This is a genomic window from Stenotrophomonas sp. STEN022 (genome assembly GCF_056760155.1).
Genome location: NZ_JBRREG010000002.1, coordinates 1 through 114,725 on the forward strand (window position 1 = coordinate 1; position 114,725 = coordinate 114,725).

Annotated in this window: 99 protein-coding genes, 5 tRNA genes and 1 pseudogene (1 of these 105 running past the window's edge); 46 read left to right on the forward strand and 59 right to left on the reverse strand. The window is 60.3% G+C overall.

The genetic code is table 11. The features are described 5' to 3' along the window. Positions 1-92 precede the first annotated feature (92 nt). Complete coding sequence (locus ACVOMF_RS00770) at positions 93-461, reverse strand: response regulator (protein WP_296246517.1); 369 nt, start codon at positions 459-461, stop codon at positions 93-95. Between the two features lie 122 nt (positions 462-583). Here ACVOMF_RS00770 and ACVOMF_RS00775 point away from each other — a divergent pair. Continuing rightward, positions 584-670, forward strand: a tRNA-Leu gene (locus ACVOMF_RS00775). A 299-nt stretch (positions 671-969) separates the two neighbouring features. Here ACVOMF_RS00775 and ACVOMF_RS00780 read toward each other — a convergent pair. The 6 genes from ACVOMF_RS00780 to ACVOMF_RS00805 all read right to left on the reverse strand — a co-directional run bounded on the left by ACVOMF_RS00780 (position 970) and on the right by ACVOMF_RS00805 (position 5,736). Then, positions 970-1,245 carry a hypothetical protein gene (locus tag ACVOMF_RS00780; protein ID WP_296246516.1) on the reverse strand — a complete coding sequence of 92 codons (276 nt, stop codon included), beginning with the start codon at positions 1,243-1,245 and terminating at the stop codon, positions 970-972. Between the two features lie 178 nt (positions 1,246-1,423). Further along, positions 1,424-1,499, reverse strand: a tRNA-Glu gene (locus ACVOMF_RS00785). Positions 1,500-1,550: 51 nt separating this feature from the next. Next, positions 1,551-1,626 (reverse strand) — tRNA-Ala (locus ACVOMF_RS00790). Between the two features lie 134 nt (positions 1,627-1,760). Then, positions 1,761-1,836 (reverse strand) — tRNA-Glu (locus tag ACVOMF_RS00795). 51 nt (positions 1,837-1,887) lie between these two features. After that, positions 1,888-1,963: transfer RNA gene (locus tag ACVOMF_RS00800), tRNA-Ala, on the reverse strand. A 731-nt stretch (positions 1,964-2,694) separates the two neighbouring features. Then, positions 2,695-5,736, reverse strand: a complete 3,042-nt coding sequence (locus ACVOMF_RS00805; RefSeq protein WP_481507615.1) for a hybrid sensor histidine kinase/response regulator — start codon at positions 5,734-5,736, stop codon at positions 2,695-2,697. Between the two features lie 192 nt (positions 5,737-5,928). Here ACVOMF_RS00805 and ACVOMF_RS00810 point away from each other — a divergent pair, with 192 nt between their 5' ends. Both ACVOMF_RS00810 and ACVOMF_RS00815 read left to right on the forward strand, forming a co-directional pair. Further along, positions 5,929-7,158 carry an EAL domain-containing response regulator gene (locus tag ACVOMF_RS00810; RefSeq protein ID WP_481507616.1) on the forward strand — a complete coding sequence of 410 codons (1,230 nt, stop codon included), beginning with the start codon at positions 5,929-5,931 and terminating at the stop codon, positions 7,156-7,158. A 597-nt stretch (positions 7,159-7,755) separates the two neighbouring features. Further along, positions 7,756-8,436, forward strand: coding sequence for a response regulator (locus ACVOMF_RS00815; RefSeq protein ID WP_481507617.1), 681 nt, complete (start codon positions 7,756-7,758; stop codon positions 8,434-8,436). Positions 8,437-8,502: 66 nt separating this feature from the next. On the opposite strand, the gene ACVOMF_RS00820 is transcribed toward ACVOMF_RS00815, so the two are convergent. Continuing rightward, on the reverse strand, positions 8,503-8,679 hold the full coding sequence (locus ACVOMF_RS00820; protein WP_481507618.1) for a hypothetical protein: 177 nt from the start codon (positions 8,677-8,679) through the stop codon (positions 8,503-8,505). A gap of 294 nt (positions 8,680-8,973) precedes the next feature. On the opposite strand from ACVOMF_RS00820, the gene ACVOMF_RS00825 reads away from it, so the two are divergent. Continuing rightward, positions 8,974-9,276, forward strand: coding sequence for a hypothetical protein (locus ACVOMF_RS00825; RefSeq protein WP_481507619.1), 303 nt, complete (start codon positions 8,974-8,976; stop codon positions 9,274-9,276). A gap of 128 nt (positions 9,277-9,404) precedes the next feature. Here the strand turns inward: ACVOMF_RS00825 and ACVOMF_RS00830 are convergent, their stop codons facing one another. After that, the gene (locus tag ACVOMF_RS00830) at positions 9,405-10,292 is read right to left on the reverse strand and encodes a LysR family transcriptional regulator (protein WP_481507620.1); all 888 of its coding nucleotides are present in this window, start codon (positions 10,290-10,292) and stop codon (positions 9,405-9,407) included. Between the two features lie 124 nt (positions 10,293-10,416). On the opposite strand from ACVOMF_RS00830, the gene ACVOMF_RS00835 reads away from it, so the two are divergent. From ACVOMF_RS00835 to ACVOMF_RS00845, 3 genes are all read left to right on the forward strand, one after another. Continuing rightward, the gene (locus tag ACVOMF_RS00835) at positions 10,417-11,466 is read left to right on the forward strand and encodes an NAD(P)-dependent alcohol dehydrogenase (protein WP_481507621.1); all 1,050 of its coding nucleotides are present in this window, start codon (positions 10,417-10,419) and stop codon (positions 11,464-11,466) included. Between the two features lie 263 nt (positions 11,467-11,729). Further along, positions 11,730-12,224, forward strand: coding sequence for a (R)-mandelonitrile lyase (locus ACVOMF_RS00840; RefSeq protein ID WP_481507622.1), 495 nt, complete (start codon positions 11,730-11,732; stop codon positions 12,222-12,224). Positions 12,225-12,453: 229 nt separating this feature from the next. Then, entirely contained in the window at positions 12,454-13,665 is a 1,212-nt protein-coding gene (locus tag ACVOMF_RS00845; RefSeq protein ID WP_481507623.1) for an MFS transporter, read from the forward strand. A gap of 93 nt (positions 13,666-13,758) precedes the next feature. On the opposite strand, the gene ACVOMF_RS00850 is transcribed toward ACVOMF_RS00845, so the two are convergent. After that, entirely contained in the window at positions 13,759-14,826 is a 1,068-nt protein-coding gene (locus tag ACVOMF_RS00850; RefSeq protein ID WP_481507624.1) for an LLM class oxidoreductase, read from the reverse strand. Beyond that, on the reverse strand, positions 14,823-15,614 hold the full coding sequence (locus ACVOMF_RS00855) for a glutathione S-transferase family protein (RefSeq protein WP_481507625.1): 792 nt from the start codon (positions 15,612-15,614) through the stop codon (positions 14,823-14,825). Before ACVOMF_RS00855 ends, ACVOMF_RS00850 begins: the two co-directional genes overlap by 4 nt. A gap of 514 nt (positions 15,615-16,128) precedes the next feature. On the opposite strand from ACVOMF_RS00855, the gene ACVOMF_RS00860 reads away from it, so the two are divergent. The 3 genes from ACVOMF_RS00860 to ACVOMF_RS00870 all read left to right on the forward strand — a co-directional run bounded on the left by ACVOMF_RS00860 (position 16,129) and on the right by ACVOMF_RS00870 (position 18,664). Next, on the forward strand, positions 16,129-17,022 hold the full coding sequence (locus ACVOMF_RS00860) for a LysR substrate-binding domain-containing protein (RefSeq protein WP_481507626.1): 894 nt from the start codon (positions 16,129-16,131) through the stop codon (positions 17,020-17,022). A 127-nt stretch (positions 17,023-17,149) separates the two neighbouring features. Next, the gene (locus tag ACVOMF_RS00865; RefSeq protein WP_481507627.1) at positions 17,150-17,653 is read left to right on the forward strand and encodes a glutaredoxin family protein; all 504 of its coding nucleotides are present in this window, start codon (positions 17,150-17,152) and stop codon (positions 17,651-17,653) included. Positions 17,654-17,662: 9 nt separating this feature from the next. Then, complete coding sequence (locus tag ACVOMF_RS00870; RefSeq protein ID WP_481507628.1) at positions 17,663-18,664, forward strand: 2Fe-2S iron-sulfur cluster-binding protein; 1,002 nt, start codon at positions 17,663-17,665, stop codon at positions 18,662-18,664. Positions 18,665-18,852: 188 nt separating this feature from the next. On the opposite strand, the gene ACVOMF_RS00875 is transcribed toward ACVOMF_RS00870, so the two are convergent. From ACVOMF_RS00875 to ACVOMF_RS00910, 8 genes are all read right to left on the reverse strand, one after another. Next, on the reverse strand, positions 18,853-19,452 hold the full coding sequence (locus ACVOMF_RS00875; protein ID WP_481507629.1) for a DNA-3-methyladenine glycosylase: 600 nt from the start codon (positions 19,450-19,452) through the stop codon (positions 18,853-18,855). A 77-nt stretch (positions 19,453-19,529) separates the two neighbouring features. Next, positions 19,530-21,101, reverse strand: coding sequence for an SDR family NAD(P)-dependent oxidoreductase (locus tag ACVOMF_RS00880; protein ID WP_481507630.1), 1,572 nt, complete (start codon positions 21,099-21,101; stop codon positions 19,530-19,532). 269 nt (positions 21,102-21,370) lie between these two features. Further along, positions 21,371-22,177, reverse strand: a complete 807-nt coding sequence (locus ACVOMF_RS00885) for a class I SAM-dependent DNA methyltransferase (protein WP_481507631.1) — start codon at positions 22,175-22,177, stop codon at positions 21,371-21,373. Beyond that, a complete protein-coding gene (locus ACVOMF_RS00890) occupies positions 22,177-22,947 on the reverse strand; it encodes an ABC transporter ATP-binding protein (protein WP_481507632.1) in 771 nt (256 codons plus the stop codon). Before ACVOMF_RS00890 ends, ACVOMF_RS00885 begins: the two co-directional genes overlap by 1 nt. Positions 22,948-22,949: 2 nt before the next feature. After that, positions 22,950-23,969: a FecCD family ABC transporter permease gene (locus tag ACVOMF_RS00895; RefSeq protein ID WP_481507633.1), complete on the reverse strand. Its 1,020-nt coding sequence runs from the start codon at positions 23,967-23,969 to the stop codon at positions 22,950-22,952. Continuing rightward, complete coding sequence (locus ACVOMF_RS00900; RefSeq protein WP_481507634.1) at positions 23,966-25,003, reverse strand: ABC transporter substrate-binding protein; 1,038 nt, start codon at positions 25,001-25,003, stop codon at positions 23,966-23,968. Before ACVOMF_RS00900 ends, ACVOMF_RS00895 begins: the two co-directional genes overlap by 4 nt. Next, the gene (locus ACVOMF_RS00905; RefSeq protein WP_481507635.1) at positions 25,000-25,539 is read right to left on the reverse strand and encodes a DUF2478 domain-containing protein; all 540 of its coding nucleotides are present in this window, start codon (positions 25,537-25,539) and stop codon (positions 25,000-25,002) included. The genes ACVOMF_RS00900 and ACVOMF_RS00905 overlap by 4 nt, the downstream gene beginning before the upstream one ends. A 2-nt stretch (positions 25,540-25,541) precedes the next feature. Further along, positions 25,542-27,527, reverse strand: a complete 1,986-nt coding sequence (locus ACVOMF_RS00910) for a TonB-dependent receptor plug domain-containing protein (protein WP_481507636.1) — start codon at positions 27,525-27,527, stop codon at positions 25,542-25,544. 181 nt (positions 27,528-27,708) lie between these two features. Here ACVOMF_RS00910 and ACVOMF_RS00915 point away from each other — a divergent pair, with 181 nt between their 5' ends. Both ACVOMF_RS00915 and ACVOMF_RS00920 read left to right on the forward strand, forming a co-directional pair. Further along, on the forward strand, positions 27,709-28,515 hold the full coding sequence (locus tag ACVOMF_RS00915) for a TOBE domain-containing protein (RefSeq protein ID WP_481507637.1): 807 nt from the start codon (positions 27,709-27,711) through the stop codon (positions 28,513-28,515). A 209-nt stretch (positions 28,516-28,724) separates the two neighbouring features. Then, positions 28,725-30,287: an EAL domain-containing protein gene (locus ACVOMF_RS00920; protein ID WP_481507638.1), complete on the forward strand. Its 1,563-nt coding sequence runs from the start codon at positions 28,725-28,727 to the stop codon at positions 30,285-30,287. A gap of 82 nt (positions 30,288-30,369) precedes the next feature. Here ACVOMF_RS00920 and ACVOMF_RS00925 read toward each other — a convergent pair whose 3' ends face one another. Then, positions 30,370-32,646, reverse strand: coding sequence for an FdhF/YdeP family oxidoreductase (locus tag ACVOMF_RS00925; protein WP_481507639.1), 2,277 nt, complete (start codon positions 32,644-32,646; stop codon positions 30,370-30,372). A 102-nt stretch (positions 32,647-32,748) separates the two neighbouring features. On the opposite strand from ACVOMF_RS00925, the gene ACVOMF_RS00930 reads away from it, so the two are divergent. Beyond that, complete coding sequence (locus ACVOMF_RS00930) at positions 32,749-32,907, forward strand: hypothetical protein (protein WP_481507640.1); 159 nt, start codon at positions 32,749-32,751, stop codon at positions 32,905-32,907. A gap of 60 nt (positions 32,908-32,967) precedes the next feature. Here the strand turns inward: ACVOMF_RS00930 and fdhD are convergent, their stop codons facing one another. Beyond that, positions 32,968-33,810, reverse strand: coding sequence for a formate dehydrogenase accessory sulfurtransferase FdhD (gene fdhD, locus ACVOMF_RS00935; protein ID WP_481507641.1), 843 nt, complete (start codon positions 33,808-33,810; stop codon positions 32,968-32,970). A gap of 304 nt (positions 33,811-34,114) precedes the next feature. Here fdhD and ACVOMF_RS00940 point away from each other — a divergent pair, with 304 nt between their 5' ends. From ACVOMF_RS00940 to ACVOMF_RS00950, 3 genes are all read left to right on the forward strand, one after another. Next, positions 34,115-34,774 (forward strand): lysoplasmalogenase, encoded by a 660-nt coding sequence (locus ACVOMF_RS00940; RefSeq protein WP_481507642.1) that lies wholly within the window; start codon positions 34,115-34,117, stop codon positions 34,772-34,774. 243 nt (positions 34,775-35,017) lie between these two features. Next, positions 35,018-35,563 carry a hypothetical protein gene (locus tag ACVOMF_RS00945; RefSeq protein ID WP_481507643.1) on the forward strand — a complete coding sequence of 182 codons (546 nt, stop codon included), beginning with the start codon at positions 35,018-35,020 and terminating at the stop codon, positions 35,561-35,563. A gap of 23 nt (positions 35,564-35,586) precedes the next feature. Next, positions 35,587-36,255 carry a dihydrofolate reductase family protein gene (locus ACVOMF_RS00950; RefSeq protein ID WP_481507644.1) on the forward strand — a complete coding sequence of 223 codons (669 nt, stop codon included), beginning with the start codon at positions 35,587-35,589 and terminating at the stop codon, positions 36,253-36,255. Between the two features lie 127 nt (positions 36,256-36,382). Here the strand turns inward: ACVOMF_RS00950 and ACVOMF_RS00955 are convergent, their stop codons facing one another. From ACVOMF_RS00955 to msuE, 3 genes are all read right to left on the reverse strand, one after another. Further along, the gene (locus ACVOMF_RS00955; protein ID WP_481507645.1) at positions 36,383-37,411 is read right to left on the reverse strand and encodes a methionine synthase; all 1,029 of its coding nucleotides are present in this window, start codon (positions 37,409-37,411) and stop codon (positions 36,383-36,385) included. A 30-nt stretch (positions 37,412-37,441) separates the two neighbouring features. Beyond that, complete coding sequence (locus ACVOMF_RS00960) at positions 37,442-38,425, reverse strand: DUF1852 domain-containing protein (protein WP_481507646.1); 984 nt, start codon at positions 38,423-38,425, stop codon at positions 37,442-37,444. 74 nt (positions 38,426-38,499) lie between these two features. Beyond that, positions 38,500-39,087 carry an FMN reductase gene (gene msuE / locus ACVOMF_RS00965; protein ID WP_481507647.1) on the reverse strand — a complete coding sequence of 196 codons (588 nt, stop codon included), beginning with the start codon at positions 39,085-39,087 and terminating at the stop codon, positions 38,500-38,502. 128 nt (positions 39,088-39,215) lie between these two features. Between msuE and ACVOMF_RS00970 the strand changes: the two genes are divergently transcribed. Then, positions 39,216-40,151: a LysR family transcriptional regulator gene (locus ACVOMF_RS00970; protein ID WP_481507648.1), complete on the forward strand. Its 936-nt coding sequence runs from the start codon at positions 39,216-39,218 to the stop codon at positions 40,149-40,151. A 115-nt stretch (positions 40,152-40,266) separates the two neighbouring features. Then, the gene (locus ACVOMF_RS00975) at positions 40,267-41,109 is read left to right on the forward strand and encodes a methylenetetrahydrofolate reductase (RefSeq protein ID WP_481507686.1); all 843 of its coding nucleotides are present in this window, start codon (positions 40,267-40,269) and stop codon (positions 41,107-41,109) included. 432 nt (positions 41,110-41,541) lie between these two features. On the opposite strand, the gene ACVOMF_RS00980 is transcribed toward ACVOMF_RS00975, so the two are convergent. Continuing rightward, positions 41,542-43,185 (reverse strand): phosphoethanolamine transferase, encoded by a 1,644-nt coding sequence (locus ACVOMF_RS00980; protein WP_481507649.1) that lies wholly within the window; start codon positions 43,183-43,185, stop codon positions 41,542-41,544. Between the two features lie 74 nt (positions 43,186-43,259). Here ACVOMF_RS00980 and ACVOMF_RS00985 point away from each other — a divergent pair, with 74 nt between their 5' ends. The 3 genes from ACVOMF_RS00985 to ACVOMF_RS00995 all read left to right on the forward strand — a co-directional run bounded on the left by ACVOMF_RS00985 (position 43,260) and on the right by ACVOMF_RS00995 (position 45,861). After that, positions 43,260-43,952, forward strand: coding sequence for a response regulator transcription factor (locus ACVOMF_RS00985; RefSeq protein ID WP_481507687.1), 693 nt, complete (start codon positions 43,260-43,262; stop codon positions 43,950-43,952). A 17-nt stretch (positions 43,953-43,969) separates the two neighbouring features. Continuing rightward, positions 43,970-45,208 carry a sensor histidine kinase gene (locus ACVOMF_RS00990; RefSeq protein ID WP_481507650.1) on the forward strand — a complete coding sequence of 413 codons (1,239 nt, stop codon included), beginning with the start codon at positions 43,970-43,972 and terminating at the stop codon, positions 45,206-45,208. Positions 45,209-45,534: 326 nt separating this feature from the next. Further along, entirely contained in the window at positions 45,535-45,861 is a 327-nt protein-coding gene (locus ACVOMF_RS00995; protein ID WP_481507651.1) for a diacylglycerol kinase, read from the forward strand. A 212-nt stretch (positions 45,862-46,073) separates the two neighbouring features. On the opposite strand, the gene ACVOMF_RS01000 is transcribed toward ACVOMF_RS00995, so the two are convergent. After that, entirely contained in the window at positions 46,074-46,277 is a 204-nt protein-coding gene (locus tag ACVOMF_RS01000) for an integrase core domain-containing protein (RefSeq protein WP_481507688.1), read from the reverse strand. A 21-nt stretch (positions 46,278-46,298) separates the two neighbouring features. Beyond that, positions 46,299-46,511 (reverse strand): hypothetical protein, encoded by a 213-nt coding sequence (locus ACVOMF_RS01005; protein WP_481507652.1) that lies wholly within the window; start codon positions 46,509-46,511, stop codon positions 46,299-46,301. 198 nt (positions 46,512-46,709) lie between these two features. Here ACVOMF_RS01005 and ACVOMF_RS01010 point away from each other — a divergent pair, with 198 nt between their 5' ends. Then, positions 46,710-48,548: a GGDEF domain-containing protein gene (locus tag ACVOMF_RS01010; RefSeq protein ID WP_481507653.1), complete on the forward strand. Its 1,839-nt coding sequence runs from the start codon at positions 46,710-46,712 to the stop codon at positions 48,546-48,548. 120 nt (positions 48,549-48,668) lie between these two features. Continuing rightward, positions 48,669-49,130 (forward strand): hypothetical protein, encoded by a 462-nt coding sequence (locus ACVOMF_RS01015; RefSeq protein ID WP_481507654.1) that lies wholly within the window; start codon positions 48,669-48,671, stop codon positions 49,128-49,130. Here ACVOMF_RS01015 and ACVOMF_RS01020 read toward each other — a convergent pair. The 8 genes from ACVOMF_RS01020 to ACVOMF_RS01055 form a co-directional block, all read right to left on the reverse strand. Then, positions 49,075-49,917, reverse strand: a complete 843-nt coding sequence (locus ACVOMF_RS01020; protein WP_481507655.1) for an EAL domain-containing protein — start codon at positions 49,915-49,917, stop codon at positions 49,075-49,077. The genes ACVOMF_RS01015 and ACVOMF_RS01020 overlap by 56 nt on opposite strands. A 107-nt stretch (positions 49,918-50,024) precedes the next feature. Beyond that, positions 50,025-50,273 (reverse strand): hypothetical protein, encoded by a 249-nt coding sequence (locus ACVOMF_RS01025; protein ID WP_481507656.1) that lies wholly within the window; start codon positions 50,271-50,273, stop codon positions 50,025-50,027. A gap of 57 nt (positions 50,274-50,330) precedes the next feature. Continuing rightward, positions 50,331-52,559, reverse strand: coding sequence for a DUF5916 domain-containing protein (locus ACVOMF_RS01030; RefSeq protein WP_481507657.1), 2,229 nt, complete (start codon positions 52,557-52,559; stop codon positions 50,331-50,333). A gap of 25 nt (positions 52,560-52,584) precedes the next feature. Continuing rightward, positions 52,585-53,583, reverse strand: a complete 999-nt coding sequence (locus ACVOMF_RS01035) for a TolB family protein (RefSeq protein WP_481507658.1) — start codon at positions 53,581-53,583, stop codon at positions 52,585-52,587. An 11-nt stretch (positions 53,584-53,594) separates the two neighbouring features. Then, a complete protein-coding gene (locus ACVOMF_RS01040; protein ID WP_481507659.1) occupies positions 53,595-54,035 on the reverse strand; it encodes a nuclear transport factor 2 family protein in 441 nt (146 codons plus the stop codon). 106 nt (positions 54,036-54,141) lie between these two features. Beyond that, positions 54,142-54,957, reverse strand: coding sequence for a LytR/AlgR family response regulator transcription factor (locus tag ACVOMF_RS01045; protein ID WP_481507660.1), 816 nt, complete (start codon positions 54,955-54,957; stop codon positions 54,142-54,144). Between the two features lies 1 nt (position 54,958). Beyond that, complete coding sequence (locus ACVOMF_RS01050) at positions 54,959-56,035, reverse strand: sensor histidine kinase (protein ID WP_481507661.1); 1,077 nt, start codon at positions 56,033-56,035, stop codon at positions 54,959-54,961. 261 nt (positions 56,036-56,296) lie between these two features. After that, the gene (locus ACVOMF_RS01055; RefSeq protein WP_481507662.1) at positions 56,297-57,100 is read right to left on the reverse strand and encodes an alpha/beta hydrolase family protein; all 804 of its coding nucleotides are present in this window, start codon (positions 57,098-57,100) and stop codon (positions 56,297-56,299) included. A gap of 237 nt (positions 57,101-57,337) precedes the next feature. Between ACVOMF_RS01055 and ACVOMF_RS01060 the strand changes: the two genes are divergently transcribed. Continuing rightward, entirely contained in the window at positions 57,338-57,592 is a 255-nt protein-coding gene (locus ACVOMF_RS01060; RefSeq protein WP_481507663.1) for a hypothetical protein, read from the forward strand. A gap of 199 nt (positions 57,593-57,791) precedes the next feature. On the opposite strand, the gene ACVOMF_RS01065 is transcribed toward ACVOMF_RS01060, so the two are convergent. The 7 genes from ACVOMF_RS01065 to ACVOMF_RS01095 form a co-directional block, all read right to left on the reverse strand. Then, the gene (locus ACVOMF_RS01065; protein ID WP_481507664.1) at positions 57,792-58,328 is read right to left on the reverse strand and encodes a hypothetical protein; all 537 of its coding nucleotides are present in this window, start codon (positions 58,326-58,328) and stop codon (positions 57,792-57,794) included. A 1,731-nt stretch (positions 58,329-60,059) separates the two neighbouring features. Further along, entirely contained in the window at positions 60,060-60,506 is a 447-nt protein-coding gene (locus ACVOMF_RS01070) for a hypothetical protein (RefSeq protein ID WP_481507665.1), read from the reverse strand. A gap of 767 nt (positions 60,507-61,273) precedes the next feature. After that, positions 61,274-62,269, reverse strand: coding sequence for an ATP-binding protein (locus ACVOMF_RS01075; protein WP_481507666.1), 996 nt, complete (start codon positions 62,267-62,269; stop codon positions 61,274-61,276). A 115-nt stretch (positions 62,270-62,384) separates the two neighbouring features. After that, positions 62,385-63,146 (reverse strand): hypothetical protein, encoded by a 762-nt coding sequence (locus ACVOMF_RS01080; protein ID WP_481507667.1) that lies wholly within the window; start codon positions 63,144-63,146, stop codon positions 62,385-62,387. Continuing rightward, positions 63,143-64,312 carry a hypothetical protein gene (locus ACVOMF_RS01085; protein ID WP_481507668.1) on the reverse strand — a complete coding sequence of 390 codons (1,170 nt, stop codon included), beginning with the start codon at positions 64,310-64,312 and terminating at the stop codon, positions 63,143-63,145. Before ACVOMF_RS01085 ends, ACVOMF_RS01080 begins: the two co-directional genes overlap by 4 nt. Continuing rightward, entirely contained in the window at positions 64,309-65,010 is a 702-nt protein-coding gene (locus ACVOMF_RS01090) for a hypothetical protein (protein WP_481507669.1), read from the reverse strand. The genes ACVOMF_RS01085 and ACVOMF_RS01090 overlap by 4 nt, the downstream gene beginning before the upstream one ends. Further along, positions 65,007-65,297, reverse strand: coding sequence for a hypothetical protein (locus tag ACVOMF_RS01095; protein ID WP_481507670.1), 291 nt, complete (start codon positions 65,295-65,297; stop codon positions 65,007-65,009). Before ACVOMF_RS01095 ends, ACVOMF_RS01090 begins: the two co-directional genes overlap by 4 nt. A 1,077-nt stretch (positions 65,298-66,374) precedes the next feature. On the opposite strand from ACVOMF_RS01095, the gene ACVOMF_RS01100 reads away from it, so the two are divergent. The 5 genes and pseudogenes from ACVOMF_RS01100 (at position 66,375) to ACVOMF_RS01120 (ending at position 69,088) form a co-directional block, all read left to right on the forward strand. Further along, a complete protein-coding gene (locus ACVOMF_RS01100) occupies positions 66,375-66,896 on the forward strand; it encodes a hypothetical protein (RefSeq protein ID WP_481507671.1) in 522 nt (173 codons plus the stop codon). After that, complete coding sequence (locus ACVOMF_RS01105; RefSeq protein ID WP_481507672.1) at positions 66,893-67,309, forward strand: hypothetical protein; 417 nt, start codon at positions 66,893-66,895, stop codon at positions 67,307-67,309. The genes ACVOMF_RS01100 and ACVOMF_RS01105 overlap by 4 nt, the downstream gene beginning before the upstream one ends. Before the next feature lie 14 nt (positions 67,310-67,323). Then, positions 67,324-67,530: pseudogene (locus tag ACVOMF_RS01110) on the forward strand (ArsC/Spx/MgsR family protein); the annotation flags it as partial. Positions 67,531-67,850: 320 nt separating this feature from the next. Further along, positions 67,851-68,741 carry a DNA-binding protein gene (locus ACVOMF_RS01115; protein WP_481507673.1) on the forward strand — a complete coding sequence of 297 codons (891 nt, stop codon included), beginning with the start codon at positions 67,851-67,853 and terminating at the stop codon, positions 68,739-68,741. A gap of 92 nt (positions 68,742-68,833) precedes the next feature. Then, positions 68,834-69,088: a hypothetical protein gene (locus tag ACVOMF_RS01120; protein ID WP_481507674.1), complete on the forward strand. Its 255-nt coding sequence runs from the start codon at positions 68,834-68,836 to the stop codon at positions 69,086-69,088. Positions 69,089-69,768: 680 nt separating this feature from the next. Here the strand turns inward: ACVOMF_RS01120 and ACVOMF_RS01125 are convergent. From ACVOMF_RS01125 to ACVOMF_RS01160, 8 genes are all read right to left on the reverse strand, one after another. After that, positions 69,769-70,488 carry a fimbrial biogenesis chaperone gene (locus tag ACVOMF_RS01125; protein ID WP_481507675.1) on the reverse strand — a complete coding sequence of 240 codons (720 nt, stop codon included), beginning with the start codon at positions 70,486-70,488 and terminating at the stop codon, positions 69,769-69,771. Further along, positions 70,488-71,837, reverse strand: coding sequence for a fimbrial protein (locus ACVOMF_RS01130; RefSeq protein ID WP_481507676.1), 1,350 nt, complete (start codon positions 71,835-71,837; stop codon positions 70,488-70,490). Before ACVOMF_RS01130 ends, ACVOMF_RS01125 begins: the two co-directional genes overlap by 1 nt. Then, positions 71,834-74,416, reverse strand: a complete 2,583-nt coding sequence (locus tag ACVOMF_RS01135) for a fimbria/pilus outer membrane usher protein (protein WP_481507677.1) — start codon at positions 74,414-74,416, stop codon at positions 71,834-71,836. Before ACVOMF_RS01135 ends, ACVOMF_RS01130 begins: the two co-directional genes overlap by 4 nt. Beyond that, on the reverse strand, positions 74,400-75,152 hold the full coding sequence (locus ACVOMF_RS01140) for a fimbrial biogenesis chaperone (RefSeq protein ID WP_481507678.1): 753 nt from the start codon (positions 75,150-75,152) through the stop codon (positions 74,400-74,402). Before ACVOMF_RS01140 ends, ACVOMF_RS01135 begins: the two co-directional genes overlap by 17 nt. A gap of 77 nt (positions 75,153-75,229) precedes the next feature. Next, positions 75,230-75,778, reverse strand: a complete 549-nt coding sequence (locus ACVOMF_RS01145; protein WP_481507679.1) for a fimbrial protein — start codon at positions 75,776-75,778, stop codon at positions 75,230-75,232. A gap of 730 nt (positions 75,779-76,508) precedes the next feature. Then, positions 76,509-79,502, reverse strand: coding sequence for a Tn3 family transposase (locus tag ACVOMF_RS01150; RefSeq protein WP_049405761.1), 2,994 nt, complete (start codon positions 79,500-79,502; stop codon positions 76,509-76,511). A gap of 23 nt (positions 79,503-79,525) precedes the next feature. Continuing rightward, on the reverse strand, positions 79,526-80,797 hold the full coding sequence (locus ACVOMF_RS01155; RefSeq protein WP_065427865.1) for a site-specific integrase: 1,272 nt from the start codon (positions 80,795-80,797) through the stop codon (positions 79,526-79,528). Further along, positions 80,794-81,207: a MerR family transcriptional regulator gene (locus ACVOMF_RS01160; RefSeq protein ID WP_014159616.1), complete on the reverse strand. Its 414-nt coding sequence runs from the start codon at positions 81,205-81,207 to the stop codon at positions 80,794-80,796. The genes ACVOMF_RS01155 and ACVOMF_RS01160 overlap by 4 nt, the downstream gene beginning before the upstream one ends. 105 nt (positions 81,208-81,312) lie before the next feature. Between ACVOMF_RS01160 and ACVOMF_RS01165 the strand changes: the two genes are divergently transcribed. From ACVOMF_RS01165 to ACVOMF_RS01220, 12 genes are all read left to right on the forward strand, one after another. After that, positions 81,313-81,930, forward strand: coding sequence for a cation efflux transmembrane domain-containing protein (locus tag ACVOMF_RS01165; RefSeq protein ID WP_014159605.1), 618 nt, complete (start codon positions 81,313-81,315; stop codon positions 81,928-81,930). A 308-nt stretch (positions 81,931-82,238) separates the two neighbouring features. Continuing rightward, positions 82,239-82,559: a hypothetical protein gene (locus tag ACVOMF_RS01170; RefSeq protein ID WP_062167471.1), complete on the forward strand. Its 321-nt coding sequence runs from the start codon at positions 82,239-82,241 to the stop codon at positions 82,557-82,559. Positions 82,560-83,115: 556 nt separating this feature from the next. Further along, positions 83,116-84,831, forward strand: a complete 1,716-nt coding sequence (locus ACVOMF_RS01175; RefSeq protein ID WP_481507680.1) for a phosphoethanolamine transferase — start codon at positions 83,116-83,118, stop codon at positions 84,829-84,831. 71 nt (positions 84,832-84,902) lie between these two features. Then, complete coding sequence (locus ACVOMF_RS01180) at positions 84,903-85,274, forward strand: diacylglycerol kinase (RefSeq protein ID WP_027080084.1); 372 nt, start codon at positions 84,903-84,905, stop codon at positions 85,272-85,274. A 141-nt stretch (positions 85,275-85,415) separates the two neighbouring features. Next, complete coding sequence (locus tag ACVOMF_RS01185; RefSeq protein WP_282883199.1) at positions 85,416-85,727, forward strand: hypothetical protein; 312 nt, start codon at positions 85,416-85,418, stop codon at positions 85,725-85,727. A 56-nt stretch (positions 85,728-85,783) separates the two neighbouring features. After that, positions 85,784-87,037 carry a TolC family protein gene (locus tag ACVOMF_RS01190; protein ID WP_062167469.1) on the forward strand — a complete coding sequence of 418 codons (1,254 nt, stop codon included), beginning with the start codon at positions 85,784-85,786 and terminating at the stop codon, positions 87,035-87,037. Further along, complete coding sequence (locus ACVOMF_RS01195) at positions 87,034-88,287, forward strand: efflux RND transporter periplasmic adaptor subunit (RefSeq protein ID WP_282883198.1); 1,254 nt, start codon at positions 87,034-87,036, stop codon at positions 88,285-88,287. Before ACVOMF_RS01190 ends, ACVOMF_RS01195 begins: the two co-directional genes overlap by 4 nt. Positions 88,288-88,302: 15 nt before the next feature. After that, a complete protein-coding gene (locus ACVOMF_RS01200; protein WP_481507681.1) occupies positions 88,303-91,539 on the forward strand; it encodes an efflux RND transporter permease subunit in 3,237 nt (1,078 codons plus the stop codon). Positions 91,540-91,617: 78 nt separating this feature from the next. Then, a complete protein-coding gene (locus ACVOMF_RS01205; RefSeq protein ID WP_027080080.1) occupies positions 91,618-94,077 on the forward strand; it encodes a heavy metal translocating P-type ATPase in 2,460 nt (819 codons plus the stop codon). A gap of 1 nt (position 94,078) precedes the next feature. Beyond that, complete coding sequence (locus ACVOMF_RS01210) at positions 94,079-94,792, forward strand: response regulator transcription factor (protein WP_313171990.1); 714 nt, start codon at positions 94,079-94,081, stop codon at positions 94,790-94,792. 82 nt (positions 94,793-94,874) lie between these two features. Beyond that, entirely contained in the window at positions 94,875-95,597 is a 723-nt protein-coding gene (locus ACVOMF_RS01215; RefSeq protein WP_017354992.1) for a hypothetical protein, read from the forward strand. Positions 95,598-95,984: 387 nt separating this feature from the next. Then, positions 95,985-96,263 (forward strand): hypothetical protein, encoded by a 279-nt coding sequence (locus ACVOMF_RS01220; protein WP_027080079.1) that lies wholly within the window; start codon positions 95,985-95,987, stop codon positions 96,261-96,263. Positions 96,264-96,275: 12 nt separating this feature from the next. Here the strand turns inward: ACVOMF_RS01220 and ACVOMF_RS01225 are convergent, their stop codons facing one another. Together ACVOMF_RS01225 and ACVOMF_RS01230 are read right to left on the reverse strand one after the other, a co-directional pair. Next, a complete protein-coding gene (locus ACVOMF_RS01225; protein WP_017354990.1) occupies positions 96,276-97,373 on the reverse strand; it encodes a UvrD-helicase domain-containing protein in 1,098 nt (365 codons plus the stop codon). After that, positions 97,351-98,931 carry an ATP-dependent nuclease gene (locus ACVOMF_RS01230; protein WP_017354989.1) on the reverse strand — a complete coding sequence of 527 codons (1,581 nt, stop codon included), beginning with the start codon at positions 98,929-98,931 and terminating at the stop codon, positions 97,351-97,353. Before ACVOMF_RS01230 ends, ACVOMF_RS01225 begins: the two co-directional genes overlap by 23 nt. A 274-nt stretch (positions 98,932-99,205) precedes the next feature. Here ACVOMF_RS01230 and ACVOMF_RS01235 point away from each other — a divergent pair, with 274 nt between their 5' ends. Then, on the forward strand, positions 99,206-100,252 hold the full coding sequence (locus tag ACVOMF_RS01235) for a DNA-binding protein (RefSeq protein WP_046272805.1): 1,047 nt from the start codon (positions 99,206-99,208) through the stop codon (positions 100,250-100,252). Continuing rightward, a complete protein-coding gene (locus ACVOMF_RS01240; RefSeq protein ID WP_244481326.1) occupies positions 100,212-101,096 on the forward strand; it encodes a site-specific integrase in 885 nt (294 codons plus the stop codon). Before ACVOMF_RS01235 ends, ACVOMF_RS01240 begins: the two co-directional genes overlap by 41 nt. A gap of 41 nt (positions 101,097-101,137) precedes the next feature. Here the strand turns inward: ACVOMF_RS01240 and ACVOMF_RS01245 are convergent, their stop codons facing one another. The 7 genes from ACVOMF_RS01245 to ACVOMF_RS01275 form a co-directional block, all read right to left on the reverse strand. Beyond that, on the reverse strand, positions 101,138-103,753 hold the full coding sequence (locus ACVOMF_RS01245) for a GAP1-N1 domain-containing protein (RefSeq protein ID WP_057505037.1): 2,616 nt from the start codon (positions 103,751-103,753) through the stop codon (positions 101,138-101,140). Between the two features lies 1 nt (position 103,754). After that, positions 103,755-104,708 (reverse strand): TRAFAC clade GTPase domain-containing protein, encoded by a 954-nt coding sequence (locus ACVOMF_RS01250; RefSeq protein ID WP_082592142.1) that lies wholly within the window; start codon positions 104,706-104,708, stop codon positions 103,755-103,757. Next, entirely contained in the window at positions 104,705-105,691 is a 987-nt protein-coding gene (locus tag ACVOMF_RS01255; protein WP_152983999.1) for a TRAFAC clade GTPase domain-containing protein, read from the reverse strand. Before ACVOMF_RS01255 ends, ACVOMF_RS01250 begins: the two co-directional genes overlap by 4 nt. A gap of 62 nt (positions 105,692-105,753) precedes the next feature. Beyond that, positions 105,754-106,773: a GTPase-associated system all-helical protein GASH gene (locus ACVOMF_RS01260; RefSeq protein ID WP_057505034.1), complete on the reverse strand. Its 1,020-nt coding sequence runs from the start codon at positions 106,771-106,773 to the stop codon at positions 105,754-105,756. Positions 106,774-106,778: 5 nt separating this feature from the next. Beyond that, positions 106,779-108,104: a metallophosphoesterase gene (locus ACVOMF_RS01265; RefSeq protein ID WP_481507682.1), complete on the reverse strand. Its 1,326-nt coding sequence runs from the start codon at positions 108,102-108,104 to the stop codon at positions 106,779-106,781. Between the two features lie 397 nt (positions 108,105-108,501). Then, positions 108,502-110,019, reverse strand: a complete 1,518-nt coding sequence (locus tag ACVOMF_RS01270; protein ID WP_481507689.1) for an ATP-dependent nuclease — start codon at positions 110,017-110,019, stop codon at positions 108,502-108,504. A gap of 231 nt (positions 110,020-110,250) precedes the next feature. Then, the gene (locus tag ACVOMF_RS01275) at positions 110,251-110,451 is read right to left on the reverse strand and encodes a hypothetical protein (protein ID WP_152983998.1); all 201 of its coding nucleotides are present in this window, start codon (positions 110,449-110,451) and stop codon (positions 110,251-110,253) included. 262 nt (positions 110,452-110,713) lie between these two features. On the opposite strand from ACVOMF_RS01275, the gene ACVOMF_RS01280 reads away from it, so the two are divergent. The 3 genes in view from ACVOMF_RS01280 to ACVOMF_RS01290 are tightly spaced (at most 9 nt apart) and all read left to right on the forward strand, a layout consistent with a single transcriptional unit that may run on beyond the window. Beyond that, positions 110,714-111,961: a TolC family protein gene (locus ACVOMF_RS01280; RefSeq protein ID WP_211264510.1), complete on the forward strand. Its 1,248-nt coding sequence runs from the start codon at positions 110,714-110,716 to the stop codon at positions 111,959-111,961. Continuing rightward, on the forward strand, positions 111,961-113,196 hold the full coding sequence (locus ACVOMF_RS01285; RefSeq protein ID WP_481507683.1) for an efflux RND transporter periplasmic adaptor subunit: 1,236 nt from the start codon (positions 111,961-111,963) through the stop codon (positions 113,194-113,196). The genes ACVOMF_RS01280 and ACVOMF_RS01285 overlap by 1 nt, the downstream gene beginning before the upstream one ends. Before the next feature lie 9 nt (positions 113,197-113,205). Next, positions 113,206-114,725 carry the beginning of an efflux RND transporter permease subunit gene (locus ACVOMF_RS01290; RefSeq protein ID WP_057505030.1) on the forward strand. Its footprint extends 1,612 nt past the window's final position, so only the first 1,520 of its 3,132 coding nucleotides appear in the window; it begins with the start codon at positions 113,206-113,208; its stop codon lies beyond the right edge, outside the window.

Here is a 114,725-nt window from a genome sequence, read left to right on the forward strand (position 1 = left end):
CGTTTCTCGTGTCTTTTGGGTGGGGGGGGGTGGGGGGTGTCCTTCTTCTCGTTCGGGGGGTGGCCCCCCCCCGCTCCCGCAAACCTGGAATCTCAAGCCGGAGCAAGCGCGCGTTGCAGTGCCTGGCTGAGATCGGCGCCGGTGTAAGGCTTGGACAGCTTCACACCGGCATCGAACACTGCAGGCAGCTGATCGATTTCCATTCCGGTGGCTACCAGGAACGGGATGCCACGCTGCCTCAGGCGCTCGGCAACCGGGCTGCTGTTCTCATTGCATGCCAGCCAGTAGTCCAGGAACACGAGCTGGGGCTGCAGCTCATCGATCATCTGCAGGGCAGCACTGACCGTGGCAGCTACGCCGCCCACCAGCATGCCTTCCATCTCCAGCTGCATCTGCAGCAGCATGGCATTCAACTCGTCGTTCTCCACGACCAGCACCCTCGTACCTTCGAGCGAGCCCATCGTTCTCCCCTGTATCTGGATCGATCGAAGTATAGCCAGTCGCCGAAACAGGCATTACACAAATATTTTCAGCAAAGGCCTGCCCAAGTACGCAAAGCTCCGTTATAATTCCGCTCCTGCCAGCCGAAGTGGCGGAATCGGTAGACGCAGCGGATTCAAAATCCGCCGCCCTTAAAAGCGTGGGGGTTCGAGTCCCCCCTTCGGCACCAGAGAAAACAGGCACCCTTGGGTGCCTTTTTCTTTGCCTGGAGTTTGTCAGGCACGTGCGGGTTTGCGAATCGCATGGCTCCCCTGCAGAGGCCTGGCGTGTAGTGCCGAGCCATGCTCGGCAGGAGTTGTCCCGCAGTACTTCAAGCTTCAGCTGCAATGCGGAAACAGCGAAGGTGGCGAAGCTTGCAGTACAAAGGGGCAGCGGACTTGATGTCACTCATCTGCAGAAGCCTGGGTTACGCGGCTTGCTCTGCTCGCGCAAAAAAGGGCGGTGTTGCCCGCGTTGGCGCTGCCAATCTCAGGGCTGTGCGCGGTTCCGCTTCAGGGCACCGCCTTTTGCGCCCAGAAGGAACAATAGAATTCCGGCGCCAAGAATCGACCAGTGTTGAAGTTGATCGCTGCGGGTGATGTAAACCGTGCGATCCGATCCTTTCACCTTGAACGCGATGATCTCACCCTTGGCCTGGTCGGGTACTTGCGAGCGCTCGGCAAAGAGATGGTTGGCGTGTAGTGTGGTGCCGGCGAAGGTCAGGAGTGCTCCAGCCAGCAGAATGGCAAGTGCCTTCATGTTCATTGAATTCTCCTCGCCGCTGGCTGACAGCTTCAAGCATCTCAGTATGCTGACCAGCTTGGCTGGCTGTCGATGGCGGTTTGATTGGCTGCTCACTGCTTTCCCGCCAGCGAGGGCAGGGCTGCATTGCCGCAAATACCAGGCAAGAAAAAAGCCCCGATTACTCGGAGCTTTTTAGAAATGGCGTCCCCACGGGGATTCGAACCCCGGTCGCCACCGTGAAAGGGTGATGTCCTAGGCCTCTAGACGATGGGGACGCGTATTCTTCAAATCTCAAGTTGTAGATTCAGGCGGCCTAAGGCCTGAATTGGTGGAGCCAAGCGGGATCGAACCGCTGACCTCCTGCATGCCATGCAGGCGCTCTCCCAGCTGAGCTATGGCCCCACGTTGTTGCTAGCCCGCTATAATAACGGTTTTTTATCAAATTGGAAGCTTTTTCTTCTTCCGTGCAATCCCTTGGGAGGATTGCTTCGATAAAAAAAGACCCGATACGGCTGGGTCCGTTTGTACCTGATGAATGGCGTCCCCACGGGGATTCGAACCCCGGTCGCCACCGTGAAAGGGTGATGTCCTAGGCCTCTAGACGATGGGGACGCGTTATACTCATCAAATTGTCGACAATCCAGACGGCCTAATGTCCGGATTTGGTGGAGCCAAGCGGGATCGAACCGCTGACCTCCTGCATGCCATGCAGGCGCTCTCCCAGCTGAGCTATGGCCCCGGTGGAACGTTGTCACGTCGTTGCCGAGAAAGAAATAATAGCGGGGCTTCACATTTCCCGCAAGCGATTTGTGAAGAAATTTCTTCATCCAATGAGATTGGGCTGAAAGACGTCACAAGCCCGCCTTTGTGCGCAGCCGCGGACAAGTCCGACACTCGACTTTGTTGGCTGCCTGCATCACTGTCGGTTGCGAACTGGCAGGCTTGCTGCGGGTAAGGTCCGTTGGAGCGTCCGCCGTGGCATCTCTTGCTTGCATGGTGTTGGGCTGTCTACTTGGCAACATCGGTGGTGAAGCGGGACTTTGGGTCTACAAGTGCCAGGCAGCCGAAGGTCACTCTTATCAATCGCTACCTTGTGAGGGGCTGGAGCTGAAGCGTTGGAGCGCTGTTGATGCACAGGTAGACGAGGCCGCGCGCAAACGGCTGGAGGCAATACAGCTCCAGCTGCAACGGGACAGACAATCGGCAAAGCCCGGCGTTCGGTCCGGGCGACGTCGCGCTGCTGCGGGACCAAAGGCCAGCGCGTGTGAGAGCGCCCGGCAAGGGCGTGATCGGGCATATGCCAAAGCCGGTTTGAAGCGCGACTTCGCAATGTCGAGCTTCTGGGACAACAAGGTCCATCAGGTATGCAGGTAGCCATGGTGGACGCAGGCCTGCTCAACGGTGGCCGTGCCGTGCTCCAGCGACACGCTTCGCTGCGCCGCACCGCGCGCAGTGTGCTCCACGTACATCCTATTGGCGCCTGCGTTCAAGTGCTGCGTGGGCAGCGGCATCAAGCTCATGCAGCGATTGTTGCAGCTTGTCCATGTCTCCTTCTCGCAGCAATTGCTCCATTGCTGCACAGCGCTGCGCGATGGCTGCTTCGTGGATGAAGGCGAATGCGCCGCGCAACGAGTGAAGGTGTTGGCCAATGGCGTCAGCCCGGGTCACCTTGTTGATGGCTGGCGCACCGTCCGCGGGACATGGTTGTAGCGCCTGCCTGATGGCGATGACTGAATCTTCCAGCGAGCTCAGCAATGGCGCATATACCTCAGGCGGCAGCGCTCCTCTGGCGATGTCCAAGTGCGACTGCTCGCTTTGAAAGGGTGGGGCGTCGTTGCCGATTTCCGCCAGCCTTGCACGCAGCGCCTCCAGTAGAACCGGTTTGACCAGAATGCTGTTGATGCCGGCGTCCTTGCTACGGGACCTGTCATGGTCCGAGGCATGCGCGGTCACTGCGATGATGGGTGTGCTCACTCCACGCTTGCGCAGGTAGCGGGAAAATGCGAAGCCATCCATGCCGGGCATGTTCAGATCGGTCAGGATCAAATCGTAGTTCTGGCTATCGAAGGTGGCTATCGCTGCGCCGCAGTCCTCAAACGCACTTGCGCTGCAGCCCAGTGTTTCCAACTGCAGCTGCAGCAGTTTCCGATTGGCAGGATGGTCATCGACCACCAGGACATGCAGCGCGCCGCCCTGCGTCGCGCCCATCGTGACGGATGACTTGTGCTGGTGTGGCAATGTGGTGTCGGCGTCCGGTAGCGATAGTGGCAAGGTCACCATGAAGGTGCTGCCCTTGCCTGGCGTGCTGCTCACCCCGATGTCACCTTGCATCAGTTTCGCAAGGCGCTTGCAGAGTGCAAGTCCGAGCCCGGTGCCGCCATAACGACGGGCAATGCTGGAGTCGGCCTGGGAAAACGTGGTGAACAGCGAAGCCTGCTGCGCGGCGCTCATTCCGATGCCGGTGTCGCTGACACCCAGCACAATCGCCGAGTCGCTGGCTTCGTCGTCCTGCAGGTAAACCTCGACCAGTACATCACCAGTGTCGGTGAATTTGATGGCATTGCTGATCAGGTTGAAGATGATCTGTCGAATGCGGGTTGGGTCCCCCATGTAGTGGGGCTGTAGGCCGTCATCAACAACAAGATCGATTTCCAGTCCTTTGGCGTGCGCCATGGGCAGGAACATGTCGATGCATTGCTGAGCGACCTGACGCAGGTCGAACGGTATCGACTCGATTGTCATCTGCCCGGACTCGACCTTGGAGAAGTCCAGAATGTCATTGATGATATTCAACAAAGCAGAGGACGAAGAGGTGACTGCCTGTAGTCGACTGGTTTGTTCCTTGGTCAACGTAGTGCGTTCCAACAGCTCAAGGTTGCCCAGGATTGCGTTCATCGGGGTGCGGATTTCGTGGCTCATGATTGCCAGGAAGGAGGACTTGGCCTCATTTGCAGCCTGCGATGCCGCGCGCGCTCTCTCCAGTTCCTGCTCTACCTTCTTGCGCAGGGTGATGTCGGTGAAATTGCATAGCAGGACATCCGTTCCCCGGTACTTGCTGGGGACTATGCTCACCAGCAAGGCGCAGTCAGCACCGTCGCCGGTCCGGATGTTCAACTCGATGCCTGCAGATGCGATGGCCTTGGCATCATGTGCCCGGAACGCTTCGAGAAACTCAAGGTGCAAAGGTCGTTTGGAATCAGTCCTTGCGTCAGCATATGAGGCCATGACTGAGTTTTTCAGCAGAACCTCACCTGTCGAAGTCGAAATCAGCACCTGGCCGAATGGCGCGGTCTCCACCATTGTCCGGTTGAGGTTCTCGCTTTCGATGATGCGCTCCGAGCGCACGTAACCGGGGCGGAACACCTTTCGTTCAATCAGCAGCAGCACCGCCCAGACAAAGCCTATCGCCAGCAGCATTGCAGCAACGTAGGCAAGCAGGGTGGGCCATAACGCAGCGATGATGGTTCGCCATGAGAAGGTGTGGATCAAGTACCAGCCTGCGTTGGCACTGGATACCGGATCGGTTGCGACAAAACGCCCATCCATCTCCTCGAACCTGCCGCGCTTGTTCGCGGGTGCGCCGGCTGCCCAGTGATGAAGCGGGAACTGCGCAACCTCGCGGACATTGGGCTGCTGGGAGCCGAGGAACAAATCGCCATGAGGGTTGGCAATCACCCAGAACTCGTCAATCTGGGTTGAGTTGAGCGATTTTGTGACGAGTTCGACGGGATAGGAAGCAACGAACACCGCAAACGGTTGTGCGTCGGTAAAGGCCTGCTGGCGCAAAAGCAATGAGGGCTTGCCGGTAAGCGGGTCATTTGCGGCCGGCAGCCACTCCGGCCCGACAGTTGCCGCCTGCGGGTTATCGGAGGCGGTTACCCTCGGTTGAGCAGGCGTGAACCTCTGGATCAGCGCGGCGGTGGGTTCCTTCGCGTGCGTGGCCAGCAAGTTGCGGTCAGGGAGAGGGCCAGCCCCCAGAAAGGTCCGATCCGGGTTGGAAAAGTAGATCGACGCCGTCAATGCGCGGGCGAAAGTGCCGGCCTGGTGGCTGACCTCATCAGCCAACTTGAGGTAGGGCGCGAAGGTCTCCAGCGTATGCCCCTGACCCATATCCCCCAGGATCAGTACGTGCGGCGAATTGGCCGAGCGCTGCATTGTCATGCGGCCGCGGTTCTGGCTGAACCTGTTGACCAGCTCAGGGTCGGGCCTCTGGCGTGACTCCCAAGCGTACTCTTCCTGCGCGGTGGTGATGCGCATAGCGCCCTCACGTACCGCGAAGGCCGATTGCAATGCGATCCGGCGGCTGGTCTGGTCGGCGTTTCGTTCCGCGATGTAGTCCTTGATCTGCGAGTGGATGACCACAGCCGTCACCGCGCCAAGGATCAGCGTGGTGACGATACCGCCCACATACAGCAGGCTGCGCTGGTGTCGGCTCAACAGCTTCAAGGCATTTGCCCGGGCAGGTGATTGGGAATTTGGCTCGTCGCCTGCGGTGTCTGCCTCGGAGACCATTTGAGACTCCACTCACGAATGGTTTTTGCCCGCTGGTGCGGTGAAACGTCCGGTTTCACAGCGTTGCCTGAAAGGGATGGGGTGAATATTCGGACTAGGCCGATGTAGGCCTGGCGGCAGCGCTGGAAGAATGACGTCATCGAAAGCAGCCCCTTCCCTGATACCGCCGCTCCTGGCGTGGAGACAGCACCCATGAACGCTCTCGCACAATATGTGTTGCCACGACCGGAAACCCAGATGATCCAGAACGCGCTGGTGGTTGATGGCAACGAGCTTCAGCATCTTCCGATGGTCAAGGTGCTGCGTCAATTAGGGGTGTCCGAGGTGACCTCGGCCCTGGACGGGACCCGCGCGGTGGCTGCATTGCGCGACCGCAGCTGGGATCTGGTGGTCCTCGATCTTGACCTTGCGGACCTCACTGGTCTGCAGGTGATCGATCTGCTGGCCGGGCGATGCCGCAAAGCGCGTTTGGCAATCATCAGCAGCCAGCCCAGTCGCATCCTGAACGCCGCTTCTGCCTATGCGTCGCACCTTGGCCTCACTGTGGTCGCAGCATTGCGCAAACCACTGAAGGCAGAGCAGATCCGGAGCATCATTGTGGCATCCACCGAGCTGGCGCCGTCAGCCGAAGATGGCTTGGCCCCGATAAAGCCCGCTATCCGTAGATTCTCGCGTGATGAACTACGCGCGGCATTGCTGGATCAACAGATCCAAGCCTACTTCCAGCCTCAGCATTGCGCCATCACTGGCGTGTTGCGCGGTGCTGAGGTGTTGGCACGTTGGCACCGGGTCGATGGCTCCGTGCTGGCCCCGGCTGAGTTTCTTCCATCGATCGAGCGTGAAGGACTGTTGGAGTCTCTCACTGACTACATGCTGTCCTGCGCGTTTGACTGCATTGCTGCCGAGGGGACGGAATCCTCGCTGTTGATGGCTGTCAATGTCCCCGCACGCGTTGCGACCGGTGTGCATTGGGCACAGTCTGTTGCTGATCATGCCTATCACGCCGGCGTTGATCCGAGCAGGGTGGTTATTGAAATCACCGAGGATGGCGGCGAATTGTGCAATCCCGCGCTGGCTGGCGCTGTTGCCCAGCTGCGGTTGCGGGGTTTCAACTGCGCCATTGATGATTTTGGCAGCGGGGATTCTTCATTGGACAGGCTGCTGCAGGTGCCGTTCAACGAGTTGAAGATCAACCGCAGCATGTTGGTGGAAGCCCGTGAGCATGCCCATGCCCGCTGCCTGCTTGCCAGCACCATTGCCATGGCGCGTCAGATGGTAGCCACTGTCGTTGTCGAAGGCGTGGAAACCTATATGGATCTGGATATGGTCCGCAGTCTCGGTTGCCATAGCACCCAGGGTTACCTGCACAGTCGCGCTCTGCCCAAGGCCGAGTACGTGCAATACATTGCCCTCCAGAACTGAGCCCGCACAGTTGACAGGAACCGGCCGAGGCACCAGCCGCGGTGCAAACGGGAAACCATGATCTACCATCCGCGGGCCCAGGCTTGTTCGCGCACCGATAGCCGGGATTGCCACCTCCTTGCTGCTTGGCAAGGGGGTAGCGGCACAGTGCGTCCGTGGGGCGACGGGCTTCTCGATAGCGGCCGCTACTGGAACGGGCTCGAAGCCGAGGCTGCGCGCGAGTCAACTGAGTACCAACGCAGTGTCTATACGGAGGCAAGGGAGTGCCCGGCAGGTGCAACCACGGGCTAGCTGGCTGCCGTGTTTCCTCCTGCTGGAGCACCGGGTGCTACGGCGCGCGGGGCCGTCGGGGAGGCTGTCGGCGGGGGGGCGTAACTGCAGCAGTTTCGTAAGGCTTGACCCGCGCCTGGAGTGAGCCGAAGGCTTGGCGGCGATCCCCTAGGTATTTGATGGGGAAATCATCGCTTTTTTACGCATAAGTCTTTGTCTTTGAGAATGATGTGACATAAATTCTGTCTTGACGTGCCTCGCAGGGCAGGGGATGCCCCCTCAGCCTGGATTGGCCAGCTGCCAGCGCACTTCACGGAGAGCTTTGCCATGAGTGGTTTCAAGATCAGAGTGGTCTTGGCCGACGATCACCCGGGCATGATCGCCGGTGTGAAGTACGAGCTGTCATCAGTGGCTACCCTCGACCTTGTCGGGACTGCAGCTGATTCCACTGAACTGATGGCATTGCTCGGCAGTGTGGCATGCGATGTCGTGATCTCGGACTATGCGATGCCGGCTGGCGACTTTGGTGATGGCATCGCCTTGTTTGGGATGATTGCCAGGCGCTATCCACAGGTGAAGCTGGTGGTGCTTACCATGCTTGATAACCCGGCGGTGTTGCATACCCTGCTGACCCAGGGGGTGACGTGCATTGTCAGCAAGTCAGATGCGTTGACGCACCTGGTGCCCGCAGTTCACGCGGCGCAGAGCGGGGGCAAGTACTACTCACCCACGATCGAGAAGGTGGTGCAGGGAATCGAGCTCAACAGACGCAGCCGCAACCCTGCTGGTGTATTGAGCATCCGTGAATCCGAAGTCGTGAGGCTCTATGCCTCGGGCCTGACGGTCAATGAGATTGCCGAACGCCTGCACCGCAGCAAGAAGACCATCAGTACGCAGAAAGCCAGCGCGATGGAGAAGCTGTCCATCGAGAAGGATGTTGACCTGCTGCGCTACGCTATGGAAAACGGACTGGTGACGTCATCAGGCGGTACACAAGCCGCATCTTGAGCAAGCGAGTGCTTACGCGTTCTGCTGTCTGGACAGCGCGCTCTTCCGCTGTCACGCGGGGCATTGTCAATTAATGTCCAGCCCGCCTTTTCCAGATTCCCACTGCAACATGATCTTGCGCCTGCGCTGTGGCGAGGCGTACATGAATAGGTTGAGTGTCTCCAGGAATAGATTCTTCTGGAAGGTGGATAGCCGGGCGAAATCGATAAGCAGCCGTCTAACGTCCGCGGTTTTCTTGTCCATCTTTGTATGTTCCCAGCCGCAGCTCAAAAGCGAAGCACGCATGCGAGCGCCACACTGGCGCCGCACAAGAATTTGCTCATGTTGTGATAAGCGCTCGGGCGCAGCCATAGGACCCGTCCCAATAGAGCGGCTTGGTCTTGCTTTTTGGTTGGCTGATGGATTTCGGATTCGTTTGCTTCGTGGATCCAGTGGCTGGACTGAAGCGAGCGAGGTATCGGACGAAATCTGCTGGAACTTAGCGCAAGAAGTGATGTATCACCTTATTATTAAGGGCGATCTGGTTGGGAAGTAGCAATGACTGATGATCACAGCGTCGCCGATGAAGCCGTGGCAGTGCCAACGCCTGCAAAACGCCGTGGTCGGCCGCGCCTGTACGACACACCGCTATCACAGGCTGAGCGTGCCAAGCGTTATCGCAAAGCTCGGCAATGGGATGAAAGCAGTTTGGGAGACTGCCGCGACCCAGTGCTGATGGACCGATTGAGCTGGGCATTGAAGCACAAAGAAACCTCAGAGGATGCACGTGGCGCACTGGACATCTACCTGGAGGAACTGGTACGCCGGCATCACAGCAAAGGAAGCCTGTTTTTCAAATAGTTGAGACGTGCAGGAGTGTCACGCCTCCCTCGGATTGATGCCTTGCGAAGCCCTCATTTGCTGCACGTACCGGCTGCGCCAGCGTGGTTTGGCAGCTGCGCAAAACACTTGCAGCATTGCTGCAGCCCTCAAATGCGCAGTGCGTCCACCACCAGTGCGAATGCAGCCGAATGCTGGCGGCGGCTTGGGTAATACAGGTGATAGCCGGGGAAGGGCGGGCACCAGTTCTGCAGCACGCGCACCAGCCGGCCTTGTTCGATGTGTTCGCCGAACTCCTCTTCCGGCAGGAAGGTGATACCAAGGCCATCCAGCGCCGCCTGCACCATCGGCGGTGAGGTATTGAATACCGCCTGGCTTTCAACGCGCACGTTGACCTGCCTGCCGTTGCGCTCGAATTCCCACACGTACATGCCGCCCGAAGTGGCGAAGCGGATGTTGATGCAGTTGTGCTGGGTCAGGTCTGCAGGGAGCCTCGGGATCGGATGCTTCTCGAAGTAGGCCGGTGAGGCGGCTGCGGCCATGCGCACCTTGGGGCTGATCGGCAGGGCGATCATGTCCTTGTCGATGCTTTCGCCCAGCCGCACGCCGGCGTCGAAGCGATCGGCGACGATGTCGCGTAGCGCATAGCTGACATCGAACTCGATACGGATGTCCGGATAGCGGTGCATCAGGGGTAGCAGCTTGGGGAGCAGGATGGTCTGCAGCGAATGATCACCGCAGGTCAGGCGCAGTGAGCCGGCCGGCTTGTCGCGCAGCTCGGTGAGTGCATCCAGCTCCGCTTCGATCTCGTCGAAACGGTTGCCAATGGCCAGCAACAGGCGCTCGCCTGCCGGAGTGGGCGAGACGCTGCGGGTGGTGCGGGTGAGCAGGCGGATCTGCAGCCGCTCTTCCAGTGCCTTGATGGCCTGGCTGAGCGCGGACTGCGAGACGCCCAGCAGCGCACCGGCGCGGGTGAAATTCCCTTCACGCGCGACGGTGACAAAGGCCAGTAGATCATTGAGGTTGCGCCGTGCCATGGCGGCAGTGTGGCACGATTGATTGATTAGTTCAGCTAATAGTGGCTAGAAGCATTTATTACCTTATCACTCGAGTCATCGCGGTGGACAATGGCCACCTTCCCCAAGCACCGCCGGAGTTCCCATGTCTGTCAAAGCCTATGGCGCCTATGCCGCCGACAAGCCGCTGGAGTCGATGGACATCAGTCGCCGCGCGCCGGGGCCGCACGATGTGCAGATCGACATCGCCTATTGCGGCATCTGCCACTCCGACCTGCATCAGGTGCGCGCCGAATGGGCGGGTACGCAGTTCCCTTGCGTGCCGGGCCATGAAATCGTCGGCCGGGTTGCTGCAGTTGGCGCGCACGTGAGCGGCTTCAAGGCCGGCGACCTGGTCGGTATCGGCTGCATCGTCGACAGCTGCAAGCAGTGCGAAGACTGCGATGCCGGGCTGGAAAACTATTGTGACGGCATGGTCGGCACCTACAACGGTGCTACGCCGGATGCGCCGGGTTGGACGCTGGGCGGCTATTCGCAGGAAATCGTGGTTCATGAGCGCTATGTGCTGCGTATTGGCCACTCCGAAGACCAGCTGGCTGCGGTAGCGCCGCTGCTGTGCGCCGGCATCACCACCTATTCGCCGCTCAAGCACTGGAATGCCGGTCCCGGCAAGACGGTAGGCGTGGTCGGCATTGGCGGTCTGGGCCATATGGGCATCAAGCTGGCCCATGCGATGGGCGCACATGTCATCGCCTTCACCACGTCCGAGTCCAAGCGCGAGGCTGCCCTGGCGCTGGGTGCGGATGAAGTGGTGGTGTCGCGTGATGCTGCAGCAATGGCCGCGCAGGGCAAGCGCTTCGACCTGATCGTCAACACGGTTGCCGCGCCCCACGACCTGGATGCCTTCCTTGCGCTGCTCAAGCGTGACGGCGCGATGGTGCTGGTGGGGGCGCCGGCAACGCCGCACCCGTCGCCGAATGTGTTCAACATGATCACCAAGCGCCGCACCCTGGCCGGCTCGATGATTGGTGGCATTCCGGAAACCCAGGAAATGCTGGATTTCTGCGCGAACCACCAGATCGTGGCGGATATCGAGCTGATCCGTGCCGAGGAGATCAACGAAGCCTATGAGCGCATGCTCAAGGGCGACATCAAGTATCGCTTCGTGATCGACAACGCCACCATGGGCGGCTGAGGCGGTTTGCCGAGTCGGTAGACCTGCAGCGTTGGTCCTGACGGCCAGCGCTGCAGTGAAGGCGCCGCATGCGGCATGGTCCGCTGATGGCCTTCACTGCCGCGACAGCTGTGCCACATCGCCCGACTGGCATTGCTGATCAAGCGGATCAGCTCACGTCAGACGTATCTTCCATGGGAAGCTTGCCCGCCATTCTGGCGGTTGCTGGAAGCTTCCCGACCGCCCGAAGCCTGAGAGTGGGGCCGGCCTTTCAAGGAACACCTATGCAGGACTCACTGAAGAGCCTTGGGCTCATTGCGGTAGCTGTGCCGATGGCCGCGATCACGGAAGTGCCAGTATCCGCAGCCTCAACAACGCAGCATGTTTCGGAAGCTGGCCGTCGACCATCGCTCGCAGGCGCTGCGGAGCATTTCACTGGGCGCGTACGCATCGACCCTGTGTGGTCTGCCGACCCAGCGCTCACTGCCTCCGGCGCCTGGGTCACCTTCGAGCCTGGCGCGCGTTCGGCCTGGCATACGCACCCGGCAGGACAGCGTCTGGTGGTGATATCCGGGGTGGGGCTTACCCAGGAATGGGGCAAGCCTGTGCAGCAGATCCGGCCGGGCGATGTGATCACCTGCCCGGCGGGCGTCAAGCACTGGCATGGTGCCGGGCCGACAACGGCCATGACCCATCTGGCTGTCACCGGCGTGCTCGATGGCAGCAATGTCGAGTGGATGGAGCAGGTGAGTGATAAGCAGTATCACGCAGCTCAATAGCCACACCCCGTTCCTGTTTTTGCATCTTGCGGGGGAAGATCCATAGCGTGCACGAGGGCTGCTCGCGTCCTTGTGAACACGTGGCAGTAAGCGGCTGCGTGCAGGGTTTGGTTCTCGCTACACGGTGATGCTCACGCCGTGGTTCTGGACGCAACGAGCCCACTTCTGTGCCGGCACCGCGGCAACACCGCGTTGCCGATGATTACAAACATCATGAAAGAGGTTTCTCATGTCGACCCCCGTCGTCGGCACGCCCGTGCGTGCCTTTGTGGAGCTGGACGAGGCTGCATCGCACTGGAGTGGCGTATTCGCCATGACCCTATGCGTGTTCGCCTTGATCGCCTCCGAGTTCCTGCCTGTCAGCCTGCTCACGCCGATGGCTGCCGATCTGGGTGTCAGCGAAGGCCTGGTGGGGCAGGGCATCGCCATCTCGGGCGCGTTCGCGGTGGTGACCAGTCTGTGCATAGCGCGACTGGCAGGCAATGCTGATCGCAGGACCTTGCTGCTCGCATTGACCGCGTTGATGGCCGTGTCTGGCAGCGTGGTGGCACTGGCACCAAACTACCCTGTGTATCTGGTCGGGCGCGCGCTTATCGGCGTGGTTGTCGGTGGATTCTGGTCGATGTCCGCGGCCACCGCCATGCGGCTGGTGCCTGCTGCGCAGGTGCCACGCGCACTGGCCATCTTCAATAGCGGCAACGCTTTGGCGACCGTGATTGCGGCGCCGCTGGGCAGCTATCTCGGCGCCGTCATGGGTTGGCGCAGTGCCTTCTTCTGCCTGGTTCCGATTGCACTGATAGCCCTGGTGTGGCAGTGGTGCAGCCTGCCGTCGATGAAGGCTGAGCGCGTTGATGCGGCCAGCGGCGTGCTTCGTCTGCTCAGTCGCAGGGTCGTGGTGCTTGGCATGGCGGCCTGCGCGGCATTTTTCATGGGGCAGTTCGCACTGTTCACCTATGTGCGACCTTTCCTGGAGACGGTGACGCAGCTCGACGTGTCTGCGCTGTCCTGGGTGTTGCTGGGGATTGGCTTGAGTGGATTCATCGGCACCGTCTTGATTGGTGGCGTACTCAAGCAAGGTCTGTATCGGGTGCTGATTCTCATACCGGTCCTGATGGCAGTAATTGCGCTGGCCTTGATACCGATGGGGCGCTCGCTGACCGCCGTCGCTGTGCTGCTTGGGTTGTGGGGGCTGCTTGCCACCGCTGCGCCGGTGGGCTGGTGGAGCTGGATTGCGCAGACGCTGCCCGGTGAGGCGGAAGCAGGCGGGGGCCTGATGGTGGCGGTGATCCAGTTGGCTATCGCGCTGGGGTCTACGCTTGGAGGGCTGTTGTTTGACCACAGCGGCTACCAGAGCACCTTCGTCATGAGTGCAGTAGTACTTGCATCGGCTGCGCTGCTTTCCGTGGTGATTTCACGATTGCCTGCTGGGCCCAGTCCGTAGGCATTCCTCCGTGTAGCGCGCCTCCCGCCAGGATGTGTTCCTGGCAGTAGGCACCGGCAAACCTCGCTGTGACCCGGCAACTCGATGACAGTGCTACCAACGTATCGCTGGCGGTGCTGGCGAGTCGTGCGAAGGGAGCAGCGGGAGCACGTATTCCGACAGCTCCTGCACAACGTCCTGTGCCGGACGCTGACTGAACTGGATTCCCAAGGCCGCATGGTTGACGCCTGCACGCTGCCATTCACCGAGCAGGTCGATCAGTCCGTTGCGCCCCGTCCGCAAGGTGTAGCCGCCATCGATAGCCGTTCTGGGATGGTTGGGGTCTTCCATCAGATCGATCCACTCGTTGGTGACGTGCGGGCGGAAGCCGCCATCCCCAATCAATCCGCGCCACGCGCGTATCTTCTCGGCCAGACGCTTGGGGCCAACGGCGTGATGGGTGGCATCCGGGTAGGTCAGCCAGCCATCGGCATGTTCGGCAACCCATTGCAGCGACTGCCGCGAGGTTCCGGTCACCAACAGTGGCACCGCAGCGGCCACCGGCTTGGGCAGCAGCTCAACGCCTTGCGCACGACCAAGGGGTGAGTTGATGTTCAACATGCCCGGTTGCATCAACTCGCGGACGTAGCTGACCGTATCTGCGAAGCGCTCGGCACGTTGTGCGTGTTCGATGCCATACGCCGGAAACTCAACCGGCCTGTCGCCAGAAGCGATACCCATCACCAGGCGCCCACCAGACAGCTGGTCAATGGTGGCTGCCGACTTGGCCAGGTCGATGGGGTGCCGCAGCGAGAAAATGGCGCTGCCAGTGGCCAAGGCAATGTGCTCGGTCTGTGCAGCAAGGAAAGCCAAATAGGTAAACGGGTCGAAGACCTGCCCGGCATCGCCGAACAAAGGGTCGAACAAGGGAACGTCGCGTACCCAGACTGCAGCAAATCCAGCGCGATCCAGTTGAGCAACCAGCGCGGACTGCCCGGCCAAGACCCGCATGTCGCCGCGATAGAAGCGCAATGGCAGGAAGATGCCAAGGCTCAGTGCGTCTTGGCGGAACATCCGCTGGTAGCCACGGTGGTGCGCAAACGCGGGAGCGGATGCACCCTTGAGCGCTGTTTGCATACCGATGCTGTTGTTCAATGCGCTCACTTTCTGGTTCTCGATCATGCGCCGGTCGCAGGTTCGGGGATAAGTACGCCGCGCTGTACGGCGGGTCGTTCGGCGACACGGGCGTGCCAATCGCTCAAGTTCGGATAGGCGCTGAAGTCCAGGTCGATGACCCGGGCGATATGCGTCCAGCCAAAACCGGCGATGTCGGCGATGGAGTATTCGTCTCCGGCGAGCCAAGGCCGGTCAGCCAGACGCTGATCCAGGGTCGCGAAGAACTCGTTGCTCAAGCGCCGGTAGCGCTCAATCGCGACAGGGAGTGCTTCGTCAGCAAACATCTCGAAGTGAACGCGCTGGCCAAGGATCGGTCCTACGCTGGCGGCATGGAACATCAGCCACGTGATCGCTTCCCATCGTGCCGTGGCTTGCTGGGGCAGAAGACGGCCGCTCTTTTCAGCCAGGTACAACAGGATGGCAGCCGACTCGAACACAGTGATGCCAGTGGATTCGTCCACAAGCACGGGAATGCGCGCGTGCGGGTGCAGTTTCAGGAAGTCCGCCTGCCGGTGCTCGCCTTCGGCGATGCGCACGTGATGCAGCTGATAGGGTAGTTCGAGCTCTTCCAGCGCAATGCTTATCTTGAAGCCGTTTGGTGAGCTGTCGGTATAGAGGTGAAGTGTTGGGCTGAGCACGAGGTATTCCTTTTTTTTGGGTGCAGCTCGCCGAACCCGCTTGGGGACAAGCCCCGGGGCGTGGTTGGCGAAAGTTGGGAGCAGGAGCTGGCCCTGCGTATTGCCACGGGCCGCCATAAGGACTGGCTGGGCGGTCGGCTCGATTGCCCAGTTCATCCCTGCGATCAACGGGCGTAGTTGTTGCGCTTGATTCGAAACTGGTGTGCCTGGAATCGCGTGGCGCGTTCTCTTTCCAGCGCTTTTCTTGTGGGCGCGGCTGGGTTCTGATGGTTTGTTTGGGGGGCGCAAGCGGATCGCTTGCTGTTGGAAACCTGGCTCCTGCCGACCGGGGATGCTTGCAGTCTAAGGGGCGCTATCAGGTCCGGAAAACGATCTTATCTGCTCACCAACGTTAGAATTTCTAATGTTTGTTTGTGCGGACTCCTGCGCGATCAGGGGCAGCCTCGAGGACCGCATCCTCGCGTCTCTCGGCGGCAAGCGAGCGCTATGCGTCGGAAGAATGAAAAGGGCGATCAGAAGTTGTCGTTCACTACCAAGATCACCGGCAGCGGCACACTGATGAATTCAGCTTTTCTCATTTGACGAATTGATCCATGCTGACCGGGTTGGTGGGTACACGCTCACCAGATTCGCATCACTTCCAAGCGTGAAAGATCGGGATATTGAATCAATGGGTGCTGTCTTACCGCTACTGGCCCTGCGTGCATTTGTGGAGACCGGTCGTCACCGCCGCCGCAACGCGGCTGCCGCCGTCCTGGGTGTTACACCAGGCGCGGTGAGCCAGCAGCTGAAGCTGTTGAGTGACCGAACTGGCGTCACGCTGTTCACCCGCAACCGGCATGGCGTCGCGCTAAGTCCAGCAGGCGCGCAAGTCTATCCGGCCTTGCTTCGCGCCTTCGACACCATCCAGGACAGCATGGCGCTGCTGGAGGCGATCAACGGGCGGCAGACACTGACGATCAGCACGGTGCCCGGTTTTGCTGCGTCCTGGTTGGTGCCTCGACTGGGCCGCTTCACCGAGAAGCATCCGGAGATCGAGGTGCGCGTTGAAGCTTCATCGGCCTTGGTTGATCTGCGCCGCGACCGCATCGATATAGCGATTCGTCACGGCTTGGGTGAGTACCCGGGCTTGGTATCGCGTCACCTTGCTTCGCCGGTGTTCCTGCCGGTTGCGAGTCCTGCGCTACTTGCTGTTGGCAAGCCGATCCGCAAGCCGATGGATTGTCTCAAGTACCCATTGCTGCAGGACTCGGATCGCAGCGATTGGCGGCTTTGGTACAAGGCACTGGGTGTGGCGGACGATCCCCGTATCGTGCGAGGTGTCGCGTTCGATGATGATGTGTTGCTGATCCGCGCAGCCGAGGCGGGGCAGGGGATTGCGCTGGTACGTGATGTGTACGTGCAGTCGGAAGTGGCCAGCGGCCGATTGGTGGTCGCCTTGGATCAGCCATGGCCCACCGAGTTTGCCTACTACACCGTGACCCTTCCCGGGGCAGATGAGAAACCGGCCATCGCCGCGTTTCTGTCATGGTTGCAGAGCGAAGCCAGGCGCGAAGAGGCATAGATTTGATTCCGGACGGGTGCTTTCAGTAGTACCCACGGTCGCGGCAGCGACCGCATGGATAGCTGAGCTTCCGCCAGCGCAGAACGCGTTGCTCCTGATGTCGCCGGGCAGCCGACCATCGTGGAGCTTGAGCCTTGTTCTTGCGGCTGCAGAAAGATTGCTGGAGCCCCTTGACCTTCCAATGGCGGCAATCTTTAGACTTCGCGCCAACACAAAGAAACCATGGATTACGCACAGGGTTCTGCGCGGCTTCGGAACGGAGTCTGTTGGTCCGGAACACCTGCCGCAGGCCAAGCGCTCCAGCCTCCATTTCAACCCGACGTACGGATTGAAAGGACATCACAATAACGATGAGGACGTCGTCATGAGCAACGCTTTCACCCCGCATGTAGTCATCTACACAACACCGACTTGCCCTGACTGCCGGATGCTGAAGGATTGGCTCAACCGTGCAGGAGTTGCGTTTGAAGAACGTGACCTGACTGACCCGGCCACCAGGGACGAGGCGAAGGCTCGTACCGGTGTGCGCGTCGCGCCGATCACCTTGGTCGATGAGCAGGCCTTCTACGGTACGTTCGCCGCGCAGAAACCAGGCTTGGTTGAAGCGCTCGGCCTCTCCAATACTGCCTGAGCAGCTGCCATGACGAACCACGTTGAAATCCTGCAGACCTGCGCGATCATTGCGGTGCCGGCAGGTGTCACGATTCTGGATGCTGCACTCGCCAATGGGATTGCCTATCCACACGGATGTCGTTCGGGTCGCTGTGGGTCCTGCAAAGCCCGCCTCGTCAGCGGGGAGGTCGAATCTCTCGAACACAGCCGTTTTGCGTTGACGCAGGAAGAGAAGTCCCAAGGATTGATTCTGGCGTGTCGCGCCATTCCGAAGACCAATGGCGTCGTCAGCTGGCTTGATGACGATCAGGTAGTTGCTCATCCGATCCGCCGCCTGAACTGCAAGGTGACGCTGGTAGAGGCGCTTACGCACGACATCAATCGTATCCAGGTCATCAACGATGAAGGGACGCCGCTGAGCTTTGCTGCCGGCCAGTATGTACGGCTCACGTTCCCAGGCCTGCCAAGCCGTGATTACTCCATTGCCAGCCCATCAGGTAGCCAAGTGCTGGAGTTCCACGTTCGTCGAGTACCCGGCGGGACAGTGACTGAGCCCGTCCATGCGCAGCTGAAGCCTGGTGCCCCTGTGCTTGTTGAAGGTCCGTTTGGATCCTCGTTCCTGCGCGAACAGCACGCCGGGCCAATGTTATGCATCGCGGGCGGCTCGGGCCTTGCACCTATCAATTGCATCGTTGAGGCTGCCATCGCGCGTGGCATGCGCCAGTCAATACATGTCTACTTCGGCGTCAGAAGCAGTAGAGATCTTTACCTCGTTGAGCACTTCCAGAGTTTGACCCGGCAGCATTCCAACCTCACATTCACGCCTGTGCTATCCGATGCCTGCGGGGAAAGCACTTGGCGGACCGGGCTGGTAACAGACGCTGTTGTCGAAGATCTGCAGGATCTTGATGGTTGGAAAGCCTATTGCGCTGGTCCACCGGGAATGGTTGAAGCGGCTATCCAGATTACAAAGGCCAATGGTCTGCGGCCGGGTGATCTGCACGCGGATGTGTTCCATACGCCGGGATGAGTGCTGAGCGAGGTCCCGAGAGCAAGGGCTCGCCCCTGATGAGCCCGCCACCAAGGGAACGCCGCGACGTGTACAGAAACGTTGTCATGGAGAAAGGCGCTGATGATGCTGCCCAGTGCTATTGACGTACTACATCCATAAGCGCAGGCACTCGTTGCCGCAACCGGCTGGCGGTCGTAGCCTGGTTGCTACTTTCTGGAGACATATGGCTGATCCGGTACGGACCAGCGCCACGGCAGATCCACTGCTTTGGATATCCCAACACGAGGACCTGTCACCGGCGCGCCAGGGGGAGGCAAGCCATCAGAGACAATCCGGATGCCACGATCACCACTCACCAGATCAGCGCCATCATGCGCGCGGTCTATTCCGAACGCTTGAGAAAGCTTGCCAGGGCCACTGGCAAGATCGATCGGGCGCTTGGCGGCAGGCCTTGCCAGATACATGAGATCCAACCTGTTCAAGGGTTGCGCTGCCCTGAGCAGCACGCCGACACCTTCACCGACCTCACCGCAGACTGCATTGCTTCCCCAGTGCATGCCATAGGTGAAGTAGACGTACAGATGCCCAGGAGGGCCGAACATTGTCGCGTTGCGCGCGGTCTTGCCGCGGAACGAGTGCGCCGCGGGATCTTCGCTGCCGGCGTAGGCCTCCACTTCAACGATGCGCGCACAGCGGCCATCATCACGTACCAATATCTTGTTCAGCAGCTCCGGCGCGACCACAGTGGGATGCCGACGATAGAACTCGCGTGGCAACACCTGCAGGTTTTCCAGGAAAGATGTCATTGCGGTTCGCTCCGGCATTGCAGTGGTTCAACCCGGACCGTCGGGCTGAACCACCGTTTCAATCGGCGTCTGCTATCTCACCAGTCCGTCGGCGCATAGTCCTTCAGGAACTGGCCCCAGACGTGTTCGCCGGTGTTGAAGCCGTGGATGATCGGGTCGACGATGCGGGCGGCGCCGTCGACGATGTCCAACGGCGGGTGGAAACGTTCTTCCTGCACCTTGCGCGCTGCCAGGCCCGCCGGATCTTCGTCGGTGACCCAGCCGGTATCCACGCTGTTCATGTGGATGCCGTCGTTCTGGTAATCGGCCGCCGAGGTGCGCGTCATCATGTTCAGCGCGGCCTTGGCCATATTGGTATGCGGATGGCGGGTGGTCTTGAAGTTGCGGTAGAACTGGCCTTCCATCGCCGACACGTTGACGATGTGCTTGTCGCGCTCAGGCGTGGCCAGCATCAGTGGCTTCAGGCGTGCGTTGATGATGAACGGTGCGATGGCATTGACCAGCTGGGTTTCCAGCAGCTCCACCGACGGCACCTCGGCCATGCGCAGGCGCCAGGAATTGCTGTCGCGCAGGTCCACCTGCTGCAGGTCCTGGTCCAGGCGGCCATCGGGGAATAGATGGCGCTGGCCCAATAGTTCGTCAGCCAGCAGAGGCACCTGCGACAACTCGGCAGCACGGGTCAAACCGTCAGTACCGACAGCTTGCGGCGACGGCAGTGCGGCTGCCGCGACGGGGAGCAGGTCCGCGCTGCGCAGGCCTTCGTAATTGCCGATCAGCTTGCGGATGGTTTCCGGCAGGCTCTGCACGGCAGCGGTTTCGCCGGCCATCATGTGCGCATAGAACTGCGGCGGACGACGCACGGTCTGGCAGGCGTTGTTGATGATGAAGTCCAGGCGCGTGCGCGTGGCCAACAGCTCGCTGCAGAAGGCCTCGACGCTGGGCGTGTGGCGCAGGTCCAACCCGTACACCTGCAGGCGGTGGCCCCACACGGCGAAATCGGGTTCTTCGGCATAGCGGGCGGCCGAGTCGCGCGGGAAGCGCGTGGTCACGATCAGCTCGGCGCCGGCACGCAGTAGCTTCAGGCCGGCCTGGTAGCCGATCTTGACGCGGCCACCGGTCAGCAACGCCACGCGCCCACGCAGGTCGGCGGTCTCGGTGCGCTTGATGTAATTCAGATCGGCGCAGGCCGGGCACATCTGGTCGTAGAAGTGATGCAGCAGGGTGAACTTCTGCTTGCACACGTAGCAGTGGCGCAGCTCGGGCGAATGCACCGGCGCTTCGGCTGCGGCAGCACCTTCCCCATTGCTGGCATCGTGCAACCCGGCTGCATGCGGCGGGAAGTAGTTCGGTGTGCTGAACACCGGCTTGCGGCGCAGGGCACGGATGCCGGTCTGTTCAAGCAGTGCCTCGGACTTGCGCACTTTTTCCTGGTGGCGCTCACGGGCCTGCTTCTTGAGCATCTGCCGGCGCGCCTTGGGTTCGGGGTGGAACACCTTGGCAACGACTTGATGCAGGCGCACGCGGTCGGCTTCGGGCAGCGCGTCGAGCATGCCGCGATCGGCTTCAATGGCCTCAAGCAGATCCAGCGCGTCGCGCAGGCGATCCGCCAAGGGCAGGGCAGGGTCAACAGGGGTATCGATGGCGTTCAAATGACGATCCGGGAAGAGCGGCGGCAAGCCGTGAATGGACAGCAGAGCGATGACCGCCTCGATGCGGGTCCATGCTGTAGCGGGCCGGGAGCGTCCGGCCGGTGGCAATTGTCCCAGATATCAGGGGCTTGGCGCCAATGTCGGGTTGATGGACGGGCGGCAGCGCCTGCACGGCCGCTTTCCCGGACCGGTCTCACCGGAGCTGATGCAGCTTGAACGGCGCCAAGGACCGGTCTCGCCGACCTGGGCCATCAGCGCAATGCGCCATCTCAGCGAGTTTGAGCCGTGGTTTCCCAGGAGATGAAGGCCCAACGCCTGGTGGGTGCCAATCCGAGTCGATTCAGGGGCGAATGCCCATGCCACTCCGCGATCCTGTTTTGCTCGTTCATCTGCAGCTCGCCGAACACCTGTTCTGCTTGGCGGATCAGGTCGTCGGCAGTCTGCGCTTGGTCCAATGCCGAAACCGGTAGGTAGTCGAGCCGTGGCTCCCGTCCCAAGTCCCAAAGCAGCTCCATCACATAGCGATGGTCCGGTATGGGAATCCATTGCCGACCCAGCAGTGCCGCAAGCTCCATGACGCCAGTACGCGGCTGCGTGGTACAGGTCACGTAGACGCGCTGCGCTGCGTGCGCGTCGAGTTTCATCAGCGCCTGATCCAGCTCTGGGACCATCAGTGAACGCGAGGCGATGGCGACGTCGCAGACGGGCAGCCTGCTCCAGTCGTCCTCCCATGACAGATGGTGTGCTTCGATGTTGTGGACCTGTTGGGCGCAGATGGCGGCGCGCAGGCCATCAAGCATGCCCTGGCTGTAGTCCAGGGCATGGACCTGTTGCACCTGCGCGGCGATTGGCAAACTGAGCAGGCCGGGTCCGCAACCAACGTCCAGCACGCTGTTCACACCGCTCAGGTCGAGTCGCGCCAGGAATGCCTCGCTGTAGTCGTCGTGCCGACGCTTCCAGCTCGACTGCGCCGCACGCGCATCCCACGCGCCGGCGGGCTTGGCCTGGAAGCCGCAGGCCAGCAGGTGCTGGCGGTAGCGGGCCATGTGATCGATGGGGGCTGGAAGTGTGGTCATCAGGACAGTGACTGCAGGTCAGGAAGGGCAATGGCGATGCGCGAGGCATCGACGTTGTAGAGCTGGGCCAATCGTTCGGGTGTGGCGACCTGGCGGGCCGGGCCCAATGCTTGCAGGCTTCCATTGGCCATCAAGGCAATGCGATCAGCTACCTGCAGCGCATGCTGCGGTTGGTGCGTGGACAGCAACACGCCGATGCCGCGATCGGCGAGGCTCCGCACAGTATCGAGAATGCGCAGCTGGTTGCCGAAATCGAGGCTGGCGGTAGGTTCATCCATGATCAGGATCCGTGCACGTTGCGCGAGTGCGCGCGCTATCAACACCAGTTGGCGTTCACCGCCACTGAGGGTGCTGACCACGCGTTGCGCCAATGCGGCGATGCCGAGCTGATCCAGGCAGTCAAGGGCAATTGTTTCGTCCGCACGCGTGGGCGTGGCCAACAAACCAAGATGGGCGGCGCGGCCCATGGCAACGACTTCCAGCACCCGCCAGGCAAAGGCGCACGGCGCCGACTGTGGAACGTAGGCCAACTGCCGGGCGCGTTGGTTGCGGCCGAGCATTTGCAGCGGCTGCCCCTGCAACGCAATCTCCCCAGAAATGGCGGGGAGCAGGCCAAGCAGCGTGCGGAACAGCGTGGTCTTGCCGCAGCCATTCGGGCCCAGCAGGCACAGCACTTCGCCCGCATGAAGGTGCAGGTCCGAAGGCTCGCCCAAGGGCTGCTGGCGATGGCCTACCGTCAGCCCGCGTGCCTGCAGGAGAACGTCGCCCATGCTCATGCCCGGCTCTCGCTGCGTGCCAGCACCAACAGGAAACACGGCACACCGACGAAGGCAGTGAGAATGCCGAGCGGCAGTTCAATCGGCGCCAAGGTCCGCGCCAGTGTGTCGGCGGCGAGGAGGAAGCTGGCACCTAGCAGCAGGCTTGCCGGCAACAGCCGACGGAAATCGGCGCCTACCAGCAAGCGCGCGATGTGCGGCACCACCAGCCCGACCCAGCCGATGATGCCAGCCAGTGACACAGCAGCCGCTGTGCACAGTGTCGCCGCGGCAATCAGCGTCCAGCGTAGCGGTGTGACCGCCACTCCCAATGCGCTGGCTTCCTCATCACCGAGGCTGAGCAGGTTGATGCGCCAGCGCAGCAACAGCAGCGGCAACAACCCGACCAGCAGCAGCGGTGCGGTGACGCGCAGATCATCAAGGACAACGGCATTCAATCCGCCGAGCAGCCAGAACGTGATTGAAGGAAGCTGGGTGTAAGGGTCTGCAAGCAACTTCAATAGCGAAATGCCGGCGCCCAACAGCGCCGACACCGCAACGCCGGCCAGCACCAGCACCAGTATCGGTTCATGCCGGCGCACCAGCGCTGCCACCAGACAGACCAAGCCGACCGCTGCCAGCCCGCCGGCGAAGGCGAAGCCCTGCACCAGCAACAATGGCAGGCCGAGGAACAATGCCAGCGACGCACCGAGCCCGGCACCCGCGGAGACACCAAGAATGTCGGGCGAAACCAGAGGATTGCGGAACATCGCCTGATACGCCGCCCCGGCAGCGGACAGCACCGCACCAATCAGCACGGCCGCGATCACGCGCGGCAGACGGATGTTCCATAGCGCCGCATGCACAGCGGGCGGACTTGGCTCGCCAATGCCAAACAGCTGCCAGGCTATCGACTGCACCACGCGTGTCGGCGATACAGGGAACTGGCCAACCGAGAATGCAAACAGGATCAATGCCGCCAGCAGCACCCAGCCACCGGCATGCCACGCCCAGCGCGGCATCGGGCGCATCGTCATTGGCGACCATCCAGGCTGCGCGCGATGTCCGCTGGTAGCGACTGATCCCAAAGCAGTTGATGCAGCGCGTTGATGCGCGTGCGCAGTGCTGCCGGTGCAAGCGCCGGCGATACACCGGGGTGCAGCCGCGACAGCAGCCACGGCAAGCCTGGTAGCCGATTGACGCCGGGCGGGCCATCCAGCCAACCGAACGGTAGTGACGGTGCGCAGTGCAAGCGCCCTTCGCGCACCGCACGCAGGCTGCGCCAACGTGCGTCCTGTGCTGCGCTTGCGGCAAATGCGGCGTCCTGGGTAAGGATCACGTCCGGGTCCCAGGCCAACAGTTGCTCCAGCGAAACACGTGCCAGCCCCCCTTTGCCAGCCGCAGCAGCAACATTGCGGCCACCGCAGAATTCGATGACCTCTGTGTTGATCGAACCGGACAGGCCACTCTCCAGCCCATCGCTGCCGCGCCCGTAGTAGACAGTCGGGCGCGAGGTAGCAGGGCGGGTGGCAAGCACCTCGCGCACCAACGCCAGCTGGGCTTCCGCTGCCAGCGCCAGCGCCTCGCCACGCGCGGCCACACCAAGCAGCTTGCCGACATGGCGCAGCTGTGCAGGATGATCGGGCAAACGTCCTGCAACCAGCTCGACCGGAATTCCGGTCTGCTGCCACACACGCTCGGCGGAGTCACGGTAGCTTGCATCGAAATCACCGGCATCCAGCACCAGATCCGGCTGCAGCTCAAGCAGGCGTTCCAGGCTGACGGTGCTGCCGCGTCCGGCAAGACGGCCGACCATTGGCAGGCCGCGGAGTGCCGTGGGCAGCAGCGCCAGCGCGCTTGGTGAAACCCGCATGGGCCAGCCCAGCAATCGCTGCGGCGCGATCGCCGCAACCAGCACCGCTGCCGGGGCGCCCGCGGCAAACACGCGCTGCGGTGTGCCCTTCGGTTCGCCCAGGTGCAGCACGCGTTGTGCGGGCATTGCCAATAGTCGGCCTCCTGCAAACAGCAGTGGAGCCAGCGCGAAGGCCTGCAACAGGGCGCGACGTTTCATGTCGCCTCCTGATCTTGCTGGCGGCAGCTATCCCACCATTGCTGCAGGGCCGCGTCGGTGGCGGGAAGCTCAACCGCCATGCCACCGGTGAACGCGCGCCAGGCTTCCAGATAGGGGAGCTTCACTGCGGTGAGCAGCGGGATGCCGGCCAGCATCAGCGCCAACAGTTCGTCGGCCATGCCGCCGCCTTGCGACTCGAGCGTGCCGAACCGATTGGCAATCGCCAGCGCCGCCGGTTCCTGCGCGGCGCGACGTAGTACGACACTGGCATCGGCAATGCCCCGCGGATCGAGATTGCAGCCGCAGGCAGCAGCGCCCAGCGCCTGGCTGATGGGGTAGCGGGACTGCGGATCGGTTACGTCCATCAGCACCATGCGCTTGCCCGTGGCTGTTGGTGCATGAGGCAGGTGCACCAGCCCGCGGACGCGGTGCCCGGCTGCGAGCTGGCGGGCAGCGAAAGCCGCCAGCAGTCCATCGGGCTCACCATTGCCGTCGTGCACGATGGCGGCGATGCGTGCGGGCTGCGCGCTGCTCATGCTCAGTACCTCCAGTTGGCATTGGCAAACCAGGTGCGACCGGGCATGGGGTAGCCATCGGCCAGCTCGTACCACTTGTCACCGATATTGCGCACGCCCAGATCAAAGCCGACGTTGCCGCGCGGTGACCAGCTCGCCTTCAGCCCACCGATGCCGAAGCCAGGCAGGGTACGCACCGGACGAGTGGTATCGGCATAGCTGACCTTGCGACCTTGTTCGGCTTCCAGGCTGGCCTGCAGACGCAACTGCGGCAGCAGCTGCCAGCCAACGGCCATGAACAAGCGCTGGCGCGGGCTGTCGAGCAGGGCCACATCGCGGTTCTCCAGGTTGGTGCGCCGCAACCAGGTGTAGCTTGCCTGCAGGTCCCAGTCGCCGCCGATGCGCTGCTGCAAGCCCAGCTCCATGCCGACGTTGCGGGCCCGGCCAATGTTCTGCGCCTGGTTGCAGGTGCGCCCGCCGCACTCAGGCGAAGCAACGACGGCGGTCTGGATCAGGTTATCAATGCGGCTGTGGAACACCGCAGCCTGCAGTTGGCTGCCTTGCCACCAGCTACCACGCAAGCCCAGTTCGAGATGGGTGGCATGCTCGGGAGCGAGGTCAGGGTTGGGCAGTGCGGCACCCATGCGTGCCGAGTAGCGATCCTTGATGGTGGGGAAGCGCGTGCGGCATGCGGCGCTGGCATACCACTGCTGCTCCGGTGCCAATTGCTGCACGTACTCCAGAACGGCATTGGTGGCATCGGCACTGCCGGTCGGCCAGTAGTAGACACGCTTGGCCTCGCGACGGTCATGGCCGAGGCCTGCGCGCAGGTGCGCGGTGTCGGTCAGTGCGATACGGTCTTCGATTGCCACCGAGGTGGTGACATCGCGGAAGTCCTTGGTCGGCGAGTGCGGGTTGCGCTCGCTGTGCTGGTCTTCCTTGTAATGCAATGCAAGCTGCAGCTGCTGGCGGGGCAGGGCGTTGCTGGCCACGGTCAGCGAGCCGCCGATTGTCTTGTCGTCGTAGATGCTGGGGAAACTGGTGTTGTCCAGCGCGGTTTGATAGCTGCCGTCGGTGTAGGCCTCAAGCCCATTGCCGTAGGTGTCGCGGTACAGGCGGGTGCGCAAGGTCGTGTATTGACCGAGCTGGGTATTGCCGATGAAGTACAGGCTGTCCTTGTCCCACCATGGCCAGCGCCAGTAACGGATGCCGCTGCGTGCGGTTCCCGTGTACACCGGGTTGCCCTTCTCGCCATCCTGGCGCGCGTAGCCGATGGCATATTCATCGCCCTCACGCGGCGTGTAGCCGAGCTTGAATGACAAGCGGCGATCTTCGCGGTCGGCGTTGCGGCGGTCATCACCGGTGTCGGTAGGTACGCGCTTGTAATCGACGAACCCATCCGGGAGTGGGAACTCATCGGCCTTCAGGATTGACCAGCCGAGCTGGTAGTACCAATCACCTTGGCGTCCGCCGAGATTGACTGCTGCTTTGCGCTCGCCGCCATCGGCGATGCCCAGCCGCAGGTCAGCCTCGAATGGACGCTCCGGCCGCCGGCTGATCAGGTTGATCGCCCCGCCCAGGATGTTGGGCCCATAGAGCAGTGAAGCGGCGCCACTGGCGACGTCGATCCGGGCCAGGTCGAAGGTGGTGAAACGACCGAAGTCGACATAGCCGTCATAAGGCACGTACAGGGGGACGCCGTCGAGGAATACCGGTACCTGACGGGGATCGAAGCCGCGCAGGTAGACCATGTCCTCGTTGCGCGAATTGCGTGCCAGGCTGACGCCCGGCAGCACGCTGACTGCCTCTCCGACAGTGTTGCGGTCCAGCTGCTGGATGCGGTCCGCGTCCAGGTTGCGCTCGGCGACAGTGGGAGAAGTGCCGCGCTCGGCATGGACATCGACACTGCCCAAGGTGAAAACCGGCGGAGCAGCTGCTGTGTCGGCAGCTGCGGCCGACAGGGGGAGCAGAAGGGCTGACAGCGGCAGAACGAAACGGCAGGTGCGCATACTCGCAATCCTCGGATTCGCTATATCCAAGATGATATAACGGTGCAGTTAGATCAACTTGGTGACCGATGCAGGGATTCTCGGGGGAGAGCGCTAGAGCGTCCTTGATCGATATCAAGCCGGGGGGAGATGGCGTGCGGCTTACACTGGCCACAGTTATCGCAGGCGGGTACCAGACCAGATGAGCGAGACAGACCCCATGCTTGAGCTGCAAGGCAGCCTATGGCTGAAGGTTGCCGGGCAAAGCCTGGGCGGCCGTGGCCGCTTCGCCTTGCTGGGGTTCATCGACGCCTGCGGTTCGATCAGCCAAGCCGCCAAGCGGATGGGCATGACCTACAAGAACGCCTGGGACGCCGTGGACGCCATGAACACGGCAGCCGGCGAACCCTTGGTGGCACGCAGCGTTGGCGGGCGTGGCGGCGGCGGTGCCCAGTTGACCGAGCGCGGACGCCAACTGGTTGCGCGCTTCGAGCAGCTTGAACGCGCGCACCGAGCCTTCCTGCAGTCCCAGCAGGTTCCCGCCGGATTGGATGAGGACATGGCGTTGATACGGAGGATCGGCATGATCACGAGTGCGCGCAATCAGTTCCACGGCAGGATCAGTGCCGTTGCGGCGGGCGCAGTGAACGACGAAGTGCAGATCGAAGTCGCGCCTGGGCTCGCGGTCGTGGCGACCATCACCCACGGCAGCGTGGAATCGTTGGGGCTGGAGGTTGGCATGCCAGCCTATGCGTTGATCAAGGCGTCGTCGGTGCTGCTGGCGCAGGGCCAGGGCACGCGGTGTTCGGCAAGCAACCAGTTCAACGGCACGGTGGCGCGCATCACCGAAGGCGCCGTCAACGACGAAGTGGTGGTGGATATCGGCCACGGCTGCAGTGTGGTTGCCGTCATCACCCGGGCCGGGACAGCCGCGTTGGAGCTGGAGGAGGGCGGCCCGGCGGTGGTGTTGTTCAACGCATCCAGCGTCATCATTGGTGTGTCGATGTGATACCCCGGGAAAGCGCAGATCTGGCCCGCGTTGCGCTGGAACAGGCGCGCGAACCCGGCGGCAATGGCGGGTTGTCATGCGAGCGTACGCGGTGACCGCGGGGGCGACGCGCTAAGGCCCTTGGTAGCGCAGGGATTTGCACGCTGCGATGGCCTGTGGCTTTACGGTACGCTGTCAGGATTGGACGCGTGCCGAGACGGCGAGGCTGCATGAGAAGGAAATCGGTACTGCTCGCCGCCGGCGTCCTGGCAATTGCGGCGGGTGTTCTTCCACTGATCGGACTGTCGTGGGTGCAGCGCGAGCAGGCGCTGGGGGCACAGCAACAGCATCTGGACGATGTCGCTGCATCCACTGCAAAGCGCACCGAACGTACACTGGATGATGCCAAGCGCGCACTTGTACGTGCAGGAAGCATTGGTCATGCCGACTGCTCGCTCGCGCACCTGAAGATGATGGGCCAGGTGGTTGCCGACTCCCGCAGCATTGAGGACCTGGGCTATTTCGTGGACGGAGAACTGGTATGCACCCGGCTTGGCGTGATCTCGCCGCCGGTGCCGGCCGGTGATGCGGACCTGGATCTTGGCGACGGCAGCACGCTTTCGTATGCCGAGTTGCCGAGGTTGTTCAGGGGGGAACCTCGGGTCGAGGTCCGGCGCGGCGATTACGGGGTGCTGATTACCCCAGGCCGGCTTACCGACCTGGTGATCACCACGCAGGTCGTGTACGGCGTCGCCAGTCGTGACGGGCGGGTTCTTGAAGCCTCTGGCATCGTCGAGCCGCAGGTGATTCAGATGCTGCTTGCGGGCAACCAGCAGGGCACCGGCGGTCAATACGCATTTTCCTCCCGGCCGGTGGCTGGCCTCGTCGCCTTTGCGCTGACTGACACCGCGCTGACCGGGGCCACGGCAGGCTTGGAATGGCGTTACCTGCTACCCGTCGGCGCGGCAATCTCGCTGGTATTGATCGGCCTCATCATCTGGGTGTCGAGGCAGCAACTGTCGCCCGCGAAGACGCTGGAGTTGGCGATCAGGGACAGGGAATTCGTGGTTCATTACCAGCCCATCATCAACCTGGCCAATGGACTGTGCATCGGAGCCGAAGCGCTGGTCAGGTGGCAGCGACCAGGTACGCCGACAGCATCCCCGGACCAGTTCATTCCGCTGGCGGAGGCAACCGGTCTCATCTCACCGCTGACCGACCTGGTGATCGATGTGGGTGTGGCAGAGATGGGCCACTACCTGCGCAGACAGGAAGATGCTCATCTCTCAATCAATATCCCCGCCAACGAAATGGAGAGCGGGCGTTTCCTTCATGGTTTGAATGCAGCGGTGGCGAAGGCAGGTCTCCGGCCGCAGCAGATCTGGTTGGAGATCACCGAACGCGGCTTCATCAACGCAGCAGCGGCTGCAGCGGTAATCGGAAATGCGCGCTCCCTCGGCTATCGGGTCACCATTGATGACTTCGGCACCGGCTATTCAAGCCTCTCCCTGCTTGAAGGCCTGTCGCTGGATGCACTCAAGATCGACAAGTCCTTTACCTGCGTGATCGGTGCTGATGCTGCGCAGAGCATCGTGGCAGACCACATCATCAACATGGCGCATGCCCTGAAGCTGACGGTCATCGCCGAAGGAATCGAGACGCTGGAGCAGGAAGCCTATCTGAAGCATTCCGGTGTGCAGTTCGGGCAGGGCTGGCTCTACGCGAAGGCGCTTCCCATCCACCAGTTCCTGGCCTTCACGGCAGGGAAGGGTGTTTCGGCAGCCGAAACCTGACGTCGCACTGAAAAGCAACACCCCTCGAAACCGCCGGCCTGACAGTCTTCAATCATCACGCGTCACGAAGGCGGGAAGGTAACTACGCCCGGCTGATGTGCACCGGCACTGATTTGTAGGAAGGGGTACCACTGGCAGGGTCGATGTAGCTCAATGGGATAAGGCAGTTCCCCTCCGGGTAATACGTCGCTACCGAGCCACGGGATATTTGGTAACTCACCGCAATGACGTTTTCCAGAACCCTGTCGTCCTCGTTGTCCAGCGCCGTCCTGATACGGATCCGATCTCCCTGTTGGATTCCGCGTTCGCTCATGTCTGCTTCGTTCATGAACACGACATCGCGGCGACCAAAGACACCCCGGTAGCGATCATCCAGGCTGTAGATCGTGGTGTTGTACTGGTCGTGGCTGCGGATGGTTGCCAGCTTCAGCACCGCCTTGTCGACAGGTTTTGGGTCTTCAGCCAGCCCCGAGAAGCGTAGGAACTCGGCCTTGCCCGACGCAGTGCGCCAGATGCGTTCGGTGGGCGGCAAAGGCAGGCGGAAGCCGCCGGGAATCCGGATCCTGGCGTTGTAGTCCGAGAAATCGGGGAACACTGCTTCGATGGCTTCACGTATCAGATCGTAGTCAGCCACCATTTCCATCCACTGCACGCGACTCGATGGCAGGGTTGCGCTGGCGATGCCTGCAACGATTGCCGGCTCTGAACGCAGCTGCTCAGAGGCGGGTTTCAGCTTGCCCCGCGACGCATGCACCATCGACATCGAATCTTCCACGGTGACCGCCTGCGGCCCAGTGGCTTGAATGTCCAGCTCGGTTCGGCCAAGGCAGGGCAGGATGACGGTGTTCTTGCAGACCAGTAGATGGCTACGATTGAGCTTGGTCGCAACGTGTACCGACATCTCCAGGCTACGCATGCCTGCGAAACAGGCTTCGCCATCAGGGAGCGCGACTGCCAGATTTCCACCAAGGCAGATCAGTACGGTCGAGCGGCCTTCAATGATGGCCTGCATCGCAGCAACGGCATCGTGGCCATGCTCGCCTGGCGCGCGGAACCCGAACCGCTTTTCGATGCGATCGATCATCTCGACGCTGGGCTTTTCGGTGATGCCGACGCTGCGGTCCCCCTGCACATTGGAGTGCCCACGTAATGGACAGATTCCCGCGCCGGGCTTGCCGAAGTTGCCACGCAGGAGCAGCAGGTTGGCAATCTGTTGGACATTCCTGGTGCCCGTGCTGTGCTGGGTAATCCCCATGCCGTAGGTGATGATGGTGGCGTTGGATTTGGCATAGGCCTGGGCGACCTTGCGCAGGTCATCCTCAAGCAAGCCTGATTCGGACACGATTGCTTCCCAACTCGCCGCCTGCAGGTCTTCGGCGAGGGCGTCGAATCCCCGGGTGTGTTCTTCAATGAACGCGCGATCCAGAATCCCGGCGTCTTCGCCCTCGGCCGCCTCCATCTCCAGCAGGGCCTTCATGATGCCTTTCAGTGCTGCGGCATCGCCGCCTATGCGCGGCTGCAGATAGGAAGAGGCGATCTCCGTTGCCCCGAGTGTGGCCATCTCCAGCGGGTCCTGCGGATCGGCGAAGCGCTCCAGGGCGCGTTCGCGCAGTGGATTGAGCACGATGATGGGAGCGCCGCGGCGTGCAACCTCATGCAGCGTACCCATCATGCGGGGGTGGTTGGTCCCCGGATTGTGCCCGATGGAAATGATCAGCTCGCAGGCGTCGAAATCATCCAGGGAGACGGTGCCCTTGCCGATCCCAATCGATGACGGCAGGCCAACGCTGGTGGCCTCGTGGCACATGTTGGAACAGTCGGGGAAATTGTTCGTCCCGTATTCACGGGCGAAGATCTGGTAGAGGAAAGCAGCCTCGTTGGAGGCGCGCCCGGAGGTGTAGAACTCGACCATGTTTGGGTCTGGCTGTTCGCGCAGGATCTGCCCGATCCGGCTGAGCGCCTCATCCCACTCCACGGCCTCATAGATGTCCTTATCCAGGTTGTAGACCAAGGGATGGGTCAGGCGCCCCTGATCCTCCAGCTGGAAATCTGTCATTTCCAGTAGCGAAGAAACGGTGTTTGCCGCGAAGAACTCCGGGGTCACCCGCTTCTTGGTGGCTTCCCAGGTCACCGCCTTCGCGCCGTTCTCGCAGAACTGGAAGGTCGAGGTGTGCTTGCGGTCAGGCCACGCGCAGCCGGGGCAATCGAAGCCTTCCGGCTTGTTGGTCCGGAACAGCGTGATCGCAGCTTCCGGGGCGGCCATCTGTTCACTGATCGCTTTCGCGGTTGCCCGCAGCGCCCCCCAGCCTCCTGCAGGAGCATCGTACTTGCGGATGCCTGGGATGTCCTTCTCGCTCATGGTGATGCCTCACTGTGGTACGGGCTCATCAAGGAAGGGAAGGGCCAGCCTGAATCCGTGGCCCGGCCTGGACGATCCGCTTCGGCCACTTTTAATGCAGCCATGGAACGTCTGCTTTTCGTCAGTAACGCAGAATCAAGTCGAGACGAAGTGATCATCAAGCGGACCGCCCGGGTGGTGGCAGCTGAATTTCATCCCGGTCAACGCGGCGCTCTCGGCTATGGCTGCAACACTGAGCGTCTGAATGTTGGTTTCATGTGATTTCCAGAACGGAGTTCTTTGCCATAGACCTGTCCGCTGCGTCCTGTGCCTCATCATTCTCTAGTCAAAACCAAGCAACCGGTCTGGATGCGAGTACACGTTGAATCGATCACGGCGGGCGAAGCCGATCAGGCAGATACCGGCTGCGTTCGCCAGGTCGATGGCAAGTGCAGTCGGCGCGGAAACGGCGGCAACAACGGCCATGCCAGCGTGCGCTGCCTTGCTCACCATTTCATAGCTGGCCCGGCTCGATAGGAGGACCAGACCTGCTTCGGTCGATATGGACGCACGACGCAGGCCCCCGACCAGCTTGTCCAGTGCGTTGTGACGTCCCACATCTTCTCGAACGTGGGTGATTCTACCGTCCGGTTCCACCCAGGCAGCGGCGTGGATGGAACCGGTAGCCAGGTTCATCGGCTGCATTCTGGGAAGCGACGACAGCGCCAATCGCAATGAAGCCACAGGGAATGTCGAGCGCCTCCCAATCGGTGGTGTCAGGCGCATGACGTCCTCCAGCAGTCGTGCACCGCACAAACCGCAGCCACTGCGCCCGGGCAGTGCCCGGCTCGAGCTGGCGGACAGGGAAGCCGCAGGTGCCGTGCTGGTCACCCGAATGTGAATCTCGACACCTTCGATGAAGGGGCTTACTTCGACACCGATCAACTCAGAGGTATCCGCAATGAGGCCCTCAGTCAGAGAAAAGCCCAGTGCCAGATCTTCCAAGTCTGAGGGCGTTGCCATCAGTACGGAAAAGGGCACATCGTTGTAACGCATCGCAACCGGGACTTCCTCGGCGACACTGTCAGCTATCTGACTCCGCTCAGCCTTGGACCAGCGGATCGTTCGCCTGGCAACGACCCCAGGCAGCGTTTCATCAACAGAAGTTGGATCGACTCTGGACATGCGGGCGGCGACCTGGCGGCTTGGCTGAGCGATGTGGAGTTCTGGAGCACGCTTCTTGGGTCGAAGAATAGCTCAACCACGTGATGGTCAAATCAGGGTGCTGCCGAAACACGATAATCCTGTTAGGCCCGGTCCGAGTTGGCCTTGTTGCCTACGAGGCACTGGCCAAGGCAATCTTGGTGTGACTGGCAGCCTGGAGTTCCAGCTTGGCCGATGGTCGCAATGATCCCAGCCGACAGTTCACCCAGGCGCACCCGCTTCACAGCTCGACATCATTGCAGCGTTGGGGAGAACGCAGATCACCATGCAGACTGGAACAAGCTTCACAATCGCTGTTTGCCTTATTGCTTGTGCCGGGCTGGTCTTCAGCGAGTACCGCGGCTGGAAGATAGGAAAATCCATGCTGAAGATTGTCGCCAGTACGGCATTCCTGGCTTTGGCGCTTCAACTCAACGCGACAGCATCAGCCTATGGGCAATTGATCCTGATGGCACTCGGACTAAGTTGGGTTGGGGATGTATTCCTTTTGTCTCAGAAGAGCCGCCTGTTCCTGCTTGGTCTGGCCAGTTTCCTGCTCGCCCATTTGTTTTTTGCCGTCGCTTTTGCGTCCCTGCCTACCAGTGTTACTGCGTTGGTCGCGGGACTCGTTCTCATGAGCTGTCTCGGGATTGCGGTTCTCGCATGGCTTTGGGGCCATTTGAAGGCTTTCTATCGCGTCGCCGTTACGGCATACGTGACGGCTATTGTTGCGATGTGCGCCTTGGCGATCTCGGCAAGCGCAGCTTCTGGAACATGGATGCTTGCAGTTGGTGCGGTGATATTTGCGATCTCGGACGTCGCCGTTGCTCGCAACCGTTTCGTGGCGCCGGGTGCCAATAATAAGCTCTGGGGCTTGCCGCTCTACTACGGGGCGCAGATCATCCTCACCTGTTCGGTTGGCTGGATGCATGCAGGTACCAGCTGACAGTCCCTTCAGCTCCCCGCCACTACTCGAGGCTGTGGATCTGTCTTGTGGCTGTTTTTCTGAGATTGGAAAGGTCGTGTTCCAGCGCTGTGATTGATAGCTGAATCCCCCACCAAGAGGAGGCAGGGCGAGAACATGCTCTCATTAAAACGAGTTGCATCAAATGTTCTTCGCACGCGGTGGTCAGGGTTCCCATTGGCGTTTCTGGCTCTATTGACGCTTGTGGGGTGCGACAGAGCAAGCGTGAAATGGTTGGAAGAAGTCCGGCTCACTGATGGACACGTCATCGTTGCTGCACGGACTGCGCAAGGTAAGACGTACTCGGAGCTTGGCGGGACAGGTGGCTGGAGAGAGCCTGTCGAAATGTCGATCTCGATCAGCAAAGCCCCGGATGGTTTCACGTTTCCACCCGAATGGCGTGATTACTACGTGCCGGTTCTTCTTGATCACAACACAGAAACTAGAACATGGTCGATCGTGGCGACGTTCTACTACTGCGAGACTTGGTATGCGCTGGATAGGCCGATACCACCCTATATCGAATACCAGTCAGTAGACGGCACTGCTTGGCGGCGCGTACAGCTTGAAGAGAGGCTTGTTGGCCGGGAGACGAATTTGCTGACAGGTCCCAGTACGAAGGGTGAGTCGAGTCTTGTGACGATGGAAGTGAAGGAGCAGAGCCAGCGCAGTGCAGGGCGAAAGTACAGACACATCCTGCGAACGTGGGGGTTTGAAGAAGGAAATAATTGCTCCCCCCAACAAGTCAAGGAATCGAATGTGGCGCCTTAAGCTGTATTGGATGGCGTCCCCAGATGGCCGAGATACGCTGGCTGATCGCGGCATGGATATCAGTTCGGTGCTGCAAGGTGCTCGTCGACAAGCGACAATCCAATGGAACGTCCAACTCTGAGCAAGCTCGCATGGGACTTCTAACCTTCAGCCTGAACATCACGCTGGATGGCTGTATTGACCACCAGGAAGGTATCGCCGACGAGGAGACGCATGCCTTCTTCAGTCGCCTTATGGATGAGGCTGGAGCGATGCTCTGGGGCCGCGTGACCTACGAGATGATGGAGGGCTACTGGCCGGCGGTCGCTCGCGGTGACGAAGAGGCCACGCCGGCGATGCGTGACTGGGCGACCAAACTGGAGACCAAGCCGAAGTACGTTGTGTCGTCGGCGCGAACGGAGTTTCCTTGGACCAACAGCCACCATATCAGCGGAGACCTGCGCAGGAGCGTGCAAGCGCTCAAAGACGCAATCCCCGCCGGCGTGCTCCTCGGTAGCGGTATGCTCGCTACCGAGCTGGACCGACTGGATCTGATCGACGAGTACAAGTTCCTCGTCCATCCCAGGATCACAGGTCACGGACCGACGCTTTACCAAAGCGGGCTGACCGGTACGCGACGGCTGGAGCTGATTTCATCGACGCCGCTGCGCAACGGCGCAGTTGTCATGCACTACAGGCGTGCGTACGACTGACAATGGCTTGCATCGGAAGGTCGAGGTTCTGCGGTTTCACGGATACCCCGTCCTGACCCCAAGGCCTGTTTCTGCTGCCAGTCAATTCCCAATCCCGGGTGCGCTGTGCGTACCCGGGCTACAGACATCAGGCAAGCAGCTCGCGGCGAACGATCTCGGCACCGGCACTGAGTGCATGCAACTTGCCTCTGGCCACCTGGCGAGACAGTGGGGCCATGCCGCAGTTGGTGGATGGATAGAGCTTTTCCGCATCCACGAACTGGAGCGCCTTGCGCAGTGTACTGGCTACATCTTCAGGGGTTTCAATGATGTCACTGGCAACGTCGATGGCCCCGACCATCACCTTCTTGCCACGTACCAGTTCGAGCAGGTCAATGGGCACATGCGAGTTCTGGCATTCCAGCGAGATGATGTCGATCTTGGACCGCTGCAGCTTCGGGAAAGATTCCTCGTACTGGCGCCACTCCGACCCCAGGGTCTTCTTCCAGTCGGTATTGGCCTTGATGCCGTAGCCGTAGCAGATGTGCACGGCGGTCTCGCACTTGAGCCCCTCAATCGCCCGCTCAAGGGCAACAACACCCCAATCATTCACTTCATCGAAGAAGACATTGAAGGCGGGTTCGTCGAATTGGATGATGTCGACACCTGCCGCTTCCAGTTCCTTGGCTTCCTGATTGAGGATCTTGGCGAACTCCCAGGCAAGCTTCTCGCGACTCTTGTAGTGGTCATCGTAGAGCGTATCGATCATCGTCATCGGGCCGGGCAAGGCCCATTTGATTGGCTGTCTGGTCTGCTGGCGCAGGAACCTGGCATCCTCGACGAAGACCGGTTTCTGCCGGCTGACCGCCCCCACGACGGTGGGCACGCTGGCGTCATAGCGGTTGCGGATCCGCACCGTCTCGCGCTTTTCGAAGTCAACGCCATCCAGGTGCTCGATGAAGGTGGTGACGAAGTGCTGGCGTGTCTGCTCACCATCACTGACGATGTCGATACCTGCCTGCAACTGTTCGTGCAGGGAAAGGCGCAGGGCATCCTGCTTGCCTTCAAGCAACTCCTCGTCCTGAAGCTTCCACGGTGACCAGAGTTTCTCGGGCTGGGCGAGCCAGGCGGGTTTTGGCAGGCTGCCGGCGGTAGAGGTGGGCAACAATTTCTTCATGGCGATTTGTTTCGAGTTCCTTTTGGATGATCAGAGCGGGCAGGCGGCGGCCCACTGTTCCAGCGTCCGCCGGTGCGGTTTGATGAAGTGCTCTTCGGTGAAGCGTCCTTGCTTGATCGCCAACTGGCTGCGTTCTTCACGGTCATAGACAATCTTTGTCAGCGAGTAGTCCTGGTGCTTCAAGCTGGGCTGGTAGACACTTCCTGCCGCAGAGTTGGCGTTGTAGATCTCGGGCCGGTAGATCTTCTGGAAGGTCTCCATCGTGCTGATGGTGCCAATCAGCTCCAGATCGGTGTAGTCACCCAGCAGGTCGCCGAAGAAATAGAACGCCAATGGCGCAACACTGTCCGGCGGCATGAAGAAGCGGACCTGCATTCCCATCTTTGCGAAGTATTGATCGGTTGAGGACAGCTCGTTCTGCAGGTACTCCACGCCCAGTGCCGGGTGGTGATTGGCAGTGCGGTGGTAGATCTTGCTGCTGGACGCGCTGATGCAGATCACTGGAAGTTTGTTGAAGTTTTCCTTGTAGGCAAGCGAGTTCACGAAGTGCTTGAACAGCTTTCCGTGCAGGTCACCAAAGTCATCCGGTGTGGCAAAAACGGTGCGGTTGCTGTTGTAGTCCGGCAACAACACGCTGAAATCGTAGTCACGCACATAGGAAGAGAAGTTGTTTCCTACGATTCCGTCGATACGTGTCTTGGTCTGGCGGTCAACGATGCTTGTTTTCAATATCTCGATCAGCGGAAAAGCATCGGTCTGGCCTACGCCCGAGACGTTCATTTCGGCAGAGATGATTTCAAGTTCGACTGCATAGCGATCTCCCATCGGGTTGTCCCAATCGGCGAGGCTGTTGAACCGATTGTCTACCATCTTCAGCGTATTACGCAGATTTTCCTGGCGGCTGTTACCCCTCGCCAAGTTGGCGAAGTTGGTTGTCAGCCGCGTACTGTCCAATGGCTGGTAGTTTTCGTCGAAGCAGATGCGCTTGATGCTGAATTCAAAGTTTTCTTTCATTGCGATGCGCTACCGTAGGTTCTGCGGATATGGGCCAGCACAGCGTCATGCTGATTCTGTGGGGGAGTTTGCTTTCAGGCTGCGGCGATGGCTCTGGTGGCGCTTGTTGCCGTGCGACGGGCCAGCTCAAGCACCGGCAACGCGCGTTCGACCGCCAGCTTGGCGCGCAGGATCAGGTCTTTGTTCTCCAGTTCGTGGCCCGCGAAGTCCCTGTCGGTCGCGTACACGCCCAGCGGCAAGGTGCGTGCCTGGAAGAAACTGAAAAGTGGCCGCAACTGGTGGTCGATCATCAGCGCATGGCGCTCACTGCCGCCGGTGGCGGCCAACAGAACAGGCGTGTCGATCAGCGCATCCTGGTCGACAAAATCGAAGAAATGCTTAAACAGCCCCGTGTAGGAGCCGCGGTAGACCGGCGTGGCCACCACCAGAACATCCGCCTGCTCGACTGCCGACAGACCGAGCTCCACCGTATCGGGTAGCTCACTGCGCCTGACCGTACCGGCAAGGTGAGAGGCGAGTTGGCCCAGCTCGACGAGTTGGGTTTCGCAGTGGACCTCGGCAGCAATCAGGTTCGACAGATGTTCGACCAGAGCCGCGGCCTTGGAGGGGCGCTGCAGGCCGCCGGAAACCGCTACGACGCGAAGTGGGGGAGGGTGGGTCATGTCTGCCTTCAAGAGGTCTGGATCGTCAGCCAGCTGAATGGAGTGGCTGGTGAGGTTCGATCCTAGTTGCGGTTTTCCATGACGTAAAATGGTTTAATTTCACGATTCCATGAAGAAAATTCATTAATATGCTTGAGCGCATCCATCTGAGCATCGTCCAGCAGGTCGAAAAGCAGGGCTCGTTGACTGCCGCAGCGGGCGTGCTGAACCTGACCCAGTCAGCCTTGAGCCACAGCATCCGCAAGCTCGAACAGCAGCTGGGTACCGACATCTGGCTGCGCGAAGGTCGCAGCCTGCGGCTCACCCAGTCCGGGCAGTACCTGTTGGCGGTGGCCAACCGGGTGTTGCCGCAACTGGATCTGGCAGAAGAACGGCTGAGCCAGTTCGCGCAGGGTGAGCGCGGCGAACTGCGTATCGGTATGGAATGCCATCCCTGCTATCAGTGGTTGCTCAAGGTGGTGTCGCCTTATCTGGCAGCATGGCCGGATGTGGACGTGGATGTCCGGCAGAAGTTCCAGTTCGGCGGAATCGGGGCGCTGTTCGGCTACGAGATCGACCTGCTGGTGACGCCCGATCCCTTGTTCAAGCCGGGCCTGAAGTTCGAACCCGTGTTCGACTACGAGCAGGTGCTGGTCGTGGCCAAGGACCATCCACTGGCGTCGGTGGCGTACGTGAAGCCGCAGCAGCTGACCCGCGAGGTCCTGATCAGTTACCCGGTGGACATCGAGCGTCTGGATATCTACAGCCAGTTCCTGTTGCCTGCGGGCATCACGCCCCGGCGGCACAAAGCAATCGAAACCACCGACATCATGGTGCAGATGGTGGCCAGTGGCCGTGGCGTGGCAGCACTGCCACGCTGGTTGGTTGAGGAGTATGCCAGCAGGATGGACGTGGTGCCGGTGCGGCTTGGCGCGCGCGGCATCGCCAAGCAGATCTTCCTTGGCGCGCGTGAAACGGACACCAGCATCGACTACGTGCGCGCTTTCATCGAACTGGCCCGGCATTCAACCGCGGTGGCTGCCTCGACCATTGGGCAAGGGTCGGCAGATAAGCCGTTTCGTTGAATCCCGATTGCCCCTATCCAATCTTCCGCTCCTTGCCTCAAACGTTCGATCAGAAAGAGTGGGGCCGGGCACTCACTTGAAATGCATCACGGTAAGACCCTTGAATCATCACGATATGCCAATGTCCACGCACAACATCACCGCTGACTATTCCTTGGAAGTGAGTGGCAAAGCTATTCCAGCGCTTGCTGCAGCCGCTGCCCGGATAGCAACCGGCTCAACCGTCTTCATTCCCTACCTGGCGAGTGAAGACAATGGCGCACGACTGGCTGCTGCGGCCGCAATTCGTGGATTGGGCTTTGAACCCATGTTGCATATCCCGGCGCGGCGAATTGCCTCACTCGTCGAGCTGGAGTCGTTCATCACTCGTGCGGTCGATGAGGCGGGTGTCGAGCGTTGCTTTGTGATTGCCGGGGATACCCCAAGCCCCAAAGGTCCGTTTGCGGATAGCGCCTCGCTGATTGAAACAGGCGTACTCGAACGCTCAGGCATAAAGCTCGTTGGCGTGGCTGGGCATCCTGAAGGGCACGCGGTGATGAGTGAAAGCGAGCGCTGGGAGATGCTTGAACGCAAGTGCCGCAGCATCGAAAACCGGGGCATGGCGCCGATGATCGTCACCCAGTTCGGGTTTGATGCCGACATCGTATTGACCTGGCTGGCAGCATTGCGCGAGCGCGGCATCGATTACCCGGTGCGCGTGGGCATGCCAGGCCCGGCAGGGGTTGCGGTGTTGGCCCGCTACGCGGCGATGTGCGGCGTCAGCGCTAGCGCGTCGATCTGGTCCAAGTACGGCATTTCGATTGGCAAGCTGTTCGGAACGGCGGGGCCGGATCGGTTTGTCGACCGTCTGGCCAGCGGGCTGACAGACGCACATGGAGCCGTGAGCCTGCACATATTCCCATTCGGCGGCATCGCCCAGTCCGTGGAATGGGTAGAGCAATACCGCGCTCGCAGCTAGTTCGGGCGCGCGCGGCCAAGCTGGCGCCGGCCTGAAAAAAGCGCAATCAAATAGCCAGAGAACCCGGCTAGGATCCTTTCAGCTTGCAGCCATGCGAAGCCGCTGTAGGCATACAAGCGTAGTGCTTGCGATGTGGATTGGGGGTTCAATGAATCGATCTTCCCGGTACCTTTGCTCAAGTTGTGCTCTCGAGGGGTTGCAGAGGTTGCGGCAGCGTTGGTTAGAGAAGGTTATCGGGGTAGGGAAGAGCCCGTTCTGTCTCGGTGCCTTCTTCCAATCCCCGACAGGTGCAGACGCATGCCGTCAGGCGGAGCGGGCATGGCCCCGCTCACGGAAGCTGCGCTCGCGACAGTCGCCTGCACCTGCTTGCGGTCGACTGAAGCACGGCGTCCGATCTGCTGGTCTATCGCAGGCATGTCGCCGGAGGGCTGTTTAGGTCCTGCAGGGAGCAAAGGCATCGAGGGCAGGCTGGTAGACCTGACTTTGGACGTCGAACAGCCCCAGCATCGAGTGGTAGACGTTGTCATGGCTGTATGCGTTGCGCCAAGCGCTCCCACGCACGCAAGCATGGTCCAGAGCTGCGTTCTGCAGGAACTGCGGCGAGAACCACATGATCATCGGTACATGGGTTTGCTCGCGGGGTGCGATCGCATATGGCGTGCCATGCAGGTACATGCCTCGCTCGCCCAATGACTCCCCGTGGTCAGACACGTAGACCAGCGCCACGTCACGCTCGACGGAATAGTGCTGCAGCAGCGCCAGGGTCCGACCGAGCATCTCGTCCGTCTGCAGCAACGTATTGTCGTAGGTGTTCACAAGCTCTTCCTTGCTGCACCTGTGGATCTGGTTGCTGTCGCAGGTCGGGGTGAAGACCCGATTGTGCTGCGGATAGCGTTCGAAGTAGGTCGGCCCGTGGCTGCCGAGCTGATGCAGCACCACCAGAGCGTCTCCTTGCATGGCGTCAATCTGTGTGCGGAGGCCATGGAGCAGCACGCTGTCATGGCAGGTTCCATCCTTGTTCGGGCAATCGTCGGCAATCTTCATGCGCGGCATGTCCTCGGTGACGATGCGCTCACATACACCCTTGCAACCACCGTTGTTGTTGTTGCGCCACAGGATCTGGATGCCTGTGCGTTGCAGGATGTCGAGCAGGTTCTCCTCGGACATGGCACGTGCGGCATCGTAGTCCGCACGGCCCATGCCCGAGAACATGCAGGGAACGGAGATGGCCGTGGCTGTCCCGCAAGACGAGACATTCCTGAAACTGATGATGTCCGGGTACCGGGACAACGAGGGATTGGTCGGGCGTGCATAGCCATTGAGCTGGAAGTTTTTTGCCCGCGCGGTCTCGCCGACCACGAAAATGACCAGCTTTGGCCGGGAACCGGGCGAACGCGGGGGACGAATGGCATCTTCGCCTACGCGTTGCAGCGGCTGCCGCTTTGCATCGTGGTGGCTGGTCAGGTAGCCATGCGCATGGCGCGCAACATTCAACGGAAGCACCAAATCCCGGATATGGCGATTGTTGCGGAGCAGGGACGCATAGTCCTTGTAGAATCCCAGCGAAATGGTGGCAAGCACGATCGCGGAAAGGACGATGTTCCCGGTCCACCAAAATGCGGTCCGCGGCAAGCTGGCGCTCCTGGTCCTGCACAGGCCGATCATTGTCGCGGGCAGTACGCCCAGCCCGATGATTGTCAGCAACAACGAAGTCGAAAAGTAGGACGCCAGTTCTGCCTGGTTCGTCTCGAAGAAGTTCTGAACCATGCTGCGGTCGATCAGTACGTTATAGTGCAACATGAAGTAGCTGCAGCTGGCACTGATGATGATCAACGTTGCCAGCAACGGCTTGCGCAGGTAGGGAAGGATCAGTATCGGCGCCAACAGAAGGTTGAAGGCGAAGAAAAGAAACACCGGAACGCTCAGGAAGAAGAAAAAGCTATGCGGGTCATGGATCTCAATCGTGGCCGCGAGCGTTTTCCAAAGGGCTGGGTTGCCGATACTGGCGAAGAAGAGTGCGGCTATCCAACCAAGTTGGATGGGATGCAGGCACAGGGATGTCAGACGATGAAGCACGCACGGTTCCAATGAATAGAAAGTCCGCGCAGTCTCAGAAAGCTATTGTCAGGAAGTTGTCAGCCGATACCGCCGTGACGCGCTTGCTTGTCATCGAGGACAATCCGGAGCTTGTGGCCAATCTGTACGCCTTCTTCGAGCCCCTGGGGTACGTGCTGGACGATGCCCGCGATGGCGCGACTGGCTTGAGAATGGCGACACAGAATGACTATGACGCCATCCTGCTGGACCTCATGCTGCCGCGGCTGGACGGCATGGCGTTGTGCCGCAGGCTACGCCAGGAATTCCAGGACCCCGTGCCGGTTCTGATGCTCACGGCCCGGGACCCGGTGGACGACCGGATACAAGGGCTGGAGGTGGGCGCAGACGACTATCTGATCAAGCCGTTCTCGCTCAAGGAGCTTGATGCACGCATCAAGGCCCTGGTGCGCCGTGCACAGGGCAGGCAGGTGCAGGGTTCTCTGACCTGGGCTGACTTGCAGGTCGACAGCCGGGTGCCCACTGCCATGCGGGAGGGACGAGTGGTCACCTTGACGCCGAGCATGCATAAGCTGTTGCTATGCCTCATAAGGGCAGCGCCGGATGTCGTCAGGAAGCGGGAAATGGAGTACCTGCTCTGGGGTGATGATCCGCCCGACAGCGGTGCGCTGCGCACACATATCCATGAACTTCGCCAGTGCATCGACAAGTCATTCTCGAGCGCGCTTATTGAAACCGTGCACGGGGTCGGTTGGCGTCTGCAGGCCCCAACGGACGTGGCCCAGTAAAGGTGGGCGGGCTGAAGATGATCATGGGCTCCTTTGTTCGCAGGATGACGCTCAAAACGCGCATCACCATCACATTCGTGCTGCTGATGGTGGGGGTCATGGGAGTGGTGATCGCTGCCGAGCAGTTGGACTACGACGATCTGCGGGCGTACGTGATTTCCAAAGGGTTGCAAGAGCAGGCGCAACAGTTGGAGAAGGGCCTGGCCAATGGGATTCGGCCGAGTTTGCGCGAAGGCAGCCGGCTATATGACTCCACCTCGGTTCCGGTTGGGTTGCGTCGGTTTGGTCCGGGCTACCACAGTGTCGAGGAAGCCGATGCCTGGCATCTGCTCGTGTTCGATCTGGACGGCGAGCGCTACTACCTCCAGCAGGATGCGCAGATGTATGCGTACCTGGAGCACGTGATCGATGGATATGCAGCAGTTGTCATACTTTTCTGCATCTTCTGCGGGTTCTGGATCGGTCGCGTAACTGCCGCGCGCGTAATCTCCCCGATCACCCGGCTGGCAGAGGCGGTTCAGACCAAGCAAATGCCCTTTCCGTTCCAGGACGCACGCGATGAGATCGGGGTGCTGGCCCGAGCATTCGCGCAGCATAGCGACGAAGCCGAGCAGTTCCTCCAGCGCGAGCGGTGCTTTGTCGGTGATGCAAGCCATGAGCTTCGCACACCCTTGGCGATCATTGCCGGTGCCGCGGAGACGATCGAGCAGCAGCTCCCTGCGCATAGCCACCTGGTCGCGAGTAGCCAGCGTATCCTGCGTACCACCCAGGAGATGCAGCGCCAGCTGACCTGCCTGCTGCTGCTCTCGCGCGACCCGCAGGGCCTTGCACGCACGGAGGTCTCGTTGTTGGCTTTGATAGAGGAGTGTATGGCGCGTTGCGAGCCTTGGCTGGGGAACAAGCCGGTAGGACTGGTGTTCGACAAGGTCATGGAAACCAGGCTGCATACCAACGCAGAGCTTGCCCGCAGCGTCATCTGGAACCTGATGCGCAACGCCTGCCAGTACACGGATCAAGGCGAGGTGCGCATTGTCCTGGATAGGACGCGGCTCACCATTTCCGACACGGGACCGGGTCTGCCCCCAAGCATCGATACGCGACAGTTTCAGCGCTTCGTTCCCGGCACACAGCAGAGTGGGGAGGGCCTTGGCCTTTCGATCGTGCAGCGCATCGTCGAGCATCTTGGCTGGCAGATGGCAGTGGAGAGTTCGGATACGGGCTGTTGCTTCACGCTCGATATGCGCGGCTCGACCTAAGTAGCGAAGGTACTGTGCCGGAGGTGTTCAGCTCGGCTTCCGTGCCATCCAAAGGGATTCCATCCAAGGAAGATTGGCTCAATAGCGACAGTTCCTGTTGCTGACCTTTCCTGGCGGGTATACGGAAGCTATCCGGTACGAATGGAAGTTTGCCTCCCGGAAGGTTCTTGGACACCCCTGCACTTGGGTTGAAGGTCTGACAAAGTCCTGACACTGAGCTCCGCATGCTGTGCCTACGTGAGTAGACAGGAGAAGGTCAGGTGAAATCCTCGGGACCTGCGGAGGAGGGGAAGTTCGATCATGGGAGATCGGGAGTCAGACGAATAATGTATACGGCTCTCTACTCACGGGACGGATTTATCGCTGCCTTCAGGAGTGAAGCGGCGTTTCGTCAGCTTCTAGTCCTGCATGGAGCATTGGTTCTGGCTGCATGCGTACTTGAGGTCAGTTCCGTCGAGCGGGCGATCATGCTGGCGGTGTGTCTCATAAGCCTGCTGGTGGAGCTCCTGAACTCTGCGATAGAAGCTGTCGTCGATCGCATTTCGCTGGAGATTCATCCACTCTCAAAACGTGCAAAAGATATGGGGAGCGCAGCGCAGGCGATTGCCTTGCTTATGGTTTCTGCGGTCTGGGGCGTGGTTCTGTTTGGGTGAGGAGCACCGAACTGTGCGTGCCGTTTGGAACATTCGTTGATGGTTGCTGGGGGAGGCGCATCGACCATCGACTGTTGACGGGCTTTCCGGCTGCGCTTCTCTTGTGTGTCGCGTCATGTGAATCAGGGCACCAGCGCGCCAGAACAGGCCACGCAGCCAGTGAAGCGTCCTCGCTCTCCGAGTCACCTATTCAGCAGAGGTGGTTGATGATGTCACGGCATAGGCGACGGGCGACAGCCTGCCGAATGAGTGATGAGGTCGCTGGTGGTTGTAACGGTGGGGCCAATCCTCGTCATGCGTTGGACTTCCTGTAGGCTGGTAAAAACGTAGCGGTGCAAGGCCCCGGTGCGGTACGTTCGGTTGAAGCGCTCGGTGAAGGCGTTCTGTGTGGGCTTGCCACGCTGGATGTGCAGCAGCTCGACCTCTTGTCGCTGGGCCTACTGCCGCGGTGTCGTACTGATGAACTCCGGGGCGTCGTTCCGTCGCAGGCGGCAAGGCGTACCGCGCAGTTCCATGACCCCGCCCAGCATCCGGACCACCCGTCGCGACGGCAGATTGGTGTTAATCTCGATTCTCAGTGGTTCGCGATTGAAATTGTCGTTGACGTTGAAGGTGCAGAAGCGCCGCCCGGACCACAGGGCGCCGGCCATGAAGTCTGCCGACCAAGTGTGGGGGTATGGCTAACGGCCCTCGAATGCGGTCAGGCAGACGGCGCTTTCCCCGGCATGGCAATTTCAGCTTCTTCACGCAGAGCTCCTGGCTAGGGAAACTCTACTTCTGATTGGCTCGAATCAACGGGCGCGCTTCAAGTATCAAGAACGCAAGCTAAAGTCACATCGCAACATAGCTTGCGAAAAGAAGAAGTGAAGTCATCAGGCGTATTGGCGAAGTTCTCAAACGCAGATACATTGCCACCCACCAAGACATTGCTACCCAACAAGGGGCAAGGCGGCATCATGGGCGCGAACGTTATGCCTAGTGCGCTACGGGCGCGAATCTGGCTTGTGTCCGGGTTGTTTGTCCTTTGCGTACTACCAATCATCGGCACTGCACTGCTGCAGAGCTATCTGCGCTATGAGGCCGCCCAGGACGATCTAGAAAGCTTGTGCCAACTCAGGCTGGCGTTTGAAGTCGCAAACCTGCTCTCCGCTGAGCGTGGTCCGGTGAATGGTCTGCTGGGTACTGACCTGCAAGACGGAACAACCAGAAACGAGCTGGCCACGAGTCTACGAACGCATCGTCGCCAGGCTGATCAGGTCCTGGATGCACTGGTGGGCATGCTTGCCGATGGTGAGCAGGTCGAGCATGAGCGGGAACTTATCCTACAGGTTCGGCAAAAACTCGATCATGCGCGGAAGCAAGTGGATCAGGTGGCAGCAAAACCATTGAATGAGCGCCGCCAGGAGGAAGTGGAGCAGGTTATCCAAGCGATGTTCACTGTGGTTGACCAATTGCACTACTACAACTCTGCGCGCATCAACGCATTGGTTGCAGCCAACCGCGAGGCTGCGATTCCCGCGATCCAGGGGCAGGTACTCATAGAGCTTCGAGACTACGGTGGACGGCTGGCGTCCAGCGTCATGGCACCAGTCGCTGTAGGTGGTCCATGGCAAACCATGCAACTACGTCAGGTGACTTTAACCGAAGGTCGGCTTCTGGAGCTTTGGCGACTGGCAGATGGGCATGAGGCTGTTTTCAGGAGCAATGCGCACCTATCCCGCACGTGGGATATCGCGCGACGCCAGTTTTTTGGGGAGTCCATGCCGCTGGTGAATCAGATTGTCGAGGAGGGGCGCCGGGACGGGCGCTACTCGGTAACCGCCGCGGAATTCACCCGGCGCTATGTACCAACCTTGCGGTGTTTGGAAGAGCTGCGCGCAGGCTATTTGGGAGTATCGATCCTTAGATTCAAGGAAGCCCGTGATCGTTCCGCCGTGTGGCTGGTGATGCTTGGTGTTACTGCGGCGGGCACACTGACGACATTGCTCGTTGCGCTCAGGATCGCGCACCGACAGGTCCTAAAGCCCTTGCTGATCGCGCAAGAGCGAGTCATTCAACTGGCTCGCGATGCACCAAGTGAAGAGCGGGCCGATACCCACCCGGTGGCGGAAATCCAGATGCTGTTTGACGCTATAGAAGTATTACGTTCCAAGTTGTTCGAACGATCAGCCATCACCTCCGAGTTGAGAGCGCAGGCTGAGACGGACAGTCTGACCGGCGTACTGAACCGGCGCGCGTTGGAAATGGTGGTTCGGCAACGTCACAAGGATCCAACGCCGCGGCGTCGGGGTGTCGTCATTTTGCTGGACGTGGATCATTTCAAAGCCATCAACGACCGCTACGGGCACCCTGTCGGAGACGAGGTGCTTGTTCAGATTGCGCGCCTACTTCAAGGTCTTGTGCGGGAGACCGACACCGTCGCTCGATATGGAGGCGAGGAGTTCCTCATCTTGCTTGGATCCGAAGACCTATTGGGCGCCCGATACCTGGCAGAATCGTTGCGACAAGCGTTGGAGGAATATGCAATTCAAGTACCTGATGGCACCTTGATTCGGGCTACCGCGAGTTTTGGTGTCGCCGAAGGGGATCTGGACGCACTTGGATGGCGAGCACTCGTCCGGAAGGCGGATACAGCCTTGTATCAGGCAAAGGAACAAGGGCGAAACCGGGTTCAAGTCGCATCTTAGCGATTGTTGTCACGGGCAATGGCTCATCGAGACTGTGGATATGCGTCCGGCATGTCGGTTCATCGTGACTTCCATACCTCTCACCTAAGATCCAGCGCCTTTTTTGATTGGAGAAAATCCATGAACATGGTCCGTTCCTTGGTTCCATTGATTCTGACTACGGTCACGGCGGGCTGTGCAACCCAAGCGATTTCTGGAGTGGATGCCCAGCAGGAAGACGTATTCCGGCCAAGCATTCCTGGGCAAGGGGCGAGCCCAGTCCCCGCCTTTGTTGGCGGTGGCAAAGACTGGACCATCAACATCAGGTCGACGGGGCAGGGCAACCATGACATTGAGCTGGTTCGTGAAGGAACACGCATGGAGGGAACACTCCTCTACCGCGGGCAACCTGCGGATGCGCCAAGCTCGCTGTCGGTGTTGCTCGGAGAAGTAAAATCCGGTGATAAGCCGCACGCAATCATCGTGGAAATCGTGCGTCAGTCCTGTGTAGACCAGCGCGGTCTGGATACTGGCGCGAGTGTGCACATCACTCTGGAAGGTCAGTCGCAGTTCCGCGGATGTGGGCACTTGGCGGTTTACTGATTCGGGCTGAACGCGCGGACGGAACATATTGATGGGTTACGTGCCAGGCAATGAACGCCTGTGCGGGAAGCGCCTTGGAGTACAGCCAGCCCTGTCCCCAAGCGATACCGGAGTCCCGGAGCAGATTGGCCTGCTCCGGGTGCTCAATGCCCTCCGCAACTACAACTCTTTGGCTGGCACGGATCAGCGGAGAAAGTCCAGCCAGTAGTCCTTGGGAGTCAGGCGCATCGATATCATCCACGACGCGCTTGTCCAACTTCAATACGTCAACTGGTGTTTGGAACAGCACGAGCAGGTTGCTGTCGTCCATGCCCACATCGTCCAACGCAATACGCACCGAATCGGACGCCAGATCCTTAAGCTCCTCTAGCCCCACGGCATCCGGTATCCCCCGTTCCGTGATCTCTAGAATGATCTGTTGACGCACATCGATTAGGCGCGATTTCCTGGCGGCATACTCCAATCCGCCACGGCCGAGAATTTCCGGAGGCACATTGATGCTCAAGTGAGCATGGGGGTGCTGACGAAGCCAAGCGCCAAGTTCAGTCTCGACAGTATCGATAACCCAGTAGGTCAGCAGCCCAGCAACAGGCGTTCCCTCGATGGATGGAATGAACTGCATGGGCATGATCACCTTCTCGCCACGCCGCCAGCGAACCAGCGCCTCGGCCCCCACACAGCGGCCGCCATTCTGCAGATCGACCGTGGGTAGGTACTCCAGGAAAAGTTCGCCATTCAGCAGGGCGTCGCGGACTTCATTTACGAGTAGTCGTGCGTCATCATTCATCGATGCCCTCTCCCCTAAGTCACCTGACGATACTTTTACGCTCGTGTCTGACCCCAGACAAGATGGGTCGCCGAATAGTACCGATGCTGTGGGTGATAGTAGGCCCCCTATTGGGCAACGATTTCTTGCGCCTCAGTCTTGGTTGCTGCTGGTGTGATCGATGCCTGACAGGCACGCCGAACTAGGCGGTCTACGGTTTCTTCATCTGCTTGCCCGGCATAGGCAAACGCACGCGCTGCGGCCTGTCGGATGGTCTCAAATTTTCTTGCACGTATGGCTGCAGCGAGGGTTTCCGCCTCGTTCTCCAGAGATCGCGCGAGATCTTCCAGTAACGTTAAATGCGAGTCTAGGGTCATCAAGGATGCTGGAACGGAAAACACCAGTTGATTGGGGCGGTTTATCGGGACCCAACACTACAACTCCCAACGTAGCTTCACCAGCAGCTGGTCGGCATCACGCAGCCCAGTCGCGTCGGCCAACAGCGCCGGCAGTCCGGGCATGCGGCGCTGCTCGTCGTAGAACAGCGATTCAGTGCCGCCGCGCGCATACACTAGGTAAAGCTCACGCCGCTGCGCCCATGCGTAGCGATACCGCAACTGCATGCCGAACTCGCTGAGCGTGAACGCCTCAACGCTCTCCTGGCTTCTGTGCAATTGGCCCTGCGCGTCGAGCCGATAGGCGACCGGTTGGTCAGCCACCAGGCCCAGCCACTGCAGCTTCAGACGCAGTTCGTGGCGTCGGCCTGGGAACCAGTTCAGATCCATCGTCGCTTCCTGCCGTCGGCTGTGATAGCTACCGAACAACGTGTTCTCACGCCATAGCAGCCAGTCCCGTGACCGGCGCGGAAGTACGGTCAGCCCCATGTCCAGGTCATCACGCGGGTGATAGCGCAGTTTGGCTTTGAACTGCTGCGCCAACGCTTCGTTGCCGGTGTTGAGTAGCCCGGCCTGCAACTGCCACGACCAGCGTCCCCTGCGCGGACTGGTATAGCCGTGCAGCAGGGTATCCAGGCGCGAACGCTGCCACACCGGCCCGTGGCCACGCGATATCCGGTCGTCATAGCCGTCACCGGTCCAGCTCAGCTCGCTCTCATGGCGACCGCCGGCACGCAATGCCGCGGTACGTTTGACGGTGAGCTCGGCCGGCAGTCGCAACCCTTCGTCGTTGTAGCGTAGCCGTGGCTCGATCTGCCAGGTGACGCTCCGGCGCCGGTCGGCGGGTGCAAACGTGGCAATCCGCCGCGTGGTGACCGCCCCCAGCTCGCGAAAACTGCCACGGCGCTGGTAACCCAGGTCGTTGAAATCCAATCCCTCGCCGTACCGGGTGAGCTCCAGTTCCTGCTCCCACTGTGTGCCCACGTAGGCCGCACGCAGCCAGCCGCCAAAACCGAAAGCCGGGGTATCCTGCAGGACGCGACTGGCCAGCAGCTGTCCGCTCAGCGACCAGCGATCACTTGCACGCCATCCCACATCCAGCGCGTTGACCAGCGCAGTGCGTTTCAGCGCCGGTCGGTCTGTCCAGGTGGTTAGCCAGCCAAGACCCAGATCACCAGACTGCTTCAACGCGCGTTGGGCAATGAAGGTGCGGCCGATGTCCTCGCTATAACCCGATTCCATCGCGGCCAGCGTGGCCAACTGGAAGTCGCCGACATGCGCGCTGAGCTTGAGCGCAGCATCGATGTCGCTGGCTTGCCCATCGACGTCCGAGGGCCCGCCGATGCGACGGGTATAAATCAGCCGCCCGGCATCAGGCATCCGGAAATCGAAGACGCCCTGGTTCTCGGTGAAGAAGGGACGTTTGTCGGAGAACAACACCTCGATCGCGCTGAAGTCCACGACCAGATCATCTGCTTCCACCTGACCGAAATCGGGATTGAGCGTCGCGCTCATCTGCAGCTTTCCCGAGGGCTTCCAGAACAGGTCCGCGCCCAACCGGTGGTTCAGTCGGCCGTCGAGCAGGTCGTTGGACAACGAGGCGTAGGGGATCAGGGACAACCGTCCTTGGTCGGGGTGCTGCACGACCTCTACGGGAGTGAATGCCGAGACATAACGCGGCTGCAGGAAACTCGTGCCGGGGCTTGCGCTGCGCTCGTTGAGGCTGGCAATCACACGGTCGAAGTAGATGCCGATCGTGCGCGCGTCGCCGGTGTTTTCGCGCATGGCCGCGACGGTCCATGGGATGAGCATTTCCACCGACCAGCCTTGGTCGGTTTCATGCACGGCGTAGTCCCACACGCCATCCCAATCGACGTTGAAGCGGTTCTCATTGGTGATCGACTCATCACCAATCGCGCCGCCCAACGTCACCATGAAGTTGTACGCCTGCCTTCCGTCGCCATCGAAGTCCACGGCCACATTCACCCGATCCGCCTCAATGCCCGCATCGCGACCGGCGCGCGGCTTGACCCTCGCAGTGCCAGGAGGCTGGGTGACCATGAACGCTATCGCCAGCCCCTCAGGCAAGGACAGCAACAGCGCCCGGGTCGGGTGGGTCGGTGTTGCCTGGGTATAGGGATGGGTCACCCGGAAGTCATCAAACCCCCGCGCCTGTACCCACAGGTCCTCATTGATGATCCCATCCACTCGCAAGGCAGGTTCACTCGCGGCCGCAGGCAAGGCCGCCGCCAGTAACAATCCGACCAATGGGCGTACGCTCCGACGCTTCCAGTCAAGCATCGCAGGCATCCGCCACTGCGGCGCGTACCAGATCGACCGGCGCGGCATAGAGGTTGGACTGGCCATTCATCAGCGCTGCTGTGTCCCTTGCTTCGGCATCCATACGCATGCTGGAGAAATACAGCGTACGACCGTCGGCACTGAAGGCCGGGGTAAAGCTCATCGCGGCATTGCCGATCGGTGGCGGCAGGCGCACCGGCGTGGCCCAGCTGTCGCTGGCCCGACATGTGACAAACAGGTCCAGTCCAGACGCGCCGCCGCGCTGGCTCCAAAACAAGGCCAGTCGTCCATCGGGCGAGAGTGTGAAGTCGCCTTGTATGCGGCCGTCATTGAACGGTGCGGACAAGGCAGTGGGCGCGTCGAATTCATTGCTACTTACCCGGGCCCGGTACAGCGCCATTTTCGCCGGACCGCCTTCGCGGCTGCTGTTGAAGTACAACCAGCCCCCATGCAGCTCCGGTCCCAGCTCGTCCTTGGGCGAGGACACACCGGAGAGATGCTCCAACGCCCCGAAGCCGTCCTCGGTCACGCTGACTCGCCAGATGTCCAGGCTGCCATTGGCGAGGGCAGTACCCGGCACGGGCCGGTTGGACACGAAGTACAGCACCCGACCATCCGGGCTCAGCCAGGGATCGGAGTCCTTGTAGCGCGAATCGGAAAATGGAACTTCAACCGGCGTGCTCCAGTCAGCATCCGTACGTCGAGCCATCCAGATATGCGCGTCCTTGAAGTCAGCGTCGGAGCGGGCGAACACCAGCATCCGTTCGTCAGCATCCATGCTCAGGTTGTAGTCGTTGCGTGGGCCGGATAGCCAATCTTCGCCAACCAGCACAACTTTGCCGGCAACGGCCGCCGGGAGCTGCAGCGATGCCTGCGCAGGTGCTGCATGGCCGCCGGAGCGGGGCAGGGCAGTAGGCGCATCCGCGCTACAACTTGTCGCAAACAACAACGCAAGGCAGGGACAGTAGATGCGCAAGCGGGCGCTGTTCATCCATTTGCTCCTCACGGTTTGGGCTTGCTGTACCAGAGCGCGTTGACGATGATCCAACGGTCATCGAACCGGCCCATGTGGAAATAGTCGACAAACCACGGCGTCTCCAGCCGCACGGACGCTGCATTACCGCTCACGTCGAGCACTTTGCAGCTTCGGTCCCACTGCTCCCTTGGTGTCTTCAACGCACCCTGCCGGGTGAGGCCGACTAATTCTTCCTTGCCCATGCGGCGCAGACCAAGCCGCTCGTAAGGCGTGTCGCCGATGACCATGCGTTTGGCCAGATCCGGGTGCAGGGCACGCGCCACGCGTTCCGGGTTGCCTTCCAGTTGCCCATCTACGTAGTCGAAGCAAGTAGCCTCGATCGCTGCCAACGTAGCGGTATCGACCGGAGGGGCAGGCGAAGGGGCCGTGGCGGTGGCGGCACCCAGCAGCAGGGCGAGGACAGTCATGGGTTCTCCAATGCAGGGCCGTGATGGCGACCACCGCATTGAACGATCCAACAGGCCGGGTTGTCTGCCGGCTTGCGACGAACCGAGGCTCTTTTGCGACGAGCCGTTACGGGGCCGCGACCAGACGGCCGCCGATCATCTGCAGCTTGTCGCGATAGCTGCGCGAGAGCTTGATCTCATGCCCGGAGTCCAGCCGCAGGAAGCACTCGCCATTTTGGTGCGGGCGGAGGTCCTTCACCCGCGCCAGATTGACGATGGTCGAGCGGTGCACCCGCACGAAGTGCTGCGGGTCCAAGCGGCGCTGCAGTTCCTGCAGCGTGCAGCGCAGCACATGGGTCTGCTGATCGGTATGGATGCACATGTAGTCCCCGGCCGCGTCCACCCAGCGAATCGCATCCAGGCGGAGAGTGAGCAGTTGCTGCCCGTCGCGGATGCGCAGCTTGCCTTGTGTAGGGGCCGCGTCAGCCAACAACCCATCCAATTCGGCCCGGTTCACGCCGGGCAGCGTGGTCACTAGCTTCAGGAGGCGCTCGTAATGGTCCTCTGCCTTGCGCGCGGCCAAGGAGGCGCGGGCACGTTGTACGGCCTCGTCCAATCGACGGTCGTCGATGGGCTTGAGCAGATAGTCCAGCGCACTGGCTGCAAACGCAGCCACCGCGTACTGGTCGTAAGCGGTGACGAAAACGGTCAGCGGAATCTGCGTAACGGGCAGAGCGCGGAACACGTCCAGACCGCTCATTCCTGGCATCTGCACATCCAGAAACATCAGCTGCGGCTGATGCGCGGCAATGGCTTCCAGCGCCAAACGACCGTTGGCGACCTCGGCGACCACTTCCACATCGGCATGGCGCTGCAGGTGCAATTGCAGACCACGCCGGGCCAAGGGTTCGTCATCGACGATCAGGGCGCGAATGCGGGTCATCTCAATGCTCAGCCTGGGTAACAAAGGGCAGACGCAGCAGCACGTCGACGCCCCGAGGGGGGCGATCGGCAATGTGCAGCAGGCCCCGCTCGCCGTAGATCACCCGTAGACGCTCGCGGGTATTGCTCAAGCCAACACCAACGCCCCCGTTGCCTGAGGTGGCCTCAAGTCCCGGGCCATCGTCGCGTAGGTGCACGTCCAGATAGTCCCCGTCCCGACGTGCCACCAGTTCGATATGGCTGATCGCTTCCTGGGTGGATACGGCGTACTTGATGGCGTTCTCCATCAAGGGCTGCAGGATGAGGCTGGGAACCCGTGCAGTGGCCGCATCCGGCGCGATATCCACCATCACGCACAGGCGATCGCCAAACCGCAGGCGTTCGATATCCAGATAGAGATTTAGTACCTCTACTTCGTCATGCAGCGTCACCTGTTGCTCCGGGTCAGACTCCAGCGAATGCCGCAGGAACGAGGACAAGTCACGGATCATGCGGTACGCGGTATCCCGCCGGTCATCCAGCACCAGCGTGGAAAGGGCATTGAGCGTGTTGAAGAGGAAATGCGGATTCAGCTGATAGCGCAGCATCTTCAACTGCGCCGCATGGGCCGCATTGGCGGCAAGCAGCGCGGCTTCCTTCTGCCGCTGCAGGTGCTGAGCCAGTTTGATACCGAAGTACAGGCCGCTCCAGGACAGCAGTACGTACAAGGTGGACGCGAAATACCACAGATAGCCGAACAGGCTGTGGATCCGGCAATCGTCGCAATACTGGAAGGTAATGGTGACATGCAGTTTCATCTGCACCAGCGTTGCCGCCAACAGCATAAGCACAGCGGCCGGGATCATCAGCGACAGGGGTTTGCCCCACAACCAACGGTAGCCCAATCGCAGCACGCTAGTGGTCACGAACCCGCACAAGCTGACTGACACGGACGCAACCACATAACTCAATGGCCGCCCATCGCCCATGGCCGCCAGGAAGTGCAGTACAAAGTAGGCCAGCCAGCCCCCGACCTGCAAAGGCCAGAACAGATCCTTGGAAGTAAGCAGAAACGATGGCTGACGGACACTGCTGCTCAAGGGAAAGGCTCGCCTGCTGGGGACTGCACTATGCGGGGAAAGCACGCGAGTTTGGTAGTGCCGAGACCAACGCGCTGCACAACTTCGTCGGTGGGTACCAATGAATCATCCGCCAACATCCCATCAAGCTCCGGGGCCGACATTGGATACTTTTGGCCCAGAGCGTCATCGGAAGGGAAGGGATTAGGAAGATTTGTCGGGGTGGCTCGGAACACCAGACCTAATGCAGACAATGGTCCAAACCCAGCTCCAGATGTGCAGCTACCGAAGCATGGAATCAAACAGCGACCTGGCCTGCTGGATCGCTGCCTGATGCGTAACCTGCTTGTCGGCATTCACCTCGCACAGCTTTCCTAGCCGCTCACGGCTCAGTTCCGTGCAGTCTGCAAGGAAGTCGTAGTGACCTACCAAGGGGAGTGCCTGAAGTCGTGCATTGTCGTTCGCCTCGACAATGACCTTGCTGTTGCTGGCGGGCGGGGCAATCGCATCGGACTCACCCACAACCACCGACAGCGGAGCCTCCAACCGTGCGAGTTCACCCGGCTCGAACGCCTGCACGATTGCTGGCGCCATCAGGAACACAGCGCGAACGTTGGGAATGCGGCGATCCTCCGCCGACCTTGCTACCCAAGGTGCCAGCACCGGCGTAGCGGCCGCCGCCATCCACCGCTCAAGGGCCATTTCCGGATTCTCGACTTGTGGCATGCATACACCATCCTTAGGCGATGCCTTACAGAAGGCAGCCAACCGGGACATATCCGGCCTCGCGCCGGCAGCCACCAGCGCGGTGAACCCGCCGGCCGAATATCCCACCGGCCCAAGCCGACCCGCATCCACATGCGGAGCCAGCACGGGGTCGGCCTGCACCGCAGCCAATGCCACAGCGAGGTCATCGGCCCGGTTCCACGCCAGAATACTTCCGGCTTCGGTCATCGCATCCACACCGTTATTGCCGGGATGGTCCACCGCAACCACTACATACCCCGAGTGCGCCAGGGCTGTGCCGAGCCAGCCCATCATGCGAGCACTGCCACCGCTGCCGTGTGACAGCAGCAGTACCGGCAAAAGGATGGGCAGACTGGCAAGAAGACATACAAGCGCAAGCCGCCATATATTAAAGCGATTGGGCCGCTACTAGCTCTGAAACTCGCCCTCATGGTGGCTTGTAAAAACGGAGATGAAGGCTCCTGTCAGCTCCTTTGCGAGATATTTCCTGATGATTGTGAAGATTTAGATGTTCCTTCTCCAACCTATGCGGTTTGTTCTAATTGATTTATTTGCAGCTTGAGTTGGGTTGATGCTATGAAGAATGAACTTGCTCGTAGTCTTCTTGAAGGTGGATGTGACGCTTATGAGGCCGGTCGCTACCAACTGGCGGCCAGCCTCTTTTTGCGTACGGCTAGGTTGGGGAACGGAGAGGCTCAGATTAATTTGGCGAATATGTATAGTGATGGTGCCCATGGCGTAGATCAAGACGACAAGCGTGCATCGCACTGGTACCGGCTAGCAAGCTCGAAAGGAATTCCCGAGGCCGCATACAATCACGCGTTTGAATAGCCTGACCGCTCCTCCACGTCTGCGCACCAAAAGCTATGCCGCATCTATATTGGTTCGATGGCTCTAAAAACGGTAGCAACCGGGAACGGCATTTGTTCGCTTCCAGTTTGATATGAATTGCTTTTGCTGATAGACGACAGAACTCCTTTCACGCTTGCTGCGGGACTGCCGGTAGCCCTCGGCATCGGGGGCGGTGTCTTCAGGACTGGTCAGGTTGCGCCGCGTGCGAGGTGATGGCAGCTGACGCCGCATCGGTGATCTGCTGTGCGGTGACCCCAAGTGCGCGGAAGGCGCGGCCAGCACGCGAATGCGACTCCTGTGCGACGCTCAGCAGGACATCTGCACCGAGCAGGTTGCGCCTGGTCCGCGCAGCGCGGGAGTCCGCCAGGCGTTGAACGAGCGATTGGCCTGAGGCATCGGCTTCGTACAACCGTGCTTTGGGTGGGAGCAATGCATCGGCGAAAGGCCGGGACAACGTTGCCGGCCGAGCGATGCCAACGGATACAAGTGCTGCCTTCTGTTGCGACTCCAATGCGCCCAGGAAATCCTGCTCCGTCAGCGAGAGTCGTTTGAATGCCTCGATGGTGGTTCTGTCCGCCATTCCAAGCGCGGCCAGCACGAAGTGTTCAGAGCCGGGCTTCGCGTGGCCGTGGCCACGGGCGATCTCCTCCGCGGCACTGCAAAGGGACGCGAGGATCTGGGAGTCCTGCAGATGACGTCTGAACGTTGTAAGCATGGTTGCGTTACTCCCTTGCCGTGGGTTGGAGATGGGAAAGGCGTCTATGGGCGGCCTGCTTCGAGACCCCGAGGGCCTCGGCGATCTGGGACCAAGACCAGCCAGCGCGCAGGGCCGCGTGCACCGAACTCGCCTCGAGCTCGTCCGCCAGCTGGCGCAATGCAAGGACAGCCGCCAGCGCATCGGCGCTGTTGTCGGGGTCAGGTAGCATCTTTGGTAGCTTCATTTCGTCAACAATAGTTGACGATTTTCGAGATGTCAACATTTGTTGACGGCAGCAGCGGAGGCCACAGTGCCCGAATTGCGTCCGTCGCAGGCGGAGGTTGCCGGGAGCGTGGTCAGGCATCACCGGTGATGGCAGCTGGCCAGCTGGATCTGCGAGTGCCAAGAACGCGTTGGGCGTCCTATTTTTATTACGTTGCCCATATCGGGCTGCTTTCAATATTTACGTGATCCGTCACTAAATTGGTCGCTATTTCTCCTTGTATGATGTTGGCTCATGTCCAGCAGGGAGCCGGGATGAACAGGGGAATTTTTGTAGCCAGTTTGCTTGCATTGTCTGGCAGCGCGGGTGCTCAACAGGTCTACAAGTGCGTCGAGCGTGGAAAGCCGGATTCTTACCAGTCTCATCCATGCGCGAACGGTCCAGCGGCGAAAGCTTGGGAAGCTGTCCCAGATCAGGACAACCCGTACCTACGCGCTCGGCTTGCCCAGATGGAGCGTGAAGTTGCGGCACGTCGTGCGGCACAGCGCCCGTACGTTGCTTCTGTTGGCGGAGGCGGTGGTGGTCGCGCTACAGGAGCGACGATCCGCACTACGGGTTCGAGCTACGCCTGCGAGAGTGCTAAGCGGCAACGAGATGCTGTTTACAACGCAGCAGGAACTAGGCGCTCTTTTGCTCTTTCCAGTGCCTATGACAACGCCGTCCATAACGCTTGCAAATAGGGGGTGCAGGGGCGTTGCCCCTGCGTTGACGGCGTTACACAGCCCGCGTTCTGAAGTGGCGTTCTCGCCATTCGCCCGGTCCACGACAACAACCTTGACCATCGACTGTTGACGCGCTTTTCGTGCAGCGTTCCTTTTCCGTGTCGCGTCACGTAAATCAGCTGCATTGCTGCGTTCTGGGATCCTTTCGCCGCTTGGGGCGACCAGATCTCGTCCTGCCAGTCGCCAACCAGCCCATGGGCCTGTCAGAGCAACGTGGTTGTTGACCACACGCCGGTAGTGGTCACTGGCACAGCTGTCCGGGCATTGCGTTCCCGGTTCCCAGCACCGTGGACGGCTGTCCAGGTTGTAGGTGTCGCTCATGCCTCAATTTCCCCCGAATCCTTAGGAGTGCGCACGACCGAGAAGTAGCGGCTAAGCAAGTAATTGAATAGCAACGGGTCTTATCTGGAACCTCTTTGAGATTGGGTTCTGGACGGAGACGACAACTTCCAGCAGTGCTGGTTCTAGGCCCAAAAGTTCCCGCAGCCCCGCTCCGCAGGACCAAAGTTACCAGCAGCTCTGCGTCAAATGGTCGGTAGCGGACATAGCCGCACTTGTCAGCGCGCTAGCTGCACAGCAAGTTCAGCTCCCAGCGCTTGGTTCGGCCAAGCTTGAATGAGCGTTCGTTCGCCTTGGAAACCAAGCGATCCGTGTCGACGACAGCCTTCCGTTATCGGTACTTAGAAGTATCCAGGGAACACTCGAACGCGGGCGAGTTTTCCGGCTCGAAGCCATGCCTTTGACTTACTTAGCCAGCACCGTGCGCATCCCCTCAGAGTAGGCACGTAGCAAGATCGCTTCAACGGTCAGCAAAGCAAGCGGCACGTCAGCTTCCGCCGCACCGAGTTTGACCCTAGTACCGTAGCCGGCGCCAAGCACCTGCTCCATCACCGAATGGGCAGTGTGACTAGCGATCTTGTCCATCGCATGAAAGCTAAGGAAGTACTTTCCGGCCACGTGGTGAGGCGGCAGGTAGGCGATGTCGACGAACGCCTTGCGTGATGCTGGCGTGGACAGTACATCGTCGACATCAACGCCGAAGCCCATGAACAGGGCAAGCTCGCCGCGCGACAGCGCACGCTCAGGCAGGCTGCGTATCAATGCCGTGGCTGTGGATCGAAGACTGCCGAGCATGGCATTCGGTATCTCGACGATGCCAGGGTCGCTGGAGGCCAAAGCTTCAAGTCGCATCCGTGCAGACGCTGTGTCGTCTACAGACGTGCGTCTTGACACTCTCAGCTCGCGGAGATGCGGCTTGCTCACGCCTATGAACGTTGGCGCACCCTGTGAGAAGCATGCAGGAAAGTCCATAAGCCTAACGAGCGGACTAAGGTCCGCTGCTTGGGCTGGCGCGATCACTCGCTTCAGTGCTCGTGCCTGGAGGGCCCAGTCCAAGTATGGCCAAACAGTTTTCTGGAGGTCAGGTAGCATGAGGTAATTGCCGCGGCACGCCAAGCGCTCGTCGACCAGGTCGTAGCCGCAAGCGCAAACCATTAACCGTCTACCGCTTTCTCCGGTCGTATCTACACTGGCGTCGCACTGAGGGCACGTAGTTCGCAACGGAACAGAGTGAACCGGGCATTGGCCGATCCAAGGCATCTGCATCAAGTTGCAGTGATAGGCTTGGCGAAGACACTCAGGGCAAAACCGAAAAAGCCAGCCCTGTTCGAGAACCGAAACCGCTCCCTTGGCCGGAATCCAAGTATCCAGGGAAGCGGTAGGAGGCGGCGTGATTCCGATGGAGCACCAAAATTGCGTCCGACGCGCCTGTGAGAACGTCAGGATGGCCGAAAGGTCATCCCGACGCCTGACACGCATCCCGAAAGCAGCGAAGTAATCCCGCGGGAGCAGGCGATTCAGACGGACAACACGGATGAACGCCCCAAAATCAGAGATGTACGGGGCGTCCCCCATATCGCCACCCACGAAGCTTGAGGGATGGGCCTGTAGTTCCATCGCTAGCGATCCGGGTAAAGCGAAAGTTCAAGCTGTATGTAGCCGCAGAACCGGAGCGCGTCACGAATGTCATCACGTGTGAAATGTGTGAGGTTCGGATTCTTCTGCGTTGCCCGGACCAGAAGATAGTAGACAAAGCACTCGAAGGTCTTCATGGGCCAGGGGGCCAAGGTCGGCAGGTTGTGCTTCGCTCGCAGTTCGCCGACTTCTTCTCGTATGTCCCGAATCTGCGAAGCCAGCGTCCAGCCTTCTTGTGACGCCCTCGGAAGGAAGTAGGCCGAGCAAGCGGCTTTGCCGTGGTCATACTCGCGCAGAGCCATAGTTACGTCGTCGTCATACGGCTCGTCGAGCTCATCCTTCGGCTTATCCCACAGCAAGCCCGTATAGGAATGTTCAGCCATCATGAAACGGCCTGTGATGTGCGAAGGGAACTTCGTAGGCAGCCCCTGCTGACAGCCCACATCTGCGTCCTGTTGACTCACTTGCAGGACGAACAGGTGCTTGCCTTGTCCCTCGAGCTCATTGTCGAGCGTGACGAGGTGATTGTACTCCTCAATCTCAAAGCGATTGGCTTCGTTACATATCAACATGATCATCTTTTCTTCATGCATTGCCGTGCGAGCCACCAAGTGATTGCACAGTCTCGCGACAATGTCCGGCCCGCTGGCTGCCTTGATGATCTTCAGACCGGCGGAGGCGATGCCCCAGTTCATGAAGTAGGACTCCGTGGACGTGCCGGGGTTTCCGTAGCTCATCTCAAAAACGCTGAGCGGATAGGGCCGCCATTGATACGTCTGGGCGAGCATGCGCGCGGCGAAGGTCTTCCCGACGCGCCCATTGCCACGCAATAGCAGGCCTTTGTGTTTTGCTTCCATGGCCAGAGCTACGTCCGCAGTGAGGCGGTCCGAAGGGCGGGTAGGGATCACTGGGCGATCCAGGGTGTGCATTGCCTGGACGATCGCTTGGACCATAGGATCAGGCTGGAGGTTGGCGTTCATAGGCGTCTCCCACCACGCAAAAACAAGGGGCCGGTTTTTCCGGATCGTGCCTCACCTTGGATGATCAGTAGTTGCTCAGATTCCAAAGCAGCCGTTCGTTCGAGAAGGAAGCGAGTTAACTGCAGCGGCTTCGTAGCGGGCTCACCTGCATTTGCAGTTTGCTGTCTCTTCTTGGCGAGGTCAGCGTTACCGTGCCGTGGAAGGGCTTGAAGCCCCTGAACGTGTTCGAAGGTGCTTTGACGGCTCCTCCGTACGTCGGAGATGCACCGCTGGGGCCAGGCTTTTCCAACATGCTCTGCCTTACAAACTCGTCTGTGGCCCACTGCAGATTTGCCGCCTTCTCTCGAACGAACTTGTTGTAGATGGCGATCGCATCAGCGCCTGCGGGGATCTGGTACAGGCCGCTGGACTTGCCTCGTTCGATGCGCCGCCGCATCTCCAACGTGTGAGGGGAGGCCGCGTAGGGAGGAAGCGCCCGCAGGATCACAAGCCTGTTTCCGTCCTCATCCCACAAGGACATCGTGCGGATGTCGTCGGCATTTACCGTGGCCTTGAATTTCTTGCCAATCAGGTCGTGTCGCTTCCTGAGCTTGGAAGAGCGGTATCGCGCATTCGCCCAGTTAACCACCGGAAGACCGCCATCGGACTTGGATGCCCGCAACGTCGGGGTGATGCGAATGGTTAGCAGTTCCTCTCTGTCAGAGGAAGTGAGCGAGGAGGTGCCGATCCATCCGCCATGAGCCACGTGCGCGTCGAATACATCCCGCGGTGAGTGCTGCTGCAGTTCCTCTTGCGGGGTGACGTTGTAGGCGCTCACCCAGATATCCAGCGCTGCCTGCAGCATTTCAAGATCGATGGGGTGGTCTGCAGGATTCAACTCGTGGTGGCTTTGGCACTGACGCCAAGCGTGTGACTGGGCTTGAAGCCGCCGGCGATGAACCGCAAACAGAATTCTTCTATTCGCTTGTTCAAAGACTCCACAATTGGACGGCCTTCCGGAATGCCGGCGACACCCAAATTCACTGTACCTAGCTGATCTGAGCCGAGGTTCTGAGTCGCCATTTTGCTGATGTGGGCAAGATGGTTATCCATGGCGATCAGCGCAACGCGAGGGATCTGAGCTGCCGACTCGACCATGCTGGGCATCCAAGCTCCAGGGGCGTACTTCAGGTCTGGATGCAGCGAGCCGTCGGGATGCCACGGAGTCAGCGCACTTGCGAACGTGCGCAGAACATCAAAACGGTTGTAGTTAGCGCCCACAACCAGATTCCAAGCCAAGATCGCTCGCGATGCGCAGTCAACGATGATTAGTATCCAGATGCAGCTGATGAGCTTCTTCATCCATCCGCCTGTTGCCAGCGGAATCAGTGCATGCCACTCCACATCTGTCTTGTGGCCATCGAACTCAACGCGGTCCATGGGTCTGTCCGCCAACTGCTTGGCAAAGTCAGGCAACCCCTCGTCCTCCTCCGCTAAGGCCAGTTGGTCAGTAAGCCAATGGGCGCGCTGGCGCTTGAAGTACTTCAGCAATGCCCGGCGACCTTTGTCCGGAGTATTCAGCGGGTAGTCCTGTACCAGTCCGTGCTGCCTGAGAACCGCCTTGAACCGCTTGAAAAGGGCCTCAAACGCTGCGCAGCGTTCGTTGCGGATGGGCAATTGCCCTTTGTAGCCGGTCACCAAGTCGGCGATGTCGCCTACGCTCGTGAGCAGCTGATTGAGCGCGTGCGGCCGCGCTTTACTCGGGACTGTCTTGCTTTTAGGCGAGGGCGAGTTGCCATGCCTAAAGTATGGCAAGCACACCCGAAAGCCCTTCGGCTTGCCATCGTCAGCCAAGGTAGGAGCATGTTCGATCATCGTCGCTAGCGTTGCACGGTCAACTCCGTGCTGCTTTGATGCGAACGCCACGCTGGTGCCTGCCCATACCGCGCCCAATGCTTTGACTCGCCTATCGAATGCTTCTCTGTGCTTTTTCTGGACGGACATACGATCCGGCATGGCCCACGTCAAAAGTTCGCTATCAGGGACCTCAAGAGTGTTCTTCATGGTGCCGTCCTCCACATGAGCGAGCCATCTGAGAGCGTTGCATTGACGTCCACCTGCAGGCGTCCGATATGGATCAGGTCGCAGGCGATGGCACGCACGTCCGCCGGGGCGTAGCCTTCAAGTGCCTTGATCAGTTGACTCAGACGGAAGCGTTCCAGTTGGCCTGCGAACTCGAGAATGCGTTGACGCAGCGGGAGTCGGTTGTTCAGTCGCATGGCGGTCTGCACCATAGGCAGCATGCGAAGCCGTGCCTGACTCTGGGGCTTCTCTTCCAGTAGCTGGGCTTCGCCCTCAAAGCGCAGCGGTACGCTTGCGCTCTCTGCTGCCTCTAGCAAGAGTTGCGCATGGCGGTGCTGTCGTCGGCCCGTCGGGTCCACCGAACTGGACGTATGAGGCACCACCATGACGCAACGCTCGCGGCCGTTACGCTCGCGGTACCAGAACGAAAGCTCATGGGCTTGGCCGTTGCAGATCAGTCGCCGCGGACGCTCGACATAGCTGGAGACGTCCGGGGAGAATTCCAGTCGCAAGGCCACGATCAAGGAGAGTCCCACCACCCTGACAAGCCGTCCTTCCTTGGGCGAGAGGTAGGAGTAGACGTCCAGCTTCTTGAGCTCGCGCGGCGAGAGTGGTCGACTCGCGTAGGGGCGGGGATACTCCAACTGCTCGGGCATGGCGAAGTCGGGGTTGGGTTTCATGGATACACCCCCGCACCCACCGTCACGTCTTTGGGTGGTTCCATGCAGGACCGGCCCGGGGTGTTGGCCACCATCCACTCCAGTAAGCCGCCGCGCTCTTCCAGCACGAACAAGCGCTCCAAGGCGCCGTTACGGCGATTGAACAGGGCAAATCCCTTGAGGGCCGATACCTCGGCTTCCTCCGGATCACGGGTTGAGTCCTGGACCACGCGTACCGGTCGCAGGGCGTAGGGTTGATGGGGGTTGAGCAGGACGTCAGGAACCGCCAACGTCGTGTGGGATGGCAAAACAAGGTATCGGGGCTGCGCTGCAGCGCGGCCTCCTTGGGTAGGTAACTGAGTTCTCATAACCGCCTCTTTTGGACAATAGGTGCCCGCACCCCAGGCTTCGTTAAGCCTGGGGTGGACGTGGGCCACAAAAGGGGGTAATGTCAGACGCAGGATGTACGTCCTAGTTTCACCCCGCCCCCGGTCCTACCCGGGGGCATTTATTTGAGGCCATGTGACGCCTTTGATTTCCTCCTTTACTTTTCCGAAGTAAAGCGCGCGCCGAACGGTTCACCCGGGGTGGCCACAGGGATAGAAATAGCACTATCCATCATCCAAGTGATTGATATGACACTGGATTTCCCGAACCTAGCAGGTATCTAGACTATTTACAATAGTCTTTTAGCGCCCTGTCCATCTTAGTTCTCACGGCCGCCCGGCGCAGTCGTCCAAGTTAATAATTATTATCTAATCAAAGTTAATTAATATAATCTAACGATAGTTTTCATCGTTGCCACTGAAGCTTCTGTGCTTATCTGTTTCCGGGAAAGGGAACTGGCTTTCTGGGCGAGCCTTTTCGCCGCAGTGTCGCAGAATCTTAAGGCTTCTCTGTCGGTAATCATCAGGACGCCTGCAGATTGGACCTCACGCTGATACGTTGGGTTCTACCCCGCTAACACGGACACTTCAGTTATGCCCCGCGATCGGGCAGGAGGAGTGTCATGCAGCATAGAAAGCGATACAGCGAAGAGTTCAAGCGTGACGCCGGATCGTCCTTCGCGCTGCCTCCCTGATAATAGTCGGCGACGCTTGCGACCGAGCGGTGATCGGACATGGCCATCACCGCGGGCAATGCCACTCCCTGCCTGTCGGCCACGGTAACGAAACCGGAGTGTAGGCAGTATCCGCCGAAATCGTCTTCCAGACCGACTAGCGCTGCGCGGCGCTGAATGAAATGATCGGTGCAATGGCGCGCTCGGCCTAGGCCAATGACCGGTGCGACACGCCCCTCCAGCGCTATCACCCGTCGGCGGGACAGCGCAGCTGTACCGCCGCAGATCTTGCTCGCTGCACCAGGCCCGTAAAGGTAACTGTTACATGATGAGCAACGCTCAGTTGAACCGAATCCCCAGCATCGAACTGCAGCTCTTCAAATGGATCTCGCTGGTCGAGGCCGGCGAGATCCCCGACTGTGTTGAGCTCAAGCGCGCCGGCACCCGGATCTGGATCAAGCACGCGCGCCAGGTGCTGGCCGGGCTGGGTGATGACGTCCCCGTGCTGACCCTGAGCAATATTCAGCTCAACCCGCGCCTCAAAGGCCGGGGCTGGCTTACCGAGTTCATTGGGCTGTGCGATACCTTGATTCCTTGGCCGGCGCTCTTCGTGGAGCGCGTGCAGAATCCCAGACTACCCACCTTCCTCAGGCGCAAGGGCTTTATCGAAATGCAGCACGCCAACTTCTATCGACCGTCCAAGGCGTGGCGAGCATGCCATGGCTGGTCGTCTGACCAGGCTCTGACCGCACAGCAGCAAGCCGACCGGGCACACGTACGGCCCTTATGGGACGACCCCGAAGCCATCGCCAACTTCATCGCACTACAGAAGGAGAAACACCAATGACACCTGCAATTTCCCAACGTGCGCACACGGCAGACATGACGATGCTCGTTTTCTTCATCGCGCTGTTTCCGATCATGTCAGCGCTGCATGCCTGGGTATCCAGTGAGCTGTATCACGTCCTGGCTGGCGTGCTACTCGGCGGAATCGCCGCACTCAGCCACGCGTTGCTCCACGATGCCTTCCTGCGCTGGCGTAAGGCCGGCGTGGCGGGCATCGAACGGTACCGTTCACTGCGCATGATGCTCCTGGGACTGGTGTACCCGGTGCTTGGGGTGGTCAGTGCTGTAATCGCACTGATCGGCGTCAGCCCCGGTGTCGGCGTGCACTATGCGATCGGTTTCGCGGCGGGAGGAGGGGTGATGGGCTGGCGCGGGAAGGCGGCGCTGGCGCGCAAACGAGCGCAGGACCTGTGACCACGGACACCGGCGATCCGGCGGTGAGTGACAATGCGCTGCTGGATGCCATGCTAGCCAATCACATCCTCATCAATCGACCCTTCGTCCAGACCAAATTGGGCAGACGCCTGTGCCGGCCTTCTGAGGTGGTCCTAGACATTCTGCCAGCAGTGCACGAGCCGTTTAGCACGGAAGAAGGCGAAGTGGTGATCGATCAGGACGGCAATCGCGTCCGCTGAGTAGCCAAAAGTGCCAGGGAGAGTTCGACGGCATACAGAGAGCGTCCAGGTAGCCGCAAAGGCTGTCCCAGCTGATCGTTGGGCTGGCGTAGAACCCGATGCGGCGGCGGATCGCCAAACTCGATTTGAAGTCCTCAACGCTTTCCCAACCGTCCGTGACATCGGATAGAACCCCGGCGAGGTTCCGTTACATCTTTCCTAGTATTGCGGTGAACTCCTTAGTTGCCTGAGGAGTTAGCGCATGATCATGTGGGCCATCTTCATCACTTATCGCGAGTACGCGATCAATAGAGTAGGGCGCCGATACAGGAGACGTCAGCATGGCCCGCGGCATCACCGAATCCGATGTTCATACCGCCGCCGACGAGCTGGTCGCCAGCGGCGAGCGCCCGACGGTAGAACGCATCCGCGCCCACCTGGGCACGGGCTCACCCAACACCGTGACGCGCTGGCTCGAGACCTGGTGGAAAAATCTGGGCCTCCGACTGCAGCCGAAACGACCAGATTTGAAGGACGCGCCGGCGGCGCTGGCCGAGTTGGCCGGGCAATGGTGGGCGCTGGCGCTGCAACATGCCCGCGAGTCGGTGTTGGAAGAGCTTGCCGAGGCCAAGCAGTCGCTTGCGAACGAGAACGATGAACTTCGCGTGCAGCAACAGAATTTTGCCGAAGAAGCATCTGAACTCCATGCCAAAGCGACGGCCTCGGCCCACGCAGAAAGCCTCGCACTGACCCAGGTGGCGGAGCTTCGGCAACTCGTGGATCAGCTTCAATCGCAACTGACAGAGTCGACACAACAACGTGCTTCTGTGGATCAGCGGCTAGATCAGTTGGGTGCAGCAAAGCAAGCCCTCGAAGCCCGGTTACACGAGGAGCAGGAACTGGCCAGATCCGAGCGCGAGAGCCTGATGGAGCACGCCAGATCTGTCGAAGATCGTGCAGCACGGGAGATCGATCAAGCCCGCCAGCAGACCAAAGACCTACAGACCAAGTTGGCATCTGCAGAGAAGCTCCGTGCTACAACCGAGCAATCGCTTGCCAGTGCTCTGAATGCGGCCCAGAAGGCAGCTACTGGGGCGGCTAAAGAGACGGACAGGCTACGAGCGAGATCCGAGGTCTTGGAGGAACAACTGACCAAGATTCCTGCAGCTATTGAGGCAGCTTTGCGTGGTAAAAGTAAGCTTCCAACCCCTAGGAAGAAGACGGCAAAATAGTTCGTGCTGATCGCCTCATGGCGGCCATCAATGGCGACATAAGGGTTTTTTTGCCGAGACCGGCAGCCGTTCAGTTAAAAGAGGCTTAGGTTATGCGCCGCTTTCAAAATGTGCCTCCGATCTGCGCCCCTGCGGATTGGATCCCTCGGATTTATCAACTTCTTTCGGATATCTGGCACTTACTCGCCCCCGACCAGCGAAGTTCTTTCCAGATCACCGACATCAAAGAGAAGTGGGGCGGACTTCGCCTCTACTGGTTTTTACAAGCCGACGTCACTGACCAGCTTAGTAACCAGATTGATGCTTTGATCGATCAAGCGTCTGAAGAACTCCAGCAGCGGCCTTGAACTAGATGAACCAGATGCAGAGCTGCAGGAACATATCGTCTGATGGAACAGCGCTGCTGGAACTTAAGGTCCAGATTTCAGCGCTGCTGGAACTTATGGGTGGGCTTTGCTGGAAATCAAGGCTTCGGTTGCTGAAAGTTGTTGGTCGTCAGCAAGGAGGCCGGGATGGTAGGTGAGAAGTGATCCAGATCCAGATCCAGCTAATCCGCGATACGCCATTTCGCATAATGTATATTATGTAAAACACTAGACTGGCGAGACCATTGTTGTAGCTCGCAATCGGCTTGGCGGCAATTTGTTCACAGACGACGCCATTGACTGCGATCTTCGACCAACAACCACATCTCTTGGACCTGTCCCAGCGAGCGCCTCATCCTTGCCTCGTTCAGCGCGGTAAGGGTCATCCTGGCGATTGATCACTATCGCCAAGAGCTCTGATTCTCTTCAGATCTGGTGTGCTCACGCCAGCCGTGGCACTCAGATCTAGCGTGACTCCGTGCGGCTGGACAGCGCCCGCGTAGCGCCACGAATAGTGGCGCCAAGGACGCTCGGGGCAGCGCCTTTGCAAACGAATCGGATCTGGATTTATGCGTCTATTTTAGTGATGCGACACATAAACAATGGGAAAGGGATGAACTGCTGAGTCCTGCACCCAAATGCTGCTACCAAAAGCCCGGCCGCTATTTGGCGGAGAATGTTGTGCGACCAGGTTGGCTGTTTCCCTCGTCGTCAATCCAAGTGAACTGGACGCTTGTGTCATGACCCGCGCATTCGGGAACGGAATCAACGATTCGCAAGTCCGAGTGTGGCGCGAGCAAACCTTCTGCCGCCACCGTAGCTGGTTGCGCAGTGCAGAGTGCCAGCCCCGAAATCGTTATGTAGAAAGGCGTCGGATTTGCTGCGAACAGGTGCCCGTCTTCCAGTCGAAAGCGTAGTTTCCCTGCAGCCTGCCCTGCCCCCGCTTTCAGCGCTGCGGGACGATAGATGATTTTCATCTGCGTGCGCATCGTGACCGTCAGGCGCGTGGAATCCGACTCCTGGGCAGCCGGACCATTTGGCGGAATCTCGAGAAAGTTCAGCCAGTAAAGCGACTCGCGGTCTTCGGCGGGCGCAGGTCCTACAAACAACAAACGCAGGCTCTGCCGGTGGCCGGTGGCCAGCTGGAACATCGAGGGTAGCGGAATGATGGGGGCTTCGGCCTCGTCGGGACCGGAGTTGGGGGAGCCATCGTCCACCCAGGTTTGTACCACCACCGGGTAGCCGTTCTGATTGGCGAGCACCAGCGATACCTCTCGCTGCCCCTGCGGAAAGATCACTCGCGTTCGTTCTGCGGTCACTCCTGCCATCGCACTTCCGCAGGTCAGCAGCAGAACACCGGTGAGGAAGCGCTGGAGTGACATTATTGGACCCGTATGATGATCTGCGCAGTTGCTTCAACGCGGCCGGCGGTTACCTGCGGTCGGGTGCCTTCAGAGAGCTTTTCGATTCTGGCAATGAACGTCTCATTGTATTGGGTGACACCATCGGCAGTACCCGCTGATTGGGTGGCTCCGCCCACCGCCGGATACCAACCCTGCGCCTGTGCGTTGGCCGCGACGCCGCCCGCAGAGTTCTCGTTTGTCAGCAGGCTCATCACCTGACCGTTGCGAAGCAAGCGGATTCCCACGCCCTTTGCCATGCCTGCCTCGTTGTATCGGTCGGATACGAGGTAGGAAACGCCACCATTGGCATTCGCCAGACCCAGCGATGAAGCCGCGGCGGCAGCGCCGGGGGAGGCTCGTATGCCCAGTGCTGTGCCGTTGTTGGCGGTACTGTTGGTGAACCCACTCTGGCACTTGAAGCTCACCTGGAATGGCACCTCGTGAGTGACGCCTTCATTGAGCTCATTGATGGAAACCCGCGGAAATACGACCTGCGGCGTGACGTTCAACACTGCACAGGTGGGATACCGCTTCAGCGTTACCGCGTTGTACAGACCGATCGCACCTGGCCAGTTGTAGTGCCAACCGGCGTAGTTCGCGTTGTGGGTCTTGCCCACCTCCGGATACACCAGCCCAGGGCCCTTGATCGCTATATAGCCAGCCGGCTGCGTGTAAAGGTAGCGCTGCGACGGCGTGATCGCGTAGTAAAAAGTGGATTCCAATGGTGCGCTGAACAGCTCCGAGCGCACGGCGCTGAGGTTCTTCGCTTTCACCAGCCTATAGCCACGGGAATCCACGTCCAGCCCCTGCAGCAGCCGCTCCGCCCAGACATCGGTGAAGTACTGGCCGGTCTCCATGTGGGTCAGGCGAAGCAGTACGTTCCGCCACGCGGTCCTGTAGGCCGATTGCAGCCCAATGGAATTTCCCAACGCATCGCCGCCGTTGTACCAACCGCTGTAGAGATTGTCTGCATTAGAGGAGAACATTTCATATACCGCGTCGCCAGGCGCACAGCGAAAGAAAACTCTCTCCGGATCGTAGCCGCCGGTGGAGCCATACAAGGTGATGGGCGTCACCGCACTGGCTATCAGCGTTGGATAGGGCTGGAAAGAAGGATCGCTGACGTTGATCACACTGGGCAGGCCAAGTGAGCCGTTGCAGGTATCGCAGGCTCCGCCCCAAACCGCCGCGCTACCCTCTCCGGGCCGAATCGCAGTCTGCGAAGTGGTGGTTGCAGTGCCGACACTTTCCACCTTGTAGCAGGTTGCCCATGCCGTCGGTGAAACCGCCAGGAAAAGTGGAAACAGCAAACGAAGAAAAGTGTTCATTGCGCGTCCGCTTGGTAGTTCTGCATGTCCTGGCAGATGGCCTCGACGATGACAGGAGCCGTCTTGTTGGAGGCGTTTGCACCCAGATCATAGGGCACCACGCAGCTGCCGCCGAGGGCCTCCGTCCATTGCACTGAAAGCTGCCCTGCACGGTTCGGTGAACGCGCGTAGATCAGCCCGGCCTGGCCCACCATGCCGATGGTGGCACCCATTTCGTTGGCCACGGTAGCGCCCAGCGGCACTACCGTGCCATCGGCGCGGCGGGCTCGAATGATCAACGGCGTACCGGTCAGGGTTTCAAACTCCACCCGTAGAGCTGCTCCGGCGAACGGAACCACAGTGCGCTCGGTCTCCACCAGCTCTGCTTCTGCCGTCATCTGCTGCGGGTCCAAACCGATGCGATTGATGCGGTATGGCGACAACGATGGCACCAGCGCGAAGCCATTGCGATTCACGCGAGCGCCCTGCCCTCCACGCACATGGGAACCCTGCGCACCTTCCGCCTTCACCAGGGCGAAGGTGTCACCCACGTATGGCCCGGCAGTCATCCCTTCGCCATGCAGTACCACCGCACCGCGGATGCCGCCGGTGAGCTGCCGCATGCCCGAACCGCCCGAGGCACCAGCACTGACGCTACCCAAGGCGGTCTGGGTTTGCAGATTGCCACTCCATTGGCGCCCGCTGCCGTTGCCGCCCTGGCCTGCGGAAACCGCATAGTTGGTGGCTCGGCGTTCGCCAAGCGTGCCACTTACCACGGACTGGTAGCTGGATCCGCCCGCCTGCCTATCCCTGGCGGCCATCGCGCTGAGTACAGGAACGGACGCAGACGCGCCGATCGGCATCGACAGGGTAAGCCCCAGCGACCGGCCCAACTGGCATTGCGATGCTGCACCGAGATTCCACCGATCAATCGCGCAATTGCGTTGCTGCGACAGCGACAGGCTATAGCTCAGGCGCCGCCATGCATTGGAGTAGCCGAACTGAAATTGCACATCGCGCTGGGAATCATTGAAATAGTCTGCCGCCGAACCGGTCAGGTACAGCGAGCCATAGTCGCCGAGTCGCTGGTTCATGACCACGGTGAATTGATTGCGTTGGTTGCGCTGCAGGTCAGGCTGCCTGGAACCATCATCAAAGGCTTCCTGCTCCCACGGCTGCCCGAGGGCTTCGGAGAAGTCGCGGAAGCCACTGGACGAGTAGCGGTAGCCGGCCAGCGTAAAAGTAGTATCCGTGGTTTGGAAGGTCTTGCTGTAGTTCAGTTCAAGGCGGTAACCGGTCTTGGTTCCTGCACCATTTTCCTGCAAACGCGAGAACACCGAATTTCCACCGAAGGCGCCATAAGGCGTCGCAATGACACCACCAGCCAGCAGGCCGATGTAGTTTTCAGAGACTCGAGCGCCCGTGTTGACCGTGAGCCGATTGCTGAGCCCGCGCTGATAGGTGAGCTCGGCGAAAAGCTGCTTTGATTGGTTGCTTGCACCTGCTTCACCCAGTGTGGCGCTGTACTTTGAGTACCCGGGACGCACGGATTCGGGCACTGCAGAAAACGGCACGCTGAAACGGTGCACGCTGCCGTCCGCCGCGAGCACTTCCACGTCCAGGTCGCCGCCATAGGCTGCTCCGCTGATGTCATCAATAGCGAACGGCCCCGGAGGAAGCACGTCTTCCCGCAGCTTGCGGCCATTCTGGCTGATGACCACACGCGACTTGCTGGTCGCCGTGCCACGAACCACAGGCGCATAGCGGCGCTGCGAGTCCGGAATCATCCGCTCATCGGTGGCAATCTTGATGCCGCGGTAGCTCAGGTTTCCGAATAGGTTGCCGTCGGTGTAGTTGTTACCGATGCTCATGTCACTGGAAATACCCGGCAACGAGCGCTGCGCATAGCTGCGGATGCTGTTCCAGTTGCTGTTCTGCTGGCCAGGGCGACGGGTATAGGTCAGGTTCGACTGGTGGCGGAAACGCCACATGCCAATGTTCGCACCGGTGTTCACGGCGGCCGAGGCATAGTGCGATTCCATACCGTGCGACGTGGAACGGCTCGCGTTCACATCATAGTTGGCGAACACCATGGTCTTGCCGGCGTCCCAGATCTCGCGGCTTACATGGTCGCGCGGCTTGCTGGTCAGCATGGCTTGTGGCACGGAAATATCCAGGCGCAGGCTGCCCACGTCCAACGCCGCGGTAGCTCCAGGCAGGCGTATCTTCAGTTCCGCGCAGCTCGGATCAGCTGCATCAGCAGTGTCGACAGTAGTCGGGCGAGCACCCAAGGTATCCTGCATGAACGCGTCGCTCATGCACGGCTGAATTCTGCCGTCCACGTCCTTGAACTCCATCTCAAGCCGATCGACATACGTGTCGTTCAGATACACATCAACCAGATAGCGTCCAGCATCCGCCTGGTCGCCTCGATTGAAGCGCTGCAGATTGCCGGTCGACAGCGCGGAACCCATCAGAAGACGATCGTCGAACTCGTACATCGCGTCGTCTGCACTGGCCACATTGCCTGCGCCCACAAGCGCAGCACCAAGGGCAACAGCAAGCCGGGAGATCCGCATGCGCTTAGCGGGACACGGCATGGGTGACCGCAATCCTTGCGCCATAGTCATTGATCAGGTGCGCGCTTACCACTGCATCTCCCGCAGGCAGCTTGCTAGCCGCAAGCGGCACCCATTGAGCAGTGCCCATCGGCGGCACCATCGCCGGGGTGAGCTTCCAGCTGGCACCCGCTACGTTCAGCGTGGCACCACCAAATGATGCGTGGTAGCCGGTCGGGTTATCCACCTGCACATGCCAGTTGTTTCCAGACTGCTGAATACGAAAGCGCAACTGCTCCGGAATCTGCGCGGGCGTACCTGCGATTCCCGCCGGCCGATAGAACATCTTCAGTCGATTGCGCATCAGCACCATTACCTTGTTCTGGTCGGCATGGGCGGTGTTCATCGGCGGCACCTGCAGCACGTTCAGATGAAACACGGATTCGCGATCGGAGGGCACGTCCTGGCCTGCGAACATCACGCGGATCCGCTGGCCCGCGCCCGGTGCAATGCGCGAAACCGCAGGTGTTACCACGAATGGACCATCGGCATCGACCGGCGTGGACTGCGGGTTGTCGACGTCAACCCATGCCTGCACGGCATTGGGAAAGGCGTCCTGATTGGTCAGCTGCACGGTGACGTGTTTTGCGTCCGCCGGATAGATGACGCGGGTACCGGAAACAACAACACTTGCCTCAGCCACCCCCACGTTGAGCAGCGCGAAGATGCCGGCGATTGCAGTGCAGGCCATATAGCGACGGGAAGGGATCTGGTGCATGTGCGTTCCTCAGATGGAATTGCTGGCAATGCGTTGCCCGAGAGGGCGACCCCACAAGGTCGCCCTCCTCAAGCCTGTTACTCGTAGCGAACGGTGTAGGTCACAGAGCCCAGCACCGGGCCCGGCGTCACTGCTGCGTTTTCAGAGATGTAGCGAACGCCATAGTCGTGGGTGGCGGTCGTCTCGCCGGCGCCCAGCAGGATTTCGCCTGCACGTACAGCTGCACCACCGGCCAGGTTCACCGGAGTACCGCCCGGCGCATCAAGCAACTGCAGTGCTACACCCTCGGCGCCTGCGGCAGCGGTGTTGGTCAGGTTGCCGGTAGCGGTCGGGTTGGTTGCCTGGAACAGGGTGGTGAACGTTTCATCGGCGCCCGAGGCGGCACAACCCGTCAGGGTGATGGTGAACACGCCTTCGCCTGCGGAATTGCCAACTGCACCGTTGAGGTCGGAAACCGGAACGCTGTTCAGCATGATGGTCGGATCGGTGCCACCATTGATGACGGCCGAACAGGTCTGGTCGGTCACTTCACCATTGAAGGTGATGACATTGGTTGCATTGACCGATGCACTCGCGGCCACGGCTGCGACCAACGAAATCAGAATGCTGCTTGCTTGATGCTTCACTTGGTTTAACTCCTGGAACTCTGTTTTGGGAGGCGGCATTGTTGATTCCCAGACAAAGCTGGGACATAGGACGAGGCTTAAAAACGGCCGGATTTCTGCCTGGTCGCCCGCTCAGTCCGCGGCTCTGTGTGCGCTGTCACCGTGATTCGCACGAGACGGAAGCGTTGAGTTCGGTGCACGTGGAAGTACCCACGGCACGCCAGGCGGTTCAAAGTGAAAGATGGAAATGCGTGCGGGTCCCGCGTCGTAGGTGGACGCTGATCTGCAGCCAAGACGTCTTCGCACGCTGGAAAAGCCGATTCGATGGCGTCAACACGCACATCCGCGTTTCCGCGTCGCACTGCACTCATGTGGCTGCGCTGGTACACGCGGCAGCACGCATTACGCCCGCTTGTCCGGTCGCGTCCTGATGGAGGGATGGTCGGCGAGGTCACAGCGGAAGCCTGCCCCGCTTTCGCAAGCGGCGCTTGTGAAAGCGATCAGCTGCAGTCCTATTTTGGCGCCCTGCCCTGCCCACGCAGGTCCCAGCTAGCACCCTAGAGGGGGTCTCTGATTAAGTGACGAGTCACTAAATTTGACTACTGATGCACTTAGCATTGACCAAGGCGAACCCTGCGCACTGATTCTCCCTTCGAGGGTCGGCAGGGAATCGTTACGTACAGGGCCAAATGCCACCTAAGCGATTGAAACGCAATGATAATTGTCTTGTCCCGATGGCGGATGTCCCCGTCTATGGGGCCTGTTCAAGGACTTTCGCTGTATAGCTCAGCGGCGCCACTTCCCTTTCAAGATCCAAGTGGTAGTCGCCGAAGCGATTGATGTGGCTGGTCCGGTAAGGCGACAGGCCGGCCAGAATCTCGGGCGTCAGTTCAATCCCCTCCTTCTGCATTACGGCCAAGGTCCGGCTCATGCGTTCCACGTTGTGGAGGATGATCATGTTGGCCACCAGCTGGCTGTACTTGATGATCTTGCGCTGCTCGTGCTGGACGTTCTCAGCAATGATCCCTTGGCTGCCAAAGAAGACCCACTTCACGAAGCCGTTGTATTCCTCGCTCTTGTTGGTCGCAGCATGGATCGTTTTGCGAATCTCGTTGTCATCGATGTAGCGCAGCAAGAACAGCGTTCGGACGGCCTTGCCAAGTTCCCGGAAGGCGAAGTACAGCTTGTTCTTCCGGCTGTAGGTGCCCAGCCGGCGCAGGATCGAGGACGCGGTGATCTTCCCCAATCGGATCGAGATCACTACCCGCAGCATGTCGTGGAGATGCGTCGCGATCAGTTGCCAGTCGATGCTGTCTCCGAACAGTGCCTGGATATTCTTATAGGTCCTGCCAGGTTCGGGCCGGAAGAATGTCAGATCCTTGATGTTTCGTATCCTGGGCATCAGCTGGATGCCCAGCATGTGGGCCAAACCGAAGACTGGGTAGCTTTGGGCCTGCGTGTCGCCATGGACGATCTCAGGCTGGATGTCGGAAGTGTTGGCCAGCAGGCCGTCGAGGATGTAGATGCCCTCGTGCACACCACAGGGAATGAAATGGCTGAACAGCGCCACGTATTTGTCGGACACATGGTAGTAGCCGATGCCGCCGTAGCCGCCGTAGCGGATGTGGTACTCCGACAGCAGGTTGTCCTCGTAGACGCTCCATTTGGTGCCATCTGCTGAGGCGCTTTTCCCGCTGCCCCAATAGCCCGGGAGGTCGAATTTATTGTAGGTATTGATGACCTCTACGATGGCCTTCTCAAGCACATCCTCGGTCACGTATTTCAGGTTCAGCCAAGCAACCTGGCGCCGGCTGAAGCCCTTGATCGACCGCGCCGTCTGCGTCGGCCCCAGGTTGCAGCCATAGCAAAATAGCGTGGTGATCACACGTCGGGGCAGATCTTCGACTTGGCTCTCGGTACCGGCGATCGGGCGGAAAAAACGGTGCAGATCCAGCCATTGGCTGGCGTCGATCAGGACATCGACGATGCTGGACTCCGGGAGCCGTTCGGCGATGAGGCGATCCACCGTGGCAATGGCACTTGAGACCTCAGCGCGTTGCCCCTTCCGCAGTACCAGGCGCCCTTCCAAGATGTCCGCATGCACATTCTCGGGGAAGCGCTCGTCAACTTCGTCGGCCAAGTCGGTCAGTTGTGCGCGCAACCCAGCCACGTACGACGCGGCGTCGGTGGGTAGACCTGACACCTGACCATAGGCTTCCAGTTCCTGGGCCAAGGTGGCTTCATCGACCAGCTGCTCGCGGTAGTCATCAAAGCGTTCGCTGCTGGGAATGAAGAGATCTCCGGACTTCAGCTCGTCTTTGACCTGCACCAGCACGGCCAGCTCGAAGTACTTACGGTGCATCCAGCCGGCGCCGGCAGCGCTGGCACGCTTGCCAAACACATGCTGACGCCAGAGCTTGGACATCCAATCGAAGTCCTTTTCCGGGTCCAGGCCGAGGGATGCGACCTCGATCAGCTCACGGCGTTGGTTGCGCAGCGACAGCACCGCTGCGATCAACGGCTCCATGCCGGCATCGTGGCTGGTTGACCGCAGATTCATCAGCTCCAGCCCATTGAACAGCAGCGGCCTGACCGTGCCGTAGGGTTGCAGCATGAAAGGCAGATAGTTCTTCCCTGCGTATGCCATATGTTCTTCGCATTCGGCCAGCAAGGTCGACACTTCCGCTTCTAGACTGTTGTCGATGGCATCCACGCGCTGACTATCGCTGCCGTCGAGCTGATAGGCCTGCAGGATTTCCTTGAGCTGGCCGATCAGGAAGTCGGCCCGCTTGGCATGTTCGAGCTGGTAGGCCAGCAGTTTTTGCTGGGCCGTGTTTTCAAGCCCGCGCACCTGCTTGATGAATAGCTCGGCTGCGTCATCCAGCGTCTTGGCATGCTGGGCGCGAATGAAGATGGTGGCCAGCGCATAGCGCTTGTCCGGAGCCAATTCGGCCAGCTCGCTGGCGTCATAGGCCCGGGCCATTGCACGGAATTGCTTAAGCTTAGGGACCGGCACATCGATCGGGGGCAGCTGCTCAGCCAACTGCTGCAGCATGCGGATGTGCTGCAGATAGAACCGGACTTCCTTGTTGGTGGGCCGACCAGGCTCGCGCTTGAGCGATTGCCAGCCGGTGAACCTGGAGTTTTCCGGTGCGCGCAGCAAGTCGTCAATGAGCGTGCGCGTGGTAGGCGTCAGCGCGTGGCTGATGCTACGGTAGTAGCCCAGATTGACCCGCTCACGCGCGCCGATGGCGGCCAGTTCCAGGGTGCGGAAACCGGGCAGTTCGTAGCGATGGTGCACCAGCTCTTCGAGCAGGACGTTCACGATGTCCGGGATGGTGTGCTTGGTCTGGGCTGCTCCGGTGGCCACCGTGTCCAGCCAGGCCAAGCCTGATTTATCCAGGGGACGTACACCGATGAACTGCCGAAGCTGCGGGATATGCCGGCGCTGGCTACCGGAAGCGTCGTAACGTTCGAGCTGGTCGGTGTCCAATACGCGCCCGAGTCGGGCGGCCTTGGCGATGTGCTTCCGGATCCGCTCGGGTACGTCGGCCAACACCGTGAAGTAACCGAGGCGCTGGAAGAGCTTGAGATGAATCAGTACCGCCAGCTGCGGTCCCGGCTGGGTGGTCAGCTGCTTGGCGAATGCAATCTCAGCGGCGGTGGGGGTATAGATCTCCTCCAGTTCCTTGGCGGTGGGATCAGGCTTCAGTCGCGGGTAGGCGGTCTCGTGAAGGGTAGCCATTGGATCCGGAGGTTATGAGGGGATCAATCCCAGTGCCGGCCGTCGTCTGTATTGAGAGACGCTTCCAGGAAACACTGGTGCGTATCGGCCATGCGGTGCATGTCATCGAGCAACGTGGCCAGGATTTCATCCAGATCCCGATCGGGATCGGTGGGAACCGTCAACCGGTACTCGCTGCTGGCGGTGTTCAGCCGCACCGCTTGGAACGAGGCCAAGCAGATCTCTTCGATCCGGCCCCGGGCCTTAGCCGCGCCGCGACCCGCGCGGGCAAATGGGGTCAGTACCATGCGCAGGCGCAGCTGCAGTGCAGATTTGCCCTCGGGCGCCGGCAGCGCCATCGCCGGTACCGGCACGGTTGGACTTGGCAGGCTTGCTTCAATGCGGTCCCGTGCGAACGGGTCATGCCCGTCCAGGTAGCGCATGGCCGACTGCACATCGCGCCAGCCCACGTACTCCATCAGCGCCTTCATGTCCCAGCCCTGCTCGTTGGCCCAGCTGGCAAAGCCGCGGCGCAGGGAATGACTGCTGTGGAGCCCCGCATCGGCAAAGCCGGCACTGGTCAGCAACTCGCGCAGCAGGCGCACCAAGCTGTTGGGATGCAGGCCTTCGGCGCTCACCTGGCCCCATTGGCTGACCGCCCGAAATACCGGCCCTTCTTGCAGGTCGGCCGCCTGCAGCCACACCTGGGTCGCCTCCACCGGGCACAATCGCGACAACGCCGGCACCTTGTAGGTAACGCCGGCGGCCTGGCGATCGCCCTTGCTGCGCGGCAAGAAACAGGTCATCCCCTGTCCCGGCACCAGCGTGAGATGGGCCACGTCCAGGCGCAGCAGTTCATCGCCACGAAAGCCACGCCAGAATCCGAGCAGCACCAGCGCTCGGTCCCGTTGGTGGCGCAGCGCTGCCGCTCCGTCGCCCCGCGCGCGTGCCGCCGCGATCGCTGCGGCTAACCAGTCATCGAGCTCGACCAGCCGCCGAATCTGGAGCGGCGCGGCTTGCTTGACCTGGCCCGGGTGCAGGGTCTTGATGCCTTTGAGTACCTTGCGCACCAGCGGCGACCGGGTCGGGTCGACAAAGCCGTGGTCGCGGTGCCAGGAGGCAATGGCGGCCAGCCTGTGGCGAAGGGTGCTGGTGGCCAGGGTCTGCGCATACGCGGCCAGGTACCGGGCCACGCTGTCCGGTGTCGCTGGGAGGTGGCCTTGCCACTCGACTTCAAAGTGCCGCAGCGCCGACGCATAGCTGCGCACCGTGTTCTGGCGCGTGGCCGCATCGAGGTAGCGGTCCAGTTCGGTCACTGGCGCGTGGCCTCCACCGAGGCCGGCTGCCGCAGCGTTGACAGGATGGTGCATTCAGCCCGCTGCCCGCCGTGGCAACTGGCAATCACCCGTTCCAGCTCGCTGGCCATGCGCTGCAGGTCGGCCATGCGCGCCCGCACGTCGGTCAGATGGCTGCGGGCCAGCCGATCCACGTCCCCGCACGAAAGCTCTTCATCGCCCGCCAACTGCAGCAGGCTGCGGACCTCCTCCAGGCTGAAGCCCAGGTCCCGGCCGCGCGCAATGAAGCGCAGTCGCTCGATGTCGGCCGGGCCATAGACCCGGTAGCCATTGCCCGAGCGCCCCGGGCGCGGCAGCAGGCCGATCCGCTCATAATAGCGGATGGTCTCCAAATGGCACCCACTGGCGTCGGCAGCCTCACTGATTTTCATTCGTAGTACGCTTGACTCCGTAGTAGCTACGGACTTTACACTCACCTGCTGTGTCATGCCAGCGACCCGCCCGGGCCCGGCTTCCCTGCGACTGGAGATGTTCCGATGAGTGATTGCGGCTGCCACCACGAGGCCAAGAATGCGCAGGAGCGGCGCGTCCTCTGGATCGCCCTAGCGTTGAACGCGGCGATGGCCGTGATCGGCGGCATCGCCGGCTGGATTGCCCATTCCACTGGCCTGCTGGCCGACGCTCTGGACATGCTGTCCGATGCCACCGCCTATGCCATTGGCCTGGTCGCTATCGGGCGCACGGCGCGCTTCAAGGCCAATGCCGCTTGGGTCAGCGGCAGCGTGCTGCTTGTGCTGGGTGTGGGCGTGTTGGTTGAGGTGGGCCGCCGGGTGATGTACGGCGCCGAGCCGGTCAGCGGCTGGATGATTGGCACCGCCCTGCTGTCGCTGGCGGTCAATATGGCGGTGCTGCGCATGCTGGCACCGCTAAAGTCCGGCGAAGTGCATCTGCGAGCGACGTGGCTGTTCACGCGGGCCGATGTGGTCGCCAATGTTGGGGTGATCCTGGCCGGTCTGTTGGTGTGGTGGCTGGCCAGCCCGTACCCGGATTTCGTGATCGGCGCCCTGATCGGCCTGTATGTGATCAAGGAAGCCTTCGAGATTTTAGGTGATGCCCGCCGGGCAGGTGCCGACGCGCGCAAGACGGCTGCATGACCAGGCTTGGCCGACTGAGCTCGGACTCTGGCGGCTGCGCTTGAACCCGGCACTGTCACGTGGCGCAGCTGGCCCCCGACCTAATCCGTCGCAGCTCAATCTGCGTGACCGTGCGGAAGCTCAGGCAAAACGTTAACTTTCTGTTCTTCGGATGCCGGATTCCGTCAATTTCCCGCGCCAGCTTTTGCCTGGCCACCTGACTCGCAGAGGCCACTCGAGCCCGCGAGATTGATGAATAAGCGTCAGCTTGCTGATGAGCGGGACCCAAGGTATCTTTCCGGCCTCAAATGTATCAGTCCTAGCCACACGTGCCTTCCATTGTCATCCATGCCAAGCGCTACGCTCTGGCACTGCTGCTCGCAGTGATGATCATCGTGCCTGTCGTTGATGCTTCGGTCTGCTTCTCTGAGGAGCAGTCACACCAGGAAGTGGCAGGGCCAGGCGATGGCCACCCCGATAAGGCGCATGCCGCTTGTGGTCACGGTCACTGCCACCACAGCAGCACTTTTGTGGCGTCCAACGGTTTCACCAGTGCCGAAGCCGCAAGAAATGAAGGCGGGCACACGTTCTACGAACAGCCCATGACGTCCCACATCCCGGACACGCTGATTAGACCTCCCAGGCTTTGATCGCATAACAGGCGCAACGCGCCTGTCAGTCCTTCTGCGATCACCTTTGTGTAGGTCTTTCCATGAACACATCTTGTTGCTGGGCGCTCCGTGCGCTCGGCCGACGCGTGGCTGCACGTGCAGTCGCCGGCCAGTACTGCGCCGCCTTGAAGAAGGCGACCTGAAAGCCCTTCTCAACATCTACCAATCTCCGAACTGCACGCGATCGAGCGGCACTACTGATGGCAACCTCCGTGCTTGCCATCGGCGCATCTCTTGGTGTGCGCGATTTTGGGCCTGTCGACGAACCGAGATTTGCCTTGGTTGCCACCCAAATGGTGGCAACCGGAAGCTCGCTGTTCCCGCGTCGGGGAGCGGAGCTGCACCCAGACAAGCGTCTCTTCATGTGGATCTCGGCTGCACTGCTGTCACTGACCCAAAACCTGCGGACCGCGGTCCTGGCCCCTTCGCTGGTGTCAGGCGTTGCATATGTGTGGATGGCTTTCCATCTAGGAACGCGCAATGGCGGCCGTGTGCGCTAGGGGCGCGCGCGGTGGTCAATAAAAAGGAATCACCAATGCATTACGTGAAAACAGAATTAAACCGAGGCGGTTCGCGCGGGGGCCTAGGCTCAGATCCACTGGGCCGTCTTGGCAAGCCCATCTGCGGCCCGCAGCTGGGCGTCAACACGTTGATTATCATCGTGGCGATGTACTTCACGTTCTTTCTCAACAGCGCGTTCTTCGCAGAAGTAATTGCGAAGAGTGGTGCGGACGGAGCAGCTCGTGCGCTACTTGTTATCTCTACGGGAGCGATCCTCACTGCCTTGAATGTGCTCATTCTCGGATTGCTATGCGTTCGATGGACGGTGAAGCCGGTTCTTGCATTGCTTCTCGTCGTGTCCGCTACTGCTGCCTACTATTCAGACAATTACAGCGTCTACTTCGACGCCAGCATGGTACGAAATGTGCTGAAGACCGACGGCGCTGAAGCCGGAGAGTTGCTGACCTGGGGCTTCTTTCTTGCGGTACTAATTAAAGGCGTCGTGCCAGCTATCGCGGTATGCATGGTAAGGCTCCAACGTTCTTCCAATGTGACGCGGGCGATACTTGCAAGAGTGCTTCTACTTGGCATGGCGGTTGTTGTAATCGTTGGCGCGGCAATTGCGTCATTCGACGACCTCTCATCACTCATACGCAATCACAAGCAAGTCAGATACCTTGCAAACCCTGGAAACTACATCGCTTCCATTGCGAAGGTTGTGCGAGAAGACACCCGTGCGGAGCGCGGTCCGATCCAAGTGGTTGGCCCCGATGCCATGATGACGCCTCATCCGCCAGGCGCGAAGCCCCACTTCTTGGTCATCGTTGTAGGTGAGACGGTTCGTGCGCAGAACTGGGGTTTGAATGGATACGGCAGACAGACAACGCCACAGTTGGCAGCGTTGGACGTCGTCAATTTCTCAGACGTGACCGCCTGCGGGTCAAACACCGAAGTGTCGGTGCCCTGTATGTTCTCTGCGTACGGGAGGCGAGACTACGATCGAGACAAGATCAAAGGTTCGGAGTCGCTTCTGCATGTTTTGGAGCGTGCCGGGGTCAGGACCCTATGGCGTGACAACCAGACTGGATGCAAGGGCGTCTGCTCTGATCTGGCATTTGAATCCTATCGCGTGCCGGTCAAGGATGTTCTGTGCGACGACCAAGCATGCCGTGACGAGATTATGCTGCAAGGTCTGCATGACTCGATCGAGGACAACCCTGGTGATGTCGTTGTCGTTCTACATCAGCTGGGGAACCACGGACCCAGCTACTTCAAGCGATACCCGGAAGATCTGACGAAATTTACTCCCGACTGCCGAAACGCAGACTTGGGCAAGTGCACACGCGGTGAAATCGTCAATGCGTATGACAACGCGGTCCTTGCGACAGATGACTTCCTTGCAAAGACAATTCGCATGCTTGAACAGGACAAGAGTCACGATACCGGGCTGATCTATGTCTCCGACCACGGCGAGTCATTAGGGGAGGCGAACGTCTATCTTCACGGGCTCCCCTACGCTATCGCCCCTGATACTCAGATCAAGGTGCCGATGGTGATGTGGATGTCTGATGGTATGAAGAGCAGCAACAACCTGGACCTTCAATGTGTCCGGGACCGATCAAAGCAGCCGTCCAGCCACGACAACCTCTTCCATTCTGTGCTTGGCCTGATGCAGGTTAGGACGACGGTGCTAGACGAGAGCCTAAATCTGTTCTCAGGCTGTACCAGCAACGCCGGTCACAGCCTATAGCCGACCACGGCGAGTATCGCTGTTGGAAGACCCGTGAGCGTCTCTTGGGCCCAAAAGAAGGAAACATCGAAGTGGCAGATATGTACGGTCATCGTCCGCGGAGCATTGCGCGCGTCTTTGAGGCGCTTCGCTGGTCTCTCCAGGGGCTGAGATCAGCTTGGCTGCATGAATCGTCGTTTCGGTTGGAAGTTGTTATGGCCGCGGTGGCATTACCTACAGCTATCTTTTTCGGCAACTCAGGGGTAGAGCGAGTGCTTCTCATGGGGAGCGTACTGTTCGTTTTGGCATTCGAGCTGCTGAACTCCGCTATCGAGGCAGTGATCGAACGGTATGGCCCAGAAATCCATGAGCTGGCTGGTCGTGCGAAGGACATGGGGTCGGCTGCGGTGTTCGTGGCTCTTTGCAATGTCGCCCTCACATGGGCCGTTATCCTTGTGGGTTGATTCCCTGGGTCCCGACCTGAACGGGGCTAGGGTGCGTTCAAGCACAGCCACCGTAGTGTTTTTATGTAATTGTATCCGTCCAAAAGAGGTTGCTAACCTTTCCCAATGCGTCGCTCTCTGCCTGCTATTCGTATATACCTGATGCTGCTGCTTTTGGCGGCGTTCGTGGTCGTGCCTGTGGCCGAGGCATTGGCGTGCGCGCAAGAAGCGACGGTCAGCGTGGGCGATGTGCACGCCTTGCAAAGTGATTCAGACTCCGAGTCGAGCAAGAGCAAGGATTCGTCCAGTGCCGATGCCTGTGGCCATGGGCATTGCCACCATTCAACGGCAAGCCTCCCAGCTGCCGGTCACGACGATCTGTTCGCCGATGGCCGGATTTCGCTGCACTGTACCGAGCACGGGGACGTCTACGCCCTCCGACTCGACGGACCCTTGCGCCCCCCCCGTATCTGATCTGGCTCTGCCCCGCATTTGCGGGTAGTTCGCTCAGATAATTTACGGGAGTTTTTATGTCGATTTTGACGGGTCGGTCGCTTTCAGCGACCGGGTTGGCTGTCGCTGTTCTGCTGGCGTTGGTGCCAACCGGGCATGTAGCTGCTCAAACTGCACCATCTTACGAATCGTTGCTTTCTCGCTTGAACCAGATGCCTGCGACGGTCCAAGGCGTCGCGCTGGCTGAGGCAGCCGAGGCGCGGGTACAACAGGCTCGGGCACTGCCCAATCCGACGGTCTCCATCGAAGCGGAGAACGCCTACGGCACTGGTCCCTACAAAGGTTTCTCAAACGCTGACAGCATTGTCACCCTCTCCCAGCCGCTGGAGATTTGGGGTCAACGAGGGGCCCGAGTGCGCGCCGCGCGTGCGGAGGCTGGGGCTGCAGGCTTGCGGGGTGATCTGATGCGCAGTGACGCAGCGGGTCGCCTGGCTGCGACATACGCCGAAGCAGAGGCTGCGCTGCGCCGATATGAGTTGGCCAGCGAGGCATTGGCCTTGATTGAACAGGACGCCAAGGCGGTAGCTGCGATGGTCAGCGAGGGACGTGAGCCCAACCTGCGCGGTGTGCAGGCACGGAGCGAGGTCGCCAATGCAAAGGCCAGCCTAGATGAGGCCGAGGCCTACCGGGATGCGGCGCTTGCTCGCCTAGCCGGGGTGTCCTTAGTGGACAGCCCGCTGACCGACATCGGCGAAAGCCTGCTTGACCGAGTGCCCTCTCACCCAATTGACAATGAGGCCGCCCCGCTTGCCGTTCGTATCGCCCAAGCCGAAGCGGACGCCTCCGGCCGCCTTATCGATGTTGAGCGCAAGCGTGCGTTGCCACAACTGAGTGCATCCGTGGCTCAGACGCGCTTCCGCCAAGCGGGCGACCAAGCTTACAACGTGGGCATCAGCCTTTCGATCCCCCTATTCGATCGTAACCGCGGTGCGATCCAGGCGGCCTATGCGGAACAACGTGCTGCCGAAGCGGTTCTGGAGGCTCAGAGGCGTGACAGTGAGGCGGCCCGTTTGGGAGCGGTAGCGAGTCTCAAGGCATCCAACAGCCGCGCACGAGCAGCGGATGAAAGCGTACAGGCCGCAGATGAAGCCTATCGGCTGGCCCGCATCGGATTTGAGGCAGGTCGTATATCGCAATTGGAGCTGCGCAGCACGCGATCAACCCTGATCGCTGCGCGTGGCAGTGCTGTGGATGCCCGTCTTAGCCGGGTGGCAGCAGAAATCGACCTCGCCCGCCTTGAAGGGCGCGCACCGTTTGTGGAGGCAAAATGAACAAGTACGGAAACAAGACGCTCATCGGAGCGACGCTGCTGGCTACCTTGATGATGACCGGCGCGCTGACCTCATGCAGTGGCGGGGCGCAGGAGGAAGCCAAATCCACCGGTACGGAGGCAGAAAAGCCGGCTGGAAAGGATGATGGTCACGACGATCACGCAGCTGACGCAAAGCCGGGCTCCGCCGAGGCGCACAGTGAAGGTGATGGTGATGGCGAACATGGCGAAGAGGAGTCCGAGGAAGGTGTAGTCAAGCTGACGCCTGACCAGATCAAGGCATCTGGCATCGGCGTGGTGGCTGTCGGCCGCGGCGGTGGCGCATCGACCCGCCTTGCAGGTCGCGTCGAGCCGGCCATCGGGGGGCGTGCTGCCATCGCCTCAACGGTCACCGGCCGCGTTGAGCGCGTGCTTGTTGCGCCGGGTACAGCCGTCAAGAGCAACCAGCCCCTGGTGATCATTGTCAGTGGAGAAGCTGCGACCTTCAAAGCCGCCGCCACTGCCGCTGCAGCGGAGGCCGAAGCCATTCGCCTGGCCTACGGCCGCGACAAGTCTCTTGTCGAGCAGGGCGTAGTGGCTCGCCAGGAGCTGGAGGCCTCGCGCGCGCGCTCTTTGGCCGCTGATGCCGCCGCTAGTGCTGCACGTGCACAGGTAGCGGCCAGTGGATCTCCGGACAGTTCCGGCCGGGTGACAATCTCCAGTCCTGTCGCTGGCGTGGTTGGCAACGTCCAAGTGACGCCCGGTGGTGTCGTCTCAGCTGGAACGCTTGTTGCGGAGGTTTCCAATCCGGACATGAATGAACTCGTATTCACTGCACCGCCAGCACTGGCCACTCTCGCGGTGCCCGGAATGAAGCTGGAAGTGACTGGCCCGGGCGGAAGCTTCGAAGCTGAGGTGATTGCCGCCGCTGCGAATGTGATGCAGCAGGGAGGCACCGCGACCATTCGCGCCAAACCAATTTCGGAGAAGTTGCCACCGGCCGGCTCCCCCGTTTCGGCCGTCATCATCGCCGATAGTGCCGCTGAAGGTATGAGTGTGCCGGCGGATGCGGTCCAAAGCGTTGATGGCAGAAGTGTTGTCTTCGTTGCCGTCCAGGGTGGTTTCCAGGCTACGCCGGTACTCGCTGGTCGTCGTGCAGGTAATCGAATCGAAATCCTTAACGGCCTGACAGGTAGTGAGCGCCTCGTAGGCGCCAATGCCTTCCTGCTCAAAGCCGAACTGGCCAAGGGCGAAGCCGAGCACGGCCACTAAGGGAACTCATACACCATGTTCAAGATCATCATTGAAGCAGCGGTCAAGTTCCGTTGGCTCGTGGTGTTTCTGGCTGCTTCGATTGCCTGCTTTGGCTTGTTCCAACTGAGCAAGCTGCCAGTCGATGCTGTACCAGATATCACCAACCGCCAGGTTCAGATCAATACCATCGCACCTGCCCTTACTCCGGAGCAGATTGAACGCCAGGTCACCTATCCTCTGGAGACGGCCTTGGCCGGCATCCCAGGTCTGAACACCACTCGCTCCCTATCACGCAATGGCTTCTCTCAGGTCACCGCGATCTTCACTGATCAGACCGACATCTATTTCGCCCGCCAGCAGGTGGCAGAGCGGATGCGGGAGGCTGCCGGAGATCTGCCCGAGGGCGTGTCCCCCATGCTCTCCCCGGTTACAACCGGGCTGGGCGAGGTTCTCATGTGGACGGTGGACTTCAAGCCATTCGACCCCAAGAAGCTGGCCAAGCCCGGCCAGGCTGGCTGGCAAGAGGGTGAGGTCTACCTGACACCAGAGGGCGATCGTCTTGGAACCGCCCAGGAGCGCGCAACGTACCTGCGTACTGTCCAGGACTGGATCATCGCACCACAGATGCGCTCCAGCCCCGGCCTGGCCGGTGTTGATACGGTGGGTGGGTACGTCAAGGAATACGGCATCTACCCCGACAGCGCTCGACTGGCGGCATACAACTTGGGTCTGGCCGATCTGGTCCAAGCACTGGAACGCTCCAACGTCCAGGCTGGCGCGGGTTTCGTCCAGCGTGCGGGCGAAGGCCTGGTCGTTAGGGCAGACGGCCTTGCCCTGACGACCGACGACTTGGCTCAGTCGCCGGTGGCCACCAAGGACGGTGTGGTCATCCGGGTGGCCGATGTTGCCGAGGTCGGTATGGGGCGCGCCCCACGGCTTGGTGCAGCTAGCCGAAATGGTCATGAGGCGGTACTGGGCACGGCACTGATGATCGCCGGCGGCAACAGCCGCACCGTCGCTCAAGCTGCAGCTGAGCGCCTGGCACAGGTCAATGAATCTCTGCCCGCCGATATCTTCGCAGAGCCAGTGCTGGACCGTAGTGTGCTGGTTAACTCCACTGTCAAGACTGTCGCCAAGAACCTGACCGAAGGTGCCCTGCTGGTCGTAGTTGTGCTGTTCCTGCTCCTGGGCAACCTGCGTGCGGCAGCCATCACCGCATTGGTCATTCCGCTGTCGTTCCTGTTCGCTGTTATCGGCATGAACAAGTTCGGCATCAGCGGCAACCTCATGAGTTTGGGTGCGCTGGACTTCGGCATCCTTGTGGATGGCGCGGTAATTGTGATCGAGTCCACCCTGCTGATGCTTGGCAAGCGGCGTGCGGAACTCGGCCGACCCCTCAATGCCATGGAGCGACTGCGTGTGGCCGCCGACTCGGCGAGGAAAATGGCGCGCCCTGCAGCCTTCGGCCAGGTGATCATCCTGTTGGTGTTCGCACCGATCCTTACGCTGGAAGGTGTGGAGGGCAAGACGTTCCAACCGATGGCCGCCACCTTCATGCTCGCCCTCGTTGGCGCGTTTATCTTCTCGTTCACCTTTGTACCGGCGATGGCTGCCCTGTTGGTCAGGGAGCCCAAGCTCCACGCGAACAAGGAGGGGCACGAGAGCGACCAAGACGAAGAACATGAGACTGCCATCATCCGCGTCCTGCGCGGCCGTATTGAACCGGCGATCCAAGCGGCGATTCGTAGGCCCAAGGCAGTGTTCGCTGGCGCCATTTTGATGCTCGCGATGGGCGTGGTCGGCTTTACGATGCTGGGTCGAGAGTTCATGCCAACGCTTGATGAGGGAAATCTCGCTATGCAAGCGTTGCGTGTGCCATCGACGTCGCTTGAGCAATCGTTGGCTATGCAATTGGCGCTGGAGAAGGCCATTGCTGCTGAACCAGAGGTTGTGACGGTCTTCTCGCGGACCGGTACTGCAGAAGCAGCTATCGACCCCATGCCGACCAACATCTCCGACAGTGTGATCGTACTTAAACCGAGAAAGGAGTGGCCAGACTCTTCCCTGAGCAAGGAGGATCTGATTGCAAGGTTTGAGAAGATCGCCGCCTCGCAGATAGGCAACAGCTTTGAATTCAGCCAGCCCATCGAGCTGCGCTTCAATGAGCTGATCTCAGGCGTGCGTACGGACCTGGCCGTCATGATCTACGGCGACAACTTCGAGCAACTGCAAGCTGTTGCCGATCAGGTCGCGCTGAAGCTGAGGAATGTCCAGGGCTCAGCGGATGTCCGTGTTGAACAGATTTCCGGCCTGCCCACGCTCAATGTGGCAATCGATCATCTTGCAGCTGCGCAGTATGGCCTCACGGCAGCGGACGTGAGCGACGCGCTTTCAACCGGTATTGGCGGCGCTGCGGCAGGCAAGATCTTCGAGGGCGACCGCCGGTTCGATGTTGTTGTGCGCCTCGGCGACGATGCACGCAATGACCCCGATCAGCTCGCGTCACTGCCGATTGCAACTCCAACTGGGGGCATCGTGCCGCTCTCCTCTGTCGCACGCATTGAGATCAGCGAGGGGCCGAACCAGATCAGTCGAAACAATGGAAGCCGTCGTGTGGTGGTGCAGGCAAATGTTCGCGGTCGTGACTTGGGCGGGTTTGTTGGAGAGGCCCAGGCGGCGGTGAAGGACGTACAGCTTCCGCCGGGCGCCCACATGACGTGGGGAGGTCAGTTCGAGAACTTGCAGCGGGCTGAAAAGCGACTCATGACAGTTGTTCCGATTGTCTTCCTATTGATCGGCAGCCTGCTGTTCATGGCATTGGGCAGCGCAAAGGAGGCGGGCCTGGTGTTCACCTGCGTCCCACTGGCCCTGGTTGGCGGAATTCTCGCGTTGCTGGTGCGTGGTATGCCGTTCTCGGTATCTGCCGCCGTCGGATTCATCGCGGTATCGGGTATTGCGACCCTGAATGGATTGGTGCTCATGCAAGCCATCAGAGAGAGGCTTGATGCAGGTGACAGTCCATTGATCGCTGCAATGAACGGTGCCGGCAGCCGAATTCGCGCGGTGGTGACCACCGCGCTGGTGGCGATCGTTGGCTTCATTCCAATGGCTATTGCGAGTGGATCTGGTGCTGAGGTGCAGAAGCCTCTCGCCACGGTGGTCATTGGCGGCCTGTTGACCGCAACAGTGCTAACACTTCTTGTGCTGCCGACATTTGCGGGACGCTTGGCCAAGGCAGGCCCGAAAGGGCAACCGGAAACTGTCCACTGAATGATGGAGTGTTTGGGCCCGGCAGAGCATCTGCCTGCCGGACTTCCCGTTCCATTTTTATGACGTTGGAGGGAACAAATGAACCTGACCACAGAACTCGAACTGCCAGTAATACTCCCAGGTGTCTCTCGGGACGACAGCTGCGTCCAGAGGCTGGTCGCTGGTCTTCAGGACATGGAGGGAGTATCGCGCGTGCACATTCGCGAGGGTAGCGACGAAGCTCTCGGAACGCTCTGCATTCATTACGACCCCGAGATCGTCTCGCTTCAGCGAGTGCGAGAGGTGGCGGCATCCGTGGGCATTGAGTTGGGTGATCGGTATGGCCACCTTTTCTTGGAGCTTGGTTCGGCCGTTCACGCACGAAAGGCAAGGACAATTGCGGCGCAAGTGCAGGCCGTACCAGGCGTCATTGAAGCCACCACCAGCCCAGCTGGTGGCATAAGCATCGAGTACGAGAGAGCCAAGACAGGCGAGGCGGAGCTGAGAGCGAAGCTTGAGGCGCTGGGTGTAGCGCAAGAGCCACCGAGTCCGAGGGGAGATTTGAAGGATCAGCACGAAGGACACGATCACAAGGACCGACAGGACCCCGGTCATTCCCACGGGGGCACGCTAGGTGGCAATAGTGAGCTGATCTTCTCACTTGCTTGCGGCCTGCTCCTGATCGTGGGATTTGCGATTGAAAAGCTTGGGTTGACCCAAACGCCCTGGATCCCCACAGCGTTTTACGTAGCAGCCTACGTCTTTGGCGGCTGGTTCACGCTTGGCGAGGCGATCGGGAACATCAAGCTGAAGCGCTTTGAGATCGATACGCTGATGCTGGTTGCAGCGGCAGGCGCAGCCGCGCTCGGCGCATGGGCCGAAGGCGCCTTGCTTCTGTTCCTCTTCAGTCTCGGTCACGCCCTTGAACACTACGCGATGGGCCGGGCTAAACGTGCGATAGAAGCTCTCGCCAAGCTTGCCCCAGAAACTGCCAGGGTGCTGAGGAATGGGCAGGTCGTGGAAGTCCAGGTTGAATCGTTGATACCTGGAGATGTGGTGGTCGTACGTCCCAATGACCGGATGCCGGCGGACGGATTCGTTATCAAAGGGGCTAGCAGCGTTGACCAAGCCCCTGTCACCGGGGAAAGCATCCCGGTTGATAAGCTGGCAGTCAATGACGCTGCTCTAGCACGGGATCGACCTGATTCGGTGGTAATGGAGTCACGTGTTTTCGCCGGCACTATCAATGGCTCCGGCGCCCTGGAGGTTGAAGTCACGCGTCGATCAGGCGAATCGGCACTGGCCCGCGTCGTCAAGATGGTGAGCGAAGCCGAAACCAGGAAATCGCCAACGCAGCGCTTCACAGACAAGTTTGAGAGGGTATTCGTTCCCGCTGTTCTGATCTTGGCCGTGCTGTTACTTTTCTCATGGATCGTGATCGATGAGCCATTCCGCGACAGCTTCTATCGAGCGATGGCGGTACTTGTAGCGGCAAGCCCTTGCGCACTGGCAATCGCGACTCCAAGCGCGGTTCTAGCGGGAATTGCGCGAGCTGCGCGAGGTGGCGTACTCATCAAGGGTGGCGCACCACTGGAGGAGCTGGGCATGGTCCGTGCCATCGCGTTCGACAAGACTGGAACGCTCACTGAAGGCAAGCCGCGAATTACCGACATCAAAGTGATGCAGGGAACGACAGAGCAGGAACTGCTTCACGTTGCCGTCGCCGTCGAGGCTTTAAGTGACCACCCTTTGGCCGCAGCTATCGTTCGAGATGGTAATACTCGCCTGGGCGATGGACCGGTCATGGTAGCGACAGACCTCGCTAACTTCGCTGGAAGAGGCGTTCAGGCGAAGGTGAACGGCATTGACGTGTGGATAGGAAAGGCAGAAATGTTCGGTAACGACGGCATTGGCGCTCTATCCGCGGGTGCGGAGTCTGCCATTGAGGAGCTCCGTAACGCCGGCAGAACCACGATGGCCGTTCGCCTAGGTGATCGCGACCTAGGTGTCATCGGCCTTATGGATACGCCCCGGCCAGAGGCGCGTGAAGCCCTGGACAAGCTAAGGCGCTTGGGCATCCAACGAATGATCATGATCTCTGGCGACCACCAGACTGTAGCTCAAGCCGTGGCAACGGACGTGGGTCTAAACGAGGCATGGGGAAATCTCATGCCTGACGACAAGGTGAAGGCAATACGTCAGTTGAAGGAGACGGAGCGAGTGGCAATGGTCGGCGACGGTGTGAATGACGCACCCGCAATGGCTAGTGCCAGCGTCGGAATTGCAATGGGTGCCGCCTCTTCGGACGTAGCGCTGGAGACTGCCGACGTCGCGCTTATGTCTGAGGATTTGAGACAGGTTGCATTCTCTGTAGCGCTTAGTCGACGCACGAAACGGGTGATCCGTCAGAACGTGTATGTGAGCCTGGGCGTCGTAGCGTTGTTGGTTCCTGCGACCATCCTAGGTCTTGGCATTGGACCGGCTGTGGCAGTGCATGAAGGTTCAACCTTGTTGGTTGTATTCAATGCGCTGAGGCTCCTTGGCTTCCGTCAGTCGTGACATGCGAATTCTAGTGATTGAGCGCGATCGAGAAGTCGCTTTGAAGATTCTGGCCTACTTCGAGGCCCGAGGGCATCAGCTTGATACCATCGGGGACGGCATCGCCGGCCTTCACTTTGCGGCGTCCAATGGTTACGACGCAGTCATTCTTGATTGGATGCTTCCTCGCATGGAAGGCCCGGAGGTTCTGAGAAGGCTGCGGTTGAATCACGGTGTTTCAGTTCCTGTTGTGATGTTGGCTGCAAAGGTTGCGCTCTCGGACAAAATCATCGCTTTCCGCTCCGGTGCAGATGACTATGTGACCAAGCCTTTTGAGCTCCCGGAGCTCGAAGTTCGCCTAGAGGCGTTGGTTTCCCGTACGGAGGGACGCGTAACAAGGAGGCGGCTGCTGATCGGAGAGCTCACGTTGGACCTGAGTACGTTGGAGGCCACACGGGCTGGAAAACGACTGCATCTGTACCCAGCTTGCAGGAAGCTCCTTGAAGCGCTGATGCGGGCAAGTCCTGCCGCTGTGACCAGGCGGCAGCTTGAGCACACTCTCTGGGGTGACGACCTGCCCGACGGGGATCTTCTGCGATCACAGATGTCCAGCCTGCGGCGAAGCATTGATGGTCCGTTTGAGGAAAAGATGATCCAGACGCTGCCGCGGGTTGGGTATCGACTGATACCGCCATCAAGGCCTATGCCCCCCCCCCGGGGAAGGGAGGCCCTATGACGGTGAGGCGTAGACATGGCTGCAGAGCCGTCAGTGCAGACCTTGAGCGCCTGACTATTTGGCCACGTATTCTGATCAGAGTATGACCATGTGGAAGCCAGCCGCACTCCCAATTGGCGCGTTCTTGGCCGCAGCGATTTGGGGCGCAGCGGCCATGGTGCCCTTCGCGCCGGCATCAGAAGAGATGATGTTTTGGATACCGGTGTCGATTGCGCTAACGAGTGCGGCTGCTGCATTGGTAGTTGCGATGATGCAAGACATCATTCTGGTCGCGGTAAAGAGATGGCCACTGTTCGTGAAATTCTATCCAACCCTCTGCTTGGAGCCACTCCCCTTTGCATTCCTTCCAATCGTGCTGTCACTCGCCGGAATTGCGGAGTTCGGTCCAGCGATGCTGAGTGCAGCTCTATTGCTGATCGGCTTCTCGTTTGCGGAGACTCTCTTCGCCGCCGCCCTCCACAGAGCCCGGGCGACGCCGACCGCGGTTGTGATCTCGATGCAGTGCGCTGCTCTGGTGTTTGCAGTTTACATGTACAAGAAAGGCATCCAAGCGAACGTCAGTGACATCAGTTGGCCGTGGTTCGCATCGTCTGTCACTGCCATGAGTCTATTCTCCTTCCTAGTCGGAAGGTATTGGGCCAACCTGCTTCGTGATGCTGAGGTGGGGTTCTCTCCCTTACTGAAGTGGGTTCTGGTCACCTTCATAGCTGAAGGATCTACTAGTGAATGGAGCCGGTGGAGATTGAAGCAACCTATTAAGCAACGCAGACCACCGGGGCTTCGGTCCAAGCCTCGCAGGAAATAGGATCCGATCAACCAATCCAAATCATGGAGGCTAATTCTTGACAACTGCGAGCGCGACAAATATGACGCAAGGGCGGATGGGACCACCCGTCGTCAGTCTCGCTCTGTGAGAGGTGGCGCATCGAGATCACGTTTGTGGAGGTCTTCTACCGGCCGGAAGCAATACCCCGAGGTAGGTCCGTGGTGGCGACTTCTGGTTTCAATGCGCCCGAAGCCCACCGGAGCCTCAAAGCTGCGCGCTCAGGGTTGCAGCGGTCGCTGGCGACAGTCGTCATCGGCCGGAGCCTGTCCCCCGCCTACCAACCTTGCTGGCAAGGCCGGTGTTTTTTGATTGCAAGATTCAGACCTATCCCGCCTGACAATCACATTCCCTGGAGTCACCGCCAACATGAATGAAGCCGAGCTGGAACAAGTGCGTACGGCGATGTTTACCGACCCCGGCGTGAAAGCGGTGGATGACCTGCGCCTAGTCCCCGCCAAAGAGCGCGGTCGTGCGATCGCGGCCACCATCACCGTCGCTGCGCCCTCGGTCGACCTGGACCTGGTGCATGCGGTGATCGCCCGCGTGCTGGCCGATCAATTTGACATCGATCAGGTCATGCTGTGCTTCAACGACCCGGGTCCGGTGCCACCACAGCCCACAGCGGCGCCCTTGAAGAAAATGTGATCGCCCGTGGCTCTATGCGTCTGCGTTGGCGGGCGCATAGAGCTGATAACCCGGCAACGCGCACGCGCCGGCATACACAAAGGCCACGCTTTGCCGCGCCCGGGTGAAGGCCACGTAGTACTTTGGTGGGGCGGTGATACGCGCTGCATCTGCCGTGCGCAGGTACTGTGTCAGCGGGCCGTTCGGAAAGATGAGGACCCGGCTGTAGGTGCGGCCCTTGCACTGCCCAAAGTTCACGGCCGGTAGTCCGTCGCACGCTTGCCGCCGGTCATGCCGGAGCACGGTGGGCGCAAACTCCTGCATGTACGCTTCAACATCCGCTGGAGCGACGAGGTAGATGCCATCGTGCCCGGTGACCTCGCCATTGCCTGATTGGGTTCGCGGCATCTGCGGATAGAGCGTGTCCGCCATATCGCACAGGGCCTGGACGCAGCGAAGGCTGATGAGGCGGTGATCCAGCTGGCATAAGCCGTCCGCCTCCCAAATCTGAAACAGCGCTGCCAGATTGGGTCCACGATACTGGCTGTGCCTTTGAGCATAGTTGGTGGCATACGTCGCCTGCCGCGTATCACCCACCAACGTGATGGCAATGCCGCTCTTCAACAGCCGCTCGACCAGATCCAGATCAAAGCCGGCGAGGTCCTGAACTTCGTCGATGTAGAGCTCGTCGTACATGGCCGCCAGGCGTGCCATGACCTGACCTTGGGTGAGCTCATCGCAGCGCACAGCGAAATCGGCCGCCCGGTCCGAATACATCCGGTTGCCTGCCAAGTAGTGGCGCGCCACCTGGGTGCGTGGGGCCCTGTTATTGGTGACACCTTCTACGAACAGGATGGTCTCGATGCGAGGCTCAGGGCAAAGCGCTGCCTGGTACGGGCGGATGCACTGGCACAGCAGGAAGCCATACCAGCTGTGCAAAGTGACATGCACGGGGACCGCACCGGCGTGGACCTCAAACGAGCGCCGGATCTCTTCTAGATTCTCCAGCGTGTAGGTGACAATCGCGATGCGACGCCCAGGCCGCTCCAGGGCCTGCCGGACCAGCAAGGTGGTCTTGCCCGAGCCGGCCGCCGAAAGCAGGACCCGGTTAGGTGATGGCGCGCTGGACATAGTCCGGGAACCTGATCGAGTGCGGGCTGTTGAAGATCGCCAGGGCCGTATCGGTCTTATGGCCCTTCATGTACTTGAGCAGCGCCACCTCATCGGCAAACGTCTTGCCCAGCACGGTATTGAGTTCGGCCAGCGAGTTGGCTTTGATCAGCTGCTCTTCCAGCGATGGGGCGCTTTCGTCGGAATCGTAATAGATCGCGTTGATGTGTTCGGCATAGCGCTCCTGCACAACGGCGATATCGCCATCATTGTCGGTGATCACCTTGGCCTGGATTTTCAGCCGATCTGCAATCTGCAAGAAGCGCTTGAATGCCAGCGACTTGACCGAAATGATGTCTACGCCGCGAGCCATCGGCGCCACGCCATGGTGGTCGCTGTAGGCGCGCTGCACGATCAGCTCGTCGGAAGGGCCTTCCACCAGGATCGCCTGCTTGGCCAGGATCAATCGCAGCGTGTCGTGGCCCGGCAGCTTCATGAAATAGTCATGGGTATCGCTCGGCAGCTGGTCCAGCTTCATCTGGCCCTGCGCGCTGAACAGGATCACGTTGTCCACGCCCAGCTTATTCAACACGAAGCTGCTGTGGGTGGCGATGATCACCTGCTGGGCGGTGGAGAGGGCCGCAATCTTGTCGATCAGCTGGGTCATGCTGGAATAGGACAGATGGTTCTCCGGCTCCTCGATCAGCAGCACGTGGGCAGCGCCGGCCGCGTGCATCGCCAGCTTCATCTTCACCGCGCTTTGCTCACCCTTGCCGGCCTGGGTGAACGGGAGCTCATCCAGGTAAGGTGACAAGCTGGTTTCCCATGTTGAGCGCGGCGATGTGTCCACACCCACCGTCAGCGCCCGGTGGCTGATGTCCCCGGTGTGCTCGGTCAGGTACGCATTGATGGCCGCCACGTCCGCCTCTTCGGAAAAACTCTGCCGCATGCGGCGGAAGCTCAACGACAGCGAGACGCGCTGCGCAGGCGTCAGTGCCTGATCGATGATGCCGGCGATATAGCGATCGGCACCGGACAAGGTCTTGATGCCGTGAGTGTCGATGATGGTCGAATCGAACGGAATGCTGCGAGCGGTGACGCCATTGTTGGCGAAGGAATACCAGCGCACCGTGTAGTACTCCACCGGCAGGCTGACCGCACCCTGGTGCTGCTGCAGGTAGGCGTTGAACTCCTCGCGGTAGTCGTCGTTGAGCTCGACCAGCAGCCGGATGCCGGCGGTATCCAAGCGCAGGGAGTTGTTGGTGCCGCGCAACGACGCCAGCGCGACATCTGCGCCCAGATAGGCTTCGATGGAGATCCGTGGCGGCGAAGCCGGCGTGCCTGCAGCAAGGGTCGCCAGATATTCCTGCACCGCGGGCTGGTGGAACAGGTAGGGCGTGAGCTCGTAGGCGAGATTGCGCCCATGCAGTTGCCCGGTGACCACCACGTGGATGGCCTCCAGCAGGGTGGACTTACCGACCTCGTTGTCGCCCACCACCAGGTTCATGTGGGCGTTGAGGGGCAGGTCCAGATGGCGAAACGACTTGAAATTGTCGATGACGATACGTTCGATCGGCATGCACAGTCCTTTGATGGCCAACGAGTTCGGTGGCGGCGCCTGCTTGCACCCCGGCTGGCCTCCTTTCCGCTCTGGGCCAAACTACCCAGGGATCGCCAGCCTTGGGCGGTTTCGTACTGTTTTGACGACTTGAAATGGCCGAAACGCTGGTTACGCGGGATAATTCAATATTATCCCGCTTGAAAATTGGCGCTTGAAGGAACTACTCAGCTTCTTGATTAGTATGTAATTACATGGTACGTAATGCATTACGAAATCGTCCGAGGAGACGGCCATGGCCCGCGGTGGGGTGTACAAGAGCGACGTGCAGAAAGCCCGCGACAGCCTGCGGGCGCAGGGCAAGCACCCGTCAGTGGACGCGGTCCGGGTGGCGCTGGGCAACACCGGCTCCAAGACCACAATCCACCGTTACCTCAAGGAACTGGAAGAGGAAGAAGGGCAAGGCCTCGGCGCCAAGGTCGCGGTCAGTGAGGCCCTGCAGGACCTGGTTGGCCGGCTGGCGGCCCGACTGCACGAGGAGGCCGAAACAGTCGTCACCGAAGCGCAGCAGCGCTTTGCCGCGCAGTTGCAGGAGCGCAACGACGTGCTGGAACAAGCCCGGCAGGAAGCGATCGCATTGAGCAACCAGTTGCAGCGCACCGAAGCCGCGCTGCACGAGGAGCGGACCGTCCATGCTTCGGCCCAGCAATCCCTCGCGGAGCGGGTGACGGAAATCGCCCAGCTCAGCGAGCGCATTGCCGGCTTGACCGCCCGTGTGGCTGAGCACGAAGCCCATGCCGAGTCGCTGGAGGAGAAGCATGCCCACGCCCGAGAGGCGCTGGAGCACTACCGGACATCAGTGAAGGAGCAGCGTGAGCAGGAGCAACGCCGCCACGAGCACCAAGTGCAGGAGCTGCAGGTCGCACTGCGCCAGGCCAACGAGGCCCTGACAACCAAGAACCATGAATTGCTGCGGCTCAATCGCGACAACAGCCAATGGCTGGAGCGCCATGGGCGCCTGGAGCGGGAACTGGGCGAAGTCCGCCGCGGCATCGAGGCCCAGCAGAACGAACTGGATGCCTTGCGGCTGACGGCCGCAGAGCATCAGGCGCTGCAGGGGCGGTGGGCAGAAGACACACAGACCCTGGAAAGGATGCGGGCCGAGCTGGCCAGCGTGCGCGTCGAGGCGAGCAAGGAACGGGAACGTCGCGAGCAGGCCGAAGCCGATGCCTTGCGCGCCGGCGTGCGCCTGGAAACACTGGAGCAGCTACTGACGCAGCTAAAACCCGATCAGTCTGCCGATGACGCGGCGTCAGGCGAAAAGGCGCGGGGTCACCGATAAACCGGAGAGTCCCATTTTTATCCGGCAACCCTATGAATCAGAAAGGGAAAACGGATTCTATGGGGCATTTTTACACGTATCTCGGCTGAACCCCAAGGTCGGGCCGTTGAAGCTATCGACGGTGGTCCAGCGCATGGCTGTGCTGTCCACAGCCCACAAGCTCAAGCGCCTGACTAACCCCTGCGAGCTGCCTTCTGTCAGGACGCTGTTGAGCCGCGCCCGGCGCGCCTCGGTCAAACGTGGAGAGCGACCAACCAAGAAGACCGCCATCACGCGCCCCGAGCTTGAGGCCATGTTGGCGACTTGTGATTACAGTTTGGAAGGACTGCGTGACCGTGCCCTACTCTGCTTCGGGTTCGCCAGTGGCGGGCGCCGGCGCAGCGAGATCGCCGCCGCGGACATGCGCGACCTGCGCAAGGTTGGCGACGGCGGCTACATCTACCGGCTCGAGTACTCGAAGACGCAGCAGGCCGGCGCGGCAGTGGATTCGACCCCGGACAAGCCCATCTTGGGGCGAAGCGCTCAGGCGCTGGCAGCTTGGCTGGAAGGGGCTGACATCCAAGACGGGGCAATCTTTCGACGGGTCTGGAAAGGCCGGGTCGGTCCTGCCCTGCTCCCCGGTTCAGTGGCCACCATCGTAAAGCGCCGGGCCCGCTTGGCGGGATTGGAAGGGGATTTCGGGGCACATAGCTTGCGGTCGGGCTTCGTTACGGAAGCGGGGAAACAAGGCGTCCCGCTGCCCGCGGTGATGGCGATGACTGAGCACCGATCTGTAGCTAGCGTGATTGGGTATTTCCAAGCGGGTGCCGCTGAAGACAATCCAGCGGCACGGTTACTGAAGTAGTGCTTGGAGCCAACGTAACAGCGTACAGAGCCGAACCGTTGTCAGGTCAGTCCAAGCTCTCTTAGGGCTACTTGGATCGGCTTTCGCACTTCTGCTGGCAGATGGCTCAGATCGGCGTTGAGACCCTGAAGTACTTCTTCTCCGCCGCGCTCCCGGGCAATTCTTCGTAGGATACGGGCCGGGTCACCGGCGCGCGCGGCTGCGATAGCTATATCAGAGATTCGCCATTCTGAATGGACGAAGGCATCGGCCAGACGCCGTCGTGCGCTTTTGCGCTTGTCCCAATCGAGGAAGACGAACATGTAGCTCAGCAGGTCGAACGCGCTACCCTCGGCGAGCTCCCGGTACACGGGCGGAAACGCCGCCGCGATTAGAGGCGACGCGGCTTCGCATCGATTGCCGAGCGCGAATGGCAGGAGTATGGCCGAGGCCCGAACGAAACCCTTAGGAGCCACTGATCCAGATTCCCACAGCAGCTTCCCGGCGGTCTCTGCTGCCTCGAGGGATATGTCCAGCTGATGCCGCCCTATCATGGCCGCCGCCATCTCTTCGATACCGACGAGGAGAGAGCCACGGGTAGCGGCGGATGCGCGGCCGAATGCAACGAGGTTGCGGGACGCCGCCGCCGGGGACACCCCCCGCCGCACTCCCACCCGCATTGTCCTGCCTCCATCTATCTTGGATCCTACTGCCGACAGAAGTTGATCGAGTACGGCGGGTGAGACTTCGTTTGGCTCTTGAGGTAGCGCGAGTTCGAGCGCCTTGCTGACCAGCTCTGCACCGATGCGACCCTTCAGGTTTGGAAGCAGCGCGATCACAAGAGCGATGTAATGGTGACGCAGCATCGTCACGTTGTAGGCGATGCGGGAAAGCAATTCGGCGTCCGACCCGTCCTCCGCATTCAGCAAGGCGATGGTCCCGGTCAGCGTGTTCTCGTCGGCCAGCATGCCGCGCAGCTGTTGCGAATTCGCTGTGGCGAGAAGAGATCTGATCAACTCGATCCGACGGCCCTGCTTCAGCATAGGGCTGGTGATCAGCCAATTCATATCTGCCGGAGTTTGACGCAACATGGACTCAACGAGCGCGTCGCCTCCAGCGCTCGCGCCCATCCCGATCACCGCGTCGCGTAAGGCAACTTCGGCTTGAAGCGCCCTTACTCGTTCGATGATAACGCTACGCATCCCAGGCGAGCTCAGCCCGTTGACTGCATGGATGTGCGTGACCTCTTTGATCAAGCCGTCGAAATCGAGATCATGGATGAGCAGCCGGGCGGGATCTACGTGGTGATCGTCAACCAAGAGACCAAGCAATTGGCGCCTCGCTTCCGCTCGCACCTCGTCGTCGGCGGTACGGAGCGCCATTGTCAGCGCGGATGAGAAGACCGGGAACCTGCCAATAGCTTCTTCAGCCAGCTTTGCGCTGGCGAACAGTAGATCGAGAAGATCTTCACCATGGAGGCGGCTCAGCAGCTCCGCAACTTCGAGATCGAGCGTTCGTGCGAGCCCCTCGGCCGCCGCACTCACTAGCACCCCCCTCTGAGGCTCAACTTTAAGCGCGGAAAGCACTTCCACAGTCTCGACCGGGTGATGGGCCGCAAGGTCCACGGCTGTAGTCCGAATGGATCTCGCCACTGACATGGACGGGAGAAGGCCTTCGAGCTTCTGAATAAGGGCGCTGAGATATCTCCAAGCATCCTCTGCTTGCATGGAGGTGGCTGCCAACGCCGCCGATTTGGCCAGCGCAGGCTCCAGCTCGCGGATCAAATCGATCTGTCTGACCTTACGAGTGTTAGCGATGTCGAGCATGCCTAACGCCGCAGTGGGCGAACTAGGCAGCTTGCGACGAAGATCCTCCCAAAGGAGCGAGACACGCAGAGCCGACTCGCTACCGACGCCATCCGATGACATCTCGCCGAGGGCATCGAAGTTTTTTAGCGACGGCTCAGGAGAGCTGAGCACCCGGGGGACGATGAGCTCAGACCATGGATGGCGGGCTGCCCCCCGCTTCCGCCCATCGATCCGGCGCCCCTCCCAGTCGCCGAACCGGGACCGGGCTTCTTTTGAAGCGAAAACGAGATCAAAGCTACGGCGGCCGATTGTACGAGGAGAGCGGGCGAAGGTTGACATGCTGAAGGTCCGGCGGAAACCCGGCCAAAGAGCGGTAGTCAATCGGAGTGCGAGCGGTTCCGGCTTCTCCGCATCGAACACGACGATGGGAGCCCGCTCCTCGAGGAACATCGCCTCAATGAGCTCGGTTCCCTGCAGCGGATCGACCGGCGGAAGAGGGTTCGAAACAGCGGCAACCGCCCTGCGCTCCGCCGGCCGGTTTGCTCCGCCCTCTGTGGCGACGGCAACGACGGCGGCCACGCCTTGCATTTCCTGCCAGTCAGCCATCGGCACCAAGACACTACGGGTTCGAACGCAACCAGCCCGAGGCGCCTCGAAGTCTTGCCAGGTTCTGGCGACCACGTAGTACGACCCGCTCGGCAGGGGGTAGAGGGTAAGATAAGGCTCAAAGCGCTCGCCCGGCGAAAGCGGACCGGCGACGTCAGACAGCCTATCGATCAGATCCTGATCTGGCTTAGGTAGCCGGATGGTACTTGAAAGGAGCTGATGCCCCTGCCGATAACCATGCAACTGCTGATCGAATCCGTTCAACCTAGTTTCCCATCGCCCAAGCGATGGGCAGCATCACATCCTCGTCGGTCCTCGAGCCGTCCCCATCCTCGACAACCACCCACCCCTGCTCCGAGATGTCACGTTCAAGGTAGCTATTCCGGAATTCGTCGTCGTCCTCCAAGTCTCCGCCAACCACAGAAAGCCCAAAGAGCTTCACGTTCAGACGGCCCGTATCGGCAAGACGCCCGGCGAACAATGGGAATTCCTTTCTGAGATAGGCCATTGGCCCAGCGTCGCGGATCTGCGGATCGAGCAGGTCATAGGCTGCCACGACGACGGCGACATGGGGGCGACTACCGTCGGCACGGTTCGCCAAGTAAAGGTCGAGATATCGGACGAGTTCGCATAAAAGCACCTGCGTGGGAAGATCCGGCTCGGACGCCAATGCGACGGTGCCCTGAGACTTTTCGTCGGGCTCCGCTCCATCAGCGTTACCCTCGGGCTCCGCTCCATCAGCGTTGCCGTCGGGGACCTCTTCCTCATCTGCGCACAGACGCAGGATGTTGCGAGCAGTAACCCAGTCGAGCGGCTTGACATTCTGATCGGATAGCGCTCGAACGAAAATTACGGCGCCTTCCGCTTCGTTCAGGACATCCAGCCATTCCTGGGAGATCTCGAACGTCGCTACAGTATGGGTCCACAGCTCACCCGAAATGTCCGGCACCATCAGCTCGGTCAGTGCGCCCTGGCCGTTTGCGCCCCGGACACTGATCGAGAAATCCGCACGACCGACCTCAAGGTTCCGATCGGAGCGTGGCGCGAAGCTGCCTTGCATCAAATGCTCGACCGCCCCGTCAACATAGGCGATGTTGTCCGGCAACCGCTCGGCCCGCAGCACGCCCTTCCGCTTCTTGAATGAGGGCCAGAGGCGACCGATGTAGTTGGTCTTACCCGAATCGGGACCACCCAGAAGAACAATTGATCTCCTAGTCACGCGACACTCCTGAAGCAAATAAGCTTCCTTGTACTTGGGCTTTGGTGGTCGGACCAGAATTCCGGCACCGCTCGCCCATGGTTCAGTGTCTTCTCGATCAGCGACGCAATGCCCGAACCTGGTTCGACGTCTCCGAACGAGAAGGAAGCAATTGGCGCAAGCGCGATCTCCATCCCATGCCCGCGGCCAGCCTCGCATATGCTCTCGTAGGCATCTGCCGGAAATTCGCCGATGTCCCGCCAACTCGGGACGAGTATGACCCGCGGCCGGGGCGTTGGAAGGATTGCTGATAAGCGCTCGACCAGCATCTCAGCCCTGTAGGTTGCATATCTCTTCGTCTTCGGGCTTGCGAACGCACGGCCGTCAACCATCAACCAGATCACTGATGCCGATCCGAGGAACGAAAAACGGTCGCTGTCGGCCTTGTCGATTAGGGCCTTCGACCATTCGCCGGGGAGGTCTGGCATCAACATATCGAAGAAACGGTTGTCTTTGTGCCGGCGCAACCTAAAATGCAAGAACCCGGCCTGCCGATCGTCGACCATCTCGGTGTGGGTGGTGAGCTGTCCTGGCTCGTCGCCCTCTGTCCAGTGACGGCTGCCGCGTGAGATCTGCTCGAATGCCATTAGAGTGGCGCTCTCAGCGAAGTCGTATCCTGCGAACCCGCCCTTTGCGAGAAGAAGGTAAGCGCTCACAAGGCAGGCCGTCTTACCAGAATCAGGGAGCCCTAGGATGCCAACCATCGTGGTGTGGCGCCGCGTCATAAGTGACGTCGCCTCCTCTAGACCCATCGTCAGGCTCGAAGGCAGTCGCGGGGTTTCATCCGGGCTAGCCAGTACCGCACCGCCCAGATCGACAGAGGGCCGCCCTTCGGTCACTGGATCCGGTATGGGAATGCAGTCGTCAAGTTCGTCCTCTTCGAACTTGTTCCCTGCCTCTCCCGGATCCCTCCGATTCGAGCAGGTATCAACGGGGCGGTTCAACACACATGCTTTCGTCACGTTGTACGTGCACTCGCTCAGCTGGCATGGGCCCTGAACCATAATCAAGCGCCTCGCAGCTTTGCGACCTGTAAAATGCCGCCCTCAAGTAATGCCCGCGCGCCCCAATCACGTGCGTCGCGCGCGGTCTCCACGCCGGCAGTGCTGACATCACCGCTCGTGATCGCCCCAAGTAGTGGGAAAACAGCGGCGAACTTGCGAACGTAATCCGCATCTACTGATGTAGCTAGTGTCTCACGATGGTTTCCAAGTGCCGTCAATAAGGCTGTCAACGTGGCAGGGCTTCCGGGCTGCACTCCGCGCAGCACCACATTTCGGTGGCCCGAGGCTGGCAGGCGACGCAGCTTCGAGGCGCCATCGATGCCGGCGACCACTGCGCGGACAAGCGGATCAGCGTCAGAGAAGCGACCGTCAAGCACGTCGCTCCAGTCTTCCATCATCCACCACAGGAACTCGAGCTCCTCGCGGTCGAGCTCGGCGTTCTCCCGCAACGCTTTGACCAACGGTTCGGTCGCTTTCCGATAAACGGCGCTCGCTCTCGAGCCCGTAGGCTGAGCCTCCGGCAACGTAAGCGGTCCGATCTCAGGAACCGGCACTCGCTTGCGCGACCGCTCGGCGATCAACATTGTCCTAGTCCGCGAGGCGACGAGCACCTCCTGACGGAGAACTTCGATGGGCTCCTCCAAAACAGAGGGCTGGAACGAGAGCGCCGACCAGAGGGCGGCCGCAAGCGTATCGACAGGCGTCCAACCTGGCAGGTCCCGTTCGCTCTGGACGAGGCCTAAGGCCGAAACAAGTGTCACGACAATGATCTCAAGATCGTGGCCCTCGCGCACGAACGCGGCGCTTCCTGCGTTGACGATTGCCTGCTCCACTTTCGAGGCGAACTCATCGCGCGCCTTCCCGTCGGCGACACCATCGGCCAGCGCGGAGGCCAGCTGGATTGCCGACTGAGGATCCTTGAACTCCGTAATCCAGGACTGGATCGCAGCTACCGCAGTATTGCGACGACTGACGTCCTCATCCTTAGGGTCTGGCCAGAAGATCCTGACGTACTTCGCCATTGCACTCATTCATCGTCCCCTGATTTTGATTCTAGTATCGCCGCGTCTATCGCGGCTGACAATTCGCCGAGGCGCCCCTGTGCGACCAGCTTTCCGAAAAAGCGCTGTTCAATAGTGTTATCGAGACGGTCCGTCAGATCGGCGGGTATCACGTTGAGGCCGACAAGGATACGTCGGCGACCGTCCTCAGGAATATCCCTAAAGAAACGCAGACGGACCAAGCGAACGTCCTCGGTCATGGAAAAGTCCACCTCTTTCGACCCAGTAACTGGGTTTGCGACTGGCTGCGCTTGAGGCTGCTCGTCCCGCATGCCCAGTATTGGCTTAGCCGGTGGAGCACCCTTACGAAAGTTGGGAGAACCGAGGACATTGCGCTCTGACCTGCCTTCCAGAAAGGGGGTGTCCCGCTCAAACCGCTTCATCTCGAAGTTCCAAGTCCGCGGATTGATGGTCACTGCCAGCGCATCGGACTCGTCGTCCCAATCGAAAGTCAGGATGTTATATTTATACGTGTACTTCTCGTCTACGTCGTCAGGCGCGGTTGCGCCAGCAGCCAGCATTAGGAGGTCGCAATTATCCTCAACCCCCATAATGGTCAACGAGGGGAAGTGTTCGTGCCCCGAAATGATAACGCGGGCTCTTGACTTGAAATAGCGTGCCGCCTCGTCTGAATCTTGAAGCCAGTTGAGAGGGTGATGGACAAGCACCACCATTTCCTCCCCATCAATCGGCGTAAATACACGTTGCCGCGCACCGAGTATTAGCTTGCCCTCATCATCCTTCAGTGAGCAGATTAGGGCGGAGTTTAGGTGTACGAAGCGAACAGTCCGCTCCGGTGCCACGGTGACAACCACGTCGGCCGAGTACGCGCCGCCGACATCTAGAGCGCAACCGTAGCCGCTAGAAAAGTCCCGGTATGCCGCGAATCGTTCGTAGAGCACCTCGCGCTGGACGTCGTCATCGAGGAGCATGTCCAGCATGCTATCTCCATGCTCCCGGATGGCATCAAGATGGAACTTCGTGATGGGGGTTATGGCGTTCCGATCGATGTCGTGGTTACCGGGGACCATCTGAATGTCAAGGCGGCTACAACCAATGCCTTCTGCTAGCCGGTCCAGCCACTTGCCGGCCTTCTCATACTCTTCATATTTTGCAGAATAGGCGATATCTCCGGTCACAATAATGCCCGTTGCATTCGTGTCGAGTTTCGCGATCTCAGATGCGGCGTCTTGAAGCAACTGTTCCTTCGCATCGTCATTTATCGTAATCCGTCCGCCGTCCTTCTCTTGGCCGAAATGAATGTCCGACAAGTGTATGAAGACTGCTGCCATGCCCCCCCCTTTTTTGCGTATTATAGCCCCTAGAGAAAATTACGAGCATAGATTCGGGCTCGCAGCCCGAGCTGGGTCGCCTCAAGGCTGATCTTGGATGCAACCGCTTGTCTGGTTGCCCTCCTTTCTGGGGCTATGACCGCCCCCCCTTGCGTCAGGGAGCCCTCCAATCGACCGATCGGACTCTTCTGTCATTCGCAGCAACTGCGAGAGACGCAACGGCCGGTCCTGGGCCGAAAGCCCGCAACATGCGGTGCGAATCAGCTAAGTACCGATCCCTACCCCTGATAAATCTTCCTTATCCCTTCTCTGCTGAAGTTCGCTTCCAAGCGGCGGCTGACGCAGGCCGAGCCGCATCAGCTGACGAACCCCGGGCCAGCTTGTCCTCAAGCGGGCGCTAGGCATTACCTCCAACAGGCGACGCTGGAGCTTGGGTCGCATCGCCTCCGAACGCAGCCAGAATCGATTCAAAGATCGACTGCATCGGCTCGCGATACTCCTCGCGCAGGATCTTCGCGTTTTCGAGCAAGCCGATCACCGCAGGTCGTGCGCCCTCCGCATTTTTGTCACGCACGTCCTTGGCGGGGATCGTAAAGAACAAGTAGTCCGGAAAATCGCGTTCGAGCTTGGGCAAAGTGGCTGTCTGGTCGTTGTCAAGAAGCCCGGCCACCTTCCTGTAACCCATGTCCTGCAGAAGACGACAGAGGTGTTGCATATTCCCAGCGCCGCCGACACCCCAGCCGAACATATGGCCCGGCACACGGCCGATCGGCAACTGACGCGCCACGCTCGGGTACAGCATCACGTCGTCCTGGCCCTCAGTAAGCACGATGCCGTCATCCTGAAAGAATAACTCACGGGCATCCAGGCCAAACGTGTGGGGCGCCTTGGTATTCGGGTTCTCTGGATCGTGGATCTTTTTGAGCGCCGCTCTTCCTTGGTCGCTGAGCTGGTAGACGTTCGAACCCCCGATCTCGGAAGTAACCCGAACAAGGGCAGCACCTCGGGCGATTGCTTCGGGGTCGATGAAGTATGGTGAATGCGTCGCAACGATGACCTGCTTTTCGGCGGACAACCGTACGATAGCGCGCACAAGGCGCCGAATGATCGCCGGGTGTAGGGACAGTTCGGGCTCATCTATAGCAACGATGCCGCCGGGAGGGGTACTCGTGAGCGCGTCGACAATGGAGAACAGGCTGACAATGCCTTCGCCTGCACCATCGCTGGAGTGGCTCACAACCCCATTACCCAAGCGAATGTAGTAGTTGCCCTCCGATGTCTGGTCGATGGTCCACTTCGGGGTGTATCCCAGAAGCTCACCGAGCAGCGTGTTGAACTTACTCGGGTCTTTCTCGATGTCGAAGAGCCGCATCTCAAACGAGGACAGCTCTGCCATCCGACGGGCGGGTAACCCGCCCTGTCGTTGAAAATCCTGCAACGTTCCCAGCTGGCGTCCAAAATATGGCTGGAATCCGCGGCGCGAAGGAACCACTCGGATCGGGTCTGGTTCGTCAACTCGATCTGTATTATGGACGCCACTTCGCATATGAACCGATTGGCTGCTGCCTGCGGTTTGGCTCTCGACCACTTCTATCCGAGCTTCGACCACTGCGGACTGGCCGTCTACTCCCGCGGATCCTTCCTCGAACTCGTAAATGATCCGAACGAAATCTGCGTGCTTATTGCGAACCCCCTCGGAGAAGCTCGGCGCTTGGTGACCAGATCGCGCCCGCAGTGCTTCGATTGCCGTGGACTTGCCCGAATTATTGGCGCCAGTAATGATCGTTAGGCCACTGCCCTCGCCCTGATCTTTGGGCACGGCCAAATGAATCAAGCGAGGCTCATTGAAGCCGCGGTACCCGGCGATCGAGAGTGTCTTCAGAAAGCTGAATGGAACTCCGACAGTTGACTGTATGGGGTTCGGTTATGTTAAGCCGCAGTCCAAGAGATACAAAGCGGATCTTCACCGCGGACTAGATTGCCGCGAACTTCCGTCGCTATGGGATCGAAAGCCCGCCTTCCCTACCCCCGATAAACATCCCTAACCACTTCCATGTCCGTCCGAGTAGCCAAGGAGATGAGCGTGCCTTGGACTGGGTGTCTGCTCCAACTTGGGTATCGACAAAGGCCTCCAAAGCCATATACGCTAACTGTAATGCTCCGCATCCCAGCCACCTTCAATCTGCTCCGAGTCAGCCTCTTTGCGCTGCTGGCTTTGGTTTCGTTGGTGCGCCCGATGTTGAACTTGGTTGGAGACCTGCACTCCACAGAACATGCGGTTGTGGCGGCTGCTGAGCATGGCCACCACCACCCCGGCGATCACGATTCGGATTCCGATCGTGATCATGCCAAGGGCTCGCACGCCCTGCTTCACTCTGCTGATGCCAACGGTGCAGTAAGCCTCTGGAACCACAGTCATTGGGCGCCCACAGTCGCGCCCGAGACCTCGGTTCCTGCCCTCGACGTCCATTGGCGTCCTTCGCAACAACCCTCCAGTCCCTTCAGACCTCCCATCGTTTGACGAATCCGGCCGCCTCGTAGCGGTCTGACAGTGCTGGCTGCAATTTGTGGCCGGCTGCGCTATTCGTCGAACTATCGGAGAAGATTCCGTGAATTTGCGTTGCATGTGGGTACTGACTTTGGTCGGTACCTGCAGCGTTGCCCCGTGCGGCTTCGCTGCTGAACCTTTGCGCCTGGAAGAAGCGGTTGCCCGCGCTCTCCAGGCAAATCCTACAATCCAAGCCGAAGCCGCCCGCCTGGAGGCGGTACGTAATCGTGCACAACGAGAGGCCCTTCCTGCTCCCTATGTAGTGGGGGCCGACTTTGAGAACGTGGCCGGTACCGGCGGGCTGAGCGGTGTTGACTCAGCTGAAACCACCTTGCGTATTGGGCGCGTCCTAGAGCTGGGTGGGAAGCGTCATGCCCGCACCGCATTGGGGGATGCCGAGATCAACCTTCAGCGAGGCGCTGAAGGCGTGGCCAGACTCGACATCACCAATAGCACCACGCAGAGATTCATCCAGGCCGCTGTCGCGCAGGAGCATGTGGAACACGCCGAAGAGCGGGTTCGCCACGCGAACAGTACGCGTAGAGAAGTTGCCAGGTGGGTGCAGGCAGCACGTAATCCGGACTCCGACCTTCGGGCCGCTGAGATTACGTTGGCCGATGCCGAACTGAAACACGAGCAGGCGCTTCAAGCCCTCCAGGGAGCCAAGGCACGTCTTGCTGCCAGCTGGGGAGCCCTAACCCCGGACTTCGATACCGTTGACGCGAATCTGGACACCCTGCCCCCACTCGCGGATTTCGGAACCTTGGCCGGCCGCCTGCCGCAAACACCGCAACAGCGTCTTGCGCAGCTCGAAACAGCGTCTATTGCCGCTCGTCGTCGGATTGCAGTTGCAAGTGGCAAGCCGGATGTGAACGTCAGTCTTGGCGTTCGTCGTTTGGAGGCTACGGGTGATCAGGGGCTGGTGATGTCCTTCTCCCTGCCACTTGGAAGCCAACGCCGCGCGTCCTACTCCGTCGCTGAAGCCGATGCGGATCTGGCCGCTGTGCATGCTCGCGCCCAAGCCACAGGTTTGGAACAACGCCAGCAATTGTTCGATCGCTATCAGTTGATGCAGCAAGCCCGCTCGGAAGTGGAAGCGCTCCGCACCCGGATGCTGCCCAAGGCCCAAGAGGCGGTCAGCCTGACGCGCCGTGGCTTTGAAGCCGGTCGATTCTCATTCCTGGCCCTCGCGCAAGCCGAGAAGACGTTGTTCGACCTGCGCGAACGCGAGATCGAAGCGGCCGCTCGCTATTACACCCTTCTGGTCGAGGTTGAACGCCTGACCGCCCACATTCCGGATGCCTCCTGATGAAGCGCTATGCATTCCTGATCCTGCTACCACTGATGCTCGCTGCTTGTGGCGAGAAGCAGAGCACTGAACCCGCTGCGGAAGAAGCCTCGGCAGCTGCCGGCGCCGATTACGAGCGCGGACCGCATCGCGGCCGAATGCTGCGCGATGGCAACGTCGCCATCGAAGTGACGGTGTACGAAACCAACACGCCGCCGCACTTCCGTCTGTATGCCTATCGGGACAACCAGCCGATCGCCCCAAGTGGGGTGACCGCGAGCATGGAAGTCACGCGACTCGATGGCGAGGTCAACGCCTTCAGCTTCAAGGCTGAGAAGGACTACCTGGCCGCGAGTGCCGAGGTCGTGGAGCCGCATTCGTTCGACGTGAAGGTCAATGCCACGCTCGGCGGCAAAGCCTATAGCTGGACCTACGCCTCCTATGAAGGCCGAACCACGATTGATGCTGAGGCGGCAAAGGATGCCGGCGTTGTCATCCAGAGCGCCGGCCCGGCCACGATTCGCGACACCGTTCAATTGATGGGAACGGTCGCATTGAATGAGAACCGTCTTGCTGCAATCAAGGCAAGGTTCCCGGGAATCGTCCGCGCCGTGCAGGTTCAAGTGGGTGATCGCGTTGCGCGCGGGCAAACTCTGGCCACCATCGAAGGCAACGAGAGCATGCGCACCTACGCCGTGACCGCGCCGTTTGATGGCGTCGTGCTGACGCGTGCAACCAACGTGGGCGATGTGGCTGCCGAGAACACCCTGATCGAGATCGCCAACCTGGGCGAGGTCTGGGTGGACCTGCGGGCCATCGGCACCGATGCCGAGCGCTTGGCGGCCGGCCAGGCGGTACAGGTGCGCTCGGCGACCGGCGAGACCACCGTGGAATCCACTATTGCCTCGCTGCTGCCAGTGGCATCCAGCGGTCAGAGCGTGGTCGCTCGCGTGAGCCTTCCCAATCCGGATGGTCGTTGGCGGCCAGGAATGACGGTCGCGGCCGAAGTGACGTTGTCTTCCGAAGAAGTGCCGCTGGCAGTGAAGGAATCCGGCCTGCAGCGATTCCGCGATTTCACCGTCGTGTTCGCGCAGGTGAAGGACACCTACGAGGTGCGCATGCTTGAGCTGGGCCGCAGGGACGGCGAGTACGTCGAGGTACTGGGCGGGCTGAAGCCCGGCACACCTTATGTGGCAGAGCAAAGCTACCTGATCCGCGCAGACATCGAGAAGTCTGGCGCCAGCCACGACCACTAAGGAACGGCCATGCTCGAAAGAATCATACGAGCGTCGATCGCTCACAGATGGCTGGTGCTGCTCCTTGTGCTTGGGCTGTGTGGCCTTGGCATCTGGAACTACAACCGGCTCCCCATCGATGCTGTGCCCGACATCACCAACGTACAGGTGCAGGTCAACACCGAAGCGCCCGGCTACTCGCCTTTGGAGGCAGAACAGCGCGTCACGTTCCCGGTTGAAACGGCATTGGCCGGCTTGGCCAAGCTTGAGTACACCCGCTCGGTTTCCCGCTACGGCCTTTCCCAGGTCACGGTGGTGTTCGAAGACGGAACCGATATCTACTTCGCCCGTCAGCAGGTTGCCGAACGTCTGCAACAGGCAGCCTCTGCCCTGCCCTCTGGCCTGAAACCTTCGCTGGGGCCGGTTGCCACCGGCCTGGGCGAAATCTTCATGTACACGGTCGAAGCAGAGCCCGGCGCAGAAGACACCTGGACCCCCATGGCTTTGCGCACGCTGCAGGACTGGGTCGTCCGCCCGCAGATGCGCCACCTCAAGGGAGTCACCGAGGTCAACACCGTCGGCGGGTATGTGCGGCAGTTCCACGTCACCCCCGACCCTTCGAAGCTTCAGGCCTATGGCCTGACCATGCAGGACGTTCTTGATGCGGTGGACCGCAGCAATGCCAACGTCGGCGCCGGCTATATCGAACGATCCGGCGAGCAGTACCTGATCCGCGTACCCGGCCAGGTGGCGGACATCGCCGGGCTTCGGAAAATTGTGGTGGCCACACGCGATGGCCTTCCGTTGCGGGTGGGTGATGTTGCCGAAGTGCTTGAAGGCAGCGAACTGCGTACGGGTGCCGCTACCAAGGATGGCAAGGAAGTGGTGCTTGGCACCGTGTTCATGCTGATCGGGGAAAACAGCCGGGAAGTCGCGCAGCGCAGCGCTGCAAAGCTCAAGGAAATCGACAAGACCTTGCCTGAGGGGGTTCGTGTACACGCGGTATACGACCGCACCGAACTGGTCGATCGCACCATCGAAACCGTTCGCAAGAACCTGCTGGAAGGTGCCCTGCTCGTCATTGCCGTGCTGTTCCTGCTGCTTGGCAACTTGCGCGCGGCATTGATCACCGCCGCGGTGATCCCACTGACCATGCTGTTGACGATCAGCGGAATGGTGCAGAACCGCGTCTCGGCAAACCTGATGAGCCTGGGTGCGTTGGACTTCGGCCTGATCGTCGATGGTGCGGTAATCATCGTGGAGAACTGCCTGCGTCGCTTTGGCGAGCAACAACATGCATTGGGACGCCTGCTCACCCGCAAGGAGCGATTTGAGCTGGCTGCCAGTGCGAGCGCTGAAGTGATCAAGCCAAGCCTGTTCGGCTTGTTCATCATCGCCGCCGTCTACATCCCGATCTTCGCCCTGTCCGGGGTGGAAGGAAAGATGTTCCATCCGATGGCGCTGACCGTGGTCATCGCGTTGACCGGAGCGATGGCGCTATCGCTGACGTTCGTGCCGGCGGCAGTGGCCCAGTTCGTGACGGGCAAGGT

What these genes read in the sequence shown, in the direction of transcription:
- ACVOMF_RS00915 (WP_481507637.1), top strand. Translation starts at nt 27,709, where the DNA reads ATGAGCGAGACAGACCCCATGCTTGAGCTGCAAGGCAGCCTATGGCTG.
- ACVOMF_RS00850 (WP_481507624.1), bottom strand. Translation starts at nt 14,826, where the DNA reads ATGATCGAGAACCAGAAAGTGAGCGCATTGAACAACAGCATCGGTATG.
- ACVOMF_RS01100 (WP_481507671.1), top strand. Translation starts at nt 66,375, where the DNA reads ATGATGAGCAACGCTCAGTTGAACCGAATCCCCAGCATCGAACTGCAG.
- ACVOMF_RS00955 (WP_481507645.1), bottom strand. Translation starts at nt 37,411, where the DNA reads ATGAAGAAATTGTTGCCCACCTCTACCGCCGGCAGCCTGCCAAAACCC.
- ACVOMF_RS01215 (WP_017354992.1), top strand. Translation starts at nt 94,875, where the DNA reads ATGACCATGTGGAAGCCAGCCGCACTCCCAATTGGCGCGTTCTTGGCC.
- ACVOMF_RS00845 (WP_481507623.1), top strand. Translation starts at nt 12,454, where the DNA reads ATGTCGACCCCCGTCGTCGGCACGCCCGTGCGTGCCTTTGTGGAGCTG.
- ACVOMF_RS00805 (WP_481507615.1), bottom strand. Translation starts at nt 5,736, where the DNA reads ATGGTCTCCGAGGCAGACACCGCAGGCGACGAGCCAAATTCCCAATCA.
- ACVOMF_RS00940 (WP_481507642.1), top strand. Translation starts at nt 34,115, where the DNA reads ATGCAGACTGGAACAAGCTTCACAATCGCTGTTTGCCTTATTGCTTGT.
- ACVOMF_RS01285 (WP_481507683.1), top strand. Translation starts at nt 111,961, where the DNA reads ATGAAGCGCTATGCATTCCTGATCCTGCTACCACTGATGCTCGCTGCT.
- ACVOMF_RS01065 (WP_481507664.1), bottom strand. Translation starts at nt 58,328, where the DNA reads ATGCTTACAACGTTCAGACGTCATCTGCAGGACTCCCAGATCCTCGCG.
- ACVOMF_RS00810 (WP_481507616.1), top strand. Translation starts at nt 5,929, where the DNA reads ATGAACGCTCTCGCACAATATGTGTTGCCACGACCGGAAACCCAGATG.
- ACVOMF_RS00925 (WP_481507639.1), bottom strand. Translation starts at nt 32,646, where the DNA reads ATGAGCGAGAAGGACATCCCAGGCATCCGCAAGTACGATGCTCCTGCA.
- ACVOMF_RS01140 (WP_481507678.1), bottom strand. Translation starts at nt 75,152, where the DNA reads ATGCACCAGATCCCTTCCCGTCGCTATATGGCCTGCACTGCAATCGCC.
- ACVOMF_RS01150 (WP_049405761.1), bottom strand. Translation starts at nt 79,502, where the DNA reads ATGGCTACCCTTCACGAGACCGCCTACCCGCGACTGAAGCCTGATCCC.
- ACVOMF_RS01015 (WP_481507654.1), top strand. Translation starts at nt 48,669, where the DNA reads ATGAACATGGTCCGTTCCTTGGTTCCATTGATTCTGACTACGGTCACG.
- ACVOMF_RS00930 (WP_481507640.1), top strand. Translation starts at nt 32,749, where the DNA reads ATGGAACGTCTGCTTTTCGTCAGTAACGCAGAATCAAGTCGAGACGAA.
- ACVOMF_RS01115 (WP_481507673.1), top strand. Translation starts at nt 67,851, where the DNA reads ATGGCCCGCGGCATCACCGAATCCGATGTTCATACCGCCGCCGACGAG.
- ACVOMF_RS00825 (WP_481507619.1), top strand. Translation starts at nt 8,974, where the DNA reads ATGACTGATGATCACAGCGTCGCCGATGAAGCCGTGGCAGTGCCAACG.
- ACVOMF_RS01060 (WP_481507663.1), top strand. Translation starts at nt 57,338, where the DNA reads ATGAAGAATGAACTTGCTCGTAGTCTTCTTGAAGGTGGATGTGACGCT.
- ACVOMF_RS01075 (WP_481507666.1), bottom strand. Translation starts at nt 62,269, where the DNA reads ATGAACGCCAACCTCCAGCCTGATCCTATGGTCCAAGCGATCGTCCAG.
- ACVOMF_RS00780 (WP_296246516.1), bottom strand. Translation starts at nt 1,245, where the DNA reads ATGAACATGAAGGCACTTGCCATTCTGCTGGCTGGAGCACTCCTGACC.
- ACVOMF_RS01260 (WP_057505034.1), bottom strand. Translation starts at nt 106,773, where the DNA reads ATGGCGAAGTACGTCAGGATCTTCTGGCCAGACCCTAAGGATGAGGAC.
- ACVOMF_RS01190 (WP_062167469.1), top strand. Translation starts at nt 85,784, where the DNA reads ATGTCGATTTTGACGGGTCGGTCGCTTTCAGCGACCGGGTTGGCTGTC.
- ACVOMF_RS00815 (WP_481507617.1), top strand. Translation starts at nt 7,756, where the DNA reads ATGAGTGGTTTCAAGATCAGAGTGGTCTTGGCCGACGATCACCCGGGC.
- ACVOMF_RS01135 (WP_481507677.1), bottom strand. Translation starts at nt 74,416, where the DNA reads ATGCCGTGTCCCGCTAAGCGCATGCGGATCTCCCGGCTTGCTGTTGCC.
- ACVOMF_RS01085 (WP_481507668.1), bottom strand. Translation starts at nt 64,312, where the DNA reads ATGAAGAACACTCTTGAGGTCCCTGATAGCGAACTTTTGACGTGGGCC.
- ACVOMF_RS01120 (WP_481507674.1), top strand. Translation starts at nt 68,834, where the DNA reads ATGCGCCGCTTTCAAAATGTGCCTCCGATCTGCGCCCCTGCGGATTGG.
- ACVOMF_RS01210 (WP_313171990.1), top strand. Translation starts at nt 94,079, where the DNA reads ATGCGAATTCTAGTGATTGAGCGCGATCGAGAAGTCGCTTTGAAGATT.
- ACVOMF_RS01185 (WP_282883199.1), top strand. Translation starts at nt 85,416, where the DNA reads ATGCTGCTGCTTTTGGCGGCGTTCGTGGTCGTGCCTGTGGCCGAGGCA.
- ACVOMF_RS01225 (WP_017354990.1), bottom strand. Translation starts at nt 97,373, where the DNA reads ATGTCCAGCGCGCCATCACCTAACCGGGTCCTGCTTTCGGCGGCCGGC.
- ACVOMF_RS01175 (WP_481507680.1), top strand. Translation starts at nt 83,116, where the DNA reads ATGCATTACGTGAAAACAGAATTAAACCGAGGCGGTTCGCGCGGGGGC.
- ACVOMF_RS00975 (WP_481507686.1), top strand. Translation starts at nt 40,267, where the DNA reads ATGCCAATGTCCACGCACAACATCACCGCTGACTATTCCTTGGAAGTG.
- ACVOMF_RS00960 (WP_481507646.1), bottom strand. Translation starts at nt 38,425, where the DNA reads ATGAAAGAAAACTTTGAATTCAGCATCAAGCGCATCTGCTTCGACGAA.
- ACVOMF_RS01230 (WP_017354989.1), bottom strand. Translation starts at nt 98,931, where the DNA reads ATGCCGATCGAACGTATCGTCATCGACAATTTCAAGTCGTTTCGCCAT.
- ACVOMF_RS00995 (WP_481507651.1), top strand. Translation starts at nt 45,535, where the DNA reads ATGTATACGGCTCTCTACTCACGGGACGGATTTATCGCTGCCTTCAGG.
- ACVOMF_RS01240 (WP_244481326.1), top strand. Translation starts at nt 100,212, where the DNA reads ATGACGCGGCGTCAGGCGAAAAGGCGCGGGGTCACCGATAAACCGGAG.
- ACVOMF_RS00835 (WP_481507621.1), top strand. Translation starts at nt 10,417, where the DNA reads ATGTCTGTCAAAGCCTATGGCGCCTATGCCGCCGACAAGCCGCTGGAG.
- ACVOMF_RS01005 (WP_481507652.1), bottom strand. Translation starts at nt 46,511, where the DNA reads ATGGCCGGCGCCCTGTGGTCCGGGCGGCGCTTCTGCACCTTCAACGTC.
- ACVOMF_RS01160 (WP_014159616.1), bottom strand. Translation starts at nt 81,207, where the DNA reads ATGAAAATCAGTGAGGCTGCCGACGCCAGTGGGTGCCATTTGGAGACC.
- ACVOMF_RS00770 (WP_296246517.1), bottom strand. Translation starts at nt 461, where the DNA reads ATGGGCTCGCTCGAAGGTACGAGGGTGCTGGTCGTGGAGAACGACGAG.
- ACVOMF_RS01020 (WP_481507655.1), bottom strand. Translation starts at nt 49,917, where the DNA reads ATGAATGATGACGCACGACTACTCGTAAATGAAGTCCGCGACGCCCTG.
- ACVOMF_RS00870 (WP_481507628.1), top strand. Translation starts at nt 17,663, where the DNA reads ATGACGAACCACGTTGAAATCCTGCAGACCTGCGCGATCATTGCGGTG.
- ACVOMF_RS01090 (WP_481507669.1), bottom strand. Translation starts at nt 65,010, where the DNA reads ATGAAACCCAACCCCGACTTCGCCATGCCCGAGCAGTTGGAGTATCCC.
- ACVOMF_RS00920 (WP_481507638.1), top strand. Translation starts at nt 28,725, where the DNA reads ATGAGAAGGAAATCGGTACTGCTCGCCGCCGGCGTCCTGGCAATTGCG.
- ACVOMF_RS00970 (WP_481507648.1), top strand. Translation starts at nt 39,216, where the DNA reads ATGCTTGAGCGCATCCATCTGAGCATCGTCCAGCAGGTCGAAAAGCAG.
- ACVOMF_RS01265 (WP_481507682.1), bottom strand. Translation starts at nt 108,104, where the DNA reads ATGGCAGCAGTCTTCATACACTTGTCGGACATTCATTTCGGCCAAGAG.
- ACVOMF_RS01130 (WP_481507676.1), bottom strand. Translation starts at nt 71,837, where the DNA reads ATGAACACTTTTCTTCGTTTGCTGTTTCCACTTTTCCTGGCGGTTTCA.
- ACVOMF_RS00830 (WP_481507620.1), bottom strand. Translation starts at nt 10,292, where the DNA reads ATGGCACGGCGCAACCTCAATGATCTACTGGCCTTTGTCACCGTCGCG.
- ACVOMF_RS00875 (WP_481507629.1), bottom strand. Translation starts at nt 19,452, where the DNA reads ATGACATCTTTCCTGGAAAACCTGCAGGTGTTGCCACGCGAGTTCTAT.
- ACVOMF_RS01070 (WP_481507665.1), bottom strand. Translation starts at nt 60,506, where the DNA reads ATGCGACTTGAAGCTTTGGCCTCCAGCGACCCTGGCATCGTCGAGATA.
- ACVOMF_RS01195 (WP_282883198.1), top strand. Translation starts at nt 87,034, where the DNA reads ATGAACAAGTACGGAAACAAGACGCTCATCGGAGCGACGCTGCTGGCT.
- ACVOMF_RS01125 (WP_481507675.1), bottom strand. Translation starts at nt 70,488, where the DNA reads ATGTCACTCCAGCGCTTCCTCACCGGTGTTCTGCTGCTGACCTGCGGA.
- ACVOMF_RS00840 (WP_481507622.1), top strand. Translation starts at nt 11,730, where the DNA reads ATGCAGGACTCACTGAAGAGCCTTGGGCTCATTGCGGTAGCTGTGCCG.
- ACVOMF_RS00990 (WP_481507650.1), top strand. Translation starts at nt 43,970, where the DNA reads ATGATCATGGGCTCCTTTGTTCGCAGGATGACGCTCAAAACGCGCATC.
- ACVOMF_RS00860 (WP_481507626.1), top strand. Translation starts at nt 16,129, where the DNA reads ATGGGTGCTGTCTTACCGCTACTGGCCCTGCGTGCATTTGTGGAGACC.
- ACVOMF_RS01220 (WP_027080079.1), top strand. Translation starts at nt 95,985, where the DNA reads ATGAATGAAGCCGAGCTGGAACAAGTGCGTACGGCGATGTTTACCGAC.
- ACVOMF_RS01105 (WP_481507672.1), top strand. Translation starts at nt 66,893, where the DNA reads ATGACACCTGCAATTTCCCAACGTGCGCACACGGCAGACATGACGATG.
- ACVOMF_RS01025 (WP_481507656.1), bottom strand. Translation starts at nt 50,273, where the DNA reads ATGACCCTAGACTCGCATTTAACGTTACTGGAAGATCTCGCGCGATCT.
- ACVOMF_RS00900 (WP_481507634.1), bottom strand. Translation starts at nt 25,003, where the DNA reads ATGAAACGTCGCGCCCTGTTGCAGGCCTTCGCGCTGGCTCCACTGCTG.
- ACVOMF_RS00950 (WP_481507644.1), top strand. Translation starts at nt 35,587, where the DNA reads ATGGCCGAGATACGCTGGCTGATCGCGGCATGGATATCAGTTCGGTGC.
- ACVOMF_RS00890 (WP_481507632.1), bottom strand. Translation starts at nt 22,947, where the DNA reads ATGGGCGACGTTCTCCTGCAGGCACGCGGGCTGACGGTAGGCCATCGC.
- ACVOMF_RS01045 (WP_481507660.1), bottom strand. Translation starts at nt 54,957, where the DNA reads ATGACCCGCATTCGCGCCCTGATCGTCGATGACGAACCCTTGGCCCGG.
- ACVOMF_RS00820 (WP_481507618.1), bottom strand. Translation starts at nt 8,679, where the DNA reads ATGGACAAGAAAACCGCGGACGTTAGACGGCTGCTTATCGATTTCGCC.
- ACVOMF_RS00855 (WP_481507625.1), bottom strand. Translation starts at nt 15,614, where the DNA reads ATGAACTGGGCAATCGAGCCGACCGCCCAGCCAGTCCTTATGGCGGCC.
- ACVOMF_RS00895 (WP_481507633.1), bottom strand. Translation starts at nt 23,969, where the DNA reads ATGACGATGCGCCCGATGCCGCGCTGGGCGTGGCATGCCGGTGGCTGG.
- ACVOMF_RS01035 (WP_481507658.1), bottom strand. Translation starts at nt 53,583, where the DNA reads ATGAACAGCGCCCGCTTGCGCATCTACTGTCCCTGCCTTGCGTTGTTG.
- ACVOMF_RS01200 (WP_481507681.1), top strand. Translation starts at nt 88,303, where the DNA reads ATGTTCAAGATCATCATTGAAGCAGCGGTCAAGTTCCGTTGGCTCGTG.
- ACVOMF_RS01205 (WP_027080080.1), top strand. Translation starts at nt 91,618, where the DNA reads ATGAACCTGACCACAGAACTCGAACTGCCAGTAATACTCCCAGGTGTC.
- ACVOMF_RS01165 (WP_014159605.1), top strand. Translation starts at nt 81,313, where the DNA reads ATGAGTGATTGCGGCTGCCACCACGAGGCCAAGAATGCGCAGGAGCGG.
- fdhD (WP_481507641.1), bottom strand. Translation starts at nt 33,810, where the DNA reads ATGTCCAGAGTCGATCCAACTTCTGTTGATGAAACGCTGCCTGGGGTC.
- ACVOMF_RS00910 (WP_481507636.1), bottom strand. Translation starts at nt 27,527, where the DNA reads ATGCGCACCTGCCGTTTCGTTCTGCCGCTGTCAGCCCTTCTGCTCCCC.
- ACVOMF_RS01275 (WP_152983998.1), bottom strand. Translation starts at nt 110,451, where the DNA reads ATGATCACGATCGGAATCCGAATCGTGATCGCCGGGGTGGTGGTGGCC.
- msuE (WP_481507647.1), bottom strand. Translation starts at nt 39,087, where the DNA reads ATGACCCACCCTCCCCCACTTCGCGTCGTAGCGGTTTCCGGCGGCCTG.
- ACVOMF_RS00905 (WP_481507635.1), bottom strand. Translation starts at nt 25,539, where the DNA reads ATGAGCAGCGCGCAGCCCGCACGCATCGCCGCCATCGTGCACGACGGC.
- ACVOMF_RS00885 (WP_481507631.1), bottom strand. Translation starts at nt 22,177, where the DNA reads ATGACCACACTTCCAGCCCCCATCGATCACATGGCCCGCTACCGCCAG.
- ACVOMF_RS01235 (WP_046272805.1), top strand. Translation starts at nt 99,206, where the DNA reads ATGGCCCGCGGTGGGGTGTACAAGAGCGACGTGCAGAAAGCCCGCGAC.
- ACVOMF_RS01040 (WP_481507659.1), bottom strand. Translation starts at nt 54,035, where the DNA reads ATGACTGTCCTCGCCCTGCTGCTGGGTGCCGCCACCGCCACGGCCCCT.